The sequence below is a fragment of the Wenzhouxiangella sp. XN201 genome, from assembly GCF_011008905.1.
Taxonomy (GTDB): domain Bacteria; phylum Pseudomonadota; class Gammaproteobacteria; order Xanthomonadales; family Wenzhouxiangellaceae; genus Wenzhouxiangella.
Genome location: NZ_JAAIVI010000017.1, coordinates 1,337,421 through 1,452,763, shown reverse-complemented (window position 1 = coordinate 1,452,763; position 115,343 = coordinate 1,337,421). Strand labels below are relative to the sequence as shown.

At 64.2% G+C, this 115,343-nt stretch carries 102 protein-coding genes and 2 tRNA genes (2 of these 104 cut by a window edge); 44 read left to right on the top strand and 60 right to left on the bottom strand.

Annotated features, from left to right (window positions below):
• From G4Y73_RS07025 to G4Y73_RS06980, 10 genes are all read right to left on the bottom strand, one after another.
• A protein-coding gene (locus tag G4Y73_RS07025) for a low molecular weight protein-tyrosine-phosphatase (RefSeq protein ID WP_164230809.1) crosses the window boundary here: on the bottom strand, positions 1–130 show its 5' end (the start). Its footprint begins 338 nt before the window's first position; only the first 130 of its 468 coding nucleotides appear in the window; its start codon is at positions 128–130; its stop codon lies beyond the left edge, outside the window.
• An 86-nt stretch (positions 131–216) separates the two neighbouring features.
• Positions 217–957: a 3-deoxy-manno-octulosonate cytidylyltransferase gene (gene kdsB, locus G4Y73_RS07020; RefSeq protein WP_164230807.1), complete on the bottom strand. Its 741-nt coding sequence runs from the start codon at positions 955–957 to the stop codon at positions 217–219.
• On the bottom strand, positions 954–1,949 hold the full coding sequence (gene lpxK, locus G4Y73_RS07015; protein ID WP_164230805.1) for a tetraacyldisaccharide 4'-kinase: 996 nt from the start codon (positions 1,947–1,949) through the stop codon (positions 954–956). Before lpxK ends, kdsB begins: the two co-directional genes overlap by 4 nt.
• 6 nt (positions 1,950–1,955) lie before the next feature.
• Entirely contained in the window at positions 1,956–3,710 is a 1,755-nt protein-coding gene (msbA, locus tag G4Y73_RS07010; protein WP_164230802.1) for a lipid A export permease/ATP-binding protein MsbA, read from the bottom strand.
• Positions 3,707–4,126 carry a biopolymer transporter ExbD gene (locus G4Y73_RS07005; protein ID WP_164230800.1) on the bottom strand — a complete coding sequence of 140 codons (420 nt, stop codon included), beginning with the start codon at positions 4,124–4,126 and terminating at the stop codon, positions 3,707–3,709. The genes msbA and G4Y73_RS07005 overlap by 4 nt, the downstream gene beginning before the upstream one ends.
• A gap of 9 nt (positions 4,127–4,135) precedes the next feature.
• Positions 4,136–4,759 (bottom strand): MotA/TolQ/ExbB proton channel family protein, encoded by a 624-nt coding sequence (locus G4Y73_RS07000; protein WP_164230798.1) that lies wholly within the window; start codon positions 4,757–4,759, stop codon positions 4,136–4,138.
• Between the two features lie 84 nt (positions 4,760–4,843).
• Entirely contained in the window at positions 4,844–7,120 is a 2,277-nt protein-coding gene (locus tag G4Y73_RS06995; RefSeq protein ID WP_164230796.1) for a DNA internalization-related competence protein ComEC/Rec2, read from the bottom strand.
• A 3-nt stretch (positions 7,121–7,123) separates the two neighbouring features.
• Positions 7,124–7,807, bottom strand: coding sequence for a lipoprotein-releasing ABC transporter ATP-binding protein LolD (gene lolD, locus G4Y73_RS06990; protein ID WP_164230794.1), 684 nt, complete (start codon positions 7,805–7,807; stop codon positions 7,124–7,126).
• Positions 7,800–9,044, bottom strand: a complete 1,245-nt coding sequence (locus G4Y73_RS06985) for a lipoprotein-releasing ABC transporter permease subunit (RefSeq protein ID WP_164230792.1) — start codon at positions 9,042–9,044, stop codon at positions 7,800–7,802. The genes lolD and G4Y73_RS06985 overlap by 8 nt, the downstream gene beginning before the upstream one ends.
• A 22-nt stretch (positions 9,045–9,066) precedes the next feature.
• Positions 9,067–10,002 (bottom strand): RluA family pseudouridine synthase, encoded by a 936-nt coding sequence (locus G4Y73_RS06980; protein WP_205596504.1) that lies wholly within the window; start codon positions 10,000–10,002, stop codon positions 9,067–9,069.
• A 673-nt stretch (positions 10,003–10,675) separates the two neighbouring features.
• Here G4Y73_RS06980 and G4Y73_RS06975 point away from each other — a divergent pair.
• Positions 10,676–13,282 (top strand): Rne/Rng family ribonuclease, encoded by a 2,607-nt coding sequence (locus tag G4Y73_RS06975; protein ID WP_164230790.1) that lies wholly within the window; start codon positions 10,676–10,678, stop codon positions 13,280–13,282.
• Between the two features lie 36 nt (positions 13,283–13,318).
• On the opposite strand, the gene G4Y73_RS06970 is transcribed toward G4Y73_RS06975, so the two are convergent.
• The gene (locus G4Y73_RS06970; protein ID WP_164230788.1) at positions 13,319–13,960 is read right to left on the bottom strand and encodes a response regulator; all 642 of its coding nucleotides are present in this window, start codon (positions 13,958–13,960) and stop codon (positions 13,319–13,321) included.
• Between the two features lie 123 nt (positions 13,961–14,083).
• On the opposite strand from G4Y73_RS06970, the gene coaE reads away from it, so the two are divergent.
• Complete coding sequence (gene coaE / locus G4Y73_RS06965; protein WP_164230786.1) at positions 14,084–14,734, top strand: dephospho-CoA kinase; 651 nt, start codon at positions 14,084–14,086, stop codon at positions 14,732–14,734.
• On the opposite strand, the gene fusA is transcribed toward coaE, so the two are convergent.
• The gene (gene fusA / locus G4Y73_RS06960) at positions 14,694–16,739 is read right to left on the bottom strand and encodes an elongation factor G (protein ID WP_164230784.1); all 2,046 of its coding nucleotides are present in this window, start codon (positions 16,737–16,739) and stop codon (positions 14,694–14,696) included. The genes coaE and fusA overlap by 41 nt on opposite strands.
• Positions 16,740–17,677: 938 nt before the next feature.
• Between fusA and G4Y73_RS06955 the strand changes: the two genes are divergently transcribed.
• Complete coding sequence (locus tag G4Y73_RS06955) at positions 17,678–18,184, top strand: glycine zipper 2TM domain-containing protein (RefSeq protein WP_164230781.1); 507 nt, start codon at positions 17,678–17,680, stop codon at positions 18,182–18,184.
• A 3-nt stretch (positions 18,185–18,187) separates the two neighbouring features.
• On the opposite strand, the gene G4Y73_RS06950 is transcribed toward G4Y73_RS06955, so the two are convergent.
• On the bottom strand, positions 18,188–20,197 hold the full coding sequence (locus G4Y73_RS06950) for a S9 family peptidase (protein ID WP_164230779.1): 2,010 nt from the start codon (positions 20,195–20,197) through the stop codon (positions 18,188–18,190).
• A gap of 85 nt (positions 20,198–20,282) precedes the next feature.
• Here G4Y73_RS06950 and G4Y73_RS06945 point away from each other — a divergent pair, with 85 nt between their 5' ends.
• Positions 20,283–21,170 carry a CsiV family protein gene (locus tag G4Y73_RS06945; protein WP_164230777.1) on the top strand — a complete coding sequence of 296 codons (888 nt, stop codon included), beginning with the start codon at positions 20,283–20,285 and terminating at the stop codon, positions 21,168–21,170.
• Entirely contained in the window at positions 21,167–22,495 is a 1,329-nt protein-coding gene (locus G4Y73_RS06940; protein WP_164230775.1) for an MFS transporter, read from the top strand. The genes G4Y73_RS06945 and G4Y73_RS06940 overlap by 4 nt, the downstream gene beginning before the upstream one ends.
• 111 nt (positions 22,496–22,606) lie before the next feature.
• Here the strand turns inward: G4Y73_RS06940 and G4Y73_RS06935 are convergent, their stop codons facing one another.
• On the bottom strand, positions 22,607–22,951 hold the full coding sequence (locus G4Y73_RS06935) for a histidine triad nucleotide-binding protein (RefSeq protein ID WP_164230773.1): 345 nt from the start codon (positions 22,949–22,951) through the stop codon (positions 22,607–22,609).
• A 2-nt stretch (positions 22,952–22,953) separates the two neighbouring features.
• Positions 22,954–23,649, bottom strand: coding sequence for an SDR family NAD(P)-dependent oxidoreductase (locus G4Y73_RS06930; RefSeq protein ID WP_164230771.1), 696 nt, complete (start codon positions 23,647–23,649; stop codon positions 22,954–22,956).
• 67 nt (positions 23,650–23,716) lie between these two features.
• Between G4Y73_RS06930 and G4Y73_RS06925 the strand changes: the two genes are divergently transcribed.
• Positions 23,717–24,001 carry an FmdB family zinc ribbon protein gene (locus tag G4Y73_RS06925; RefSeq protein WP_164230769.1) on the top strand — a complete coding sequence of 95 codons (285 nt, stop codon included), beginning with the start codon at positions 23,717–23,719 and terminating at the stop codon, positions 23,999–24,001.
• Here G4Y73_RS06925 and G4Y73_RS06920 read toward each other — a convergent pair.
• Genes G4Y73_RS06920 through efp form a run of 5 tightly spaced genes read right to left on the bottom strand, consistent with a single transcriptional unit; the run spans position 23,988 to position 28,145 of the window.
• The gene (locus G4Y73_RS06920; protein ID WP_164230767.1) at positions 23,988–24,827 is read right to left on the bottom strand and encodes a squalene/phytoene synthase family protein; all 840 of its coding nucleotides are present in this window, start codon (positions 24,825–24,827) and stop codon (positions 23,988–23,990) included. The two genes, G4Y73_RS06925 and G4Y73_RS06920, sit on opposite strands and share 14 nt — an antisense overlap.
• Complete coding sequence (locus tag G4Y73_RS06915; protein WP_164230765.1) at positions 24,827–25,504, bottom strand: HAD-IA family hydrolase; 678 nt, start codon at positions 25,502–25,504, stop codon at positions 24,827–24,829. The genes G4Y73_RS06920 and G4Y73_RS06915 overlap by 1 nt, the downstream gene beginning before the upstream one ends.
• Positions 25,501–26,247: a bifunctional 2-polyprenyl-6-hydroxyphenol methylase/3-demethylubiquinol 3-O-methyltransferase UbiG gene (gene ubiG, locus G4Y73_RS06910; RefSeq protein ID WP_164230763.1), complete on the bottom strand. Its 747-nt coding sequence runs from the start codon at positions 26,245–26,247 to the stop codon at positions 25,501–25,503. Before ubiG ends, G4Y73_RS06915 begins: the two co-directional genes overlap by 4 nt.
• Positions 26,216–27,571, bottom strand: a complete 1,356-nt coding sequence (locus G4Y73_RS06905; protein WP_164230761.1) for a TRZ/ATZ family hydrolase — start codon at positions 27,569–27,571, stop codon at positions 26,216–26,218. Before G4Y73_RS06905 ends, ubiG begins: the two co-directional genes overlap by 32 nt.
• Before the next feature lie 4 nt (positions 27,572–27,575).
• Entirely contained in the window at positions 27,576–28,145 is a 570-nt protein-coding gene (gene efp / locus G4Y73_RS06900; RefSeq protein WP_164230759.1) for an elongation factor P, read from the bottom strand.
• Positions 28,146–28,223: 78 nt separating this feature from the next.
• Here efp and epmB point away from each other — a divergent pair, with 78 nt between their 5' ends.
• Positions 28,224–29,231 carry an EF-P beta-lysylation protein EpmB gene (gene epmB, locus G4Y73_RS06895; protein WP_164230757.1) on the top strand — a complete coding sequence of 336 codons (1,008 nt, stop codon included), beginning with the start codon at positions 28,224–28,226 and terminating at the stop codon, positions 29,229–29,231.
• A 52-nt stretch (positions 29,232–29,283) separates the two neighbouring features.
• The gene (locus G4Y73_RS06890) at positions 29,284–31,341 is read left to right on the top strand and encodes an EAL domain-containing protein (protein WP_164230755.1); all 2,058 of its coding nucleotides are present in this window, start codon (positions 29,284–29,286) and stop codon (positions 31,339–31,341) included.
• A gap of 677 nt (positions 31,342–32,018) precedes the next feature.
• Here G4Y73_RS06890 and htpX read toward each other — a convergent pair.
• The gene (gene htpX / locus G4Y73_RS06885; protein ID WP_164231239.1) at positions 32,019–32,900 is read right to left on the bottom strand and encodes a protease HtpX; all 882 of its coding nucleotides are present in this window, start codon (positions 32,898–32,900) and stop codon (positions 32,019–32,021) included.
• A 73-nt stretch (positions 32,901–32,973) separates the two neighbouring features.
• Here htpX and gluQRS point away from each other — a divergent pair, with 73 nt between their 5' ends.
• From gluQRS to G4Y73_RS06860, 5 genes are read left to right on the top strand one after another with little or no spacing between them, the layout of a single operon-like run.
• Positions 32,974–33,873, top strand: a complete 900-nt coding sequence (gene gluQRS, locus G4Y73_RS06880) for a tRNA glutamyl-Q(34) synthetase GluQRS (RefSeq protein ID WP_164230753.1) — start codon at positions 32,974–32,976, stop codon at positions 33,871–33,873.
• A 45-nt stretch (positions 33,874–33,918) separates the two neighbouring features.
• Positions 33,919–34,878 carry an acetyl-CoA carboxylase carboxyltransferase subunit alpha gene (locus G4Y73_RS06875; RefSeq protein WP_164230751.1) on the top strand — a complete coding sequence of 320 codons (960 nt, stop codon included), beginning with the start codon at positions 33,919–33,921 and terminating at the stop codon, positions 34,876–34,878.
• Positions 34,879–34,891: 13 nt separating this feature from the next.
• Positions 34,892–36,205, top strand: a complete 1,314-nt coding sequence (tilS, locus tag G4Y73_RS06870) for a tRNA lysidine(34) synthetase TilS (protein ID WP_164230749.1) — start codon at positions 34,892–34,894, stop codon at positions 36,203–36,205.
• Positions 36,202–36,465 (top strand): exodeoxyribonuclease VII small subunit, encoded by a 264-nt coding sequence (locus G4Y73_RS06865; RefSeq protein WP_164230747.1) that lies wholly within the window; start codon positions 36,202–36,204, stop codon positions 36,463–36,465. The genes tilS and G4Y73_RS06865 overlap by 4 nt, the downstream gene beginning before the upstream one ends.
• A 5-nt stretch (positions 36,466–36,470) precedes the next feature.
• Positions 36,471–36,953 (top strand): DUF4124 domain-containing protein, encoded by a 483-nt coding sequence (locus tag G4Y73_RS06860; protein ID WP_164230745.1) that lies wholly within the window; start codon positions 36,471–36,473, stop codon positions 36,951–36,953.
• Here G4Y73_RS06860 and lolA read toward each other — a convergent pair.
• The 3 genes from lolA to ald form a co-directional block, all read right to left on the bottom strand.
• A complete protein-coding gene (gene lolA / locus G4Y73_RS06855) occupies positions 36,947–37,552 on the bottom strand; it encodes an outer membrane lipoprotein chaperone LolA (protein ID WP_164230743.1) in 606 nt (201 codons plus the stop codon). The two genes, G4Y73_RS06860 and lolA, sit on opposite strands and share 7 nt — an antisense overlap.
• Positions 37,553–37,619: 67 nt before the next feature.
• Positions 37,620–39,875: a DNA translocase FtsK gene (locus G4Y73_RS06850; protein WP_164231238.1), complete on the bottom strand. Its 2,256-nt coding sequence runs from the start codon at positions 39,873–39,875 to the stop codon at positions 37,620–37,622.
• Positions 39,876–39,964: 89 nt separating this feature from the next.
• Positions 39,965–41,026, bottom strand: coding sequence for an alanine dehydrogenase (ald, locus tag G4Y73_RS06845; RefSeq protein WP_164230741.1), 1,062 nt, complete (start codon positions 41,024–41,026; stop codon positions 39,965–39,967).
• A 126-nt stretch (positions 41,027–41,152) separates the two neighbouring features.
• Between ald and trxB the strand changes: the two genes are divergently transcribed.
• The 3 genes from trxB to aat are packed head-to-tail and all read left to right on the top strand — an operon-like array spanning position 41,153 to position 43,957.
• On the top strand, positions 41,153–42,109 hold the full coding sequence (gene trxB / locus G4Y73_RS06840) for a thioredoxin-disulfide reductase (protein WP_164230739.1): 957 nt from the start codon (positions 41,153–41,155) through the stop codon (positions 42,107–42,109).
• A complete protein-coding gene (locus G4Y73_RS06835) occupies positions 42,090–43,235 on the top strand; it encodes a peptidogalycan biosysnthesis protein (RefSeq protein WP_164230737.1) in 1,146 nt (381 codons plus the stop codon). The genes trxB and G4Y73_RS06835 overlap by 20 nt, the downstream gene beginning before the upstream one ends.
• On the top strand, positions 43,232–43,957 hold the full coding sequence (gene aat, locus G4Y73_RS06830) for a leucyl/phenylalanyl-tRNA--protein transferase (RefSeq protein WP_164230736.1): 726 nt from the start codon (positions 43,232–43,234) through the stop codon (positions 43,955–43,957). The genes G4Y73_RS06835 and aat overlap by 4 nt, the downstream gene beginning before the upstream one ends.
• Here the strand turns inward: aat and G4Y73_RS06825 are convergent.
• The 7 genes from G4Y73_RS06825 to G4Y73_RS06795 form a co-directional block, all read right to left on the bottom strand.
• Positions 43,944–44,822 carry a Rossmann-like and DUF2520 domain-containing protein gene (locus tag G4Y73_RS06825; protein ID WP_164230735.1) on the bottom strand — a complete coding sequence of 293 codons (879 nt, stop codon included), beginning with the start codon at positions 44,820–44,822 and terminating at the stop codon, positions 43,944–43,946. The two genes, aat and G4Y73_RS06825, sit on opposite strands and share 14 nt — an antisense overlap.
• An 8-nt stretch (positions 44,823–44,830) precedes the next feature.
• On the bottom strand, positions 44,831–45,391 hold the full coding sequence (locus G4Y73_RS06820; protein WP_164230734.1) for an SRPBCC family protein: 561 nt from the start codon (positions 45,389–45,391) through the stop codon (positions 44,831–44,833).
• Between the two features lie 21 nt (positions 45,392–45,412).
• On the bottom strand, positions 45,413–46,096 hold the full coding sequence (locus G4Y73_RS06815) for a rhomboid family intramembrane serine protease (protein WP_164230732.1): 684 nt from the start codon (positions 46,094–46,096) through the stop codon (positions 45,413–45,415).
• Entirely contained in the window at positions 46,096–46,860 is a 765-nt protein-coding gene (locus tag G4Y73_RS06810; RefSeq protein WP_164230730.1) for a lysophospholipid acyltransferase family protein, read from the bottom strand. The genes G4Y73_RS06815 and G4Y73_RS06810 overlap by 1 nt, the downstream gene beginning before the upstream one ends.
• Before the next feature lie 71 nt (positions 46,861–46,931).
• Positions 46,932–47,411, bottom strand: a complete 480-nt coding sequence (locus G4Y73_RS06805; protein WP_164230728.1) for an Hsp20 family protein — start codon at positions 47,409–47,411, stop codon at positions 46,932–46,934.
• 124 nt (positions 47,412–47,535) lie between these two features.
• Complete coding sequence (locus G4Y73_RS06800; protein ID WP_164230725.1) at positions 47,536–48,981, bottom strand: DNA polymerase Y family protein; 1,446 nt, start codon at positions 48,979–48,981, stop codon at positions 47,536–47,538.
• On the bottom strand, positions 48,962–49,621 hold the full coding sequence (locus G4Y73_RS06795) for a DNA lesion error-prone repair protein ImuA (protein WP_164230723.1): 660 nt from the start codon (positions 49,619–49,621) through the stop codon (positions 48,962–48,964). The genes G4Y73_RS06800 and G4Y73_RS06795 overlap by 20 nt, the downstream gene beginning before the upstream one ends.
• Positions 49,622–49,700: 79 nt before the next feature.
• On the opposite strand from G4Y73_RS06795, the gene G4Y73_RS06790 reads away from it, so the two are divergent.
• Positions 49,701–53,159 carry an error-prone DNA polymerase gene (locus G4Y73_RS06790; RefSeq protein ID WP_164230721.1) on the top strand — a complete coding sequence of 1,153 codons (3,459 nt, stop codon included), beginning with the start codon at positions 49,701–49,703 and terminating at the stop codon, positions 53,157–53,159.
• Here the strand turns inward: G4Y73_RS06790 and G4Y73_RS06785 are convergent.
• From G4Y73_RS06785 to smc, 4 genes are all read right to left on the bottom strand, one after another.
• On the bottom strand, positions 53,156–53,596 hold the full coding sequence (locus tag G4Y73_RS06785; RefSeq protein ID WP_164230719.1) for a universal stress protein: 441 nt from the start codon (positions 53,594–53,596) through the stop codon (positions 53,156–53,158). The two genes, G4Y73_RS06790 and G4Y73_RS06785, sit on opposite strands and share 4 nt — an antisense overlap.
• A gap of 100 nt (positions 53,597–53,696) precedes the next feature.
• A complete protein-coding gene (gene ligA / locus G4Y73_RS06780) occupies positions 53,697–55,721 on the bottom strand; it encodes an NAD-dependent DNA ligase LigA (RefSeq protein WP_164230717.1) in 2,025 nt (674 codons plus the stop codon).
• The gene (gene zipA, locus G4Y73_RS06775) at positions 55,718–56,440 is read right to left on the bottom strand and encodes a cell division protein ZipA (RefSeq protein ID WP_164230715.1); all 723 of its coding nucleotides are present in this window, start codon (positions 56,438–56,440) and stop codon (positions 55,718–55,720) included. The genes ligA and zipA overlap by 4 nt, the downstream gene beginning before the upstream one ends.
• A gap of 79 nt (positions 56,441–56,519) precedes the next feature.
• Positions 56,520–60,005 carry a chromosome segregation protein SMC gene (smc, locus tag G4Y73_RS06770; RefSeq protein ID WP_164230713.1) on the bottom strand — a complete coding sequence of 1,162 codons (3,486 nt, stop codon included), beginning with the start codon at positions 60,003–60,005 and terminating at the stop codon, positions 56,520–56,522.
• 65 nt (positions 60,006–60,070) lie between these two features.
• Here smc and queF point away from each other — a divergent pair, with 65 nt between their 5' ends.
• Positions 60,071–60,460: a preQ(1) synthase gene (queF, locus tag G4Y73_RS06765; RefSeq protein ID WP_164230710.1), complete on the top strand. Its 390-nt coding sequence runs from the start codon at positions 60,071–60,073 to the stop codon at positions 60,458–60,460.
• 125 nt (positions 60,461–60,585) lie between these two features.
• On the opposite strand, the gene G4Y73_RS06760 is transcribed toward queF, so the two are convergent.
• The 3 genes from G4Y73_RS06760 to G4Y73_RS06750 are packed head-to-tail and all read right to left on the bottom strand — an operon-like array spanning position 60,586 to position 61,974.
• Complete coding sequence (locus G4Y73_RS06760; RefSeq protein WP_164230708.1) at positions 60,586–61,419, bottom strand: peptidylprolyl isomerase; 834 nt, start codon at positions 61,417–61,419, stop codon at positions 60,586–60,588.
• The gene (locus G4Y73_RS06755; RefSeq protein ID WP_346426831.1) at positions 61,409–61,678 is read right to left on the bottom strand and encodes a BolA family protein; all 270 of its coding nucleotides are present in this window, start codon (positions 61,676–61,678) and stop codon (positions 61,409–61,411) included. The genes G4Y73_RS06760 and G4Y73_RS06755 overlap by 11 nt, the downstream gene beginning before the upstream one ends.
• Positions 61,675–61,974 (bottom strand): YciI family protein, encoded by a 300-nt coding sequence (locus G4Y73_RS06750; protein WP_164231236.1) that lies wholly within the window; start codon positions 61,972–61,974, stop codon positions 61,675–61,677. The genes G4Y73_RS06755 and G4Y73_RS06750 overlap by 4 nt, the downstream gene beginning before the upstream one ends.
• A 117-nt stretch (positions 61,975–62,091) precedes the next feature.
• On the opposite strand from G4Y73_RS06750, the gene G4Y73_RS06745 reads away from it, so the two are divergent.
• From G4Y73_RS06745 to G4Y73_RS06735, 3 genes are read left to right on the top strand one after another with little or no spacing between them, the layout of a single operon-like run.
• Positions 62,092–62,904 carry a ScpA family protein gene (locus G4Y73_RS06745; protein WP_205596503.1) on the top strand — a complete coding sequence of 271 codons (813 nt, stop codon included), beginning with the start codon at positions 62,092–62,094 and terminating at the stop codon, positions 62,902–62,904.
• 16 nt (positions 62,905–62,920) lie between these two features.
• The gene (gene scpB, locus G4Y73_RS06740) at positions 62,921–63,718 is read left to right on the top strand and encodes an SMC-Scp complex subunit ScpB (protein WP_164230706.1); all 798 of its coding nucleotides are present in this window, start codon (positions 62,921–62,923) and stop codon (positions 63,716–63,718) included.
• A gap of 19 nt (positions 63,719–63,737) precedes the next feature.
• Entirely contained in the window at positions 63,738–64,505 is a 768-nt protein-coding gene (locus tag G4Y73_RS06735; protein WP_276207548.1) for a pseudouridine synthase, read from the top strand.
• Positions 64,506–64,528: 23 nt separating this feature from the next.
• Here G4Y73_RS06735 and G4Y73_RS06730 read toward each other — a convergent pair whose 3' ends face one another.
• From G4Y73_RS06730 to G4Y73_RS06720, 3 genes are all read right to left on the bottom strand, one after another.
• Positions 64,529–65,197 carry an OmpA family protein gene (locus G4Y73_RS06730; protein WP_164230703.1) on the bottom strand — a complete coding sequence of 223 codons (669 nt, stop codon included), beginning with the start codon at positions 65,195–65,197 and terminating at the stop codon, positions 64,529–64,531.
• A gap of 93 nt (positions 65,198–65,290) precedes the next feature.
• The gene (locus G4Y73_RS06725; protein WP_164230701.1) at positions 65,291–66,667 is read right to left on the bottom strand and encodes a sigma-54 dependent transcriptional regulator; all 1,377 of its coding nucleotides are present in this window, start codon (positions 66,665–66,667) and stop codon (positions 65,291–65,293) included.
• A complete protein-coding gene (locus G4Y73_RS06720; RefSeq protein WP_164230699.1) occupies positions 66,664–68,133 on the bottom strand; it encodes an ATP-binding protein in 1,470 nt (489 codons plus the stop codon). Before G4Y73_RS06720 ends, G4Y73_RS06725 begins: the two co-directional genes overlap by 4 nt.
• A gap of 137 nt (positions 68,134–68,270) precedes the next feature.
• Between G4Y73_RS06720 and G4Y73_RS06715 the strand changes: the two genes are divergently transcribed.
• Positions 68,271–68,636 (top strand): DUF4168 domain-containing protein, encoded by a 366-nt coding sequence (locus G4Y73_RS06715; RefSeq protein WP_164230697.1) that lies wholly within the window; start codon positions 68,271–68,273, stop codon positions 68,634–68,636.
• Between the two features lie 105 nt (positions 68,637–68,741).
• On the opposite strand, the gene G4Y73_RS06710 is transcribed toward G4Y73_RS06715, so the two are convergent.
• From G4Y73_RS06710 to rnr, 3 genes are read right to left on the bottom strand one after another with little or no spacing between them, the layout of a single operon-like run.
• On the bottom strand, positions 68,742–69,317 hold the full coding sequence (locus G4Y73_RS06710; protein ID WP_164230695.1) for a nucleoside deaminase: 576 nt from the start codon (positions 69,315–69,317) through the stop codon (positions 68,742–68,744).
• Positions 69,314–70,048: a 23S rRNA (guanosine(2251)-2'-O)-methyltransferase RlmB gene (gene rlmB, locus G4Y73_RS06705; RefSeq protein ID WP_164230693.1), complete on the bottom strand. Its 735-nt coding sequence runs from the start codon at positions 70,046–70,048 to the stop codon at positions 69,314–69,316. Before rlmB ends, G4Y73_RS06710 begins: the two co-directional genes overlap by 4 nt.
• Before the next feature lie 14 nt (positions 70,049–70,062).
• Positions 70,063–72,198, bottom strand: coding sequence for a ribonuclease R (gene rnr / locus G4Y73_RS06700; RefSeq protein WP_164230691.1), 2,136 nt, complete (start codon positions 72,196–72,198; stop codon positions 70,063–70,065).
• Positions 72,199–72,293: 95 nt separating this feature from the next.
• Between rnr and G4Y73_RS06695 the strand changes: the two genes are divergently transcribed.
• The 3 genes from G4Y73_RS06695 (at position 72,294) to G4Y73_RS06685 (ending at position 75,676) form a co-directional block, all read left to right on the top strand.
• Complete coding sequence (locus G4Y73_RS06695) at positions 72,294–73,907, top strand: LysM peptidoglycan-binding domain-containing protein (protein ID WP_164230689.1); 1,614 nt, start codon at positions 72,294–72,296, stop codon at positions 73,905–73,907.
• Positions 73,900–74,748 (top strand): M23 family metallopeptidase, encoded by an 849-nt coding sequence (locus G4Y73_RS06690; protein WP_164230687.1) that lies wholly within the window; start codon positions 73,900–73,902, stop codon positions 74,746–74,748. Before G4Y73_RS06695 ends, G4Y73_RS06690 begins: the two co-directional genes overlap by 8 nt.
• A gap of 85 nt (positions 74,749–74,833) precedes the next feature.
• Positions 74,834–75,676: a hypothetical protein gene (locus G4Y73_RS06685; protein WP_164230685.1), complete on the top strand. Its 843-nt coding sequence runs from the start codon at positions 74,834–74,836 to the stop codon at positions 75,674–75,676.
• A 15-nt stretch (positions 75,677–75,691) separates the two neighbouring features.
• On the opposite strand, the gene folE2 is transcribed toward G4Y73_RS06685, so the two are convergent.
• The 11 genes from folE2 to G4Y73_RS06630 form a co-directional block, all read right to left on the bottom strand.
• Positions 75,692–76,666: a GTP cyclohydrolase FolE2 gene (gene folE2 / locus G4Y73_RS06680; RefSeq protein ID WP_164230683.1), complete on the bottom strand. Its 975-nt coding sequence runs from the start codon at positions 76,664–76,666 to the stop codon at positions 75,692–75,694.
• A 143-nt stretch (positions 76,667–76,809) separates the two neighbouring features.
• Positions 76,810–76,886: transfer RNA gene (locus tag G4Y73_RS06675), tRNA-Pro, on the bottom strand.
• Positions 76,887–77,084: 198 nt separating this feature from the next.
• On the bottom strand, positions 77,085–77,441 hold the full coding sequence (locus G4Y73_RS06670; protein ID WP_164230681.1) for a MerR family transcriptional regulator: 357 nt from the start codon (positions 77,439–77,441) through the stop codon (positions 77,085–77,087).
• Positions 77,422–77,721, bottom strand: a complete 300-nt coding sequence (locus G4Y73_RS06665) for an integration host factor subunit alpha (protein WP_164230679.1) — start codon at positions 77,719–77,721, stop codon at positions 77,422–77,424. The genes G4Y73_RS06670 and G4Y73_RS06665 overlap by 20 nt, the downstream gene beginning before the upstream one ends.
• Before the next feature lie 7 nt (positions 77,722–77,728).
• Positions 77,729–80,104, bottom strand: coding sequence for a phenylalanine--tRNA ligase subunit beta (gene pheT / locus G4Y73_RS06660; protein WP_164230677.1), 2,376 nt, complete (start codon positions 80,102–80,104; stop codon positions 77,729–77,731).
• Positions 80,105–80,134: 30 nt separating this feature from the next.
• Entirely contained in the window at positions 80,135–81,139 is a 1,005-nt protein-coding gene (gene pheS / locus G4Y73_RS06655; RefSeq protein WP_164230675.1) for a phenylalanine--tRNA ligase subunit alpha, read from the bottom strand.
• A 2-nt stretch (positions 81,140–81,141) separates the two neighbouring features.
• On the bottom strand, positions 81,142–81,498 hold the full coding sequence (gene rplT / locus G4Y73_RS06650) for a 50S ribosomal protein L20 (RefSeq protein WP_164230673.1): 357 nt from the start codon (positions 81,496–81,498) through the stop codon (positions 81,142–81,144).
• Positions 81,499–81,510: 12 nt separating this feature from the next.
• Positions 81,511–81,708: a 50S ribosomal protein L35 gene (gene rpmI / locus G4Y73_RS06645; RefSeq protein WP_164230671.1), complete on the bottom strand. Its 198-nt coding sequence runs from the start codon at positions 81,706–81,708 to the stop codon at positions 81,511–81,513.
• 127 nt (positions 81,709–81,835) lie between these two features.
• Positions 81,836–82,357: a translation initiation factor IF-3 gene (gene infC, locus G4Y73_RS06640; protein WP_164231233.1), complete on the bottom strand. Its 522-nt coding sequence runs from the start codon at positions 82,355–82,357 to the stop codon at positions 81,836–81,838.
• Positions 82,358–82,394: 37 nt separating this feature from the next.
• The gene (thrS, locus tag G4Y73_RS06635; RefSeq protein ID WP_164230669.1) at positions 82,395–84,317 is read right to left on the bottom strand and encodes a threonine--tRNA ligase; all 1,923 of its coding nucleotides are present in this window, start codon (positions 84,315–84,317) and stop codon (positions 82,395–82,397) included.
• A gap of 240 nt (positions 84,318–84,557) precedes the next feature.
• Positions 84,558–84,634: transfer RNA gene (locus G4Y73_RS06630), tRNA-Val, on the bottom strand.
• 151 nt (positions 84,635–84,785) lie between these two features.
• On the opposite strand from G4Y73_RS06630, the gene mfd reads away from it, so the two are divergent.
• Positions 84,786–88,208: a transcription-repair coupling factor gene (gene mfd, locus G4Y73_RS06625; protein WP_164230667.1), complete on the top strand. Its 3,423-nt coding sequence runs from the start codon at positions 84,786–84,788 to the stop codon at positions 88,206–88,208.
• Between the two features lie 192 nt (positions 88,209–88,400).
• Here the strand turns inward: mfd and G4Y73_RS06620 are convergent, their stop codons facing one another.
• Positions 88,401–89,759: an FAD-binding oxidoreductase gene (locus G4Y73_RS06620; RefSeq protein WP_164230665.1), complete on the bottom strand. Its 1,359-nt coding sequence runs from the start codon at positions 89,757–89,759 to the stop codon at positions 88,401–88,403.
• Positions 89,760–89,808: 49 nt separating this feature from the next.
• Here G4Y73_RS06620 and serA point away from each other — a divergent pair, with 49 nt between their 5' ends.
• The 6 genes from serA (at position 89,809) to G4Y73_RS06590 (ending at position 96,045) form a co-directional block, all read left to right on the top strand.
• Complete coding sequence (gene serA / locus G4Y73_RS06615) at positions 89,809–91,041, top strand: phosphoglycerate dehydrogenase (protein WP_164231232.1); 1,233 nt, start codon at positions 89,809–89,811, stop codon at positions 91,039–91,041.
• 21 nt (positions 91,042–91,062) lie between these two features.
• Complete coding sequence (locus tag G4Y73_RS06610) at positions 91,063–91,341, top strand: GNAT family N-acetyltransferase (RefSeq protein WP_164230663.1); 279 nt, start codon at positions 91,063–91,065, stop codon at positions 91,339–91,341.
• A 109-nt stretch (positions 91,342–91,450) separates the two neighbouring features.
• Positions 91,451–91,906, top strand: a complete 456-nt coding sequence (locus tag G4Y73_RS06605; protein WP_164230661.1) for a cytochrome c — start codon at positions 91,451–91,453, stop codon at positions 91,904–91,906.
• A gap of 13 nt (positions 91,907–91,919) precedes the next feature.
• Positions 91,920–93,275 (top strand): cbb3-type cytochrome c oxidase subunit I, encoded by a 1,356-nt coding sequence (locus G4Y73_RS06600; protein WP_164230659.1) that lies wholly within the window; start codon positions 91,920–91,922, stop codon positions 93,273–93,275.
• Positions 93,268–94,074: a CbbQ/NirQ/NorQ/GpvN family protein gene (locus tag G4Y73_RS06595; protein WP_164230657.1), complete on the top strand. Its 807-nt coding sequence runs from the start codon at positions 93,268–93,270 to the stop codon at positions 94,072–94,074. Before G4Y73_RS06600 ends, G4Y73_RS06595 begins: the two co-directional genes overlap by 8 nt.
• A gap of 36 nt (positions 94,075–94,110) precedes the next feature.
• A complete protein-coding gene (locus G4Y73_RS06590) occupies positions 94,111–96,045 on the top strand; it encodes a VWA domain-containing protein (protein ID WP_164230655.1) in 1,935 nt (644 codons plus the stop codon).
• A gap of 7 nt (positions 96,046–96,052) precedes the next feature.
• On the opposite strand, the gene G4Y73_RS06585 is transcribed toward G4Y73_RS06590, so the two are convergent.
• The 3 genes from G4Y73_RS06585 to G4Y73_RS14030 all read right to left on the bottom strand — a co-directional run bounded on the left by G4Y73_RS06585 (position 96,053) and on the right by G4Y73_RS14030 (position 99,788).
• Positions 96,053–97,141: an AAA family ATPase gene (locus G4Y73_RS06585; RefSeq protein ID WP_164230653.1), complete on the bottom strand. Its 1,089-nt coding sequence runs from the start codon at positions 97,139–97,141 to the stop codon at positions 96,053–96,055.
• A complete protein-coding gene (locus tag G4Y73_RS06580; protein ID WP_205596502.1) occupies positions 97,138–99,399 on the bottom strand; it encodes an ATPase, T2SS/T4P/T4SS family in 2,262 nt (753 codons plus the stop codon). The genes G4Y73_RS06585 and G4Y73_RS06580 overlap by 4 nt, the downstream gene beginning before the upstream one ends.
• Positions 99,400–99,641: 242 nt before the next feature.
• Positions 99,642–99,788, bottom strand: a complete 147-nt coding sequence (locus G4Y73_RS14030) for a hypothetical protein (RefSeq protein ID WP_240451137.1) — start codon at positions 99,786–99,788, stop codon at positions 99,642–99,644.
• A gap of 354 nt (positions 99,789–100,142) precedes the next feature.
• Here G4Y73_RS14030 and G4Y73_RS06570 point away from each other — a divergent pair, with 354 nt between their 5' ends.
• Genes G4Y73_RS06570 through G4Y73_RS06535 form a run of 8 tightly spaced genes read left to right on the top strand, consistent with a single transcriptional unit; the run spans position 100,143 to position 109,358 of the window.
• Positions 100,143–101,474, top strand: coding sequence for a TolC family protein (locus tag G4Y73_RS06570; protein WP_164230648.1), 1,332 nt, complete (start codon positions 100,143–100,145; stop codon positions 101,472–101,474).
• Positions 101,471–102,904, top strand: a complete 1,434-nt coding sequence (locus tag G4Y73_RS06565; protein WP_164230646.1) for an efflux RND transporter periplasmic adaptor subunit — start codon at positions 101,471–101,473, stop codon at positions 102,902–102,904. The genes G4Y73_RS06570 and G4Y73_RS06565 overlap by 4 nt, the downstream gene beginning before the upstream one ends.
• The gene (locus G4Y73_RS06560; RefSeq protein WP_164230644.1) at positions 102,901–106,053 is read left to right on the top strand and encodes an efflux RND transporter permease subunit; all 3,153 of its coding nucleotides are present in this window, start codon (positions 102,901–102,903) and stop codon (positions 106,051–106,053) included. Before G4Y73_RS06565 ends, G4Y73_RS06560 begins: the two co-directional genes overlap by 4 nt.
• A complete protein-coding gene (locus tag G4Y73_RS06555; RefSeq protein WP_164230642.1) occupies positions 106,050–106,733 on the top strand; it encodes a cytochrome c in 684 nt (227 codons plus the stop codon). Before G4Y73_RS06560 ends, G4Y73_RS06555 begins: the two co-directional genes overlap by 4 nt.
• Positions 106,723–107,217, top strand: a complete 495-nt coding sequence (locus tag G4Y73_RS06550; RefSeq protein WP_164230640.1) for a DUF411 domain-containing protein — start codon at positions 106,723–106,725, stop codon at positions 107,215–107,217. Before G4Y73_RS06555 ends, G4Y73_RS06550 begins: the two co-directional genes overlap by 11 nt.
• Positions 107,218–107,227: 10 nt before the next feature.
• Positions 107,228–107,548, top strand: a complete 321-nt coding sequence (locus G4Y73_RS06545) for a P-II family nitrogen regulator (protein ID WP_164230638.1) — start codon at positions 107,228–107,230, stop codon at positions 107,546–107,548.
• Between the two features lie 14 nt (positions 107,549–107,562).
• Entirely contained in the window at positions 107,563–108,501 is a 939-nt protein-coding gene (locus G4Y73_RS06540) for a cation diffusion facilitator family transporter (protein WP_164230636.1), read from the top strand.
• Complete coding sequence (locus tag G4Y73_RS06535; protein WP_164230634.1) at positions 108,501–109,358, top strand: L-2-amino-thiazoline-4-carboxylic acid hydrolase; 858 nt, start codon at positions 108,501–108,503, stop codon at positions 109,356–109,358. The genes G4Y73_RS06540 and G4Y73_RS06535 overlap by 1 nt, the downstream gene beginning before the upstream one ends.
• On the opposite strand, the gene G4Y73_RS06530 is transcribed toward G4Y73_RS06535, so the two are convergent.
• Positions 109,255–109,647 (bottom strand): DUF302 domain-containing protein, encoded by a 393-nt coding sequence (locus tag G4Y73_RS06530; protein WP_164230631.1) that lies wholly within the window; start codon positions 109,645–109,647, stop codon positions 109,255–109,257. The genes G4Y73_RS06535 and G4Y73_RS06530 overlap by 104 nt on opposite strands.
• 206 nt (positions 109,648–109,853) lie before the next feature.
• Here G4Y73_RS06530 and G4Y73_RS06525 point away from each other — a divergent pair, with 206 nt between their 5' ends.
• From G4Y73_RS06525 to G4Y73_RS06510, 4 genes are all read left to right on the top strand, one after another.
• Complete coding sequence (locus G4Y73_RS06525; protein WP_346426830.1) at positions 109,854–111,254, top strand: phospholipase D-like domain-containing protein; 1,401 nt, start codon at positions 109,854–109,856, stop codon at positions 111,252–111,254.
• Positions 111,251–112,723, top strand: a complete 1,473-nt coding sequence (locus G4Y73_RS06520; RefSeq protein WP_240451136.1) for a DASS family sodium-coupled anion symporter — start codon at positions 111,251–111,253, stop codon at positions 112,721–112,723. The genes G4Y73_RS06525 and G4Y73_RS06520 overlap by 4 nt, the downstream gene beginning before the upstream one ends.
• 88 nt (positions 112,724–112,811) lie before the next feature.
• Positions 112,812–114,869 (top strand): M13 family metallopeptidase, encoded by a 2,058-nt coding sequence (locus tag G4Y73_RS06515; protein ID WP_164230627.1) that lies wholly within the window; start codon positions 112,812–112,814, stop codon positions 114,867–114,869.
• 86 nt (positions 114,870–114,955) lie between these two features.
• Positions 114,956–115,343, top strand: partial view of a cation:proton antiporter gene (locus G4Y73_RS06510; RefSeq protein ID WP_164230625.1) — the 5' end (the start) only. 782 nt of this gene lie beyond the right edge of the window; the window shows 388 of its 1,170 coding nt (coding positions 1–388); its start codon is at positions 114,956–114,958; its stop codon lies beyond the right edge, outside the window.

The following is a 115,343-nucleotide window of genomic DNA, read 5'->3' as shown; positions in this document are numbered from 1 at the left end:
GATACCCGGTGATTCCGGCCGAGTCGGTCTCGACGACCAGTCCGGCCTGCGACAGCTTCCAGTCGAACACCGCCTTGGCCGTGGGGCTGCGGCAGATATTTCCAAGGCATACAAAAAGTATAGTTTCCATGAGTTTAGGAGCGCTATTAAAAGCCATTTATCAGGATGTCGATCTGATCGCCAGTGTAGCGCAAGCGGCCCATTCGCGGATCAGGATCAGTCGTAAACGCGCCGCCGTGCGGCCTCCAGGTCCTCGGGCGTATCAATGCCGGCCGGCACCGCAGCTTCGGCGCGCGCAACCCGGATGGTCCAGCCGCCGGCCAGTGCCCGCAGTTGTTCGAGTGATTCAAAGCGTTCCAGTTCGGACGCCGGCAGCCCCGGCCAGTTTCGGAGCGCACCGACCCGATAGGCGTAAAGGCCGACGTGGGCTCGCGCGCCGTCTTGTGGCCAGCCGCCGGCGCGGACATGCGGTATCGGGCTACGCGAGAAATACAGCGCCCTGCCCTCGGCATCGGCCACCAGCTTGACGACATTCGGGTCACGCCATTCGGCCTCGTCGGCGAACGGCCGCCACAGGGTGGCCATCTCGGTCGAGGGGCAGGCATCGAGCAGCGCGGCAACCTGCTGCAGGCATCCGGCCGGCATCTCCGGTTCGTCGCCCTGCAGATTGACGATCAGGCCCGCGTCATCCAGGTTCAGCTGTTCGACGGCCTCGACCAGGCGATCGGTCCCACTGGCGTGGTCGGCGCGCGTCATCACCACCGCCTGGCCATCGGCGCGGACGATGTCGGCGATCTCCTCACTGTCGGTGGCGACGTGCACGCTAGCGGCACCGGCCGATCGTGCCACATCGCAGACGCGCAGGATCAGGGCCCGCCCGGCCAGGTCGAGCAGTGGCTTGCGCGGCAAGCGTGTCGAGGCCAGACGGGCGGGAATGAGGACGTGAAACGGACTCATGACGGACGGAATTCTCGCACATGGCTAAGCAGCTGGCCGATCAGTGTCTCTGGTAACTGCGCCTCGATCGGCAGCACCCAGCACTCGGGCAGTCCTGTCAGGCGCTCGAGCTTGACCGCATCCTTTTCGGTCACCAACAAGGGTCCGGCCAGTCCGGAGAACTCCCGACCGGAAAAGACGTGGTGGTCCGGAAACGGATGGCGACGAAAGCGGTAACACAGCGCTTCGAGCAAGGCAAAGAAACTATCGGGGTTGCCGATGGCGCAGACGGCATCAAAGGTCGCCTGGCGATCGATCTCGGTCCCTTCTGTTCCCTCGCCGGTGCCGAGCCGATAGGGAGCGCCGGGCTCAACCGGAACATGCATGCCCGGCAGATCAGCGCTGCAGTCCGTGGAGCCAGTGCGCTTGATGAGGGTGGCATCAACACTATCGAGCCGCTCCAGCGGCTGCCGCAAGGGTCCGGCCGGCAACAGATGACCATTGCCAAACCCGCGCTGGCCGTCGATCACGCAGATCTCGAAACTGCGCGGCAGATTCGGGTGCTGCAGACCGTCGTCGGCAACGATCACATCGGCTCCGCCGCGAAGTCCCGCATGCAGGGCGGCGCGACGGTCAGCACAGACCCAGACCGGGCAGCCGGCCCGGCGGGCCAACAATACCGGCTCATCGCCGACCTCGGCCGGGTCACTGACGGAAGTCACGGCCCGTGGTTCGGATGACACTCGACCGCCGTAGCCGCGACTGATGATCGCCGGGGTCTGCCCCTGCTCACACAACAGGCGGGCCACCGCGGCGACCACCGGCGTCTTGCCGCTGCCGCCGGCGGTGATATTGCCCACCACGATGACCGGACAGGGCGGGCGCTCGGCCGGGCGCGACCAGCGTCGTTTCGTCGCCAGACGATAGAGCAGGCTCAGCAGGCGCAGGTAAAACGGAGGGGGCCCGGCCGCTTGCCAGCGTCGAAGCAGGTGACGCTCCAGTCCCTGTCTCACCACCGGTCAGCCGCTGGCGAGCTGTAGCTTGTGCAGATAACGGTATAGCCCGTCGTCGCGCTCGAGCAGCTCGGCATGCGAACCCGACTCCACCACCCGGCCGTGGTCGAGTACCACGACCTGGTCGGCCATCTGCACGGTGGTCAGACGATGCGCAATGACCAGGGTCGTGCGGTTCTCCATCAGTACTTCGAGCGCTTCCTGAACGGCCTGTTCCGATTCGGCATCGAGCGCAGAGGTCGCCTCGTCGAGGATCAGGATGGGGGCATCCTTGAGCACCGCCCGGGCGATGGCAATGCGCTGGCGCTGGCCGCCCGAGAGCAGTGAACCGTCCTCGCCGATGGGTGTATCCAGTCCCAGCGGCAGGCGTTCAATGAATTCCATGGCGTGCGCGGTCTTCGCCGCCTTCTCGATCTGCTCATTGCTGGCATCGGCCAGGGCGCCGTAGGCGATATTGCGGGCAATGGTGTCGTTGAACAGCACCACGTCCTGGCTGACCAGGGCGATCTGATCTCTCAGTGCAGCCAGACCGAAATCACGGATGTCGATGCCGTCGACAAGGATCCGTCCACTAACAGGCTGATAGAAGCGCGGCAGCAGCTTGACGATCGTGCTCTTGCCCGAGCCCGAGCGACCGACCAGGGCCGTGACCTTGCCGGCCGGAATATGGAGGTCGAGATCGACCAGGGCCGAGTCACTGGCATCCGGATACGAAAACGACACCTGCTCGAAGCGGATATCGCCGCGCAATCGGTCCGGTTCATGCGTGCCGGTATCGTCCTCGCCGGGCGTGTCCACAACCCGGAAGATGCTTTCGGCCGCGGCCACCCCACGCTCGATCGTGACGTGCATCTTGGTCAGGCGCTTGAGGGGCGGGATGGTGGCCGCCAGCGCGGCCAGCACCGACATGAATATCCCGGCGGTCACGGTATCGCCCATCAGGTCGCTGGCCGCGACAACCAAAAGCACCACCAGCGCCACGCCGGCAGCCAGCTGGACCAGTGAAGAGGACAGCAACTGGGTGCCGACCAGGCGCAGATGCAGGCGGCGGTTGCTCTCGTTGATGCCCTGGAACTTGTTACGTTCGTGGGCTTGCCCGCCGAAGACCTTGACCACCTGCTGGCCGTTGACCGCCTCCTCGGTGATATGGGTGACATCGCCCATGGAATCCTGGATGTTGGTCGAGATGCGGCGGAAGTGCCGGCTGATGACATAGGCCATCACGCCGATGATCGGCAACAACAGCAGCAGCGACACGGTCAGGCGCCAGGACTGGATCAGCATGACGCCGAACAGGGCAACCACGGTCATGATGTCGCGCGAGACGCCGATCAGCGCCTTGGTTGCGGCCTCGGCAACCTGCTCGGTGTTGTAGGTCACGCGCGAGATCATCTGGCCCGAGGATTCCCGATCGAAGTACGCGGCCGGAAGTTGCAGATAGCGGTCGAACAGCGCGTTGCGCAGGTCGGCAATCAGTTTGCGACCGACCCACTGCATGCCGAACTCGCCACCGAAATTCCCCACCACGCGCAGGATCAGAGACAGGAAGACCAGTGCCGGCAGCACATAGTTGAACTCGGGGGTGGGCGAGGCGATGGTGTCATCGATCAGCGGGCGCAGCAGGTAGAAGAACAGGCCCTGCCCGGCCGCGTCCAGGGCCACGGCCAGCAGCGCCAGGAAGAAGATCAGGCGATGCTGCATCACCATGCCGAGGAGACGGCGGTAGACCTGCCCGCCGGTCATCGAGGTCTGGCCCGTCATTCGCCCTCTCCCTCGAGCGCGGCGATGCTCACCCGGCGGATGCCCTCGGCGGCCGCCGAATCCAGCACCCGCACCACCAGGCGATGGGGCGCCTCGGCATCGGCCCGGATGACCAGAACTGAATCCGGATCTTCGGCAAAGCGCCGGGCGATGGCGGCCTGTACCGTAGCCTGGCGCTGATCGACCAGTTCCTGATCACCCACGAACAGGCGGCCGTCCTCAGTGACGATGAACTCGACCAGCTCCGGCACGGTTTCGCTTTCGGCCGTACTCGCTTCCGGCAGATCAAGGCGCAGCAAGGCCTGGCGCTCGAAAGTGGTCGAGACCATGAAGAAGATCAGCAACAGGAACACCACGTCGATCAGCGACGTGAGATTGATTTCCGGCTCTTCGCGTTCTTCCTGCAGGAGCTTCATGACGAACCTTCAGACGCGCACGCTGGGCGGTCGCTTGTGCTCGATGGTTTCCAGCAGGTCGATCGCCTGCTCTTCCATATCGACCACATAGGTACGCACCAGGCCGCGGAAGTAGCGATAGAAGAAATAGCTGGGAATCGCGACCGTCAGGCCAGCTGCGGTCGTGATCAGGGCCTGTGAAATACCGCCGGCAAGCTGGTTGGGATCGCCCACGCCGTGAATCATGATGGCCGAGAACACCTCGATCATGCCGATGACCGTGCCCAGCAGGCCCAGCAGCGGCGTGATGCCGGCAATTGTGCCCAGCGTGTTGAGAAATCGCTCCAGTTCGTGCACCACATGCCGGCCGGTATCTTCCACCGCGTCCTTGATGACCTCGCGCTCGCGCTTGCGGTTGACCAGCGCTGCCGCCAGCACGCGCCCCAGGGCCGAGCTGCGCTTGAGCTGTTCGATGTGCTGGCGATCCAGCTCACTGGCCGCCGCCCATTGCTGCACACGCGTGAGCACACCATTGGGCAACACGCGCTTGCGCCTGAGCTTGACGAAGCGTTCGATGATGATGGCGGCAGCGATGATGGAACAGGCGAGGATGGGCACCATCAGCCAGCCGCCGGCAATGACAATTTCGAGCATGTCGGGTCTTCAATTCGGCCATCAGGATCCAGCGGGCATGATAACGGTTTGCGCTGCCTGCGTCGCGCCGACACCCGGCGAGAATCAAGGGCAATTTCCCGGGTCGCGCCAGAAACGCCGGGATGTGGTTGCCATACTCGAGACCCGCGGGGCTCGCTCCGGTCGAAACCGGATGCGGATCGCACCGCAGCGGCCGGTACTCAACCAGCGAATGCCCGCCGCCACCAGCCGGCCCTGGAGTTCTTCGTGTACCCGGTCGTAGCGGTCGAATCGTGCGACCGAGGCCACCGCAAGATCCGGCGAGAGCGCTTCGAGAAACCCGGCACTCCCACCGCTGCGATGCCCGCCGGCGGGCAGCTGCAACACATCGGCTGTCAGCGCCGGCTGATCGAGCAGCAGCCGGGCCTCGACGTCGGCATCGATGCCGCCGGTGAGCAGGAGCGACCCACCCGGTCCGCTCACCTGCAGCACGCAGGACGAATTGGGCCCGAGATCCGGCAGACCAGGCGATGGATGCAGGAAATGGAAACGATACCCCCCGGACTGCCATTGGGTTCCGCGCCGACAGGCCTGACCCGGTCCCGGCGCCGAGGCATAGATTCGTGGCGAGTCGGCCACGCTGGCTGCCCCGCCGGCGTGCCCACGATGGTCATGCGATATCACCACGCGGTCGAGACCGTCGCTGCCGATGCGCACCAACAGCCCCGGGAGGATCCGGGAAAGCAGGTCTCCGCCCTCGCCGTCGCCCGGCCCGGTATCGAAGAGCAGCGTTTCATCGGCCGAATCGACCAGCACGGCCAGACCACTGCCGACATCGAGAAAATGCACGTCGAGCTCTCCCTGATCCGGCCGGTCCATCGGCGGCAGGAGCAAGGGCAGCATCAGCGACACCCCCAGCCAACGGGCCGGCCAACCGACCGGCGCCAATAGCCAGAGCGCGCCCGCCGCAGCAAGCAACAGGGACAGGCCCCCGCCACCCACGTGCGGTACGAAGGCCCAGTCGATGCCGTGCAGCCAGTCCAGAAAGACCAGCAAGCGGGACAGACCCCAGTCAGCGATGGCCGCAGCAAAGCTTGCCGGCAATCCCGCCAGCATGCTGCCGATATCGAGCAGCAGTGCCGGCAGGACAACCAGCCCGACCAGCGGAATGGCGACCAGGTTGGCCAACAGCGCACCGGGCACCAATTGTCCGAACAGGCCGACGTTGAGCGGCAGCAGACCGATCATGACGATCAGCTGGGCGCGCAGCAGGCCGGCCAGCCAGCGGCCGTCGCCGGCCGGTCGCCAGGCGAAGGCCCAGATCAACACCGCCACGGCCGCGAAGCTGAGCCAGAATCCGGTTGCCAGCGGTGCGAGTGGATCGAACAGCAGCACAGCGATCAACGCCAGCAGCAGCGCATGTCCGGGCGCGACGGCGCGGCGTGCAAGCAGCGCCATGGCGGCCACGCCCAGCATGATCAGTGCGCGCTGGGTCGGAAGGGTGAAGCCGGCCAGTGCGGCGTAGCCGAAAGCAGCCAGCAGACCGCCGAGCACGGCCAGGCGGCGCCGGTCCAGACGCTTCCACACCAGGACCAGCGGAGCAGCGAGCAGGCTGATCAACAGGCCGGCAATCCCGGCAACCATACCGATATGCAGTCCCGAGATCGCCAGCAGATGGGCCGTACCCGTTTGACGCAGCTGTTCAGACAGTTCCGGCCGGAGTCCCGAGCGGTCGGCCACGCCCAGGGCGCGCTTGAGCGCGGCGACATCCAGATCGACCGTCTCGGCCTGGATGATGTCGGCCAGGCGTTGACGTTGGCGGTCGATCCGTCCGCGAAGGGCTTCCTCCGCCAGGCGCTCGGGTTCGCCACGCACCCGGGCGGTCGCACCGATACGCCGGCTTAGCAGATAACGCCGGTAGTCGAATCCGCCCGGATTGAGCCGGCCGGTTGGCGGCTCCAGTTCGAGTTGCATGGACCAGCGGCTTCCCGGTTGCAGCCGTTCTGAAGGCCGGTACCAGCTGACCAGCAATCGTGCGGGCACGTCCGGATCGGATTCGGACTGGTCGACGGCCAGCAGGAATCGCTCGCTTTGATCGAAACGCTGCGGCAGTTCGACCAGCGTACCGGTCACTGAAACCAGGCTGCCATCACGCGCGCTCGGCCATTCACTATCCAGCTGCCACTGGACCGCGGCCGTGAACCACAGTCCGCCGAGCAGGCAGGTGGCTGCGAGACACGTCGTTCGAAATGCCAGTCCGCCGGCGGCCAGTATCAGCAACGCAAGCCAGAGCGTCCAGCCAGGCAGCACCGGAAGCCAGGGCGCCGCGAGACAGCCAGCGGCGAACGCAAGCAGGAATCGCCAGGCCCCGCCCGCCGCCATGGCTCAGTCGAGCGGCACCAGCATGCCCCCGGTCATCTCCAGACGACGATCCGCCCGGCGGGCCAGCTGCCGATCGTGCGTGACCAGAACCACGCTGGTTTGAAACTCGCGATTGAGTTCAAGCATCAGCTCGTAGACCTGCGCGGCGTTGCGCTCATCCAGGTTGCCGGTGGGCTCGTCGCCGAGCACGCAGGCCGGGCGGTTGATCAGGGCGCGAGCCACCGCCGCGCGCTGGCGCTCTCCGCCGGAAAGCTCGCCTGGCTTGTGATCGAGGCGTTCCCCCAGACCGACCCGATCGAGCAAGGCCTTTGCCGAGTCGGCCGCTTCCCGCGCCGGCCGACCCGCAATCAGCAGCGGCATGGCGACGTTTTCCAGCGCGCTGAATTCCGGCAGCAGGTGGTGGAACTGGTAGACGAAGCCCAGATGACGGTTGCGCAACGCCGCGCGGCGCGCCTCGTCCGCCCGCGCCATGTTCTCACCGGCGATCTCGACGGTACCGGCGGTGGGCCGATCCAGGCCGCCGAGCAAATGCAGCAGCGTGCTCTTGCCCACGCCCGAAGCGCCGACGATGGCAACCTGTTCGCCGGCGCGAATGTCGAGGTCGACGCCGCGCAGCACGTGCAGCTCGGTCCGGCCTTGCACGAATACTCGTTTGAGTCCGCGTGCGCTGATCACGATGTCATTCATGGCGAAGCGCCTCCACCGGCTGGGTCCGGGCTGCCCGCCAGGCCGGATAGATGGTCGACAGCAGTGACAGGCACAGGGCCAGGCCGCCGAAACGGACGACGTCGCCGAAGCGCAGCTCCGAAGGCAGATCGCTGATGTAGTAGACCTCGGCCGAAAGGAAGTCGGTATTGAGTACGCTCTCGAGCGAGGCAACGACCGACTCGACATTGAGTGCCAGTGCCACGCCCGCGGCAATGCCGAGAACCGTGCCGATCACGCCGATCAGCGAACCCTGCACGATGAAGATGCCCATGATGCGCTTTGGCCCCAGGCCCATGGTCTTGAGGATAGCGATGTCGGCCTGCTTGTCGGTGACCACCATCACCAGGGTGGAGATGATGTTGAAGGCCGCTACCGCCACGATCAGGGAAAGAATGATGAACATGACGGTCTTTTCGGTCTGTACCGCACGGAAGAAATTGGCATGCTGCTGGGTCCAGTCGCGAATCCGGAAATCGCCGTCGAGCTTGTCGCCGAGCTCCCAGGCGATTGCGCGGGCGCGCATCATGTCATCGAACTTGAGGCGGATGCCACCGACCTGCTCGCCCAACCGGAACAGGCGCTGGGCATCGCGATAATGAATCACCGCGAGTGCCGTGTCGTACTGATGCACTCCGGCCTCGAAAACACCCGTCACCTCGAAGCGCCGAACCTGCGGCATCACCCCGGCCGGCGTGGTCCGGATTTCGGGTGCGAAGATCGTGACCTGGTCACCCGGCACCACACCCAATCGGGCGGCCAGGCCGGCGCCGAGGATGACCCGCCAGCTGCCCGGCTCGAGGCCCTCGAAACCGTCGCCCCGAACCTGCGCATCGATTTCGGACACTTCCGGTTCGAGCGCGGGATCGATACCACGGATCTGCGCGCCGGCCGTCGAACGCCCCTTGACCAGGGTCTCCTGCTCGACAAAGGGTGCAGCACCAACCACCGAGGGATGCTCGCGCACTTGATCAAGCAGGCCCTCCCAGCCTTCCAGGCGGCGTTCATAACCCTCGATGGTGGCGTGCGAGATCATGCCGAGAATCCGCTCGCGCAGCTCGCGCTCGAAACCGTTCATCACGCTCAATACGGTAATCAGGGTCATCACGCCCAGGGCAATGCCGCCCATCGAGATCAGCGAGATGAAGGAAATGAAATGGTTACGCCGCTTGGCGCGCAGATAACGCAAACCGACATAGATGCTCAGGGGCTGATACATTCGTTCTCGACTTCGCTCTCGCTCAGGATGATTGTGCCGGGCCGGGCTCGCGCAGCGCATCGAGCACCTTCGACAACTCGTCGGGCAGCGGTGCACCGAAAACCCGCTCTTCCGGCCACGGCAGTTTCAGGTAGTGCGCGTGCAGGAACAGTCGCCGGCACGGCGTCGGAGCCGGCTGCTGATTGTACCGGTCGTCGCCGACCAGGGGATGACCAATGCTCGCTGCGTGAGCGCGAATCTGGTGCGTGCGCCCGGTTTCGATGCTCGCCTCAACGTAACTGAAGTCTCCGATGCGCTCCAGCAGCCGGAAGTGCGTGACCGCATCCTGGCCGTCATCGGCGGCAATCACGCGGCGTTGGCCGCTGGCATCGCGCACCTTCTTCAGCGGGGTATCGACTGTCACCTGCTCTTCGGGCAAACGGCCCTGCAGCAACGCCAAATAGCGCTTTTCGACGCGTTGCCCGGCAAAAGCCCGCTGCAGCTCGCGTGCTGCGCGGTGACCGCAGGCGACGACCAGCAGTCCGCTGGTCGGCCGATCGATCCGGTGGACCGGCCGGAAACCCTCGCCCAATTTGCCGAGCACGTCCATCAGGCTCCACGTCAGGCCGCTGCCGCCCTGGACGGCCACGCCAGCCGGCTTGTCGATGACCAGGTATTCCTCGTTGTGCTCGATGATGCATGCGCGGATACGCTCGACCGCTTCGTCAGGCACGCTGGTCTCGACATCTCCCGGCGCTGCCACCGGCGGAATGCGCACCTCATCGCCCTCGCCAAGCTTCTTCATCGGCTTGGCGCGGCGACCGTCGACCCGCACCTGGCCGGTACGCACCAAGCGGTAGACCAGACTGCGCGGAACCCGGCCCAGCTCGTGCATCAGGAAATTGTCCAGTCTCTGACCGGCCCGGTCCCTGCCCACAGTGACGTGGCGCACGCCCGAACCCCGCTTGTTGTTGGTCATGTTGCCGATACCGTCGGGAAAGGCGGCATGCCGGCCCGAACGCTGCCGGACGGCTATCGCCGCGAAAGGATCGATGATAAAATATTCAGTTCGGGCACATGAGCCTAGCAGCCGGCTTTCAACAAGCCGCCAACACGCTCCTGATCCCGAACAAGAATGCTGTCACAGGCGCCGACCCGGCTATACAGGCTGTCGGCGCAACGGGCGGACACTTTGTCCGCGCCCGAATACTGTACCGCTTGCACACTTCCGGTGCATGGAATGCATGGCCGGAAGCGGTCCGAAACGGACCAACCGATCGACCTGCAGCCCCTGGCCGCGTGCCTGGACGGACTGCAGTAGAACGAAAACGTGCCGCCGGCGCCTTCGGAATGACCGGGCTCGCCAGGCGGCGGACTGAAAGAACACGCGCTCCCGGATCGGCCGAATCGACGTCGTTGCCGGGCTCGGTGCCAGATATTGCAGGCCAGCGCCTCGCGCGGCCGATCGGAAACCAGACGGCAGGCTGCCATTGTGGGCCTGCCGGGGAGAGACGCGGGCCGTGAATCGGCTCGTCGCCAATCGATCCAGGCTGGTTTGCCCGCCCAGGTTCCGGCTCAGTCGGAGCCCGGCCTGTCCGGCACCCCGCCTTCATGACCCCTTCGCGGCGGTCGGGAGCGCCGGAGGAACAATAATGAAACGCATGCTGATCAACGCAACTCAGCCCGAAGAGTTGCGCGTGGCCATTGCCGATGGCCAGTCCCTGCTCGATCTCGATATCGAGGTTCCCGCCCAGGAGCAGAAGAAGTCCAATATCTACAAGGGCCGCATCACCCGGGTCGAGCCCAGCCTGGACGCCTGCTTCGTGGAGTTCGGTTCCGAGCGCCACGGCTTCCTTTCGATGAAGGAAATCAGCCGCGAGTATTTCAATGATGCGGCGATCAAGACCCTGGAATCGGGTGAACGTGTCGACATCAAGGACGCGGTACAGGGTGGTAAGGAGATCATCGTCCAGGTCGACAAGGAAGAGCGCGGCACCAAGGGTGCGGCCCTGACGACCTTCGTGTCTCTCGCTGGCCGATACCTGGTGCTGATGCCCAACAACCCGCGTGCCGGCGGCGTGTCGCGTCAGATCACGCGCGAAGAGCGCAAGGAACTGCTCGACGCCCTCAACGAGATCGAGATTCCCACCGGCATGGGCTGCATCGTTCGCACCGCTGGCGTGGGTCGCGATCGCGAGGAACTGCAGTGGGACCTCGATTACCTGCTGCAACTGTGGAGCGCGATCAAGGAAGCCGCCGGCAGCAAGAAGGCACCCTTCCTGATCTACCAGGAAAGCAACCTGATCATTCGTGCGCTGCGCGACTATCTGCGCGAGGATATCGGCGAAATCCTGATCGACGACGAAAAGGTCTTCGAGGACGCGCGCGAGTTCATGCAGCAGGTCATGCCGCACAACCTGCGCAAGCTCAAGCTTTATCGCGACGACACCCCGCTGTTCTCGCGTTACCAGATCGAAAGCCAGATCGAATCGGCCTTCGCCCGCGAAGTGCGCTTGCCCTCGGGCGGCGCCGTGGTCATCGACCACACCGAAGCTTTGCTGTCGATCGACATCAATTCGGCACGCGCCACCAAGGGTGCCGATATCGAGGAAACGGCGCTACAGACCAACCTCGAGGCGGCCGACGAGATCGCCCGCCAGCTGCGCATCCGCGACCTCGGCGGCCTGATCGTGATCGACTTTATCGACATGATGAGCAAGGATGCCCAACGCCAGGTCGAAAGCCGCCTGCGCGAAGCCATGAAAATGGACAAGGCGCGTGTGCAGATCGGCCGTATTTCGCGCTTTGGCCTGCTCGAGATGTCGCGCCAGCGCCTGCGTCCCTCGCTGGGCGAATCGAGCTATATCACCTGCCCGCGCTGCGACGGTTACGGGGCGATTCGTTCAATCGAGTCGCTGGCGCTGTCGATCCTGCGCCTGGCCGAAGAAGAGTCGATGAAGGAGAACACCTCGCGCGTCATCGTGCAGGCGCCGATCGATGTTGCCAACTTCCTGCTCAACGAAAAGCGCCAGGCCACCGAGGAAATCGAGTCGCGCACCAAGGTGGGCATCACGGTCGTGGCCAACCGCTGGCTGGAAACGCCGCGCTTCGAAATCCAGCGTCTGCGCAGCAGCGAATCCGTCGAGGAACCGAGCTATGCGCTGGCCTCCGGCGATGAGCTCGAATCCCTGCCCGCGCAGAGCGAAGCCCAGCCGGGTCCTCCCCCGAAGCCAGCTGCGGTCAGCAGTCTTCAACGCACGACTCCGGCACCGGCGCCCAAGCGCGCCAGCGGCGGTTTCCTCGCCTGGCTCGCCAAGTTGTTCGGCCGACAGTCCGATGACGGCGGCAAGGACGGCCAGCAGCGCCGCAAGCGGCCGCAGCCGCACAAGCATGCCAGCAAACGCACCGGCAAGGCCGTCAGCAGTTCACACCGCCACCAGGGCAAGCCCGACGGCGCGAAAAAGAAGACGCGGTCCGGCAGCAAGAAAAAGAAGAAGGCCGCGAGCAAGCCCCAGCAGGACGGCAAACCGTCCGGCAGCCCGCCGCAGGCCGACAATAACCAGTCGCCCGACGGCGGAGCGAAAAAGAAGAAGAAGCGGCGGCGTCGTGGCGGCAAGAAGCGTCGTTCGCGCGCGGCCGGAAATACCGATCAGAACAACCAGAGTCCTTCGAACGCGGATCAGTCCCAGACGAGCAACGCTGAGCGCAAGCCGTCGAACGGACCGGAATCAGGCAAGGATGACAACCGCAACCAGGGCCAGGTCGCGGCACCGGCTGCTGCGACACCCGCAGCCGAAAACGAAAGCCGAAAATCCGACTCGGGTGAGCCGAACAAGCAAGCCGCAAGCAAGGACACTTCGAGGCAAACACCCGAGAAACGTCCCGAAACCGTGCCGGACGAGCGCTCCTCGCGCGCCGGCGAATCGGATTCTGGAAAACCGCAGGATGAGCGGCAATCGCCCAGGCAGACGCAAGGCAAGGACCAGGATCGGGTTGAGCCCCGCTCCGGAAACCAGTCCACCGGAGCCGATTCGGATCATGCCGGCCAGCCGGCTGACAAGAAGGTCGAGGCATCCAGCAAGGAAGCGCACAAGCCCCGCGATCGGAATGAGGAAAACAAGCGCGACAACCCGACCGAATCGCGATCGCCCGAGCCGTCGAAATCTTCGACCGAGAAGGAATCCGAGCAGAAGCGCGACGGCGGTAGCGGAGCCATTCCCGAAGGCGGCGGCATTTATCGTCTCAAGGACGATTCCTGAAAAAAGCGCGGCGATCGATTCGGTCGCCGCGCAGACTCAAACGTCGGCTGAAACCAGTCCGTGTCGCAGGGCCTGGCGCAGCAGTTCAACTTCGCTGCTGACGCCGACCTTGTCGTAGATGCGGTACTTGTAGGTCGCGACCGTCTTCGGGCTGACGTTGAGCACCTCTGCAATCGACTGCATCTTCATGCCCTGGGTCAGCATCAGCGTGATTTCGAGCTCACGGCTGGTCAGTTCCTGGAACGGCGATTGCGGCGTGCCGGGCAACAGGGAAATTGCCAGCTGCTGGGAAATATCGGCCCCGATGTAGCGCTCGCCGGCGGCGACCTTCTGCACGGCGCGAATCAGTTCCTCGGCATCGCAGGCCTTGGTGAGATAGCCCGACGCACCCGAGTCCAGCAGCCGCGCAGGCAACGGTGGTTCGCTGTGGGCGGTCAGCACGATGACTTTCACTTCCGGCTGCGCCTTGAGAATGCGCTCGGTCGTTTCCAGCCCGGAAAGCCCCGGCAGCCCGACGTCCATCAACACCAGGTCAGGTTCGAGCTTGCGAGTCAACCGGATGGCCTCTTCACCGGTGGATGCTTCGGCCACGATGTTGAACCCCCGGCTGCCGCCAAGGATGTTCTTCAGACCAGTACGAACGAGATCGTGATCATCGACAATCAGGATGTCGGTCAATGGGTAGTCCCCTCATCAGCATTGCGTCCCTCTATTCACATTAACCCAAATTGCTGGTGGAGTGAAGCACGGCCCGGATGGCGCCAGCATGCATAATGGATGGATTGCCAAGGGTTCAGGTGCATGAAAGAGAGCAGACACGGAAAGCCGCTGCTGGTGGTTCTGACGGGCGGCATCGCCAGTGGCAAGACGGCCGTTTCCGACCAGCTTGCAGGCAAGGGCGTGCCGGTGATCGATACCGATCGAATCGCCCGCGAAGTCGTCACGCCCGACAGTCCCGGCTTGCAGGCAGTGGTCAAGGCCTTCGGTCCGGCCGTGCTTGACGACAACGGAAATCTCGACCGGGCCGCACTGCGCCAGGAAGTCTTCGACGACGACAGCGCCCGGCGACGGCTCGAGGCCATCCTGCATCCACTGATCGAATCCGAGGCGCGCCGCCGCATCGACCAGCACGACAACGACGCCTACGTGCTGCTGGTCGTTCCCCTGCTGATCGAAACGGGATTATTTGCCGACGCCGACCGAGTCGTGGTTGTCGATGTGCCGGCGTCGACCCAGATCGAACGCCTGATGGCCCGCGACGACATCACGCGCGAGCAAGCTGAGCGGATGCTCGCCGCCCAGACCGATCGGCAGCAGCGCCTGGCCGCGGCCACGGACGTCATCGAAAACGACGGCAGCCTCGAACAACTCCGGCAGCGGGTTGACCGGCTGCACGAACACCTGCTCGCCCTCAGCTCTCGTCGCCGGAACCGTTCGACTCGAAACCCTTGACCAGTTCCGCCTGCACATTGGCTGGCACGGCCTCGTAGTGGGAAAAGGACATGGTGTAGCGCCCTTCCCCGCCGGTCAGGCTCTTCAGTTCGGTCGGAAACTCGCTCAACGCCGAAAGCGGCACGGCCGCCGAGATGTTGGTCATGCCGCCATGCACGCTGTCGGTACCCTGGATGCGGGCACGTTTGGCGGCCAGGGTTCCGGTCACGTCGCCCATGGCACTGTCGGGCACGGCCACCTCGAGCTCGACGATCGGTTCGAGCACCTGCGGCCCGGCGTTTTTCACCGCGTCCAGGAAGGCGCGCCGCCCGGCGATGACAAAAGCGACTTCCTTCGAATCAACCGGGTGGTGCTTGCCGTCGTAGACCACCGCTTCGACATCCTGTAGTGGAAAGCCGGCAATGGCGCCTTCGTCAAGCAGCTGCCGGACGCCCTTCTCCACGGCCGGTATCAGGTTGGTGGGAATCGCACCGCCGACGACCTCCGAGCGAAACTGGAAGCCTTCGCCGCGGCCCAGCGGCCGCACCCGCATGAACACCTCGCCGAACTGGCCGGCACCGCCGGTCTGCTTCTTGTGGCGATAGTGGCCTTCGCCCGGGCGGGTGATCGTTTCACGATAGGCGATGCGTGGGTTGCGGGTCTCGACCTCGACGTTGTAGCGCTGCTTCATGCGTTCGAGCATGACCCTCAGATGCATTTCGCCCAGGCCGCGGATGACCGTCTCGTTCAGCTCCTGGTTGTGCTCGACGATGAAGCAGGGATCTTCCTCGGCCAGGCGCGCCAGCGAGCTGGCAAGCTTCTGCTCGTTGCCCCGCGTAGTGGCCGCCACGGCAAGTCCGAACATGGGCTGCGGGAAATCGACCGGCTCGAGGTAGTAGTGATCTTCCTCGTGCGAATCGTGCAGGATGGCGTCGTAGTGAATGTCCTCGACCTTGGCCAGGGCACAGATATCGCCCGCAATGGCCCGGTCGATTTCGATGTGGTCCTTGCCCTGGATACGATACAGATGCGCGGCCTTGATCGGTTTGCGGCCATCGCCGACGAAGAGCTGGGTATCGGGGCGAATGCTGCCCTGGTAGACACGAAACAGGCTGAGCTTGCCCGCGTAGGGATCGTTGGTGATCTTGAAGACGTGGGCCAGGACGTGATCATCGGCCGACATGCTGGCCTCGACTCGCTCGCCCTCCGGCCCCTTCCGGAACGGTGGCGGATTGCCTTCCAGCGGGCTGGGCAGGAGATTGCGACAAAAGCGCAGAAACTCGCCGCAGCCGGCACCGGTTAGGGCAGAGGTAAAGCAGATCGGCACCAGGTGCCCCTGGCGCAGGGCCTTCTCGAAGGCGTCGTGCAGGGAATCGGCGTCGATCTCCTCGCCGTCGAGATAGCGCGCCATCAAGTCCTCGTCGACTTCGACCACCTGGTCGAGGATCTCGGTGTGCGCGTCGGCCACGGACAGGATATCGGTCTCGCCGTCGGACTTGAAAAAGCAGTCACGCACGGTCGCACCGTTATCAGTTGGCAGGTTGATCGGCAGGCACTGAGCGCCGAACTCCTCGCGGATATCGTGCACCAGCTGCTCGAGATTGGCGCCCTCGGCATCCATGCGATTGATGACGATGATGCGGCAGCGCTGTCGTTGCCTGGCGCGGCGCATCAGCCGGCGCGTCGACATCTCGATGCCGTTGGCCGCATTGACGACGATCACCGCGGTCTCGGCCGCACCCATGGCGGCCAGCGCCTGGCCGCGAAAGTCCGGATCGCCCGGGGTGTCAAGGATGTTGACATGCACACCATCGAAATCGAGCGAAGCGAGGGCGGAGTTGAGCGAGTGTTGGTAGTCCTTCTCGAGCGGGTCGAAGTCGCTGACCATGGTCCCGCGCTCGAGCGAGCCCGGCTCGCCGAGTACACCAGCCTTGACCAACAGCATTTCCAAAAGAGAAGTCTTGCCCGAACCCGCGTGACCCAGCAGGGCCACGTTGCGTATTGCACCGATATCTTGCTCCGCCATTCTGGCCTCCTCCAGCGGTCGCGATGCAAGCATCGTAATCCACCCGTTGGGCGCCGGCAAATGGGGTGTGTGGTCTGCTGCGCAGGCTGGTTCGTCAACTCGCTGCCGCTGGGTTGGCTGATGCCACAGGTCGCAGTGCGAGCCTCGACGAGTCAAAGGCGGTTTCGCCCGGCCTGCTTCGCAGGCTCTTTGGGCGACTGACTTTTGTCGGTTGCAACAAAAGTCAGCAAAAGTGCGCTTAGAAGACGCGGTTGTTCCGCAGGACCAGATGGCTCTTGGGCTTAACGGAGATACCGCTTCTGCCTTCGCGATGGCTCGGTCGAGGAACAGGGCGTTTTCGATAACGCCTTGGCGTAGCCCGCACCCAGACTGCACGGCCTCGATCAGGGTCGGCTTCGATTGAGGGTGGGATAAGCCCCTGGGGCGGAACGTCACTCGAAGTCATTGCGCCAGATGCGGGCCGCTGCAGGCGTTATCGTAAGCCAGCATGTTCCACAGCCGGGCCCAAGCAAAGCCCCAGTCACAGTCCGTGAAGCCACTCCGCTTGAAGGTTCTTGAGGCGTAACCGCCTGCTTTTAAGCGCGTTTTTTGGCTACTTTTTTCGCGCGGGAAAAAAGTTGCCCGCCATCAGCCTGCGAAGCAGGCGGGCGGAACCGCCTTTGACTTGTCGAGGCCGCCGACCGCGGCGGTAGCTACACACTAGCTAGCATCAGCGAGTTGACGAACCAGCCTGCGAAGCAAGCCGGGCGAAACCGCTTTTGAAGTGTCGAGGCTCGCACAGCCACCCGTGGCAACAACCAACCCAGCGACAGCGAAGCTGACAAACAACCCCCATCAACACAACAACAATTGATTCAGAATCAATTCAGCCAATCCCCCATACGCTATCCCCCAACGCTGGTCACCAGCTTCTTCCTAGCTCACGGAGGCTTGAAATAATGAAAGCGAGAATTCTGATCATGGCCACCACGCTGGCGGCAAGCGGCCTCGCCATGGCCGGGGGCGGCAGCTACGAGACGGCCCGCGTCGTCGACGTGGAACCGATGCGCGAAGTGCACCGCACGCCGATCGACCGTGAAATCTGCCGGGAGGAAACGGCGTATGTGCGCGAGCGCCGTCACTCACACGCGCCCACCGTGGTCGGCGCGATCATCGGCGGTGTCATCGGCAATCAGTTCGGTAGCGGCCGGGGGCGGGATGCGGCTACGGCAGCGGGCGCGCTGCTCGGCGGCAGCATCGGCCACGATGCCTCCAGGGCCCGCGACGGGCGCCACTACCCGGTCGTTCGTGAACGCTGCCGGGTCGAACGCGACTGGCGCGAACGAACGGTGGATCGGGGTTACCGGGTGACTTACGAGTACGGCGGCCGCTTGCATCGTACGACCATGGCCCACCATCCCGGCGATACGATTCGTGTCCGCGTGTCGGTCGACCCGGTCGACTAAAACCTATTCAAACGGTCCGTAGTCGAGTTCATGCGGGGGCGGCTCACCGCCCTCGCCCTTCAGATAGTGATCCATCCAGCGCATCAGCCGCAGACTGTAATCCCAGCGACTGGCTGCCCGCTGATTGCCGTGGCCTTCGCCCGGGTAGAGCACCAGTCGCACCGGCGGTGGATCTTCCTGCAGGGTGAGGTAGCGGTAGAGAATGCGTGACTGGGTCGGATCGACGCGCGGATCAGCGTCGCCGTGCAGAATCAGAATCGGCGTTTTTGCATTCTCGACGTGACGGATCGGGCTGGCCTGGCGATACAGCTCCCAGTCTTCCCAGGGCCAGGTGCGGTAGTGCACCTCGTAGAGTTCCTGCGGAATATCGGAGGTGCCGAGCATCGCGATCTTGTCCGACAAACCGACGTTCATCACTGCTGCGGCGAAGCGGTCGCTGTAGTAGGTCGCACCCCAGGCGCTGGCGTAGCCGCCGTAGGAACCGCCGGTGATTCCGACCCGTTCGCCGTCGACCAGGCCACGCTCGATCAGGTGGTCGACCCCATCGACCAGGTCGTCGAATTCTTCCTGCGCCGGGCGCCCCTGCGACAGCAGGGCGAACTCGACGCCGCGGCCCGTGCTGCCGCGGTAGTTGGGGTAGAACATGACGTATCCCTCGGCCGCGGCATGCTGCGCCGGCAGGTTGTAGCTGGTCAGCCAGCCGTTGGAATAGTGGCTTTCCGGCCCGCCGTGAACGGCCAGAATCAGGGGATAGCGTTGGCCCTCGTCGTAGTCCAGCGGCCACACCAGCAGGCCCTGGATTTCGAGCCCGTCGCGCGCCTCGTAGGTGACGACTTCCTGGCGCGCCAGTTCGACCTCGGCCAGCCAGGGATTGGAGTCGGTCAGGCGCCGGGCGCCGTCGGATCCGTCCTCGCGCTGATAGATCTCGCGCGGATGTTCCGGTGTCGAGGCCGTGACCACGGTGCGGCCACCAGCCACCTCGACGTCTGCAACCGCCAGCGCCGGGCGCTCTAGCAGCGTCCGCTGATCGCTACCATCGGGTTCGATGCTGCCGACGCGCGATTCGACGCCCTCGTGGCTGAGAAACACGATGCGATCACCGTCCCAGTCAACGTCGATCACATGCCCCTCGAGCCCTTCCATCAGGTGTGCCCACTCGCCACCATTTTTGCCGGCCACCATCAGGCGGCCCGGGCGCGTGTCCTTGATGGTTTCGGTAGCGATGAAAGCCAGGTGTTCGCCGTCGTCGCTCCAGGCCACGTCGGCGAGCTTTCCCGGGTTGTCGATGCGCCCCAGAATCTCGCCTTCCGGACTGATGATGCGGATGCGCTGAAACATCAAAGTATCGTCAACCAGCTGTCTCGGAGTGACCCGGACAGCCAGGCGATCACCATCCGGCGACCAATTCACGCCCTGGACCGAACCGTCGATTGCGACTGCTTCGGGTTCGGTGCCGCCGTCGAGTTGGCCGATGAAGAGTTGCCGCGGCCGCCACTGCTCCTCGAAGATGACTGCATCAAAACCCTTCTCGCGGCGCTCCTCGACCGCCTCGTCCTCTGGCTTGCTCGCGACCAGGGCCACGCGCTTGCCGTCGGGGGCGATGCTGTAATCGACCACGCCCTCGCCCACGCTGACGATCGAACGCGCTTCGCCGCCCTTGACCGGAATCCGGTAGAGCGTGCTGTGTTCATCGTCGTCGCGTTTGGCCACGAAGGTGATGGCCGACGAATCGGGCAGCCAACCGATATTGCCGACGTTGACCGCGCCGGTAACGTACCCAAACTCGTTCCCGTCGGCGTCGATCAGGTGCAATTCGCTCCAGGCCGAACCGTCTTCATCATCGGCCAGATCGCGCGGCACAGAGCGGGTAAAAGCGACCATCCGGCCGTCGGGACTGACGGCGGTCTCACCCACCTGCTGCAGGCGGGCGATCTGTTCGAGGCTCATGCCGTCGGCCAGGGCAAATGCGGGCAGGCTGAGCAGGATCAGGACGAGTGATGCGGATCGAATCATGTCGACTCCCGTGAGGAAGAAAGAGGGAGAAGATACCAGACTCTCGCCGTCCCGGCAGCGCGGCGGGTCGGTTAAACTTTCGGTCATGAAAGCCCTTCGCGCCTTGCTCATCGTATTCCCTCTCGTCGCCCTGGCCGGGTCATCGGTGGCCCAGGACAGCGAGGAACACCGCTTCTATCGCGTCGAGCTCATCGTCTTCACGCACGTCGGCGGTGAATTCGATGCCTGGCCGGTCGATGACCTGCCGGCACTGCCAGCGGACGCTCACGATCCCGAATGGAAGCGCTTCAACCGCGAGCAGGACGACAGTCCGCGTGACGATCCCGACGGATCGTCCAACGCCGACCTGCGCTCGGTGCTGGAAGTCGCCGAGGCCCTCGAACGCCTTGAGGAAGGCCAGACGACGTTGACCGAGCTGCTGATCTATCCCGACCCCTGGCTCGCGGTCGACGAGCTCAGTGAGCCCATGCAGCAGGCCCTTGAGCGCCTGCAGAACAGCCCCGGCCACCGCGTCCACCACTGGCTTGGCTGGCACCAGCCGCTTGAGCCCAGCCGCACGGGGACCGTGCGCATTCACGACGATCGCCCGCTGGGCGCCGATTGGATTGTCCTGGCGCCCCATGGACGGCCGCAGCGCAACGGACAGGCCGTCACAACGGCCGGACAGCTGTTTCCGCAGTTTCGCTATCGGCTGGACGGCACGATTCGCCTGCGCCAACGCCAGTTCATGCACGCCGAGGTTTCACTCTACTGGCATGCACCGCAAACCACCGGACCGCTTGCCGTCCTGACCGCCGATCCGGCGGCCGCGCTGAGTCGCGACCATCTCCAGCAAAGCCGGACCATTCGGCCCGGTCGACTGGAATACTTCGATTCGCCATCGCTGGGCCTGCTGCTGCGGGTCACGCCCTGGGCAGTCGATGGGGACGAGGCTGACGGAGAGCGTTCTTCAGCGGAAGGCGACAGCCAATGAGGGAGCAGCTGTTTGCCAGCAAACGGCTCGATCACCTCTATCAGCAGCTCGTCAACGAAGAAGACGCGCGCGTCTGCAAGGATATCGACGAGCAGGCCTGCAAGGTCGTGCCGGGCAACTTCATGCTGCAGGTCCTCACGCAGTTCTTCACCAAGCTCGGCGATGCCATCGCCAATCCCAAGACCATCCTGGCCTGGCTGCTGGCGGCTTTGGCGGCACCCGGCATTTTTACCGCCTTCCTGGTCCCGGTGCGCGAGTCGGGCTCGCTGATTCCGCAGCTGGTCATCGCCAGTTTCGTCCGCCGCCAGGCCGTGCGCAAATGGACCTTCGTGCTCGGCAGCATCCTTCAGTCCCTGGCGGTGCTGGCCATGGCCATGGTTGCGGTCACTCTGAGCGGCACCGCCGCCGGCTTCGGCCTGCTCGCGGCACTGATCGTGTTCAGCCTGTCGCGCGGCCTGTGCTCGGTCGCTTCGAAGGACGTGCTCGGCAAGACCGTGCCGAAGACCCGCCGCGGCCGGGTCAACGGCTGGTCGCAGTTCCTCGCGGGGCTGATCACCATCGGCATTGGCACGATCCTGCTGCTCGACGGCCAGGAACCGGGCGACCAAACGATCTACCTGGTGCTACTGGTCATCGCCAGCGGGCTTTGGCTGGTGGCAGCGGCAAGCTACGGCATGATCCGCGAGTTTCCCGGCGCGACCGAGGGCGGTGGCAACGCCCTGAGCGAGGCGGTGAAGCGACTCGGCCTGCTGGGCAGCGACCCGGCCTTCCGGCGTTTCGTCATCGCCCGCGCGCTGCTGCTGTGCTCGGCGTTGAGCGCACCGTTTTTCATCATGCTCGCGCATGAGCGCACCGAGGGCGCATTGGTGGTACTGGGCCTGTTCGTCGTCGCGGACGGCGTCGCCAGCCTGGTTTCGGCGCCGTTCTGGGGGCGATTCGCCGACATCTCCAGCCGCCGGGTCATGATCCTGGCCGGGTCGGCCTCGGCCGGAGTCGGCCTCGCCCTGGTGGCTGTCGTCAACGGCATACCGGCCATGGCCAGCAGCAGCTGGCTCTATCCCCTGTTCTTCTTCCTGCTGATGATGGCGCACTCGGGCGTACGGCTGGGACGCAAGACCTATATCGTCGACCTGGCCGGCGGCAACAAGCGCACCGACTACGTCGCGGTCAGCAATTCGGTCATCGGCATCGTCTTGCTGCTGGCCGGCAGCGTCGGGGCGCTGACCACCGTGCTGCCGACTTCCGGCATCATCCTGATCCTGGCAGCCATGGGCCTGGCCGGCGCCTGGCTGAGCAGCGGGTTACCCGAAACTCAAGAGTCCTAAGATCGGCATTTCTCTAACCGCAGATTACGCAGATTTGCGCAGATTGAAACTGGCAAGAACAAGCTGCATGGATCTGCGTCAATCTGCGAAATCTGCGGTTTCAAAAACTCATTAACCAGGAGGCCAGTCCATGCGGCGGCCGCCGAGCAGGTGCAGGTGGATGTGGTAAACGGACTGACCGCCGTTTTCATTGCAGTTGAACACCAGGCGATAGCCATCCTCGGCCAGGCCTTCGTCCGCGGCGAGCTTTCGCGCCGTCAACACCAGCCGCCCGATCAGCTCGGTATCGTCACCCTCGAGGTCGTTCAGGGTCGCGATCCGGCGCTTGGGAATGATCAGGATGTGCACCGGCGCCTGCGGATTGATGTCGCGGAAGGCCAGCATCTCGTCGTTCTCGAAAACGATATCGGCCGGAATCTCGCGCTCGATGATCTTGAGAAACAGATCGTCCGACATGATCAACTTTCCTCCTGGGGTGCCTGTTCAATCGCGTCCATGATACTTGCGGCGGCCTCGTCGGCCGAGGGCAGGTTTTCCGGCGAGTCCGACGGCCAGGCCGCGACCCGCAGCGGGCTGTAGAACGGCCCCGGATCGATTGCCAGAATCCGCGGCGCGCCGGGAACGCGTTCGGCGGTGAGGCTGCGCGCCATCTGCTCGCGGCCGGCCTGGGCCACGCCGTAGGCGCCCCAGTTGCCGGGTTTCTCCAGACAGTGTCGATCGTTGATCATCACCACCCGTCCCTGCCCGTCACCGGGCATGAGCGGGGCCAGCACCGCGCTCAGCATGTAGGGCGCGGTCAGTGAAGTCTGGATGACTTCCAGCCATTCGCCCGGCTGCTGGTGCAGCAGTGGCCGCAGGGCTTGGAAGCTGGCGGCGTTGTGCACGAGCACGTCAATGCGACCGAAGCGTTCGGCAATCGTGTCAGCCAGGCGCTGATAGTCCTCGGGGGCGGCGCCAGCCAGGTCCATGGGCATCAGCGCCGGAACACCCTGCCCCGCCTGCTCGAGTTCGTCGTGGAGGGCATTCAGGCCGCGCTCGTTACGATCGAGGGCGATGCAGTCGTGGCCGGCGGCCAATACATGGCGCACCAGCGCCTGTCCCAATGCGCCCGCAGCACCGGTGATCAGCCAGACGGCCCGGGATGATTCGCTCATGAAGTCTCCGCTTTGATTCCGGGCGCGCATTGTCTCACGTCCTTGCCGCTGCGCTATCATCTGCAGCATGCCGTTCTATGAATACGTCAGCGAACACGAAACGGGCTGTGACTACTGCCGCGAGCCGTTCACCATCCTGCAGAAAATGGACGATCCGCGCATGCAGCGCTGCCCGTATTGCCGCCGTCCGGTCAGGCGCCTGATATCTTCGCCCAATCTCACCGGCGATCATTCGCGCGCGCCGTCGACCCATGATGTCGAAAAGGCGGGATTCACGCAGTACCGCAAGATCGGCAAGGGCGTCTACGAAAAGTCCGCCGGCAAGGGACCGGACATCATCAGTTCCGACTGATCGTCGCTTTACGTAGTCGACGGGCCGTCCGCCAGGCGACCCAGACGTTGCCGGCATGTCCCGGCCGGATGCGGCTTTCGAGCAGCTTGCGCGGCCTGCGCGCCAGCGCCTTGAGCAGCCGCCGGTCCAGCGCATGTCCGATCAGAAGATGGCGCTGCTGCCAGCGGGTTTCCGGCGAGAAGTCCCTGGGCGAATCGGAGAAGCGTTGCATCCCATCCGCCAGCCAGGCTCGCACCAGACCATCCCAGTTCCTTCCCGGTTCGCCGCCGACCACGTCCTGACGCGCGAGCTGATACTCAGCCTGCAGATCCAGGGGCACCGGCCAGCGCCCGGATCGGGCGTCAATGGCCAGGTCGCGCACCAGCCGCAAGAAATAGGCAAAGCCGCCGAAAGCGCGCCAGTTCTCTGCCGCGTCTCCGGGCGCGATCAGGCGGGCTTCGAGTATGGCGGCCGGGCCGCCGAGATCCAGGCAATGTTGCCAGGCGGATTCGCGTCTCTCGAAGCGCGCAGGTTCGAGTACGCGGATAACCCGATCGATCAACTCATCGAAATCCTTGCCCTGCAGCCGATCCAGAGCTCCCGAGGCTGACATCGCCTCGATGGCCGGATGGGGCGCTCTGTTGCGCAGGGCCTCGCGCCACCACGCCAACTTCTGCTCGCCAACCATTGGCTCGCTGACGCTGTCGGGCACGGCGGCGATCTCCGAGATTGCAGCCCGCAGGGCGAGGATGGCGTCCCGGTGCTCGGCCGGAGCGAAAGGCAGCGAAGCGGCCAGTGGACTGCCGCGCAGCAAAAGGCGTTCCCGGCACCAGTCCAGCGGATCCATCAGCCCGGTTCACCGGAATCGATCCGGGCGAGCAGCGCCTGCGGAGAATCAGTCCATGCATCGGCTCCCCATTGCAACGGATCGGCTCCGCTGGGCAGATAACCCCAGCCGGCCACCACCGTTGTTACGCCGGCAGCTCGCCCGGCGATGACATCGCGCTCATCGTCGCCGACGAACCAGGTCGATTCGGACAATGCGCCCAACTGCTTGCAGGCGGCAAGAACCGGCTCGGGGTCCGGCTTGGGCCGGCTGACCTGATCACCGGCGATCAGGCAGCCGAAATACTCGGCCAATCCGGATGCTTGCAGCACCGGCTCGGCAAAGCGCGCGATCTTGTTCGTGACCACGCCCAGCACGATCCCACGCTGCCGGAGCTCATCGAGCAGTGCCTCGACACCCTCGAACAGGTGCGAGTGCTGCCAATAGTGATCGGCATAGTAGTCCAGGAGCTGTCTGCGGGCGGCCTCCAGGACAGAGGAATCGAGTGCGGGCAGTCCGGCCTCGAGCAGCCCGGCCGCACCGCGTGAGACCTGCTCGCGCAAGGCCTGGTGATCGCAGGCGGGCAGGCCGTGCCCGGCCCGCACGTGGTCCAGCGCCGCCAGCAGATCGGGTGCGCTGTCGACGAGGGTACCGTCGAGGTCGAACAGGATGGCGGCAGGACGCTGCGCGTGGCTCACGCCGATTCCGGTTTCCTGGCATGCAGGAAATAGTTGACACTCGGCGCAGCACCGATACGGACCGTGCGCGAGACCGGGTTGTAGCGCATGCCCGTGATCTCATGGACTTTCAGGCCCTGGCTCCGGCAGGCTGTCGCCAGTTCGGCGGGACGGATCAGCCGATCATAGCGGTGCGTACCCTTCGGCAAGAGGCCGAGCACGTACTCGGCGCCGACGATGGCCGTGGCCCAGGCCAGTGGCGAGCGGTTGATCGTACTGAACAGCAACGTACCACCGGGCCGGCACAATCGAGCGCAGGCGGCCACCACGCTTTGTGGTTCGGGCACGTGCTCGAGCATTTCCAGGCAGCAGACGACGTCGTAACGCTCCGGCTCGGCTTCGGCCAGGGCCTCGGCCGTGATCCGGCGATAGTCGATCTCAAGCTCGCTCTCGATCGCATGCAGTTTCGCCACTTCGAGGGGTCGATCAGCGACATCGATCCCGGTCACCCGTGCGCCGCGCCGGGTCAGAGCCTCGCTTAGCACACCACCGCCGCAACCGACATCGACCACCCGGGCACCATCCAGCTTGACCCGCTCGGCCAGCCAGGTCACGCGCGGGCCATTCATGTCGTGCAGCGTCCGGAAGTCGCCCTCCGGATCCCACCAGCGCGCCGCCAGGCTGTCGAAATGACCCGCTTCGCGCGGGTCGACATTCTCCGTCCGGCCGGATTCAGCGTTCAAGACTGCTGCTCCGCGATGCATCGTTAACAGAATCGCCCTGAATTCGGTGACGCCACTGTTCAGCGTCGTGGACGATGCGCTCAACATCCAGGGTCTGCAGTTCATGCCCGGCCATCATGCGTTTGCCGTCGATCCAGACATCGCTGACCTGCCGGCGGGCTACAGCATAGACCAGGTGGGAGATGACGTGATGAGCCGGCGAAGTCTCCGGCTCGACCAGATCGACGGCGACCAGATCGGCTGCCTTGCCCGCCTCGATCGAGCCGAGTCGGTCTTCCTGACCCAGCGCACGGGCACCGTTGATGGTCGCCATGGCCAGCGCCGTTTCGGCCGGGACTGCTTCGGGGTCGCCGCTGGCACCCTTGGCCAACAGCGCGGCCAGGCGAATCTCGCTGAACATGTCCAGCGTGTTGTTGCTGGCTGCGCCGTCAGTACCGACGGTCACGTTGACACCCGCGGCGACCAGGTCCGCGACGCGGCAGGTGCCGCTGGCCAGTTTCAGGTTGGACGCCGGACAATGCAGCACCTGGACGCCGGCGCGGGCCACGCGCCGGATATCGGCGTCATCGAGCTGGGTCATGTGCACCGCTAACAGCCGGGGCGTCATCAGGCCCAGAGACTCCATCCGGTCGAGCGGCTTCATGCCGTACTGGTCGAGGCTGGCCTGGATCTCTCCCGCGGTCTCGAGCAGGTGCAAATGGATCGGAATATCGAGTTCCTCGGCCAGCGAGCGAATCTTTTCGAAGGCGCCGTCGGTCACCGTATAGGGTGCATGCGGCGCAAAGGCCGAACCGACCAGCGGCAGTTCGGCCAGTTCCTGGTGCATGGCCAGGCCGCGACGGAAATATTCGTCTTCGGTCTGCGCCCAGGCGGTCGGCACCGAAATTACGGGGATGCCGACTACGGCACGCATGCCGGCACGCTGTGCCGCTGCGGCCGTCACATCCGGGAAAAAATAATTGTCGTTAAAGCAGGTCGTGCCGCCACGCAACATCTCGGCCATCGCCAATTCGGTACCGGCGCGTACAAAGTCAGCCGCTACCCAACGCTGCTCGGTCGGCCAAATGTGGTCCTCGAGCCAGCGCATCAGGGGCAGATCGTCGGCCAGACCGCGCATCAAGGCCATGGCGCTGTGCGCATGCATGTTGATCAGCCCCGGCATCAGGGCGTGCCGCGGCAGTCGTGTCACGAGGGCTTCCGGATACGCCCGCTGCGCCTGATCGGCCGGTGCCACCTGCTCGATGCGGCCGTCGCGAACGACCACGGCGTGGTCCTTGAGCACGACCCCTTCCGGGCAGACCGGAACGACCCAGCGTGGCAGCAGGATTTCGGCACCGGCACTCACGTACTCAGTCCTTGACCCGCGACATGTATTCGCCGGTGCGGGTATCGACCTTGATGACCTCGCCTTCCTGCACGAACAGCGGTACGCGCACGGTCGCACCGGTCTCGAGATGCGCCGGCTTGCCGCCGCTGCCGGAGGTATCGCCCTTCAGGCCGGGATCGGTTTCGACCACCTTCAGTTCGACGAAATTGGGCGGCAGGATCTGGATCGGCGAACCGTTCCACAGCGTGACCGGGCACATGTCCTCTTCCTTCAGCCACTGGGCCGAATCACCGATGACCTTCTCGTCGGCGGCGAGCTGCTCGAAGGACTCGGGATCCATGAAATGCCAGAACTCGCCGTCGCTGTAGAGGTACTGGATTTCCTTCTCGAACACGTCAGCGGCCTCGACCGATTCGCCGGACTTGAAGGTCCTTTCGATCACACGCCCGGTGAGCAGATTGCGCACCTTGACGCGATTGAAGGCCTGGCCCTTGCCGGGCTTGACGAATTCGTTCTCGACGATGTTGTAGGGATCGCCGTCGAGAATGATCTTCAATCCCGACTTGAACTCGTTGGTACTGTAGGTTGCCATGTCGTCTCCGGATTACAATGACGCCCCGGCCGGTGCGGTCGGGGCGATGGCTTTTCGGGATACCAGCAAAGCTGATCAATGAATATGCATAGTTTAGCGCGAACCGGGGCTTCGCCCAAGCCGGGCGACTGGCGTGACCAGTTGAAACAGGCCGTGCGCAGTCCATCGGAGTTGCTGAACCGACTCGGCCTCGACCCGGTCGGCGCGGGCGTTTCACCGCGTTTTCCGGTGCTGGTGCCCGCTGCCTTCCTCGCCCGCATGCAACCGGGCGATCGGCAAGATCCGCTGCTGCTGCAAGTCCTGCCCGATGCCTCTGAAACGCAGACAGCGCCGGGGTTCAGTGACGATCCGGTCGGCGATTGCGCCAGCAGCGCCGCTCGCGGGGTGCTGCACAAGTATCACGGTCGCGTGCTGCTGGTAAGCACGGGTGCCTGTGCCGTCCACTGCCGCTACTGCTTTCGCCAGGCCTTCCCGTACGCCAGCGAACTTGCGGCGCGCTCCCGCTGGCAATCGGCAGTCGACTACATTGCCGCCGATACCAGCATCGAGGAAGTCATTCTCTCCGGTGGCGATCCGCTGATGCTCTCCACCGCACGGCTGACCGAACTGACCGATCAACTCGCTGGGATCAGGCACATCCGGCGCCTGCGCATTCACACTCGCCTGCCCGTCGTCCTGCCCGATCGCGTCGACGAAGCCTTGATCGCCTGGCTCGAGCGCCTGCCCTGGCCGGTGGTCATGGTGCTGCACGCCAATCACGCGCGCGAGTTCGACCGCGATGTCGATGGCGCGCTCTCGCGGCTTCAGCGAGCCGGTGCATACCTGCTCAACCAGGCCGTACTGCTGGCCGGGGTCAACGACTCGGCCGAGGCACTGACCGCGTTGATGCGGCGCAGTTTCGAGGCCGGCGCCCTGCCCTATTATCTGCACTTGCTCGATCCGGTGTCGGGCGCGCAACGCTTCGATTGTGACGACACGCGGGCGCGCGAACTGATGGAAACGCTACGCCGGGAACTGTCCGGCTATCTCGTCCCGCGACTGGTGCGAGAGCGCGCCGGTGCGCCCTACAAAATTCCGGTACTTTAATCCCGGCTCCGGCAACGATAAGATTCGAAGCAACATAACCAAAGGCAAGCACATGGCCAAGCAGCCGACCGAGATTCGCATACTCACCGTCACCGACGACCCATCGGCTCCGCGTCAGCTATCCCAGATGCTGGGCGACGACGCCGGGGTGAGAACCCTGTTTGCCGATACCGGCAATGCCGTACAGCGAACCTTCGAGTCCGAACCCATCGACATGGTCATGGTCAACGTCGATTCGGCCGACCTGCCCCTGTTCGAGGCCAGCACTCGCGCCGCACGCGAACAGGACCGCTTCGTACCGGTGCTGGCATTGATCGACGAAGAAGATACGGAAGCGGCCCTGGCCGTGGCCGCCGCCGGCGTCGACGGCTTCGTCAACCAGGCCGGCCTGCGCCAACTCAAGCGACTCGTCACCCACCAGGTCGAATCGCTCAGGGCGCGCAGGGACGCCGAAATTGCGCTCAGAAGCCTGGCCGACATCGAGGATCGCTACACCCTGCTGCTCGACAGTTCCAGCGAGGCCATCGCCTACATTCACGAGGGTCTGCACATCTACGCCAACCGGGCCTACCTGGAATTGTTCGGATTCGATTCCTTCGAAGAGCTCGAGGGCCTGTCCATGCTCGATTTGCTCTCGGCCAGCGATGAAGTACCCGACCTCAAACAGGTGCTCAAGGCCATCGCTCGCGACGAGCTGCCGAGCGAGGCCCTGCAGCTCAACGCCCACTGCCAGGACGGCACGGCCTTTACCGCCTCGGTCTCGTTTTCGCCAGCGCGCTACGGCGGTGAGTACTGCGCCCAGATGCTGGTGCGCGAAAAGGTAACGCAGGGTGATCCCGAGCTCGAGGAAGAATTGCGCAAGCTCCGGACCTCGGACCTGCTGACCGGCATGCTCAACGCGCCGGCCTTCACCGAGCTGCTCGAGCGCGCAGTCGACGGGCGCTCCGATACCAGTGGGCTAACGGTGCTGGTCATGTCGCTCGACGATCACGACCAGCTGCTCGACAAGGTCGGCGTGGGTGCCACTGACGACCTGGTCGGAGAAGCGGCCAATCTTTTCCGGGACGTCGCCGGCGAAACGCACGAAATGGCCCGCCTGCGCGATCACAGCTTTGCACTGTTCGCCGAGTGTGACGACCGGGAGGAGGCCGAGAAACTGGCCAGCGACATCGTGGAACAATCGACCGGACGCATCATCGACGTGCGCGATACCAGCCTGACGGTCTCGGCCAGCATCGGACTGGCGATCGCAGGCAGCGAACTGCATCACCCTGACACGCTGATCGAGCAGGCCGAGTCGGCGCTGGCCGAAGCCATGCGTGCCGGCGGCAAGGGCTTCGTCCGTTACCGGCCGCGCGTATCCGCCGAGGGCGACGAGGACGATGCCGCCTGGGACGAGCGGCTGCGCCATGCCCTCGACCAGGACGAGTTCGGCCTGGTCACTTCACCGATCACCAGCATGGAAGACGATGAATTCCTGATCAGCGAGGTGGAAACGCGCCTGCGCCCCGAAGACAGCGACGAGGTCATGCTGCCCGCCGTCTATATGGCCGCCGCCGCGCGTGTCGGCCTGGCGCCACGCGTGGACGCTGACATGCTTGACCGCCTGGAAGCGCTGATCAACGAACGCAAGGAACCGGACGCACAGTGGCTCGTGCCGCTCAGCCTGGAAACGCTCACGGATGAGTCGGCCATCGAGGCAATCGAAAAGCGACTTGCCGACGGCCCACTCTCTCCGACCGGATTGATTCTCGGTTTCCGTGAAGCCGAGGTGCGCGAGAAGCTTCGACCCGTGCAGGCCTTCATCGAGCGCCTGAGGAAACTGGATTGTCGCTTCGCCCTGTGCGACGTCGGCCCGGATGCCCCGATCGACAGCCAGCTACGCCACCTCGACATCGATTTCGCGCGACTCGCCCCTGAAATGATCCAGGACCTGAGCGACAACGAGGAACGACGCCAGAAACTGTCGACCCTGGTCAGCGAAGCTCGCCAGCACAGGACCCGAATCATCGCTCCGCGAGTTGAGAATACCGGTGATTTGGCTACTTTGTGGCAATTCGGAATTATTTTGGTGCAGGGGGAATTTGTGCGCGAGGAGGCTTCCGTCTAGGTTGGGTCGCGCCTGCTTCGCAGGCTGGTGGCGGGTGATTTGTCGTTTTGCTGCTGCTAGTTTGTGCGTTGCTACCGCCGGGTTCGGCGGTCTCGACAAGTCAAAGGCGATTTCGCCCGCCTGCTTCGCAGGCTGATGGCGAGTAACTTTTGTCAGTCGCGACAAAAGTCACCAAAAACGCTCTTAGAAGACGCGGTTGGTCCGCAGGACCAGATGGCTCTTGGGCTTAACGGAGATACCGCTTTTGCCTTCGCTAATGCTCGGTCGTGAAACATGGCGTTTTCGTTAAAGCCCTGGCGTAGCCCGCACCCAGACGGCACGACCTCGATCGGGGTCGGCTTCGATTGAGGGTGGGACAGTGATCGCTAGTGGAACGCCACTCGAAGTCGTTGTTCCAGACGCGGGCCGCTGCAAGCGTCATCGCAAGCCAGCATGTTCCTCAGCCGGGCACAAGCGAAGCCCCAGCCGGAGTCTGTGAAGCCGCTCCGCAGCGAGATTTTCGAGACGTAACCGCCTGCTTTTAAGCGCGTTTTTTGGTTACTTTTTTCGCGCGGGAAAAAAGTTACCCGCCATCAGCCTGCGTAGCAGGCGGGCGGAACAGAAGTTGACTTGTCGAGGCCAGCAAGCCTCGCAGCAGCCGCATATCGACTAGAGCCGCCGGAGGCAGACGGGCGGCATCAAACCGCGCCCTGGGACAGCGCCCGGATGCGCTCCTCCAGGGGAGGATGGCTCATAAGCAATCGCTTGAGGCCTTGCCCCACCCGGCCACGAATCCCGAAAGCTTCCACCGATTCCGGCAGCTGCGCCGGGCCGCGAGCCTGGCCCAGGCGCTTGAGGGCAGCGATCATGTTGTGCCTCCCGGCCAGTTGGGCGCCGCCGGCATCGGCCCGGAACTCGCGCCAGCGCGAGAAGGCCATGGTGATCATGCTGGCCAGGATGCCGAGCACGATCTGCAGCACGATCACGGTCACGAAATAGCCCGGACCGTAACCGCGCTCACTGCGAAACACGACCCGATCGATAATCTGGCCGAGTACCCGCGAAAGCAACAGCACGAAGGTATTGAGCACGCCCTGTAGCAGCGTCATCGTGACCATGTCGCCATTGGCCACGTGCGAGACTTCGTGGGCCAGAACGGCCTCGACCTCGTTCGTTTGCATGTGGTGTAGCAAGCCACTGCTGACAGCCACCAGGGCGTTGTTGCGTGACGCCCCGGTGGCAAAGGCATTGGGCTCGGGCGCGTCGTAGACGGCCACGTCGGGCATGCCGATACCGGCTTCCTTCGCCTGCCGCGCTACGGTATCGACCAGCCACTTCTCGGTAGCATTGCGCGGCTTTTCGATCACCTGGGCCCGGGTGCTCATCAGGGCGATCTTCTTCGACATCAGAAGAGAGATGAAGGCGCCGCCCATGCCGAAAATCACTGCAAAGCCCAGGATGAATGCGTGGTTGAGATCGATGCCCTGGCGTATCAGCCACGGCTCGAGCAGATTCATGACCACACCCAAAACCAACAGGACCGCCATGTTGGTTGCCAGAAACAGAACAATTCGCCGCATCACGAACCTCGACTTCAATCGCATGGACTAGACCGTAGAATGGCGCTTTCGCCCATCGTTTCCAAGTCACTCCGTGTCCCAGGCCAACGACACCACAAAACCCTATGTCGGACGTTTCGCGCCCTCGCCCACGGGCGTGCTGCACTTCGGATCCCTGGTTGCCGCGGTTGGCAGTTATCTGCGAGCACGCAGCCAGAATGGCCGCTGGTTGATCCGGGTCGAGGATCTCGACCCGCCCCGTGAAGTACCCGGAGCCGCCGAGGAACAGATCGCCACCCTGGCGCGTTTCGGCTTGCGCTCCGATGCCCCTGTCAGCTACCAGAGTCGCTCGGCATCACTGCACGACAAGGCCCTGAAACAACTGCTCGACAACAAGTCGGCCTACTGGTGCGGCTGCAGCCGGCGCCACCTGCCGCCCGACGGTATCTACCCGGGTACCTGCCGGGATGGCTTGCCACCAGGGCGGGAACCGCGCAGCGTGCGCCTGCGCACCGACGATGCCGAGACCGAATGCTTCGTCGATGTGATCCAGGGCGAGTATTGCGATCACCCCGGACGGATCGGCGGCGACTTCATCATCCGCCGCGGGGACGGGTTGATCGCCTACCAGCTGGCCGTGGTCGTTGACGACGCCGCGACCGGGATCACCGAGGTGGTGCGCGGCGCCGATCTGCTCGATTCGACGCCACGCCAACTGCTCGTCTACCGGCGCCTGGGCCTGTCGCCGCCAGGCTGGATGCACCTGCCGGTCGTCACCGACGATCAGGGCCGCAAGCTGAGCAAGTCCGATAATGATGACCCGGTCGCTGCCAGAACGCCGTCGGAGGCCATGCGCCTGGCCCTGCGCGCACTGGGCCACGAACCGCCCGCCGGCACCCGCTCGCTGGATGCACAGTGGCAATGGGCCCGAGAGAATTTCGATCTGCAGAGGATTCCTCGCGGCCCCGTCGCCGTCGGGGTTCATCCTGCATGACGGGAACGTTATACTCTCTGGTCAACCAGCGGCCACGGCCTTTGCATGAACTCCAGCTACCTCGACTTCGAACAACCCATCGCCGAACTCGAAGCCAAGATCCGCGAACTGCGCAACGTCGGCTCCGGCGCCTCGATGAATCTCGAGGACGAAATCAGGCGCCTCGAGCAGAAGTGCCGCGATCGCACCGAAGCCATCTTCTCGGAACTGAGCGACTGGCAGATTTCACAGCTGGCACGCCACCCGCAACGCCCTTACACCCTCGACTACGTGCCGATGGTGTTCGACCGCTTCGAAGAGCTGCACGGTGATCGCCACTTCGCCGACGATCACGCCATCGTCGGCGGCCCGGCCATGGTCGATGGCATGAGCGTGATGCTGATCGGTCACCAGAAGGGCCGGGATACGCGTGAGAAGGTCTATCGCAACTTCGGTATGCCGCGCCCGGAGGGTTACCGCAAGGCCCAGCGCCTGATGGAGATGGCCGCCCGCTTCGGCATGCCGATCGTCACCTTTATCGACACCCCGGGCGCCTATCCCGGCGTTGGCGCCGAGGAACGCGGCCAGTCCGAGGCGATTGCCCGCAACCTCGCCGTGATGTCGCGCCTGCCGGTACCGATCATCTGTTTCGTGATCGGTGAAGGCGGTTCCGGCGGGGCTCTGGCCATCGGCGTGGGCGACCGCACCAGCATGCTGCAGTACAGCATCTATTCGGTCATTTCGCCCGAAGGCTGTGCCTCCATCCTGTGGAAAAGTGCAGACAAGGCACCCGTGGCGGCCGAAGCAATGAGCCTGACTGCCCGCAAGCTCAAGCGGCTCAAGCTGATCGACAAGATCATCAAGGAACCGGCCGGTGGCGCTCATCGCGCGCCGCAGGAAGTGGCGGTGCGGATTCGCGAGACCATCGTCGCCCAGCTCGGGCATCTGTCGAATCAGCCCACACAGACGCTGCTCGATGAGCGCTATGAACGACTGATGGCGCCTGGAGCCTTCGAGCGCCAGTAAGCGCCGTGCGGCCATGACGGCCAGACGCCCACCTCCGCTCCATTCCCTGCCCGAAGCGGGCGACGTCATCGTCGCCTTCAGCGGCGGTCCCGATTCGGTCTGCCTGCTGCACGCCCTGCTCGAGCGATACGGCCGCGAGCGCCTGCACTGTGTTCACATCGATCACGGTCTCGACAGCGGCAGCTCTGCGCGGGCGAGGCGCGCTGCAGAACTGGCCGGACAGGCGGGCACGACCTGCGACGTGCTGTCGATCGAAGTCGAACCCGGCGACGGCGTCGAGGCCGCGGCCCGACACGCCCGCTATGTGGCCCTGGCCGGGCGGATGGAGCCGGGTGACGTGTTGGTCACCGCCCACCACGCCGATGACCAGGTCGAAACCATCCTGTTGCGACTGCTGCGCGGGGCCGGACCGGAAGGCCTGTCCGGCATTCCGCAGCAACGCGCATTTGCCGGCGGCTGGTTGATCCGGCCATTGCTCGACTGGACCCGATCGGAGATCGAAGCCTTCCTGGCCGAACGCGGCCTCGATTCGATCCGGGACCCTGCCAACGATCTTCCGGACTTCGATCGTAATCAGGTCCGTCACCGATTGCTGCCGCTCATTCGCGAGCGCTGGCCCGGGGCCGACGAGGCCATTCTGCGCTCGGCGCGCCTGTGCCGGGGCGCCGCTCGCTTCATCGCCGATCGCACATCGATCGATCTCGAACAGGCACTCGACGGGAACTGCTCCCTCCGGCTCGATCGACTGGCAGGAGACGACGACTGGTACCGGGGAGAAATCCTTCGCCGCTGGTGCCTGCGATTGGGATGGACGCCGCCACCGGGACGACAGCTGGAAGCTTTTGCTGGGCAACTGGCCGAGGCCGATGCGGACCGGGTACCCGAATTGCGCTGGCAGCACCACTGCATTCGCCTCTGGCGACAGCAATTATGGGCGGTAGACGTATCCGGGATTCCTGATGACTGGCTTCTGACCTGGGACGGTGCCGGGCCCCTCGAACTGCCTGGCGACCTGGGGCGGCTGGTGCTGGCCGGTCCGTCGGGCCCGCCCCTGCAATTGAGTGTCACATCAGGCCGGCCCGGTGAACGGTTGCGCCCGGGTCAGGGGCCGAGCCGACCGGTCAAGCAGCTACTGGTCGAGGCCGATGTGCCGCCCTGGCAACGCAACGCCTGGCCGCGTATTCGCAGCGGGGACCGACTGGTGGCCGTGGGTGATCGCTGGCTCGAAGCCGACTTCGCGGCCGAGCTGGAACGACGCGGCCAACGCCTGGTCTGGCGTCGCGACAACAGCGACGTGACGGATGCTGCGGTAGAATCGAAGGCATGAGCAACAAGAAGCAAACAGCAAAGGCCGGTGATGCCGAGCCGCAGGATTTCGAATCCTCGCTGGAGGAACTGGAAGGGCTGGTCGAAGCGCTGGAATCCGGAGAGTTGAGCCTGGCCGATTCTCTCGACCGCTTCAAGCGGGGCGTGACGCTTTCAAAGCGTTGCCACCAGTTGCTCGACCAGGCTCGACAGTCGGTCGAGGTGTTGACCAATCCCGAGGACGAAGACTCCGTGACGGACTTCGACACACCCCAGAACTGAAAGCCGTGACCTGCCGCATACTGATCGCCTGGATGCTGCTCGGACTGTGTTCACCCGTGCTCGGGGAAGTCTACCGTTGCGAGGCCGACGGAGTGATCGAGTTTTCCGATCGACCCTGCAACAGCGAGGCAGTGCGCCACAGCATTGTACGAGGGATCAGCCTGGTTCCCGCTGACGAAGATCTGGCAAAAATTGCTGAAGCCAATCGCCGGTACATCGAGGCCCTGCGTGAGCGCCGGGCGACCCGGCGGCAATCTGCCGCGGCCGCATCGCGGACCGACGAATCCGCCGAAATCGGCCAGCAGCCGGTGCAGACGATCCTGATCCCGTTCCGGGACCATCGTCATGGACGACCCAATCCCGGTACCGGGCCCACGCCGGTGAAGGCGCCGGATCAGCGTTACTCCGCGCTCAGCGGTCCCATCCTGGGCACCCGCAACCGCGAGCGCTGGGAGCCATCGAGCCGGTTCGATCAGCGGCGTCAATAGCCCTCGAGCAGGTCAACACCTTCGGGCACCGAGAATTGGAACAGGTCTGCCGAAAGTTCCGGGTTGCGATCGAGATCGAACAAGCGCAGGCGAGTGGTCTGGCCGAAGCTGTCGATCAGTTCAAGCACGGCTGGCTGCCGATCCTGGAATTCCAGGCGGCCCCGTTCGATTTCGGCGTTGTCGTCGAGCGGTACGAAATCGAACCCTGTGGCATCGCTGGCCGTCACGCGGTAGAAGCGCTCGAGCAATTCCGGCCGCATCAATACCAGTAGCGGGGATTCGTTCGCAGCCGGCTGCTCGCGCACCGTCACCTGCTCGAGCGATTCGTCGTAGTGCCACAACTGCTCGCCATCGGCCACGATCTCCTGCGGGAAGGGCTCATCGTAGTTCCAGCGAAAGTGGTCGGGACGCGAAAAGTACAGTTCGCCGGAGGATTCTTCCGTGACCGAGCCACCGGCATCGACCGTGACTTGCTCGAAGCGCCCGGACAAGGTCTCCAGGCCTTCGGCGAAGGCGTCAAGCTGTGCGCGTCCATTTTCGGCAGACGCACCAGTGGATGAAATCGTCAGTAAAAGGGCTGCCAGCCAGTCCATCATCATGTCGCGAATTCTCCTGTGGAGCCTTGAGCCTGCGAGTGTGCTTCAACCGTGCTGAACCGCGACTGACTCAGTCACGCGGCGGCGGCTTGGGTGCCAGCACCTCGCGCTGGCCGTTGTGCTCGGGTGGGCTGACGACGCCCTGCGACTCCATGTCCTCGATCAGCCGCGCGGCCCGGTTGTAGCCGATGCGCAGCTGCCGCTGGACGCCGGAGATCGAAGCCCGGCGGCTTTCGACCACGTAAGCCACGGCCTTGTCGTAGAGCTCGTCGTCGGAATCCCCGCTCCCGGCTTCCGGGAACCCGGTGGCGCCGATCTGCTGGCCATCAGTCGTGGTCTGGGTCTCCGCCAGCACCTCCTCGAGGTAATCGGGCTCACCCTGTTGTTTGAGCGATTCGACCACGGCGTGGACTTCGTGATCATCCACGAAGGCGCCGTGAATGCGCTCGGGCAGGCCCGAGCCGGGCGGCAGGTAGAGCATGTCGCCATGACCCAGCAACTGTTCCGCGCCTTGCTGATCGAGAATGGTGCGCGAATCAACGCGCGAGGACACCTGAAAGGCCATGCGTGTGGGGATGTTGGCCTTGATCAGGCCGGTGATCACGTCCACCGAAGGCCGCTGCGTGGCCAGAATCAGGTGAATGCCCGAGGCCCTCGCCTTCTGCGCCAGGCGCGCGATGAGCTGCTCGATCTTCTTGCCGACAATCATCATCATGTCAGCGAACTCGTCGACCACGACCACGATGTAGGGCAATTTCTCGAGCGCTGGCGGTTCTTCACCCTCGGCCAGGCCAGAGGGATCGACCAGCGGGTCGGGGATGGGCTGGCCCTTGCTTGCCGCCTCGGCCACCTTGCGGTTGTAACCGGCCAGGTTGCGCACGCCGACCGAGGCCATCAGCTTGTAGCGTCGCTCCATTTCGGCCACGCACCATCTGAGCGCGTTGGCCGCCTCCTTCATGTCGATGACCACCGGCGTCAGCAGATGCTGGATGCCCTCGTAGACCGATAGTTCGAGCATCTTCGGATCGATCATGATCAGGCGCACCTGATCGGGCGTGGACTTGTAAAGCAGGCTCAGGATCATGGCGTTGATCGCCACCGACTTGCCCGAGCCGGTGGTCCCGGCCACCAGCAGATGGGGCATGCGCGCCAGGTCGGCCACCATCGGCTTGCCGGAAATGCTCTTGCCCAGACCCAGGGTCAGCGGTGAGCCAGCCCTGGCGTAGGCTTCCGAAGCCAGAATCTCGCGCAGGTAGACGATCTCCCGGTTCTGGTTGGGAATCTCCAGGCCAATCACGCTCTTGCCCGGGATCACGTCGACCACACGCACCGAGATCACGCTCAATCCCCGGGCCAGGTCCTTGGACAGATTGGAAATTTGCGCGCCCTTCACACCGGGTGCCGGCTGCAGTTCGAAACGGGTAATCACCGGTCCGGGATGGACGGCCACGACCTCGACCTCGACGCCGAAGTCGGCCAGCTTGAGCTCGACCTGGCGGCTCATGGCCTTGAGCGCGTCCTCGGAATAGCCGGCGCGCTTGGCCGGCGGCTCATCGAGCAACTCCAACGGCGGCAGGTCGCCCGGCGAAAGATTCTTGAACAGCGGCTGCTGGCGGACCTTCTTCTCCCCTGGTTTGTTGGCTTCCAGTTCGACGCGCGGTTCAATCCGGACTTCCTTGCGCGACTTGCGTCGGATCGAGTCCCGCTTGCGGACCTCCTCGCGCTCGGCGCGGGCACGCCGACCGGCAAACCAGTCGCGTGCCTGCACCACGCGATCAATGGCCCAGGTCGCGCCAGCCAGCGCGGCGCGACCGGTGCGGTCGACCGCGTCGATCCAGGACAGCCCGGTAAACAGGGTGATACCGGCCAGGAATATGCTCAGACTGATCAAGACACCGCCGGTCAGGCCCAGCGAACCGACCATCGGTCCGGCCAGCACATCGCCGATCACGCCCCCGCCGGGACCGTCCGCTTCACCAGCTGATTGCATCGCCAGCAGCATGCACCCGGTCAACACGGCCAGCAGCAGGCCGCCGGTACGCACCGACCATTCAGCCAGTCCGGCCGGTTCAGCGCGCTCACTGAGCACGCGAAACCCGGCAAATCCGATCAGTAGCGGCGCGGCGTAAGCCATGTAGCCGAACAGGGCCAGGAACAAATCGGCCAGCCATGCGCCGAATGCGCCGCCGAGATTGTTGACGCCGTCTTCGGCGGCCGCGCGCGACCAGCCCGGATCGCCCGGGTCGTGACTGAGCAGACAAAGCAGGAGATAGACGGCCGCGACCAGGATCAGCAGGAACAGGGCCTCGGACAGGCGCCGCTTCATCGCCAGCGCGGACTCGTCGACCGGTTCCTTCTTCCTCGTGCGCTGGGTCACCTATGATCCTGCATCAGGTTTGAGATCCAATTTGTTGATTATGCTTGCTTAAGGGCCGGGTGTACAAGTTCGCCGTCGCGCACGTTCACGCCCTTGGCGAGGGCCTCGACCTGGAGCCAGTCCGGGCGCGCCATATGCTGCACATAGGGCAGAATGGCCGCCGACAATGCCTGACTGGATGTGCGCGGCACCGCGCCGGGCATGTTGGTGACGGCAAAATGCGTCACGCCATCAACCTGGTAGGTCGGGTCGGCATAGGTGGTCGGTCGCGTGGTCTCGACGCAGCCGCCCTGATCGACCGAGATGTCGACCACCACCGCCCCTTCGTTCATCGACGAGATCATCTCGCGGGTAATCACGTGCGGCGCCCTGGCGCCGGTGACCAGCACCGCGCCGATGACCAGGTCAGCCTTGGACACGAACTCGGCCACGGTCTCGACATAGGGATAAAGTGCCGTCACATTGGGGCCGATGGCCATCATTTCGGCCAGGCGGTCCTGACGCTTGTCGAAGACCGTCACACGAGCGCCGGAGGCAGCCGCCAGGCGCGCCGAGTTGCCACCAGCCGCACCGGCGCCGAGCACCACGACATGCCCGCGATCGGCTGCAGGAAGACCACCAAGCAGTACGCCGCGCCCGCCTTCGGGCTGGTGTAGCAGATGGGTACCGACCTGGACCCCGATCCGACCGGCGATATTGCTCATCGGAGCCAGCAGGGGCAGCGAGCCATCGCTGTCCTCGACCGTTTCGAAAGCCACGCCGGTCAGGCCGATGTCGAGCAGGCGATCGGTCAGTTTCGGCTCGGCGGCCAGGTGCAGGTAACAGAACAGCAGGTGGTCGGAGCGCAGGTGGTCGAGGTCTCCGTCGATCGGTTCCTTGACCTTGACCACCAGCTCGGCCTTGCCGTAGAGGGCTTCGGCATCGGGCAGGACATCCACCCCGGCCTGGCGGAAATCGTCGTCGGAAAAACCGCTCTTGTCGCCGGCTCCCGATTGAATCAAGACCTCGTGTCCTGCGCGCACAAGATCTCCGCAGGCTGCAGGGACCAGTGCCACCCGACCTTCCAGGGTCTTGATCTCGCGGGGAATTCCGATTCGCATCCTCGTGCTCCTTCAAAGCTGCCAAAATAAAAGGACCGATCGTCGACCGGCCCGCCTTGGATTAGTGTGCGGGCGACCACAAGTCATTGCCTTTGAAGCGCCCGGCCCGAAACGGAGAAATTATACATGTCCGACCCCCGACATTTCCGCCTGCTGATCCTCGGTTCCGGCCCCGCCGGCTACACCGCGGCCATCTACGCGGCGCGCGCCAACCTGCAACCGGCCCTGATCACAGGCATCGAACAGGGCGGCCAGCTGACCACAACCACCGACGTGGAAAACTGGCCCGGCAGCTATCCCGACCTGCAGGGGCCGGCACTGATGCAGCAAATGGGGGCGCACGCCGAAGCCTTCGACACCCAGATCATTTTCGATCACATCCACACGGCCGACCTGCTACAGCAGCCCTTCCGGCTCGAGGGCGACAGCGGCGTCTACACCTGCGACGCCCTGATCATCGCCACGGGCGCATCGGCCCGCTATCTCGGCCTGCCCTCGGAAGATGCCTTCAAGGGCCGGGGCGTGTCGGCCTGCGCGACCTGCGACGGGTTCTTCTACCGCGAAAAGCCGGTCGCCGTCATCGGCGGCGGCAACACGGCCGTCGAAGAAGCACTGTATCTGGCCAACATCGCCAGCAAGGTGACCCTCGTCCACCGCCGCGACGAGCTCAGGGCCGAAAAGATCCTGCAGGATCGCCTGTTCCAGAAGGAATCCGAAGGCAAGGTCGAGTTTCGCTGGAACCACGTCCTCGACGAGGTACTGGGCGACGATGACGGCGTGACCGGCATGCGCATCAAACAGGTACAAGGCGGCGAGACCAGCGAGATCGACCTCGACGGTGTCTTCATCGCCATCGGCCACGATCCCAACACCAAGATCTTTGCCGACCAACTCGACATGACCAATGGCTACATTCACATCCGGACCGGCCAGGAAGGCATGGCCACGGCCACTTCGGTCCCGGGCGTATTCGCCGCCGGCGATGTCGCCGACCACATCTACCGCCAGGCGGTGACCTCGGCCGGCTTCGGCTGCATGGCCGCGCTGGATGCAGAACGCTATCTTGACGAGCAACAGGACTGAATCGCCGACACTCGAGAAGCCGTTCTCGCACATCGACGAGTCGGCCTGGAACGGCCTGTGCGCCACCGGGCCATTCGTCGACTGGCGCTTCCTCGCCAGCGTCGAGAGCGCCGGATGTACGGGTGCCAACAGCGGCTGGCGGCCCCTGGCCCTGGTCGAGACGGAAGCCGATGAAATCCTCTGTGCCGCACCGGCCTGGCTCAAGGAGCACTCCCACGGCGAATTCGTTTTCGACTTCGCCTGGGCCCACGCCTCACAGCAGGCCGGAATGCCGTGGTATCCCAAGCTGCTGGTCGCCGCGCCCTTCACCCCGGTCACCGGTCCGCGCCTGCTCGGCAGTGATCGTCATCCGCAGGCTGCACTGCGGCTGGTCAGGCGCATGGAAAGCCTGGTCGAGACGCTCGATCTCTGGTCGGCCGGCGTCAATTACTGCGACGAGAACGACACCGGGGTGCTGCGCGAGGCCGGCTGGCTCGAGCGTTTCGACTGGCAGTACCACTGGCATAATACGGGCTACCAAGACTTCGATGATTTCCTCGCCCGGCTGCGCCACAAGCCACGCAAGAACATCCGCGCCGAGCGCCATCGCGTGCATGCCGATGGCTGGCACTTTCGCTGGCGCGACGGCAGCACACTGAGTGAGGCCGAGCTCGATCTGGTCGAGCGCTGCTACCAGGTCACCTTTGCCCTGTACGGCAACCTGCCCTCGCTCAACCGGGAGTTCTTCGAACGTGCTGCGACCAGCTTCGGTGATCAGTTCCTGGTCTGCATCGCCGAACACGACGGCAAGGACCTCGCCTGCGCGGTGTATTGGCGTGACGAAAAGCGGCTGTACGGTCGCTACTGGGGCAGCCTGGTCGAGACCCGCGATGTTCATTTCGAAACCTGCTACTACCAGGGCATCGACTACTGCATTACCGAGGGCCTGGAATGGTTCGAGCCCGGCGCCCAGGGCGAGCACAAGATCCGGCGCGGTTTTCTGCCGCACAAGACCCGCTCCTTCCACTACATCCGCCATCGCGGCCTGCGCGAGGGCATCAGGCGCTGGCTGGAAAGCGAAGGAGCCTGGCTCGAGCAGCGCCGCGAGCAACTTGAGCAGCTCGACCCCTATCGGAGCGAAGGATGAACGGACCCGTTCCGCGACTGGGCGATGCACCCGACAGCCCCTTTCCGGATCCGCTCGCCGATCCGCGCGAGGACGGCCTGCTGGCCTGGGGTGGGGACCTTCATCCAGGCCGCCTGCTCAAGGCCTACCGAAAGGGCATCTTTCCCTGGTACGAGGCGTCCGGCCCGATCCTGTGGTGGTCGCCCGCGCCGCGGGCCGTGATGCTGCCCGGGGGCATGCACATCTCCCGGCGGCTGCGGCGCAGCCTGCGTCAGGGCCGGTTTCATGTCAGCGCCGACAGTTGCTTCGAGGCTGTCATCGCCGCCTGCGCCGGACCGCGTCACGACCAGGACGGGACCTGGATCACCAGCGACATGCAGCAGGCCTACATCGAACTGCATCGGCTCGGCCACGCCCACAGTATCGAGATCCACACCGAGGACGACGAGCTGATCGGCGGTCTCTACGGCGTCGCAATCGGGCGCATCTTCTTCGCCGAATCCAAGTTCCACCGCCGGCGCGATGCTTCAAAGTTCGCACTCGCCGCGCTGATGCGCGCGCTCGAGACCTGGGAATTTCTGCTGTGCGACTGCCAGTTGTGGAATCCACACCTGGAACGGCTGGGCGTCACCCTGCTCTCCGGCGAGGTATTCCAGGCCGCCCTCGCCCGGGGAACGCACCAGCCGGCGCCGGTCGCAGACTGGCGCTCGGCCATCGGCGACGTCGACTTCAGTCGTTGGTAGGTCGTCCTGCCAGATCCCGAAGCAGCTTGCGCAGGTCCGCGTCGGTCTCGCGCGCGCCGCGCTTGACCACGGCCAGGTCAAGCGTCGCCAGAGCAAGTGCGCCGAACAGTTGGCGCTGCTGTGCGGGCAGCCTGTCCAATGCATCAACCACGCGTCGGCAGGCCGTGAAATCGCTGCGCTCGATCGGCCCGGTCAGGGCACGAACGGGATCACTTGCGCGTACGGATTCGAGCGTGCCCTGCTGCAGATCGCTCAGCACTTCGGCCGCCTGTGCCTCCGGCAGGCCGGCCAGGACGGCCAGCTCCCGCGCCAAGGCCTGGGTCGTCACCAGGAAGTTGCTGGCCGCAACGGTGGCGGCATGCCAGGCGCCCTTGTGCGTCGAAGCGAAGCTCAACCAGCGCGCGCCGGCGGCCTCGAACACCGGCTGCAGGCAGTCGAGCGCTTCCCTTTCCCCTTCCGCCACGCACCAGGTCCGCTCGAAGTGCTCGACGGCAAACCGCGGATCGGCAAAGGCACGTACCGGGTGCACGCTCGCGACCGGCACCTCCAGGGGCGAGAGCACATCGGCCGGCAGGGCCCCGGAAAGATGAAAGGCCAGCGCCGGCCGAACCGGCAAGCGTTGTGACAGCGAGTGGATCTTGCTTGCCAGCACACCATCGGGCAGGCCCAGCATCAGCCAGCCTCCGGCCAGGCGCTCGTCGGAAGCCGTTGCCGGCTCGCCGCCGCCAATGAATGCGACCGCATCGGCCGCGCTTTCAAGCGTGCGATTGATGACCAGGCCCGGACGCACGCGGCCGGTGGCAATGAGCCGCCGTGCAATGGCGCGTCCCGCGCGGCCGCAGCCGATGACATGGAGCGCCGGCACGCCCATGCTCAGTCGCGCGAGGCCGGCAGTTGCGGCGCGCCACCGGGCGATTGTTCGAGGTAATCTTCCAGGCGCTCGAGCCCTTCCCGGTAGTCCTTGCCGATCAGCCCGGGCAGGATCAGGCCAACGTATCGCCCGACCAGGTCGAGGGCACCGAACTGTGCCCGCATGCCCCAGCTGACTCGCTGACCGCCTTCATCCGGCGTGACATGAAACCAGTTATCGAACTCGGTATCGGCCATCTCGAGTATCAGTTCGACGCGCTCGGGCGGTGTCGTGCCGACGATCCGTAGTCGGCTCTCGCCGGATTCCGGCGTTTCCCGCCACACCAGCGTCGCGCCCACGCCGCTATCCGGGCCTTCGAGGCGCCAGTCCATATCCGGGTTGCGTACCAGCCAGGGGGCCCATTGCGTGAAATGGTGCAGATCACTCAGGACCTCGAACAGGACTTCGGGCGATCGATCGATCACGCGCGAGCGCTCGACCACGAGGGTCGTGGGCAACATGAAGCCAATGACGATCAGGACCACGATCATTGCCAGCAGGATGCCGAACAGCTTTCTCACCATTTCACGGGTTCTCCTCTTGCCTCAGGGCCAGCGGTCTCCGAAACGATTGTCATCCAGGTCGTTGGCCTCGTCGGGAAACTCGTCTTCCCAATCGTAGCGCTTCATCGGCGGCAGATCCTGGTGCCGAAAGACGATCGCCAGCACGATTCCGATGATGGCTCCGCAGGCGTGCAGTTCCCAGCTGACACCCGATTCGAGCGGCAGCACGCCCCAGAGCAGAGAACCGTAAAGAAACCAGATCAGCAGCGACACCCCGACCGAACGCAGATCACGCCGCAGAACGCCCGCCACGAACACATAGGCCAGGATACCGTAGACCAGTCCACTGGCGCCGATATGCAGGCTCGATCGAGCGATCAGCCAGGCCAGGGCCGCGCTGCCGACATAGATCATCGGCAACGCCTTCAGCGCTGAATTGGGATAGAGAAACAGCATCGCCACCCCGCCGACAAAGAGCGGAAAGGTGTTCGAGGCGATGTGTGCCAGATTGGCGTGCAGCAGCGGCGTCGTGACCAGTCCGAGAAGCCCTGCGGCTTCACGTGGCCGCAACCCGAAGCGGGCCAGGTCGAGACCGGCGAGCAGGTCGAGCAGAAACACCGCCCAGATCACGGCGACGAACCCGGCGGTCAGGCGCACGGCCAGACCGAAATTGCGTCGGGCCCGCTTCGAGGCGGTGTAGGCCGGATCGGGTCGCTCCAGATGCATCAGGTAGCGGGACCGGTTCGCACCAAAGCCTCGGCAATCTGCGCCTGGGCACTTCGGCGCAGGTCGCCGAGATCTTTCGCATTCATGCCCTGCGTATCGATCGGCTGATGAACCACCAGTCGCACCCGCCCGGGTCGGATGCGCAGGCTGCCGGCCGGCAGGATATCGCGTGATCCGATCACCGTCACCGGCAGCACCGGAAGCTGCTTCTCAATAGCAACGCGGAAAGCGCCTTTCTTGAAGGGCAGCAGCGCGCCACTGCGACTGCGAGTGCCCTCGGCGAAAAACATCAGGCCGGTTCCCGGCTTGAGGTGTCCGACGGCACGGTTGATCGCGTTGCGGGCCTGATCGGGATCCGAGCGATCGATAAAGACATGACCGATGGCCCGACAGCCGGCCGCCACGAAGGGAATACGGCTCAGTTCGGCCTTGGCCACCCAGCGCAGGTCCAGGCCGATCCAGCCATAAACCACCGGAATATCGAACTGACTCTGATGGTTGGCCACGACCACGTAGGACTGGTTCCGGTCGACATGCTCCATGCCCTCGACCTCGACCCGGACCGGCACCAGCCACGACAGGATCCGGCCCCAGGGCACGGCGACATACAGATTGGCCAGGCGCGGCGAAACCAGCAATGCCAGCGGCACCGACAGCAGCGCCCCGACCAGTGTGGTCACCGCCGCCAGCGGCACGTAGACGAGCCACTGGTAAAGCGGATAGAGGTTGAGCCAGGCCGGCTGCGGGGAGCGCGATACGGTCATGCCGTCATGCTACACAAAACGGGGCGCCCGAAGGCGCCCCTGTACGTTGGCTGATGTTGGAAGGAAACGAGTCAGGCCGCCTCGGCGGACTTCTCCTCGCGACCCTCGATCACATGGCTCTCGCCGCTACCGATCTCGATCTTGCGCGGCTTCATCCGTTCGGGCAATTCGCGCTGCAGTTCAATGTGCAGCAGCCCGTTCTCCAGGTCGGCGCCGGCCACCTTGACATGATCGGCGAGCTGGAAACGGCGCTCGAAGCTGCGATTGGCAATGCCCCGATAGAGGAACTCGCGGTCTCCTTCGTCGGCCTCGGAAGGCTCGTTCTTGTTGCCGGAAACCGTCAGTGTGTTCTGCTCGGAGACGATGTCGAGTTCGTCACGGCCGAAACCGGCCACCGCCATGGTGATGCGGTAGCGGTCCTCGCCCAGCGACTCGATGTTGTAGGGCGGATAACCGTTGGTATCGACGCGTTGCGCGTTCGAAAGCATGTCGGCCAGGCGATCAAAGCCAATGGCCGTGCGGTACAGGGGTGAAAGATCGAATGTGTTCATAACCGTATCCTCCTTATGAAGCAATCGGTATTGGGTTGACAACTGCCCGCCTGTATCAGGCCGGGCGTGATGAGACCCCTTGCGGCGATCTCGTCGATATAAATGTGGCTCGCCGCGCCCGCTTTCAAGACGTCGACGCGATGTCGTCGAAGACCCCCTGGATGAACCAGCCGCCCTCGCCGGCGTGCTCGTGGAAAACCCACAGGCGGCGGCCTTGACGGTCGCGGGCGATGAAGTAATCGCGCCGGCATTCCACGCCGTCCCACCAGCCGGCCTCGATCCGTTCCGGCCCCTCTTCCAGGCACAGCTGCTCGCGCCGGCAGGAGCGCGGCTCGGGCAAGAGCCAGGTTGGCCGCGGCCGCTCGTCCTCGCAGCGCACCGGGGTTCCCGGCGCGACCCAGCGCCAGGCTCTTTCGGGACGATGATCGGGCCGCACGGCCAGACCAGCCAGACCGCCCTCACCCACGCGCGCCTGCAATCGATCCAGCAGCGCCGGCCAGGCATCGCCACGGTTGTTGCCGCTCCACAGGTCGGCCTGCGGCGGGCGGTGCTCATCGGTACTCTCGGCATGCAGTTCGACGGCTTCCACCGCCCCCGGCAGCTCGAGTTTCTCGAGCTTGAGGGCGAGCAGTTCCAGCAAGCGAGCCTGATCCATACCCGGACGCGACAAGCCCACCTGAAGCGGCACGCTGCCGCCGCCATCCTCACGCCTGAGTGCAACATGCAGGCGTGTGAGCGCCTGATCGCGAACGTCCAGCCAGTGCGCCATGCGGGCCACGGCGCGGCGCAGCACGAACAACAGGGCCGAACTGTCGCTGCTGGCCGCCGGCAGTTCCAGCCGCAGCCGGAATGTCTCCGGCGGCTGCCAGGCGGCCAGCGGCGTGGGTGATCGCCCTTCCAGGCAGGCCAGGCGCCGGTTCAGCTCCGACCCGAAGCGCCGCGCCCGCTCAGGCTTCGGCAAGCGCAGCAGATCGGCCACGGATTTCAGGCCGCAACCCGCCAGGGCATGTGCCTGTTCCTCATCCAGGGCCAGTGCGTCCAGGGACAGGTCCGCCAGTTTCTCGCGCATGGTGCCCGGGCTGGCGGCATGCAGACCGTGACGGGCAAACAGCCGGGCCGTGGCCGCCACCGGCGCCGAACCGACCCGCACCGGCAGACCCTCGTGTTCAAGCTGTGCGCAGAGGGTTTCGACCAGCGGCCGCAGGCCGCCGTAGAGGCGCCGGCTACCGGCAATTTCCAGTACCACGCTGTCGGGTGGGGCCTGCACCACATGGCTGCTGACCCGCCAGGCACCCAGCGCCAGTTGCTCGATCAAGGCACGCTCGGCTCGCGAATGGCGCGGCCGGCTGGCAAGCGCCGGCGCGATCGCCAGCGCCGTGCTCAGCGGCTGGCCCGGCGCCACCCCGGCGCGCTGCGCCGCCGTGCTGGCCTGCAGAATCACGTGGCGGCCACGCCGATAGCCGTGCACGGCGTACAGCCCGGGCGGTTCCGGATCACACTGCCAGGCCGCCAGCAGGGGCAACTGCGGGCAGTGCAGCCCCAACCACAGTTCACCGGGCCGAGCGGACATGCTCTCGGTAGCGCGATAGTTCGATGACGGATTCAAACACCGGGGACAGTCGCCTCGACTCGACCAGGCCGGCCGGACTGCGCAGGACCTCGACCTCGGGCCCGGGACCCAGGCCCAGGCGCAGGGCCGAAACCGACGCCGGTGGCGACTGCCCGGGGCGATAGATCACGAAAGCCGGTCCCGGGCTCTGCTCGGAAGCCAGTTGCAGGCGACGCACGACCCGCTCCCCCACCCGGCCGGCCGGCGGCCAGACCACCACGCTACCGCACAAGCCGCTTTTCAGGCACTGCTCGGCCGCCCACAACACCTCACGGACCTCGCGCACCACCACCAGGTGCTCGAGCACCACACCCGCCTTGATCAGGGCCTGTGGCCCGGGCACCAGCATCGGCCCGGCCAGCACCACCGGCTGTTCCCGCTGTGTGCAGCGGGCCAGCAGCGGCAGCAGCAGGCCCAGTTCGCCGCAGCCGCTCACGCGCGGCAGAAACTCGGTCAGCCGGCCCAGCGGCCAACCGCCGGGCAGCCCGCGGTCGAGCCAGTCCAGACCGGTGGACACAGCCGGGAAGGACCTGCGTGCCCGTCCCCGCCAGAGATCGGAGCGTTGATCGAGCAGCTTTTCGAGCTGGACCTGAGCCCACATTGAAAGACTCCGTATGGGTGGATCAGGATACTATATAAATTTATAGTTTCTCAAAATCCGCGAATCATCGGAGTCCGTCATGCCCGCCTCGCCCCCACCCGGATACGCCGAACTGCATGCGCTGAGTGCCTTCAGCTTCCGGCGCTCGGCCGCGCAGCCACAAGCCCTGGTCCGGCGTGCCGCCGAGCGCGGCTATGCGGCCCTGGCGATCACCGACGAGTGCTCGATGGCCGGGGTGGTACGCGCCCACGAGGCGGTGCGGGAACACGGGGTTCATCTGATCATCGGCAGCGAGTTCCATCTTGACAGCCTCCACCTGGTGTTGCTGGCGCCCGACCGGGCCGCCTATGCACAGATCTGCCGCCTGATTACCCGCGCCCGGCGACGTGCCGGCAAGGGTGAGTACCGGCTCGAGGTCACAGACCTGGACGAGGGCCTCGAGAACGTGCTGGTGATCTGGAAACCGGCCCGACAAACGGGGAAGAGCTCCCCAAATCCTGTCGTCCCGGCCGAAGAGCCGGGACCTCGCACGTTCGACGGCGGCACGGCATGGATGAGAGATGCCACCAGGTGCGAGATCCCGGATAACCGCTTCGCGATTTCCGGGACGACAGAACGAGCGAACCAGCCAACCAGCGAACCAGCCAACGAAACTCTTGCCGCCTGGCTCAAACAGCGTTTCGGCAATCGCCTGTGGCTGGGCGCGAGCCGCCTGCTCGTCCCCGGCGAGCGTGAATGGTTGCGCGAACTCGAGCGGCTGGGCGAGCGTCACGGCATCCCGCGTCTGGCCTGCGGCGACGTACGCCTGGCAGTGCGTGAGGACAAGCCGCTGCTGGATGTGTTCACGGCCCTGCGCATGGGGCGGCCGGTGGCCGAGTGCGGCCTGGCCCTGGCCGCCAGCGGCGAGCAGCATCTGCGCGGCCGCGAAGTCCTGGCGAAGCTGTATCCGGGCGAATGGCTGAGCGAAACCCTGAGACTGGCTGAACGCTGCGCTTTCTCGCTCGACGAACTGAACTACCGCTATCCGCGCGAGCTGGTGCCGCAGCCGCTCAGCCCCATCCAGCATTTGCGCCAGCTCACCCTGGAAGGCGCCCGGAAACGCTACGGCAAGACCGTTCCGGAGACGGTTCAGGCCCTGCTCTCGCGCGAACTGGCCCTGATCGAGGCCATGGGCGTGGAAGCCTTCTTCCTGACCGTGCATGACCTGGTGGTCTTCGCCCGCTCGCGCGGCATTCTCTGCCAGGGCCGCGGCTCGGCGGCCAACTCGGCGGTGTGCTACTGCCTGGGCGTGACCGAGGTCGATCCGTCGAAACAGCAGCTGCTGTTCGAGCGCTTTTTGTCGAAGGAGCGCAACGAGCCACCGGACATCGACGTCGACTTCGAGCACGAGCGACGCGAAGAAGTGCTGCAGTACGTTTACGAAAAATACGGCCGCGAACGCGCCGCCCTGGCCGCGACGGTAATCTGCTACCGCCCGCGCAGCGCCATGCAGGATGTCGGCCGCGCGCTGGGCTTCGAGCCCGAACGCATCAACCGCCTGACCGCCTCGCTGGCCTGGTGGGACCAACCCGAAGTCTGGCCCGAGCGGCTGCGTGAAAACGGCCTCGATCCGGACGCGGCGCTGACGAAACACTTGCTCGAACTGACCGACCGCCTGATCGGCTTTCCGCGCCATCTCTCCCAGCATGTCGGCGGCATGGTCATATCGGATACACCGCTGTACGAACTGGTGCCGGTGGAAAACGCCGCCATGGCCGATCGCACCATCATCCAGTGGGACAAGGACGACCTCGAAACGCTCGGCCTGCTCAAGGTCGACTGCCTGGCGCTGGGGATGTTGACGGTGATCCGGAAAGCAATGGAGCTGGTGAACAGCAAGCACCAAATTCCAAGCACCAAATTACAAACAAATTCGAATGACCGAAATTCGAATGTTCAAAACCAGCCAACCAGCGAACCAGCCAACCAGCGAACGAAAGAACCACCCGAGGAACCAACGAAGCCGCGCAAGCTGACGCTGGCAGCCATTCCCCGTGAAGACGCCCAAACCTACGACATGCTCTGCCGCGGCGATGCGGTGGGGGTCTTCCAGGTCGAGTCGCGGGCGCAGATGGCGATGCTGCCGCGACTCAAGCCGCGCTGTTTCTACGACCTGGTCATCGAGGTGGCGATCGTGCGGCCCGGTCCGATCCAGGGCGATATGGTCCACCCTTATCTCGAACGTCGGCGGAACCCTGATGCCGTGGCCTACCCCAGCCCGGAACTGAAAACCGTGCTTGAACGCACCCTGGGCGTGCCGATCTTCCAGGAACAGGTGATGCAGATCGCCATGGTCGCGGCCGGCTTCAGCGCCGGCGAAGCCGACCAGCTCCGCCGGGCGATGGCGGCCTGGCGTCGGCGCGGCGGGCTGGAGCCATTTCGCGAACGGCTGCTCGAGGGCATGGGCGAACGCGGCTACTCCGACGAATTCGCCGAACGCATCTACCGGCAGATCTGTGGTTTCGGTGAATACGGCTTTCCCGAATCGCATGCGGCCAGCTTCGCCCTGCTGACCTACGTCTCGTCCTGGCTCAAATGCCACCACCCGGCCGCCTTTGCCTGCGCATTGCTCAACAGCCAGCCGATGGGCTTCTATGCGCCGGCGCAGATCATCAACGACGTGAAACGCCATGGCGTGCGGGTGTTGCCGGTGGATGTGCGCTATAGCGACTGGGATTGCACCCTTACAGGAAAGCACCAAGCACCAAATACCAAATCACAAACAAATTCGAAATTCGAATGTTCGAATGACCAAAACCAGCCAACCAGCAAACCAGCAAACCAGCAAACAACCCAACCGGCGGTCCGGTTGGGTTTTCGCATGATCAAGGGATTTCGCGAAGACGTCGCCGAACGGATCGCGCATGCGCGATCGGAATCTCCCTTCCGCGATGTCGACGAGCTGACCGAGCGGGCCGGGCTGGACCGGGCCGCTTTGCGAAAACTCGCCGATGCCGGCGCGCTCAAGGGGCTGGCCGGGCACCGGCACCGTGCCCGCTGGGCCGCGCTGGGGGCGCGACGCCAGGGGGATCTGCTGGCCGGTACCGAAATCCACGACAAACCGGTGCAACTCACCCTGCCCGATGCCCGCAGCGAGTTGATCGATGACTATGCCAGCCTGGGGCTCAGCCTGGAACGGCATCCGCTGAAACTGCTGCGCCGCCGGCTGGGACGGCAGACCCTTCGGGCCAATGAATTACCGCAACAGGCCGACGGACGCCGCCTGTCGGCGGCCGGCCTGGTCACGCACCGCCAGCGCCCGGGCACGGCCTCGGGTGTGGTCTTCCTGTCGCTGGAGGACGAGACCGGGATCATCAACGTGGTGGTCTGGCCGAAGCTGCTCGAACGCTATCGCCGCGAGGTGCTCGGTGGCCGCATCCTGCGCGTGCACGGCAAGCTGCAGAACGTCGAGGGCGTGTGCCACCTGGTGGCGGAACGTATCGACTGCCTCGATGACTGGCTGGCCGAACTCGACAGTCGCTCGCGGGATTTTTGTTAGGTAATGATCGTGACGGGACTCTTGGCGTGGCGGCTGACCTTGTCGCTGACACTGCCCAGCACCAGAGACTTCATGCGCGACAGGCCGCGGCGACCCATGATGACCATCACGCCGGGATCATCCTCGGTGAAGCGTACGATCTCCTCCGCCGGATCGCCGATCGAGGTGTCTTCGTCGAGTGCCTTGGGAGCGGCATCACCAAGTGCCTCCCGGGTGGCATCGAAGGCACGCTGCGCCGCGGTCTGGGCAGCCTGATCGATATCGTCGCGTGACATGCCGGCCATGCCGATGATCTCGACCGAAGCCGCAGGAAACACATAGAACAGGCGCATCGGTACATCCAGGCGCTCGGCCATGGTAGCGGCGAACCGCACGGCCCGGTTGGCGTTCTCCGAACCGTCGACCGGCACCAGGATTTCCTTGATCGGATCAGTCATCGCTCCATCTCCTCGAATCATGCATCAGCTTGCGGGTTAAAACACCCGATATCACATACTCTAGCAATCTCTCGCTGCCGCTTATTGACCTGAAACAATTTCAGCCCTGGTGGGATTCCAGCAAGCTTTCCAGAGCCGCCTCGTCGAGCAACTCGACGCCGAGCTCGCGGGCCCGATCAAGCTTGGACCCGGGATTGTCGCCGGCAATCACGGCCGTGGTGTTCTTCGACACGCTGCCGGTCACACGCGCACCCAGGGCCTCGAGCCGCTGCTTGGCCTGCGAGCGGGTCAGCGAGGACAAGCTACCGGTTAGCACGTAGGTGCAACCATCAAGCGGCCGTTCTCCCGCTGCCGCCGCGGCTTTTTCCGGCTCGTACTCAACGCCGGCGGCCAGCAGTTTGTCGATGACTTCGCGGTTGTGCGCCTCCTCGAAAAAAGCGTGTACATGGCGCGCCACCACCGGACCGACATCGCGCACGGCCTCGAGATCTTCCACCGAGGCCTGGGCCAGGGCATCGAGCGTGCCGAAATGCCGCGCCAGGGCCTGGGCGGTGACCGCCCCGACCTCGCGGATGCCGAGCGCGAACAGCAACTGGCCGAGCGTGACCCGCTTGCTGTTCTCTAGCGACTGGATCAGGTTGTCGGCCGATTTCTCGCCCATCCGCTCCAGGCCAGCCAGGGTGTCGCGGTCGAGCAGGAACAGGTCGGCCGGGCTGTGCACCAGGTCCTGCTCGACCAGCTGCGCGATGACCTTTTCGCCCAGGCCATCGATGTCCATGGCCGCACGTGAGACAAAATGCTCGAGCGCCCGCCGACGCTGGGCGGGACACACCAGGCCGCCGGTGCAGCGGGCAGCCGCTTCGCCCTCGACCTGCTCCACCGCCGAGCCGCACTCCGGGCAGGTCTCGGGCATGTGCCACTCGGGCAGTTCCTTTTCGCGCCGCTCGGGGATCGAGCGCACGATCTCGGGAATGACATCGCCGGCGCGCCGTACCACGACGTAGTCGCCGGGCCGCACATCCTTGCGACGCACCTCGTCGGCATTGTGCAGCGTGGCGTTGGTGACCGTCACACCGCCGACGAATACCGGCTCGAGCCGTGCCACCGGCGTAAGCGCGCCGGTGCGCCCGACCTGGACCTCGATCGACTTCAGCCGCGTCACCTCTTCCTGGGCCGGAAACTTGTGCGCCAGCGCCCAGCGCGGCGCCCGCGAGACGAAGCCGAGCTCCTGCTGCTGATCAAGATCGTCGACCTTGTAGACCACGCCGTCAATGTCGTAATCGAGCTGGTCCCGGCGTTGGCCGATCCACTCGTAGTATTCGATCAGTCCATCCAGACCCTGCACGGTGCGCGCCTCCGGGCTGACCGGGAAACCGAACTCGCGCAGCAAGGCCAGTATTTCCGAGTGACGCTCGGGCAAATCCTCGGCGTCAGCAGCCTGGTAGCAGAAAAAATGTAGCGGCCGGTTTGCCGTGATGGCCGAATCGAGCTGGCGCAGGCTGCCCGAAGCGGCGTTGCGCGGATTGACGAAGGTCTTGTCGCCGGCATCGGCCAGACGTTGATTGAGTTCGGCGAAGCCCGAACGCGTCATGAAGATCTCGCCGCGCACCTCGAGCACGTCGGGAAGCCGATCGCCACGCAGCCTCAGCGGCACCGCCCTGATCGTGCGCACGTTGGCGGTCACGTCCTCGCCGCGGCGACCGTCGCCGCGGGTTGCCGCCAGCACCAGCTTGCCGGACTCGTAGCGCAGGGCGATGGCGACGCCGTCGAGCTTGGGTTCAGCACTGTAGTCGACCGTTTCGATATCGAGCGTGTCACGCACCCTCCGGTCGAACTCGCGGACTTCATCCGCGCTGAAGGCATTGCCCAGGGAAAGCATGGGAATGCGATGCGCGACCGTCTCGAAGCCTTCGGCGGGTTCGGCACCAACGCGCTGGGTGGGGGAATCGGCCGTGACCAGTTCGGGATGCTCGCGCTCGAGCGCCTCCAGATCTCGCAACAGGCGATCGTATTCCGCATCGGAAATGACCGGATCGTCGAGCACGTAGTAGCGGTAGTTGTGCTCGCGGAGCGAGCCGCGCAGCTGCTCGATGCGCTGCCGGGCCGCCGCTTGCCGATCGCTCATGCAGGCTTGATCATGCCCGAGCGGCGATCGTACTCGCGCATTTCCTCGCGGATCTGGGCAATGCGCTGCCGCGTGAGCAGGCATTTGCCGTCGTCGAGCACATCGGCTTCAAGCAGCTTGCTGATGCGCTCGGCGGTGGCCAGCATGGCGTCCCAGGCGTCCAGGGCGCTGACCGGTGCCGGCAGGGTCAGGAACAGGGTCACGCCAGGCGTATCGAAGACGTTCCAGGCCGCGGGATCAAAGTGCCCCGGTGGCGTGAGATTGGCCATCGAAAAGACCGGCCTGCTCTCGCCCTCGTGGAGGCGGTGGAAGATATTCATATCACCGAAGTTCAGGCCGGCCTTGATCGCCGCATCGAGCAGCTCGGACCCACTGATGCGCTTGTCTCCGCGACGGCAGATGTAGAGATAGACAATCTTGTCGGGCTGTTCATGAATGCCCGCGCCGTCGCCAGCCAGGTGACCGGCATTGTCCTCATCGGTTTCAGCGCCGCCAACATTCGGCCACAGCGCGGCATTTTCAGCGCCGGCGACATCCGCTCCGTGACTGTCGGACCGATCCGGAACGGACTCGTCGACCTCGCCCAGGGTGGGCTCTCGGCGGGCGCCTCGCCAGCGCGCGTGATTGCGCTTCGACTCGCCAGCCGGCCGATGCAGCAGCACGATCAGCGCCAGCACCGCCAGGCCGATCAGAATCAGGATCAGGCGCAGGTTGTCCACGTCGTCAGACCTTGCAGTTTGCGGTTGCACAGAGTGTAACCGAACGGCATGCGTGCACGCCGCCTCCCGAACCGGGTGATCAAGCTTCGGCCAGGGCGACGGCCCGATCGAGATCCACCGATACCAGCCTGGATACGCCGGGTTCACGCATGGTTACGCCGAGCATCTGGTGCGCGACTTCCATGGTGACCTTGTTGTGGGTCACGACCAGGAACTGCACCTGCTCGGACATCTCGCGCACCATGTCGGAGAAGCGACCGACGTTGGCGTCGTCGAGCGGTGCGTCGACCTCATCGAGCAGGCAGAACGGCGCCGGGTTCAGGTTGAAGATCGCGAACACGAAGGCTACCGCGGTGAGCGCCTTCTCCCCGCCAGAAAGCAGGTGAATGCGCGCGATGCGCTTGCCCGGCGGGCGCGCCAGGATAGCCACGCCGGCCGACAGCCAGTCATCGCCGACCATCTCGAGATAGCCGTGACCGCCGCCGAACAGGCGCGGAAACAGGGTTTCCATGTTCTTGTTGACCTGCTCGAAGGTCTCGCGGAAGCGGGTGCGCGTATCGCGGTCGATGCGGTCGATGGCCTTCTCCAGCGTTTCCAGGGCATCGAACAGGTCCTGGTGCTGACGGTCGAGGTATTCCTTGCGCTCGGACTCGGTCTCGAACTCCTCGATGGCGGCCAGGTTGACCGGCTCCAGACGACGAATCTTCTGCTCGAGCGATTCGAGCTCGCGCTGATACTTCTGGGCCTCGGCACCCTCGGGCAGCTCCTCGAGCAATGCATCGAGATCGGCATCCAGTTCGGCGATGCGCCCGGCGATGGTTTCGGCTTTGAGCTGGGTTTCCTTCAGCGCCAGCTGGCCACTGGTCTGATCGGCCCGGACCTGTTCGGCCTCGCCGGCCGCAGCCTGGCGAATCTCGTCCTGCTCGCGCCACTGGGCCTCGAGGGACTCGAGATGCGTCCTCGCCTCGCGCAGGCGCTCCTCGATCTTGAGACGCTGATCGAGCAGCTCGTCGCGCTTCTTCTGCTGCGCCTCGACCGGCTCATCGCCCCGTGCCAGCGCCTCGCTCAACTCCAGGTAGCGTGACTGCAGCTGGCCGACCTGGTTGTCCATGCGTTCGATCGACTGGCGCAGGGATTCCAGCCCGGCCCGGCTGGACTCGACCTTGATCGAGAGTGCTTCTCGCTTTTCCCGTGATTCGGCCAGGCGGGCTCGCGCCTGCTGGCGCGCCTCGTCGAGTTCCCGCCGTTTGGCCTGCAACGGTTCGCGACCCGACTCGGTTTCCTGCATGCGCTCGAGCGCCGCTTCCATGCGCCCGCGGGCCTCGCTGACCGACTGCTTGTCTTCGGCCTGACGGGCCTTGAGTGTCTCGACTTCCTCGCGCGCTGCCCGGCGCTGCTTGTCGAGACTGTCCAGGCGGGCATCGATGCTGCTGAGCTGCCCCTGCAGCCGCGCATGCTCACGCTGACCGGCCTCCAGTTCGGCACGGGCTCCGGCAAGTTCCGATTCAAGCACCTCATGCGCCTTGCGTGACTCGGCCAGTTCCTGTTCGATCGACTCGATGCGCCCGGCATCGGTCTTGACGGATTCGCCAAGTTCGCGGATCTCCTGCTCGCGCTGCAGCAGGCCGGCCTCATCGCTGGCCTGGCGCGGCTGTCGCAGCCAGCCCCGGCCCATCCAGATGCCGTCGGGCGTGATCACCGATTCGTGCTCGGAAAGTTCGCCCAGCCTGCGGCGGGCATCTTCGAGGTCACTCGCGCAGTACACCCGCGACAGGATGGCCGCTGCCGCCCCGGCGCCGGAGACCTGTTCGGCCAGCGTGCCGGGACGCTGCCCGGATTCCGTGGACTCGATCAGGCACAAGCCCGCCGCCGGCAGCTCAGCGCCAAGATGATCGCCGATCCGGTCGACGCGCACCGCCTTGAGCCAGTTGTCGAGCACCGTCTCGACCGCGCGATTCCACTGCCGGTCGGCCACTTCCAGCGCGCCGAGCAAGCGCGCCTCGGGATCGAGTTCGCGCTGCCTCAGCCAGTCTTCCAGGGCGCCCTCGTGGTCGTCGCCGCGATTGAGCAGGCGCAGTGACTCGAGCCGGGCCTGGCGCTCGTGTCGTTCGGCGCGCGCCGTTTCGAGATCATTGCGCAGATTTTCGATGTTCGATCGCAGCTCATCGAGGCGCTCGCGCCGCGCCGCAATCGCTTCGCGCTGCTCGGCGAGTTTCGATTCGCTGCCCTCGACTTGCTCACCCAGCTTGTGCTTTTCACCGGTGAGGCGCTCGAAGGCGGCATCGCCGCTGTCTTCATCGAGCGCCTTGAGCCGCTCAGCCGCCTGGCTCATGCGCTCGTCGAGGTGCTCGATGCGTTGGCGCAGCAGTTCGGCCTCGCTCGAGGCATTGCCGGCGGCTTCCTGATGCTGCTGCCAGCGCTGCTGCCAGTCTTCCAGTCCCTGGTCGATGCGCTCGACTTCCTGCTGCGCCTGCCGTTCGGCCTCGCGTGCCGATTCCAGTTCCGGCCCCAGTCGGGCCAGCAATTGGGAGGTTTCCTCGACCTGCGCCTTGTCGAGCACCAGGTGCTGTTTGAGTTCGTTGAGCTGGCCCTCGGTTTCGGCGTACTCCGACTGCTGGCGCTTGCGAATCTGGCGCTGATGCTCGATGTCCTGCTCGATGCGGGCGATCTCGCTACCCACCTCGTAGAGCTCGCCCTGCACCTTCGAGACCGCATCACGCGCCTCGTGCTGGCCCTGGCGCAGGTCCTCGAGTTCCTTTTCGGCGCCGCGCTGGCGCGCCAGCGCTTCCTGCAGCCGATTTTCGACCTCGCGCAAGGCCTTCTCCTCGCCTTGCGCACGCGCATTGAGCTCGCGCCAGCGCAGCGCCATCAGGCGCGCCTCGTCACCACGGTAACGGGCCTTGAGCTTCTTGTAGCGCTCGGCCGCGTTGGCCTGGCGCTTGAGCTTGTCGAGGTGCTTGTCGACTTCCTCGCGCAGGTCACCGAGGCGCTCGAGATTCTCGCGTGTATGGCGAATGCGGTTCTCGGTTTCGCGCCGGCGCTCCTTGTAGCGCGAAATGCCGGCCGCCTCTTCGAGAAAGCCGCGCAGGTCCTCGGGCCGGGCCTCGACGATCTGCGAGATCATGCCCTGCTCGATGATGGCGTAGCTGCGCGGGCCCAGGCCGGTCCCCAGAAACAGGTTGGTGATGTCCTTGCGCCGACACTTGGTGCCATTGAGCCAGTAGATCGACTGGCCGTCGCGCGTCACCTGGCGCTTTACCGAGATTTCGTTGAAGTCGGCATACTCCCCGCCGGCGCGGCCATCGGTATTGTCGAAGAACAGCTCGACGGTGGCGGTCGCCACCGGCTTGCGGGCGCTCGAGCCGGAAAAGATCACGTCGCTCATCGACTCGCCGCGCAGCTGGCGGGCCGAGCTCTCGCCCATCACCCAGCGAACGGCATCGATGATGTTGGACTTGCCGCAGCCGTTGGGCCCGACGATGCCCATCAGGTTGGAGGGAAACTTGATCGAGGTCGGCTCAACAAAGGACTTGAAGCCGGACAGTTTCATTGCGGTGAGTCGCATCAGGACAGAGTATCGTTTCGAGTTGTTGTAATGTACGCGCAATCGACGCCAGGAAGCCGACCGAAATGGCCATTGAACCCAGCAAGAATCTGGAAACCTTTTCCAACCCGCAGCCGGCGCGGGATTATACCATTCGTATTCGCATTCCCGAGTTCACCTGCCTGTGTCCCAAGACCGGCCAGCCGGACTTTGCCGAGCTCTTGATCGAGTACGTTCCGGACACCAGCTGCGTCGAACTCAAGGCGCTCAAGGGCTACATCTGGAGCTTTCGCGACGAGGGTGCCTTTCACGAGGATGTCACCAACCGCATTCTCGCCGACCTGGTTGACGCCGTCCAGCCGCGCTTCATGCGCCTGAGCGCAGAATTCAATGTCCGCGGCGGCATCTACACCACGGTCGTGGCCGAGCACCGCGCCGAAGGCTGGGTGGCGCCGCAGGGAGTGAATCTACCCTGACGGTCTTGGGGAACCGCAGATTACGCAGATTCGCGCAGATTTCCAACAGAAAAATGGTCTTTTCCAAATCTGCGTCAATCTGCGAAATCTGCGGTTTCAATAAACTCCGTGACTAAACACGCAGACTACTCCTCCGGCTCCGGGTCGGCCTCCTCGAGCGGCAGCATGGGTGTAATTTCGGCCTGATCGTAGAGCGATTCGATCAGCCGCTGACGCTGGTCCTGTAGCAGCGATCGGGCAATACCTTCGCGCACTTCGTCCAGGCCCGGCGCCTCCAGGGGCCGGGTCTCGAGCACCCGGACCAGGTGCCAGCCCTGACCGGATTCCAACAGCATCGGCACGACCCCGTCTACGTCGGTGTCTGCCATTGCGTGGGCGAACTCGCCGGGCACCTGGCTGCGATCGATCCAGCCGGGTTCGTCCACCGCCAGGCCACGCTGTTCGGCTTGGCGCTGCAAGCGTGCAAAGTCGGTCTCGCCCGCCGCCAACTGCGACAGCGCGGCGCGTCCCCGGGCCGGATCGGCATAGCGAATGGCGGCAATGCGGTACTGGGTATCGCCCGAACGCTCCAGCTGGGCTTCGTAGACCGCCTCGATGTCCTCTTCGGTCACCGGTTCGGCCTGTTGCGCCCGGTTGATGTAGTGTCGATAGAAGGTCTGCAATCGGGCCAGGCGTAAATCGGCGCGCACCTCGGGATCGGTTTCCAGACCCTCGGCCTCGGCGGCATTGGCCACCGCCTGCATCCGTACCAGTTCATCGAGCAGTGCGCGCATGCGCTCATGCTCATCCTCACTGACGCCGCGAGCTTCCATCACCCGTTCGAGCATGGGCAGGGTTACCGGCTCGCCATCGACCTTGACCAGTACGACTTCGTCGCGCGTCTCTCGCCCACTTTCCGGCTGCTGCTCACAGGCAACCAGCAGGAACAAAGGAATGAACATCAGCAGTTTATATCTCATTACTGGAAAGAGCCTCAATATTGAGCGCGTGAATATCGGTCGTCATCAGGTCACCCACAGCGGCATAGACACGTCGATGCCGGGCCAGGCGCGGCAGCCCGGCGAAAACGTCGCTGACGATGCGCACGCGGAAATGCCCGCGCCCGTCCTTTGCCCCCGGATGACCGCGGTGCAGGTGCGACTCGTCGACGATCTCGAGCTCGTCCGGTGCCAGCGCCGCTTCCAGGCGCTCGCGAATCATGGCGGGCCGATCGCTCACGGCAGCACCTGTTTGAAGGGCTTCACTTCGGTTTCGGTCCAGGCGCCGCACTGCAGGTACGGATCGCCATCGGCCCAGTCGCGCGCCGAGATCAGGCTGTCGAACTCGGCCACGATCAGCGAGCCGCTGAAGCCAGCCGGGCCCGGATCTTCGGCATCGATGGCCGGCAGCGGCCCGGCCAGCACCAGTCGACCGTCGTCGGCCAGAGCGCGGATGCGCGCCAGATGTGCGTCGCGGGCGCCGCTGCGCCGCTGAAGGCTTTGCTCGGCGTCGCGGCCGAGAATCATGTAGAGCATCGCAGCACTCATCCATCGCGTGGAAAACGGCATTGTATCGGCCCCCGCCCTGCCATGCCGAAACCCGGCCGCCATCCGACTCCTATCGCGTCGTCCAAACCGCTACACTTGCACCCCATGAGCGACGCCCCCGATAACCGGGCCCACCAGGAGGAAATGCCTTTTGCCATCGTGCAGGGCTCGCCCCTGCTGCAGCTGCCCGACGATCTCTACATTCCACCCGACGCGCTGGAAGTGTTTCTGGAGGCTTTCGAGGGACCGCTCGACCTGCTGCTGTACCTGATCCGACGGCAGAATCTCGACATTCTCGACATCCCCATCGCAGAGGTGACGCGTCAGTACACCGGCTACATCGAATTGATGACCGAACTGCGCCTCGAACTCGCCGCCGAATACCTGGTGATGGCCGCCATCCTGGCCGAAATCAAGTCGCGCATGTTGCTGCCACGTCCCCACGTCGAGGAGGACGAGGAAGCAGACCCGCGCGCTGAGCTGATACGGCGACTGCAGGAATACGAACGCTTCAAGCAGGCGGCCGAGGATCTCGACGGCCTGCCCAGGCTGGAACGCGATGTGGCGGTGGCCGCGGCCGAGGTCGAGGATCATGGCCAGGTGCGCGTTCCACCCGAAGTCGACCTGCGCGAAGTGCTGCTGGCGCTGAAGGACGTGATGGCCCGCGCCGAAATGTTCGCCCAGCACCACATCCAGGCCGAACCGCTTTCGGTACGCGAACGCATGTCCCGTATCATCAGCCTGGTCTCCAGCGACCAGTACGTGGAGTTCGACCGCTGTTTCGACCTCGAGGAAGGCCGCATGGGGGCCGTCGTGACCTTCCTGGCCATGCTCGAATTGCTGCGCGAGCACCTCATCGACCTGGTCCAGCAGGAATTGTTCGGCAACATCTACGTCCGTGCCCCGTCCCAGGCCTGAGCGCGAAGATAACGCAATGGAAATCAACACTCTCAAACGTATCGTCGAAGGCGCCTTGCTGGCCGCCGGCAATCCGCTGAGCCTCAACCAGCTCAACGGCCTGTTCCCGGCCGAGGAACAGCCCGGCCACGGCAAGCTACGCGAAGCACTCGCCGCGCTCGACGCCGAACTGGAAGAACGTGCCGTGGAACTGAAGGAAGTCGGGAGCGGTTACCGGCTGCAGATCCGCAGCGACCTGATGCCCGTCATTTCCCAGCTATGGGCGGAAAAGCCGCCCCGCTACTCGCGCGCACTGCTCGAGACCCTGGCCATCATCGCCTACCGCCAGCCGATTACGCGCGGTGAGATCGAGCAAATCCGCGGCGTCTCGGTCAGTTCCAACATCCTGCGCACCATGCAGGAGCGCGATTGGATCAAGGTGGTCGGCCATCGCGATGTGCCCGGTCGTCCGGAACTGCTGGGCACGACCCGCACCTTTCTCGATTACTTCGATCTCAAGTCGCTGGACGAATTGCCGACCCTGGCCGAGATCAAGGACATCGACACGCTCGAACCTGAACTGGAACTGCAGGCCCCGGATTCCGGACCGGTCTCGTCCAGCGCGGAGGATGACGATCATGAACAAGCCGACGAGAAAGAAGAAGACCACGCGCAGACCGGCGAGGAAGCCCGCGAAAGTGACGGCAGCGAGCCGGACCGGACCGACGCAGCGCAAGGCAGCGAAGGCATCGCCGGGGAAGGCTCGTCCGAAGGGCAGTCGGAAGAAGACGCCGAAGCGGCGCCCGAAACCGACAACGAGCGCTCAGCCGGCTGAAACCAGCGCCAGCGAGCGACTGCAGAAAGTGCTGGCCCGGGCCGGGCTCGGCTCACGGCGCAAACTCGAAGCGCGCATCGAAGCCGGCGAGATCCGCGTTGACGGCACGGTGGCCGAACTGGGCACGACCGTCGGCGAAGGCAGCCTGGTCGAACTCGATGGCCGGCGCTGGCGCATCGCGACGCAGCCGACCGATCACCGCACCCTGATCTACCACAAGCCCGAGGGCGAGATCACCACCCGCAGCGACCCCGAAGGTCGGCGGACCGTCTTCGACCGGCTCCCAAAGCTCGACAGCGGTCGCTGGATCGCGGTCGGCCGGCTCGATATCAACACGGCCGGCTTGCTGATCCTGACCACCGACGGCGAACTGGCTCACCGCATGATGCATCCGAGCGGCCAGGTCGATCGCGAATACCTGTGCCGGATCCGCGGCTCGGTCGACGACGCGCAGATCCGGCGCCTGCTGGAAGGCGTCGAACTCGACGACGGGCCGGCGCGTTTCAGCGACGTCGTGGCCGGCGAAGTGACCGGTGGCCACAGCTGGTACACGGTGGCCCTGATGGAGGGCCGTCAGCGCGAGGTGCGGCGCCTGTGGGAGGCCGTGGGCGCGCAAGTGGCGCGCCTCAAACGGGTCCGCTTCGGGCCGGTATTCCTGCCGGCACGGGTTCGCCAGCGGCAGTTCGAAGAACTGCCGGCGGCCGACCATCGCGTCCTGCGCGAAGACGTCGGGTTGCCTGCACGGGCCGTGGAACTGGTCCTCGAGCCGGCGACCGGCGGCGACTGAGCGCGCCGCCAGGCCGGCAATCACTATTCAGTAAGCGGCATCAGGGTCAACTCCACCCGCCGGTTGGCCGCCCGCCCCGCATCGGTGTCATTGGATGCGACCGGGTGATCGGGCCCGTAGCCGTAAGTGGCCATCCGCACCGGATCGATATCCTGGGACTGGAGGTAGCGACCCACTGCCTCGGCCCGACGCCGTGAAAGCTCCATGTTGTAACTGCGCGATCCGGTCGAATCGGTATGGCCATCGATGACCAGCACTGTGCTTTCATACTCGTCGAGCACCAGGGCGACTGAATTGAGCACCTCGTAGAAATCCGACTTCAGACTGGCGCTGTCGAAATCGAAGGTGACGTTGCCGGGCATGTTGAGAATGATCTCGTCGCCGCGGCGTGTCACGCTCACACCGGTACCGCGCAACTGCTCTCGCAATTCAGCTTCCTGGCGGTCCATGTAGTTGCCGATGGCCGCCCCGCTGATTGCGCCCACACCGGCGCCGATAGCCGCTCTCTTGAGTCGGTCACCGCCGGAAATCGCACCCAGGACCGCGCCGACACCGGCACCGATGGCAGCCCCCTGCGAGGTGCGGGTGCCGCGCTCTTCTCCGGTATACGGATCAGTGGTCGTGGCGCACGCGGCCAGAACCAATACCGCGATGATGATCGACAATTTCGAGAATCGATTTGTCCACTGCATGAGGGTCTCTCCTTTGAGGTTTCCTGCATGGGCCCCTTGTACTCGGATTCCATACTCCCACCCATAGTTCAACCGCGGCTTAACCACGCCCGCTCAAGCATTATCAAGCCAGCGATACAGGGTCCGACGCCCGACCCCGAGCAACGCCGCGGCACGGCGCTTGTTACCGTCGACTCGATCGAGCACGTAGCGCACATAACGCGCGCGAAGCTCGTCCAGGCTTGGCAGCATCTCACCTTCCTGAAGCAGCGACTCCAGCGGATCGGCCGTATCGGCACTGTCTGTGTCATGCCGCGGTTGACGCACGCGCTCGGGCAAGTGGTCCGGTCCCACCACCTCGTCCTCGCAGAAGGTCACCGCGCGCTCCATGGCGTTGCTCAGCTCGCGCACATTACCCGGCCAGGGATAGGCCCGGATCAGGCTCAGGGCCTCGTGACTGATCGATCGGGCCGGCCGCTGGCGGGCAACAGCATGGCGCGCGACGAACTGCATCGCCAGCATTTCCAGGTCCTCGCCCCGATCACGCAGGGGCGGGATCTCGAGCTGGAAGGCTTCCAGCCGGTAGTAGAGATCCTCGCGAAATTCGCCGGAACGCACTTCCTCGGACAGATCCTTGTTGGTGGCGGCGACCAGGCGGACATCGACCTGATGCTCGCGATCGGCCCCCACCGGGCGGATGCGACCGTCCTGCAGCGCGCGCAGCAGCTTGGCCTGCAGCGAAAGCGGCATCTCGCCGATTTCGTCGAGAAACAGGGTGCCGCCGTCAGCCTCGCGGAACAGGCCGCCGCGCGCCCGGTCGGCGCCGGAGAACGCGCCCTCGGCATGTCCGAAGAACTCCGACTCCATCAGATCGGCCGGGATGCCGGCACAATTGACGGCCAGGAACGGTGCTTCGCTGCGCCCGCTCTCGGCGTGAATCGCACGCGCGACCAGGTCCTTGCCGGTTCCCGATTCACCCGTTACCAGGACGGCACCATCTGCCTTCGCCACCTGTCGCACCCGATCGTAGAGAATGCGCATCACGCGGCTCGATCCCTGCATGCCGTGAAACGAGGGGCTGTCGAGCAGCTCGCGGAAGCGGCGAACTTCCTCGTGCAGGCGGCGATTGTCGACCAGGCGCCGGACGCTGAGGACGAAGTGATCCATATCCAGCGGCTTGGTCAGGAAATTCTCGGCGCCGGCCTGCAGCGCGGCTACCGCCCGCTCCACGGTGCCGTAGGCGCTGATCATCAGTACCGCCGGCGGCGCATGCCTCTTGCGCAATGCCGCCAGCAGGCCCAGCCCGTCCATGCCCGGCAGCTGCAGATCGCTGACGACCAGATCGGGCTCGAATTCGTCGACGATCGCCAGGGCCTGTTCCGCGCTGTCTTGCGCATCGACCGCCCAGCCCTCGGCCTCGAGTTCCTCGACCAGCAACTCGGCCAGGGTGTGGTCATCTTCCACGACGAGGATGCGCGCAGATCGGCTCATGTCACCTGCCTCGGAATTTCCAGCTCGAAACGACTGCCGCCCAGCTCATCGCTGCTCAGCACGTCGATGCGGGCAGCATGCTCCTCGGCCACGCCACGCACGATGGCCAGGCCCAGGCCCGTGCCCTGTCGCCCCTTCCCGGCCGTGTGGAAAGGCTCGAAGATCTGTTCGCGCTGTCCGACCGGAATGCCGGGACCGTCATCCTCAAAACTGATCGTGACCGAGCGGCTGGAATCTCGAACGCTGACCCGGACCCGGTGTTCCGCCGCTTGAACGGCATTGCGTGCCAGATTCAGCAGGGCATGCTCCAGGCGCGGCGACCAGCCCTCGACCAGCCAGCCGCCCTCTTCCGAAGGCCCTTCGAGTGTGATGCCGCGACTTTCGCATTCCGGGCGGAGCCCGGCAAGAACGCGCTGCAGCAAGCGCCCCAGGTCAACCGCTTCGGGCTCGCTGCGGTCGCTGCGTGCAAACTCCATCAACTGATTGATGAGCTCGCGCGTGCGATGGACCTGGCGCCGAATGCGGTCGAGGCGACGCTGTGCATCCGGCGAGAGCGACGCTTCCCGCTGCAGCCGGCGCGTATCGCCGTCGATGACGGTCAGCGGCGCGCCCAGCTCGTGCGCAACGCCGGAGGAAAACTGGCCCAGACGAGCCAGCCCTTCCTGGGCCAGCATCCGCCGCTCCATGCTCCGCCGCTCACGCCGCTGCTCGGCCAGCTCGCGGGCCATGCGGTCGAGACCATCGAGCATGCGATTGAGCGCGGCCGCCACCCCGGAAAACTCGACCGGACCGCCGGGATTGGCCCGGTGCTCGCGCTCGCCGGCCTCGATCCGCGCCATGTCCTCGACCAGGCGGTCGACATGACGCCCCACCGCCAGGCGATGACCGATGAGCACGATAACCAGCATCACGATCATCACGCCACCCCAGGCCAGCCAGCTCTGCGTCTTGATTTCGTCGAGGCGCCGGGCGATCTCGCTTTCAAGCCGCACCACCTGCAACAACCCGGCGATGCGCCCGGCGGGATCGTTGAGCGGCACGAAATAGGAAAAAACATCTTCCCCGGCCAACTCGGCGTAGCGGCCCATCTCTTCACCGATCTGGACCAGCTCGGCGGCTTCGACCTGCTCGCGAGGTCCGGGCCGGGCCTCGCCGGCCACGGCAATGCGTCGGCCACCGGCATCGTAGACGTACGCGCCGTATACGCGGCCGATCTCGAAGACCGCGTCGAGGGTCTGTTCGACACTTTTCAGGTCACCCGCCTGTAACGCCTGCTCCACGGGTACTCGCAGGGCGCGCGCCACCAGTTCGATTTCCTTTTCCAGGCGGCGTTCGACCAGGGTCTCGACCGCCTCATAGGTTGCCCAGACCACCAGCGTGCCGAACAAGGCCAGCGGCAACACAAGCAGCAGCACGAGCTGCAGGCGCAAACTTCGGAGCGGTGTCAGTACTGTCACATGCGCCATTATGACACATCAAAAAGGCGATGCGCGTAGGCGGCCCACTCCAACCCGTTGTTTTCTGGTGCCTGAAACGGCTGGCATGCGAGTTGCAATTATGAAACCGCAAGCAAAACACACAACCAAGTTCAAGGAGTCAAGACATGACGCTTCGCAATACCCTCAAACTGTTTACCGTTACCGTTGCACTGCTGTTCGGCATGGCCGCCATGGCCCAGCAAGGGCAACAGCAGGCACAGCCTGAAACGATTGATGTCAGCGACCAGCAGCTCGAGCAGTTTGCCGAGGCCCAGGTCGAGATCGCCAGCATCCAGCAGGACTTTTCCGCACGCCTGCAGGAAGTCGACGATCCCGAGAAGGCCAACGAGCTGCAGCTGGAAGCCAACGAGGAAATGACGGCCGCGGTCGAAGAAGCCGGCCTGGACGTCGAGTCCTTCAACCAGATCGCGATGTCGATCCAGAATGATCCGGAGCTGCAGCAGAAGCTGACCGAAATGCTCCAGCAGTAATTCGCCTGAGGCGAATGTCTCGGCCCCGCCGAGACCTGCATAAGAAGAAAGCCGGGGCGGTCCACCGCCCCGGCTTTTTCTTATCCCTAGTCCCTGGTCCCTGCCTCAAGGATTGTAGATGGTCCTTCCACCGCTGGCGTAACGCTCCAGCACCCGCGCTGCCGGTTCCCGCAGGATGCCGGTCCGGACCTCGATGCCGCGCCGCTCGAGCGCTTCGACCCACTGCGCCGGGCGCACCCCCTCGTCGAAACCGGCCGCCTCTGCATCGGCCTTGATCGCACCGCACAGCACCGAATGGACACCCGACCAGGGAATCGCACCCAGGCACATCGCGCAGGGTTCACAGGAACTGACCAGCTGCAGCGGACCCAGCCGCGTGTCGGCCAGGCTCCAGGAACCCATTCGGCGCTGCGCCAGGCTGAGTGCGACGATCTCGGCATGTGCGGCCGAACACAGCTGTGGCTCAACCCGGTTGACGCCAAGCGATACCACCTCGCCGGTCGCCGCCACCACAACCAGGGCACCGAAGGGACCACCGGTATCGTGCCGTACATTCTGTTCCGACAGGCTGACCGCCGCGGCCATGCGCTCACGCGCTGTCGGCAGGCACACCGGCAATTTCGCCGAGAACTCGGTTACCCAGTCGGGCAGATCGACCCGGAATCCGTTGACCGCTTTCATGAACGCCTCCTGTGCAGCGCGGCAAACAGGGCAACGCCGGCCGCGACCGAAACATTGAGACTTTCGATCGCGCCGGGCATCGGAATCTCGACCAGTTCATCACAGTGCTCGCGCGTCAGCCGCCTGAGACCCTTCTCCTCGCTGCCGAGCACCAGTGCCAGCGCACCGGACAGATGGCCATCGAAAAGGCTGCGACCGCTACCGGCCGCCAGGCCGACGCGCCAGATCCCCTGATCGGCCAGCAGGCGCAGACTGCGCGCCAGGTTGGTCACCACGACCAACTCGACCCGTTCGGCCGCACCCGCCGCCGCCCGGCGCGCTGCCGGCGTCAGGCCGGCCGCCTTGTCCTTCGGGATGATCACCGCCGTCACACCGGCCGCGGCAGCGGTACGCAGGCAGGCGCCCAGATTACCGGGGTCCTGCACGCCGTCAAGCACCAGGAACAGGGCCTGTTCGTCAATCTCTTCGGCCAGTTCCTGCAATCGCCGGTCGTCGCCGGGCTGGCGCGGATTGAACTCGGCGATCACACCCTGATGGCGGACCTTGCCAGCCATGCGGTCGAGCGAACGTTCATCGGCATGTTCAACGGCAACGCCAGTCGAGCGCAATGCATCCTCGAGCGAGTCGAGCCGACGACCGCCCGGCTTGATCCAGGCGCGCACGATCCGTTCGGGAGCGTTGCGAACCAGCCCCTCGACAGCGTTGATACCCATCGCCAGTTCGCGTTTCATGTTCGCTTTGCCGTTCAGTCGTCCTCTTGCTCGAAGAGCCGAAAATCGATCTTGCGCTCTTCGAGATTGACAGCGATGACCTCGACACGGACGCGGTCGGCGAGACGATAGCGAATGCCGCGGCGCTTGCCGGTCATGCTGGAGCTGACCGGATCAAAATGGTAGTAGTCGTTGGGCAGTGCCGTGACGTGGACCAGGCCGCTGACCGCCAGGTTGTCGATCTCGACGAACAGGCCGAAGCTGGTCACGCCGGAAATGATGCCGCCGAATATGTCACCGACATGGCGCTGCATGAACTGGCACTTGAGGCGCTCCTCGACATCGCGCGAAGCGTCTTCGGCACGCCGTTCGGTCCAGGAACAGTGCCGTCCCAGCTCCTCCATACGTGCGTGACCGTAGTGGAAGTCACGCTTTTTCAGGTTGCGGCACAGGTGCTTGATCGCACGGTGCAACAGCAAGTCGGGATAGCGTCGGATCGGCGATGTGAAATGCGCATAGTGCTCGAGCGCCAGCCCGAAGTGACCTTTGTTTTCAGGCTGGTAGACCGCCATGCTGAGGCTGCGCAGCAACTGCGCGTTGACCAGGGACTCGTTGGGCTGGCCGGACAGCTTGTGCTGGATGGCGGCAAACTGCTGCGGATCGGGCGTCTCCGACCAGCGTACCTGGATGCCGTTGACACGCAGAAACTCCTCGAGCCCCTCGAGCTTGTCCGACGGGGGCGGTTCGTGAACCCGGTAAAGCAGGGGCAGTTTGCCGCGGCCGACGAACTTGGCCGCCTCGACATTGGCCGCGACCATCAGCTCCTCGATCAGGCGATGCGCGTCGTGGCGCTGCTGCAGCCGGATATTGGCCACTCGCCCATCCGTGTCGAATTCGAAATATGCCTGCTGCGAGTCGAAATCGAGTGCGCCGCGCCGTTCCCGGCGACGGAAGAACAGCCGGTAGACCTCGAACAGGGCCTGCAGATTGCCCAGCACGTGACCGAATCGTTCGGTCAGATCCGGGTCACCGGCTTCCATGATGCGCCGCACATGATCGTAGGTCAGTCGCGCGTGCGAACGCATCACCGCCTCGTGGAAACGGCTTGATGTGACCTTGCCCTTGCCGTCGACCTTCATCTCGCAGACGAGGCACAGGCGATCGACTTTCGGATTGAGCGAACACAGACCGTTGGACAGGGCCTCGGGCAGCATCGGGATCACGCGATCGGGAAAGTACACCGAAGTGCCGCGTTTCTCGGCTTCGTCGTCCAGGGGCCGGCCGGGATGCACGTACTCGGCGACATCGGCAATCGCCACCAACACGCGAAAGCCGTCGCCGCGGGGCTCGGCGAACACGGCATCGTCGAGATCACGGGCATCGGCGCCGTCGATGGTCACCATCGGCAGGTCGCGCAGGTCGAGACGCTTGCCCGCAGTGTCCGGATTGACCTCGGCACCGAAGCCTTCGGCCTCGCGGGTCACCGCCTCGGGAAACTCCCAGGGCAGCTGGTGGCTGTAGACGGCGATATCCGTGGCGATACCCGGTTCGTCGGCATGGCCGAGCACGGCGATGATCTCACCCACGGCACCGCGCTTCATGGTCGGCGGCTTGTCGATGCGAACCACCACGACCTGGCCCGGCTTGGCCTCGCCCACACGTTCTGACGGGACGAGAATTTCCTGGGTCATGCGGGGGTCGTCGGGAACCACCGTGGCCACGCCCGACTCGATCAACAATCGACCGGCCACCTGCGTGTGGACGCGCTCGACCACTTCGACGATGGCCCCTTCCTTGCGGCCGCGTCGATCGACTGCAGTGACGGCCGCCAGGACCCGGTCACCGTTGAAAACCTGGCGCATCTGTTTCGGTGCGAGATACAGGTCATCGCCATCGCCATCCGGAATCACGAAACCGAAACCGTCGGGATGGGCGTTGATACGCCCGGCGACGAGATCCATCTGGGACGGCAGGCCATAGGCCGCGCGCCGATTCTTGACCAGTTCGCCCCTGGCGACCATGTCCATAAGAACCGGACGCAGTCGCTCGTCGGACGCGGCCTTGTCGAGGTCAAAAAGGTGGGAAAGCTGGCGACGGGAAACCGGTCTACCGGCCTGCTCGAGCGCAGCGCGAATACGCTCAGGCGTAATGTGCGAAGATTGATCAGTCATAAGTGGCATTGTACCCGCCGCCGCCACTGTAAAACCGCATTGACCTGAATCCAGATGCCCGCATAATTGGCGGCTGCTGAACCACGACTGAGCGCATGCAACGAAATTCGAAACCAAGTCTCATCTTCAATTGCCCGGGCGTGCTCCGGGCCGGGTCGGTCCTGATACTGGTCCTGGCGGTCGCCGGCTGCGCCGTGACGGAGCAAGTCGACTCGCCGGGTGCGGAAAAGGAACAGCGCCACCCGGTCGACCTGCCCGATCCCTTCAGCGTCGTCGAAGAAGCCACTCGCAATCTGGGTGACGATCTGCCGGTCGAAGCGGAAGAACAGCCTCCGCCGCACTTGTGGGCACGAGTCGTCGATCGTTTCGAGTTTACCGAGTGCGCCCCCGAGAGCCGGGCGGAGCAATGGGCCTACTGGTATGCCGAACGCGACGAGTACATGAAACGGGTACTCGACCGCGCCCGGCCGTGGCTGTACGACATCGCCGGCGAGCTGGAGCGGCGTGAATTGCCGGGCGAGCTGGCTCTGCTGCCGATCGTCGAATCCGCCTACGACCCCTTCGCCTACTCCCACGGTCGGGCGGCCGGAACCTGGCAGTTCGTCAGCGCCACCGCTCGCGAGCGCGGCATCGAAATCAATGACTTCTACGACGGCCGCCGCGACGTCTGGGCCGCCACCCGTGCAGCACTCGATTATCTCGCCTACCTGCATGGCCGGTTCGGTGACTGGAACCTGGCGCTGGCGGCCTACAACGGCGGCCAGGGCCGCGTCTGGCGCGCCATCGAGCGAAATCGCCGTGCCGGTCTGCCGAGCCACTGGAACAGCCTGCGTCTGCCACGCGAAACCCTCGGCTATGTCCCCAAGCTCAACGGCCTGGGCTGCCTTTTCGCCGAGCCCGAGCGCTACGACTTCGAGATCCCGATCTGGGACAACCGCCCGCAGGTGGCTCGGATCGAACTCGATGGGCCGATTGACGTCGTCGCGCTTTCGGTGGCCGCTGACCTGGACATCGCCAAGCTGGTCGCCATCAACCCCGGCTTGAACGGTCATGTCACGCCGCCCTCGGGCCCGCACCACCTGATGGTGCCGGCTGGCCGCGCCGACCGGGTCCGTGAAGCCCTGCCCACGCTCGAGTCCGACGACATGGTGGTCTGGCAAGAGGTGCGCGTGCGCCCGGGAGACACCCTGTCCCATCTGGCCCGACGGCACAACACCACGGTCGGGGCACTGCGCGATGCCAACCAGCTCAACGGCGATTTCCTGCGCGCCGGCCAGAAACTGCGGCTGGCTTCCAACGGGAAGATGCCGCAAGACTCGCCGCATGCCGAGCGCTATGCCGAGCTCAGCCGCCTGCAACAGCGCCTGCTGCCCACCCGACGCTTCCAGCACCAGGTTCGTCCGGGCGAAAGCCTCTGGGTGATCGCCAGCAAGTACGGTGTGACCGTCGGCGACCTGCAGCGCTGGAACGGTCTCGGTGGTAACAGCCTGATACGGCCGGGCGATCGTATCCTGGTGCACATGGGTCAATCGGGGGCCGCGACCGCGGCGTCGCAGGAATATACCGTGCGCCGGGGAGATTCGTTGTGGACCATCGCCCGCCGCCATCAGGTGTCGGTCAACGACCTGATGCGCTGGAACAGTCTCGGCGAGGAAGCTATCCTGCGGCCGGGACAGACGCTGACCATTCGCGGAGGCGGCAATGCGTGATCGACCGGGTCTGACAGTCCTGTTGCTGATACTGCTGCCACTGTCAGCGGCCAGCGCCGTGGCTGCGGACAACGGAAACATCACGTTCTCGAGTGAACCCCTGCAGGGCAGCCTGCTGATCGGCCAGGCCCCGCCCGGCAGCCGGGTCAGCCTGGACGGAGAGCCGGTCATGACCGGCGACGACGGGCGTTTTCTGGTCGCCATGGCCCGTGAACAGACTCGAGCACGCAAGGTCACTGCACGGCTGCCCGACGGCAGCGAGATCGAGCGAGTGCTCGAGCCGATCGAGCGCGATTTCGACATCCAGCGCATCGACGGCCTGCCCGAAGACAAGGTCACGCCGCCGGAAGCCGTACTCGAGCGGATTCGCGCCGAGGCGCGTCTCGCCCGCCAGGCGCGTGAGCGGCGCGATTCACGCACCGACTGGCTCGACGGATTCGACTGGCCGCTGACCGGGCCGGTGACCGGCGTCTACGGCAGCCAGAGAATTCTCAACGGCGAACCACGCAATCCCCACTGGGGCATCGACGTCGCCGCAGCGACCGGAACGCCCGTCAAGGCGCCCGCTCCAGGCCTCGTCACGCTGGTGCACGACGACATGTATTTTTCCGGCGGCACCCTGTTCATCGATCACGGCCACGGCCTGGTGTCCGCCTTCCTGCACCTTGAACGGATTCACGTCGAAACCGGTCAGCAAGTTGCCCGCGGTGACGTGATCGCCGAGGTCGGTGCCACCGGCCGGGCCACCGGGCCACACCTGGACTGGCGTATGAACCTGGGTGATATCCGCATCGACCCGGGCCTGCTGCTGGACTGGAGCGAAAATCCCGATGCGCGCTGAGTCGTCACCGAACCCTGGGGAATGTCGCCTGCGAGCGCAGGAATCCACCGATCGGAATCGGCGCCCGTGCATCCGCCTTCTGACCTTGATCGCGGTCCTGGCTCTGGCCGGCTGCGCCGCACCCGGTCGGGAAACGCCCGGCGCCGGACCTTCGCCCCAGTTACAGGAGATCGCCCGCGCCCTGCCCGGCCGCTACCTCAGTGTGACGGACGCTGACGGCCACACAGCGGTACAGCAGCTGACCGTGCGGCCCCAATCGGTTTCCGAGTCACAGTCGATCGGCTTTGTCTTGAGCCAGCGCGCTACGGCTTCCAACGATGCAACCCGGCGCTTCGGACTGGTTCTGCGCCCGGGCGCTGTAGCGAACCGCCTCGAAGGAGAGTTCGCCCCGCTCGGCGCCGACGGCCGCGCTTCGAACAGCTGCGACATGCAATTCCAGTTGAACGACCGTGGCCTGGTCGGGGAAACCGATCCGGCCCGTTGCCGTTTCGGCGAAGGCGAAAATGCCACCGGCCTGCTCAAGGAACTGGCGTTCGACGGTCGCCGGTTGGTAATCGGAGAAAGACTGCTCTACCTGGAGGACGGCCGAACACGCGGGCGCGATGAGGTGCTGACGTTTCTGCCGGCCGCCCGTTTCACCGGCTGGGCCGGCATCCGCGAAGGCGGCAGCTGGCGTGTTGCAAATTCCCTCGCGCTGGAACCCGACCGCGCCGCGGTCGAGGCAAACGACGCCAGCGAGATGAGCCTGGGGTTTGCAATCGACCTGCAGTACTACCGAATGGATCGGGACGATCAGCCCGTGTTGCTCAGGCTGACGGTGCGGGACGCGGAAGATGGCGAGGTGCTCGGACAGGCCTGGTCGGATCCAGGCGCCGAACGTATCGGATTGGCCCTGCCCGAGCTCCAGGTCGGGCTCGAGCGCCGATAAAGAGCGGGTTGCCTCTTATCCGTGACGCCAGCCGGAAGGCTGGCCGTCGATCGGCTTGTAGCCACCCTCGACACCCTTGGTGACGATCGCCACGGCATTGTGGGGATGCAGGCTCTCGAAGTGGCGGCAGCGGGCCCAGAAGTCGATCACCCGCTCGTGCGACTCGAGCGCCGTCTGTACACGCCGTGCTGCGTCTTCGCAAAACATCAGGTTCTGACCATTGAGCAGCGCGAAGGCCTGCTCGTCCTCGCGCTTGACCACAGCCTGCACCGGCGTCTTCAGAGCACCCTCGATGGCGTCGATCACCTCGACGAAAGGAAAGGCCTCGAAACTCGGCGCCAGTTGCAGGCGAAGATCGGCTGCGCTGCGCTGACTGTGCGGCGTGGCAACGATGCCTTCTTCAGAGCCCAGCCAGGCCAGCACCGATTCGGCATCGACCGAGCCGGAGTCAGCGAAATCCTTGCGGAATTGGTCCTGGATCAGCTGTCGGGCCAGCGCGGCCGAACACGGGCAGGTACTCGAATAGACCACCTGGAACGCCATTTCGAGCTCGAACTCGCGGCCTTCCAGTCCGGCGATGATGCTGATGGGATAACGCTTCCAGCCGCTGTTGTCGCTGGCCAGGGAACGCCGCCGGAGCATGTAGTCGAAGTCCAGCCGGATCATGGCACGCGAACTGAGATCCTCGTGCGAGTCCAGAAAATCGCGCAGCAGGTGGCGCAGCAACGCCGGCGTGACCGTGTGCTCAGCCAGGGCCCGATCGAGGTGGAGATAGAGGCGAGACATGTGAATGCCACGCTTTTCCGGGCGCTCGAGATCGACAAAGGCACTGATGCGCGCCGTTGTCTGCATGCGCCGCCCGTCGCTGCCGTCGAGCAACACCGGCAATTCGATTTCGTTCATGCCCACCCAGTCGAGCTGGCCGGCAATCTGGGCCTCGACCTGGCTGGCCACGTCGGGCAAGTTGGCGACTTTCGGGCGATGTTTCATGGCGGATTCCGCTGAACTGTGGTTGGATAGATGCCCTGAATCAACTTGGGGCTTCAGTATCTAGAAACAATATTAAACGCCACAAACGATAAAGGAATCGTGAATCCGGGGCTCCGCTGCTGCGAGCGGTTGGGAAAGTGAAATGGTCGGAGCGGGGAGATTCGAACTCCCGACCCCCACAACCCCATTGTGGTGCGCTACCAGGCTGCGCTACGCTCCGACCGAAACTTGCTTGGGGTCAAAGCGGGCATTTTACCCCGATTCGACTGATTTGTGCCATTGATCCGGGTCGTAAAGACTGGAACCACGGAAGACACTGAATACACGGAAGGAAAAAAAATCAGGAAGTTGAGAACACAACCTCATTCACATTCCGTGACTTCCGTGTTTTCCGTGGTCACTCAAAATCACGACGATCTCAGCGGCGCAGGACGTGGAGGATTTCCTCCAGTTCCACCCGCATCTGCTTGACCAGTTGCTGGCTGCGCGAGACGTCGTTCTGGGCCTTGTCGCCCTCGAGGCGCTGGCGCGCGCCCTGAATGGTGAAGCCCTGCTCGTGCAACAGGCTGCGAATCTGGCGCACCATCAGGACGTCGTGGCGCTGGTAGTAGCGTCGATTCCCGCGGCGTTTGACCGGCTTGAGCTGGGGAAACTCCTGCTCCCAGTAACGCAGCACGTGCGGCTTGACCGCGCACAGTTCGCTGACCTCACCGATCGTGAAGTAGCGCTTTGCCGGTATCGGCGGTAGTTCCTGATTACTCCGCGGATCCAGCATACGCTTCCACCCTCGTCCTGAGCTTTTGTCCCGGCTTGAAAGTCACCACGCGACGCGCGGAAATGGGAATTTCCTCGCCGGTCTTGGGGTTGCGGCCCGGCCGGCGGTTCTTGTCGCGCAATTGAAAGTTGCCGAATCCCGACAATTTGACGTGGTCGCCATCTTCCAACGCCTGACGGATGGTTTCGAACCAGGCATCGACAAATTCCTTGGCTTCACGCTTGTTGAGGCCGACCTCATCGAACAGTGCGGCGGCCAGATCAGCTTTGGTCAACGACATCCCCTTTTCAACCTCTCAGCTTGGCATCGAAACGATTTTCGAGATCGGCGACCACCCCGCGGATGAGCCCGTCAACCTCACGATCCTCTAGAGTGCGCGAAACATCGCGCAAAATCAAGCCAATAGCCAAACTTCTAAACCCGGTTTCGATTCCCTTCCCACGATACTCGTCGAATACGATGCAGTCCTCGAGCCGCTGGCCGGAGGCCTCGACGATCGCATCCAGCACGGCCGAGGCCGGGTACTCGTCCGAGACCACGACGGCGAGATCGCGCCGAACAGCCGGAAAACGGCCGCTGTCACGGTGTTCCGGCAGGCGCCGGGTGCTGATGGCCGCCAGGTCCAGCTCGGCCGCGAAGACGGCCTGATCCAGTTCCAACTCTTCGACCAGCGCCGGATGGAGCTGGCCCAGCCAGCCGGCCAGCCTGCCGTCGATGTGCAATTCGGCCGCCTGTCCCGGGTGAAGCCAGGATTGCCGACCACGCTCGAAGCTGACCCGGCCGGCAATGCCATTGAAACTCAGCAGGGACTCGATTTCGCCCTTGAGATCGTAATAATCGACCGCCCGACTCTTGGCGGAGAAATGCTCGGCAACCACAGCGCCGGTGAGTAACAGGCCCAGCCGCTCCGGCTCCTCGAAACCGTTTTTGCCGTTGAAGAAGCAGTGGCCGATTTCGAACAGGCGGAAAGCAGCAATCTGGCGTCGGCGGTTGCGGCCGGCAGCGGCCAGCAGCCCCGGCAACAGGCTCGTGCGCAGCACGGCCATTTCACGGCTCAGGGGATTGGCCAGTGGCTGAGCGCCGTCTGCCATGCCGAGCATTTCGAGTTCGCGCTCGCCGACAAAGCTCCAGGTCATCACTTCCTGGAATCCGCGCGCAGCCAGTTGCTCGCGCAGCGCGCGATCGGACAACAGCGTTTCGGCGGGTGCCTTGACGATGATCTCGCCGCCGGGATGGCGAACCGGCAGGCGATCGTAGCCGTAAATCCGGGCGACTTCCTCGATCAGGTCGGCCTCGATGGCAATATCCCGTCGTGCGCTCGGCGCGGTCACGCGGAAATGATCTTGACTACGTTCGACACGCATGGACAGACGTTCGAGAATGGCTGCCGCCTCGTCGGCCGTCAGCGCACTGCCCAGCACGTGATTCAGCCGATCGAGCCGCAGCTCGACCGTTTCGGCCGTGGGCAGATGTGCATCGTCGCGAGCTGCCCGCACCGGCCCCGGGCGACCGCCGGCGATTTCGAGAATCAGCGCCGTGGCCCGCTCGACAGCCAATTCCTGCAGGGCCGGATCGACGCCACGCTCGAATCGATGGGCCGACTCGGTCGCCAGCCCCAGCCGGCGGGCACGACCGCTGATGGTGGCCGGATTGAACCAGGCCGACTCGAGCAGGATCGAGCGGGTCTGTTCGCTCACCGCCGAATCCAGACCGCCCATGATGCCGGCCAGGGCCAGCGGGCACTCGTGATCGGCAATCAACAGCATGTCGCGGTCGGGCTCGATTTCCTGTCCGTCCAGCAGGGTGAACTTCTCTCCGGATTCGGCCCGCCTGACCCGAATGCCGCCCTTGATGATGTCCAGGTCGAAGGCATGCATTGGCTGGCCCAGCTCGAGCAGGACGTAGTTGGTCACGTCGATGATCGGCCCGAGACTGCGCAGACCGGCGCGCCGCAGGCGTTCGGTCAGCCACAGCGGTGTCCGGGCTTCGGGATCGATGTCCTCGATCACCCGCCCGACGTAGTGCGGACAATCCTCAGGCGCCAGGAGCTCGATGTCGACATCGCGATCGCTGCTCGGCGCAACGCGGTCGATTCGGGGCGAAGACACCGGGCTGTCGCTGATCGCGGAGAGCTCACGCGCCAGGCCGCGCACCGACAGGCAGTCGGCCCGGTTGGGCGTCAGGTCGATTTCGAGCACATGATCGTCCAGCCCCAGGTACTCGGACAGCGACGTTCCGGTGGGCGCATCGTCGGGCAACTCCATCAGGCCGTCGGCATCTTCGCCCAGGCCCAGCTCGGGCTCCGAACAGAGCATGCCTTCTGAGGCCACGCCGCGCAATTTCGCCGGCTTGATTTTGAGCCCGCCCGGCAACTTCGTGCCGAGCGTGGCCAGTGGCGCCTTCAGGCCCTTCCGCGCGTTGGCTGCGCCGCAGACGATGGTGCGTTCTTCACTGTCGCCGGCGACGCGGCAAACCCTCAGCCGATCGGCATCCGGATGCGGCTCGACCGCCAGGATCTCACCCACCACGACGCCGTCCAGGGGCGGCGCCACCGATTCGATTGAGTCGACTTCCAGGCCGGCCAGGGTGAAGCGTTCAGCAATGGCTTCGGCGCTCAGGCCCGAATCCACCCATTCGCTTAGCCAGCGATGACTGATCTTCATGGCGTTTTCCTAGTCATGACGCGGGGAGGCTCAGCGAAACTGGCGCAGGAAGCGCAGTTCGTTGTCGAAAAACAGGCGCAGATCGTCGACGCGATAGCGCAGCATGGCAAAGCGCTCGACACCCAGCCCCCAGGCATAGCCGGTGTAGACCTCGGGATCGACGCCGCAATTCTCGAGCACGTTGGGATGGACCATGCCGCAGCCCAGCACCTCCAGCCAGTCGCCGGCCGACCCGTCGGGATGGCGCCAGCGCACGTCGACCTCGGCCGAGGGCTCGGTGAACGGGAAATAGGACGGCCTCAAGCGCATCTCGAGATCGTCCTCGAAAAAGGCGTTGACGAAGTCCGACAACATGCCCTTGAGGTCGGCAAATGTCACGTCCCGGTCGACCAGCAGGCCTTCGATCTGGTGGAATTGCGGTGTGTGCGTCTGATCCGAATCGGAACGATACACGCGACCGGGCGCCACGATGCGCACCGGTGCACCACGTTCCTTCATGACGCGAATCTGCACCGGCGAGGTGTGGGTTCGCAGCAAGCGGCCGTCGGGCAGATAGAAGGTATCGTGCATCGCCCGGGCCGGGTGATGCGGCGGAAAGTTGAGTGCCTCGAAATTGTAGTAATCGTCCTCGACCTCGGGACCGGTGGCGACCTCGAATCCCAGGCGCTGAAAAATATCGAGCAGGCGATGCATTGCCCGATTGACCGGATGCACGCCGCCGGCAGATGTCGTCCGCCCCGGCAGGGTCACGTCGATCTGTTCTTCGGCCAGGCGGGCATCGAGCCGCTCGCGCGCCAGTCGTTCTGCGCGCTGTGCGATGGCCTGTTCGAGGGTCTGCTTGGCGCGATTGATCTGCTGGCCGGCCTCGCGCCGCTGTTCGGGCGGAAGCTGCCCCAGAGCCTTGAGCTGTGCGGTCAGCGCCCCCTTTTTGCCAAGAAAGCGAACCCGGACTTCGTCCAGGGTTCGCTCGCTGTCGGCCTTGGCGACCTGCTCAAGGGCGTCCTCGAGCAGATCCTGCGATGCCGAGGTGTCCATGCTCAGCCCAGACTGGACTGAGCTTTCTCGGCCAGCGCCTTGAAGGCGGCCTTGTCATTGACGGCCAGGTCAGCCAGCACCTTGCGGTCGATGGCGACCTCAGCCAGCTTCAGGCCGTTGATGAACCGGCTGTAGGACAGGCCGTGCTCACGGGCCGCGGCGTTGATCCGCTGGATCCACAGGCTGCGGAAATCGCGCTTGCGCTGACGGCGGTCACGGTAGCTGTACTGGCCGGCCTTGATGACCGCCTGCTTGGCAACGCGATAGACCTTGCGGCGTGCGCCGTAATAACCCTTGGCCCGGCTGAGCACCTTGCGGTGACGACGACGGGCGATAACTCCACGCTTGACTCTTGCCATGATCGCTCTCCCTTACAGCTTCGGCAGCATCTGGCGCACGGCTTTCTCGTCCGCGCGGTTGACCAGGGTGGAAGCACGCAGGCGACGCTTGCGCTTGGTGTCCTTCTTGGTGAGGATATGGCTGTGGTAGGCGCGCTTGCGCTTGATGCGCCCGCTACCGGTAGCCCGGAAGCGCTTGGCAGCGCCTCGGTTGCTCTTCATCTTCGGCATTGTCCTGATCTCCTGTTGTTTTACCTTCGTGCAGCGGTTGACCCGGGCCGTCCGGGCAACGCTTCGTCGAGCTGCATTCCAGCGAGTTGTTTCCGACAGCCTTGGCTGCCGGTTCGTTCCAAGCGCTTCAGGTGGCCTTTCTGGGTGACAGCATCATCACCATCTGCCGGCCTTCCATCCGCGGGTGCTGCTCCACGACCGTTTCTTCGGCCATGTCATGCTCGACCCGCTTGAGCAGGTCGCGGCCCAGTTCCTGGTGGGCCATTTCCCGACCTCGGAAGCGAAGGGTCACCTTGACCTTGTCTCCGTCCTCGATGAACCGGCGCAGGTTGCGCATCTTGACGTCGTAGTCGTGATCGTCGGTTCCCGGGCGGAACTTCACTTCCTTGATCTGAATCTGTTTCTGCTTCTTGCGCGCTGCCTGCGCCTTCTTGGACTCTTCGAAGCGGAATTTGCCCCAGTCCATGATACGGCAGACGGGTGGCTCGGCCTGCGGCGCGATCTCCACCAGATCCATGCCTTCTTCCTCGGCACGGACCAGCGCATCCCTGATCCCCATCACCCCGATCTGTTCGCCGTCGGATCCAACCACGCGTACTTCTCGCGCCGTAATGTCCTCGTTGCGTCGGGTCTTCTTATCCGTTGCGATGTGTGCTACTCCTTTTGGTTCTGTTTGAGGCGAATCGTCAATTATCCGCGATTGGGCCGCGCTGCGCTACCTCTGTGGACAGGCGATTGACCAGATCGTCGATCGGCATCGCCCCCAGGTCGGTGCCGTCACGCAGACGCACCGCCACCTGGCGATTCTCCACCTCGCGATCACCCACCACCAGCAGATACGGAATCTTCTCGAGCGTGCGGGCGCGGATTTTATAGCCGATCTTCTCGTTACGCAAGTCCGAGTCCACCCGAAATCCTTGACGATTCAGAATGTTGGTGACCTCTCGCACATAGTCGGCCTGGGCATCGGTGATGTTCATCACCACGGCCTGCACCGGCGCCAGCCACAGCGGCAGATCGCCGGCATAGTGCTCGATCAGGACACCGATGAAGCGCTCGATCGAGCCCAGGATGGCGCGATGCAGCATCACCGGCACGCGCCGCTCGCCGTCTTCGTCGACATATTCCGCGCCCAGGCGGCCGGGCATGGAAAAATCGACCTGCATGGTGCCGCACTGCCACACGCGGCCAATGCAGTCGGTCAGCGAGAACTCGATCTTGGGCCCGTAGAAGGCACCCTCGCCCGGCTGCAGCTCGTATTCGATCTCGGCGGCCTCGAGCGCCTCGGCCAGGGCCTTCTCGGCCTTGTCCCAGACGGCGTCCGATCCGACGCGCTTTTCCGGCCGGGTCGAGAGCTTGACCGCCACGTCGGTAAAACCGAAATCGTTGTAGACGTCGAACACCAGCTTGTTGAAGGCCAGCACTTCGTCTCGAATCTGATCTTCGGTACAGAAGATATGGGCATCGTCCTGAACGAAGTTGCGCACGCGCATCAGGCCGTGCAGCGCGCCCGAGGGCTCGTTTCGATGGCAGGAGCCGAACTCGGCCATGCGCAGCGGCAGGTCGCGGTAGCTCTTCAGCCCCTGGTTGAATACCTGCACGTGGCAGGGGCAGTTCATCGGCTTGACGGCGTATACCCGGTCCTCCGAGGAGGTAATGAACATGTCGTCGCCGAAGTTCTCCCAGTGGCCGGACTTCTCCCACAGGCTGCGATCGACGATCGAGGGCGTGTGGATTTCCTCGTATCCGGCCTCCTGCAGACGGCCGCGGATGTAGTCCTGCAGCGCCAGGTAGATGCGCCAGCCGCGGTCGTGCCAGAACACCATGCCCGGCGCCTCGGGCTGGATGTGGTAGAGATCCAAGCGCGCGCCGAGCTTGCGGTGGTCGCGCTTCTCGGCCTCTTCCAGGCGCTTGAGGTAGGCCTTGAGCTGCTTCTTGTCCGGCCAGGCGGTGCCGTAGATGCGCTGCAGCATCTCGTTGTCGGAGTCGCCGCGCCAGTAGGCGCCGGCCAGCTTGGTCAGCTTGAACGCGCCCAGCTTGCCGGTCGAAGGCACGTGCGGGCCGCGGCAAAGGTCGATGAAATCACCCTGACGATAAAGCGAGAGCGTCTCGTCGGCCGGAATGTCGGCGATGATCTTCGCCTTGTATTCCTCGCCCTGATCGCGGAAGAACTCGACCGCCTCGTCGCGTCCCATGACCTCGCGTTCAACCGCGATGTCCTCGGCCACGATCTTCGCCATCTCCGACTCGATCTTCTCGAGATCCTCGGGGCGGAATGGCTCCTCGCGCGCGAAGTCGTAATAAAAGCCGTCGTCGACCACCGGGCCGATGGTGACCTGCGTTTCGGGATACAGACGTTTCACTGCCTGGGCGAGCAGGTGCGCCGTCGAATGCCGGATGATCTCCAGGCCCTCGTCGTCACGCGCGGTGATGATGCGCAACTCGGCATCGCGCTCGATCGTATAGCTGGTGTCCACCAGCCGACCTTCGACCTCCCCGGCCAAAGCCGCCTTGGCCAGGCCCGGCCCGATCGACTCGGCCACCTCGTGCACCGTCACCGAACGCTCGAAATCCTTCCGGCTACCGTCTGGAAGCGTAATCTGAACCATGGGTGCGAATTCTACCGTCAGTCAAGCCACGAGGTTGGGCAAATTCCCGGAAACTGAAGCCTTGCCCAAGAGGTCAGGATTCACAGAGGGGACCGATTGCTTTCCAGCGCTTCCTGAATTCGTCGATTTCGGTGACGCGCGGAGCGCAGCAACCGCAGTGTGCCTTGATGGCACATGAGGATTGTGAGCACCGATCGGCGCCGAAAGCGGCGGATTCAGGGAGGGCTGGGAAGCAATCGGTGGTGGGCGATGCTGGATTTGAACCAGCGACCTCTGCCATGTCAAGACAGCGCTCTAACCAACTGAGCTAATCGCCCTTCCGAATCAAGCCGGCAAGTCTACCCGAAGTCGCTGAAATCGACAAGCTTCTGCTGAAAAGGCCACCGAATAGCTGAAGCTCAGAGCGATTTAATCGGGCCAAGCGGCGTCCGCTTGATAAACTGTCTCGTTTCGCACGCCACCCCGACCATGTCCGAGCGCTTTTCCGTCTTCAACCCGCCCCGCGGCGACCATGAACGCGTCGACTGGCCCCTGCTCGAGGGCCTTCCGCTGGCGCTCGCCATATCGACCTACGCCGGGCGCAAGGGCGGCCCCGTTCTGGTCGCAGTCGCCGACGGCTATGCGGCCCGTCATCTGCGCGACGACATCAATCACCTGGGCGTGGCCGATGCGGAGCTGTTTCCGGATTGGGAAATCCTGCCCTACGATCTCTATTCACCCCATCCCGACTTGATCTCGCGGCGCCTCGACCTGCTCTCGCGCCTGCCGGGCATGGAGTCGGGCGTGGTGATCGCGCCGATCACCGCCTTGATGCAGCGCCTCCCACCGGTGGCCTGGGTGCAGGGGCAAAGCCTCGACCTGGCTGTCGGCGACCGGCTCGACAACCAGGCCTTCCGCAGCCGGCTGCACGCTGCCGGCTACCAGTCCGCAGAGCAGGTGTGGCAGCCCGGCCAGTTTGCCGTGCGCGGCGCAGTCATGGATCTCTGGCCGATGGGCCGCCCCGAGCCCTATCGTCTGGAACTGTTCGACGACGAAATCGAATCGATCCGAACATTCGATGCCGAGAGCCAGCGCTCGACCGGCAAGCTCGAGCGCATCGACATGCTGCCGGCACGCGAGTATCCCTTCGACGAGGACAGTCGGCAGGCTTTCCGGCGCGCCTTCCGCAATCGATTCGACGTCGATCTCAGGCGCGCCCTGCCCTACCAGGACGTCGGCGAGGGCCATCACAGCCAGGGCCTGGAGCAGTACCTCCCGCTGTTTTTCGAATCCACTTCCAGCCTGACCGATTATCTTCCCCAACCGCATCGGCTGCTGCTGCTTCCGGGCGTCGACGAAGCAGCCATGGACTACTGGCGTGAGGTCGAATCCCGCCGGGAACAGCGCGGTGGTGACATCGAACGGCCGGTACTCGCCCCCGACGAACTGTTCGTACCGGCCGCCGACCTGGTCCGGACCATGGAAGACGACGCCGCGGTGAAGGTGACGCGACGCAAACCCGCCGCCGACGTGGTCGCGCCTGCCCCCAGCCTGGATCTGGACGAGAAGGCCGAGGAAACCGCCCGCAAGCTGCGCGAAATGGACGATCGTGTTCTCATTGCCGCCGACACCGCCGGCCGCCGCGAATTGATCCGCGATGCCCTGCGCGCCGGCGGACTGCAGCCGAAACTGCTCGATTCCTGGTCGGCCTTCGTCAGCGGCGAGGAGCCGCTGGCGGTGGTGGAAATGCCGGTCTCCGGCGGCTGCCGGCTGGGCGATCGCGGCATCACCGTGCTGACCGAAAGCGAGCTCTTCCCGGGCCATACGCGCACCGTGCGCCGCGAACGTCGCACGGGCCAGGATCCGGAAACCATGATCAAGAGCCTGGCCGACCTGCAGCCCGGCGCGCTGGTCGTCCACCTGGAACACGGTATTGGCAGGTACCTGGGCCTGGAAGTGCTCGATGCCGGGGACACGACGGCCGAGTACCTGTGCCTTGAATACGCCGGCAGCGACAAGCTCTACGTGCCGGTGACCGACCTGCACTTGGTCAGCCGCTATACCGGCGCCGATCCAGAAGCGGTCGACTTGCATAAACTCGGCTCCGACCGCTGGGCGCGGACCCGCCGCAAGGCGGCCGAGAAAGTGCGCGATGCCGCCGCGGAACTGCTCAACCTGCAGGCGCGACGTGCAGCCCGGCAGGGCCAGAGCTTCGAGATCGACCGCGGTCTGTACGCGCGTTTTGCCGCAGGATTCGAGTACGAGGAAACCGAGGACCAGCAAACCGCCATCGACGCCGTGCTGTCCGACCTGGCCTCGAGTGAACCCATGGACCGCGTCGTCTGCGGCGACGTCGGCTTCGGCAAGACCGAGGTCGCGCTACGCGCCGCCTTCGTCGTCGCCAATTCCGGCCGCCAGGTCGCCATGCTCGCGCCCACGACCTTGCTGGCCGAACAGCACTACCGCAACTTCGCGGATCGCTTCGCCGACTGGCCGGTCAAAGTGCGATTGCTGTCGCGCTCAGGCGGCTCTGCCGCAAAAACGGTCGAGGGCCTGGAAGACGGCACGGTGGATATCGTCATCGGTACCCACCGCCTGCTTCAGAAGGACATCAAGTTTCGCGATCTCGGCCTGGTCGTCATCGACGAAGAGCAGCGCTTCGGCGTCCGCCAGAAAGAGCGGCTCAAGGCCCTGCGCGCCGAGGTCGACCTGCTCACGCTCACCGCCACGCCGATTCCGCGCACGCTCAACATGTCGATGGCGGGCCTGCGCGAACTGTCGATCATCGCCACGCCGCCGGCCAAGCGACTGGCGGTTCGCACCTTCGTGTCCGAGTGGGACACGCCGACCATCCGCGATGCCGTCTCGCGCGAGTTCCAGCGCGGCGGGCAGGTCTACTACCTGCACAACGAGGTGCGCACCATGCCGCGCCAGGTCGCGGAACTCGAGGAACTGTTTCCCAACGCCCGTATCGGCATGGCCCACGGCCAGATGCCGCCGGGCGAGATGGAAAAGACCATGCGTGATTTCTATGCGCGTCGCATCAACCTGCTGGTGTGCTCGAGTATCATCGAAAACGGCATCGACGTGCCCACGGCCAACACCATCGTCATCAACCGCGCCGACAAGTTCGGCCTGGCCCAGCTGCACCAGCTGCGCGGCCGCGTCGGCCGCTCGCACCACCTGGCCTACGCCTACCTGATCACCCCGCCGTGGAAGGTGCTCACGCGCGATGCCAAGAAACGGCTGGAGGCCATCCAGTCCCTGGAAGACCTGGGCGCGGGCTTCACCCTGGCCAGCCACGACCTCGAAATCCGCGGCGCCGGCGAGCTGCTCGGCGAAGACCAGTCTGGCCAGATCGAAGCGATCGGCTTCGCGCTTTACTCCGACCTGCTCAACCGCGCCGTCGAGGCCTTGAAGAACGGCGAGGAGCCGGACCTGGACGAACCGATGTCGATCACCAGCGAGGTCGACATGCACATCACGGCCATGATCCCCGACAGCTACCTGCCCGACGTGCACCAGCGCCTGGTGCTCTACAAACGCATCAGCCAGGCCGACACCGACAAGAAGCTCGACGACCTGCAGGTCGAGATGATCGACCGCTTCGGCCTGCTGCCGCAGGAAGTCAAAAACCTGTTCACCACCGCTGAGTTGAGACTGCGCGCCAAGAAGCTGGGCATCAAGCGACTTGAAGTCGGACCGGCCGGCGGCCGCGTGGAGTTCAAGGCCAAGCCGGACATCAACATGGGCGAGCTTTTGAAGATGATCCAGAAGGAATCGCACACCTTCGAACTGCCCGACAACGATCGGCTGCGCATCAAGGGCGAGTTCGAAACGCTCGAGGATCGCTTTCACATGGCAGAGGAACTGCTCGAACGTCTTGCACCGGCCGAGCGCGCGGCTGCGTGAACTTCAAAAGCATTCACCGCAAAGACGCAAAGGAAATAAAAAAGCAAAGAAACCACGGAATACACGGAAGCTCACGGAAAGAGGATATTGTTTCTTGAGTCATTCCGTGTATTCAGTGATTTCCGTGGTTTATCGGTTTTTCTCTTTCAGTGATCGCTTCGCGCTCTTAGCGTCTTTGCGGTTAATGCTTTTTTAGAAGACTTTCCCGGGATTGAGAATGCCGTCGGGATCGAAGGCGGCCTTGATCTGCCGCATCAATTCGATTTCCGAGCGTGAGCGGCTGTAATGCAGGTCTTCCCGCTTGAGCAAACCGACACCATGTTCGGCCGAGACACTGCCCTCGAACTTGCGCACCAGCTCGAATACGCGCGGGCTCAGTTGCTTGCCGGCGGCGTGGAAGTCGTCGATCGACCAATCGTCTGGCCGCAGAACGTTCATATGCAGGTTGCCGTCGCCGATATGGCCGAACCAGACGACTTCGAATTCCGGGTAGTGCTCGCCTACCAATCGATCCAGTGATTCCAGGAACTCCGGCACGCGCGAGACGCGCACCGACAGGTCGTTCTTGTAGGGTGTGCGCGGACTGATGGCCTCACTGATCGCCTCGCGCCAGCGCCACAGCTCCTCGGCCTGCGCGCCCGACTGGCTGATGGTGCCGTCGGAGACATGGCCGACCTCGGCCAGTCGCTCGAACAGGCCGAGCGCCTTTTCCTGGCTGGACTGGTCGGGGTCATCGAACTCTACAACCGCATAGAAAGGACACTCACCGTCGAGCGGAAATGACTCGCCGGTGGCCTTCGAGACATGCTCGACCGAGCTCCGGTCGAAGAATTCGAAGGCTGACAGGTTCAGGCCACCCCGCAGTTCGGCGAAGGCGGGCATGATCGCTGCCAATTCGGTGAACCCGAGCAACAGCACCGACTGCTCCGGCGGCGGCCGGGTCAGGGCTACAGTGGCTTCGGTAATGATGCCGAGCACGCCCTCGGAGCCGATCATCAGGTGGCGCAGGTCGAGCCCGGTGTTGTTCTTGACCAGGCCGCGATTGAGCGCCAGCACCTCGCCAGTGCCGGTAACAACGGTCAGCCCACGCACCCAGTCGCGGGTCATGCCGTATCTGAGCACCCGGATGCCGCCGGCATTGGTGGCGATGGAGCCGCCAAGCTGGCTGGAATCCGCCGCCGCCCAGTCAACGGGATAGTAAAGTCCGGCGTCGGTAGCGCGACGCTGCAGCTCGCCCACCGGCAGACCCGCCTGGGCCCGCAGGCTCGGCTCGGTTGGGTCGAGCTCAAGCACGTCGCGCATCTTCTCGAGCGAGACGACAACCTCGCCCTCGCTGGCCACGGCACCGCCCGACAAGCCGGTGCGCCCACCGCTGGGCACCAGCTTGAGCCCTTCGCGGCGCGCGATGCGGACCAGTTCCGCGACCTCGTCGGTGCTACGCGGAAACACCACTGCTTCGGGCCGGGCGGGCCAGAAGCGCGTCCAGTCCCGTCCGTAATGGGCCAGGGACTCGGCATCGTTCAGCGATTCGATCGGATCGAAGCGGCTCATGACGTTATTATCACCCCTTCAGCCCGCCGAAACCGAGCCGATCATCCGCATGAACGCCAGGCACTCCCTGCCGAAAGACAAGATCAACTTCCTGCTGCTCGAGGGCATCCACGACCGCGCCGTGGAGAGCATTCGCACATCGGGTTATACCAACCTCCAGGTCGAGTCGACCGCTCTCGAACCCGATGCACTGAGCAAGGCGCTGGCCGGCGTGCATTTTCTCGGCATCCGCTCGCGCAGCCGGGTTACCGAAGAAATGCTCGACGCCGCCGACAAGCTCACCGCCATCGGCTGTTTCTGCATCGGCACCGACCAGGTCGATCTCGCTGCCGCCCGCCGGCGCGGCATCCCGGTGTTCAACGCGCCTTATGCCAACACCCGCTCCGTGGCCGAGCTGGTGCTGGCCGAGATCATCATGCTGATGCGCGGCATCCCCGAAAAGAACATGGCCGCCCATCGCGGGCAGTGGCTCAAGACCGCCAGCGGCTCGCACGAAGTACGCGGCAAGACCCTGGGGATCGTCGGCTTCGGTCACATCGGATCGCAGCTCGGCATCCTGGCCGAAGGACTGGGCATGAACGTGATCTTCCACGATATCGTCGACAAGCTGCCGCTGGGCAACGCCCGGCAGGTCTCGGGCCTGACCGAGCTGCTTGCGCAGTCCGACATCGTCAGCCTGCACGTCCCCGACACCGAACAGACCCGGGGCATGATCGGCGAACCCGAGCTGGCGGCCCTGCCAACGGGCAGCCGCCTGATCAATGCCTCGCGCGGCAATGTGGTCGCCATTCCCGCCCTGGCCGAGGCGCTCAAATCCGGTCACTTGGCGGGTGCGGCCATCGACGTTTTCCCCAGCGAGCCCTCCGGACCCGACGAGGAATTCATCAGTGAACTCAGGGGAATGGACAACGTCCTGCTGACCCCGCACATCGGTGGCTCGACTCGTGAAGCGCAGGAGAACATCGCGTTCGACGTGGCCGGCAAGCTGGTGCGTTACTCGGACAACGGCTCGACCATGGGTGCGGTCAACTTTCCGGAAGTCGCCCTGCCCGACCACGCCACTGCCCGGCGCATCCTGCACATTCACCGCAACGAGCCGGGCGTACTGCAGGCGATCAACAGCGTGTTTTCCGAAGCCGGCGTGAATATCGTCGCCCAGTACCTGCAGACCCTGCCGGACGTGGGCTACGTGGTGATGGACGCCGAGACCGAGGATGCCACCCGCATCATCCGCGGCCTGGAAGCCATTCCCGCCACCATCCGCACCCGATTCCTCTACTGACCCCGACCTGGGAGACCTTCCATGAGCGACCTGGACATTCAACTCGATCGCGAGGCCGGCCGCTTCGAAGCCGTCGTCGAAGGTCATTCCTGTGTACTCGACTTCACCCTGGAAGGCGACGTGGTGAGCATGAACCACGTCGGCGTGCCCAAGGCGGTCGGCGGGCGCGGCATTGCCGGGCAGCTGACCAGGCATGCACTCGACTGGGCCGACGATCAGAATCTGAAGGTCCGGGCCCGCTGCCCGTACGTGGCAGCCTGGATCGAACGACACCCGGAATATCAGGAACTGCTAACGTAAGAGTCGGGTTTTTTTGACGAATTTCCTTGTACCCGAAACCGCCGAGACCCTAGAATGAAATTGATGTAAATCAAGCATCACATTCATTCATTGGCTTGAGGAGGGTCCAATGATCGAGGGTCTCAGCCGCAACGCCGCGCGCAACATCTTTCTGGGCGGCTCCATCATTTTCTTCATCATCTTCGTCGGTCTGACGGCGCACAGCCACTACTACATCGTCACCGAATCCACCGATCACGAAGGTCTGACCGAGTCGGTCAAGCTTGGCAAGCACGTGTGGGAGAAGGAGTCGTGCATCAACTGCCACAGCCTGCTTGGCGAAGGCGCCTATTTTGCGCCCGAGCTCGGCAACGTGTGGTTGCGCTACGGCGGTGCCGACAACCCGGAAGCCGCCCGCCAGGGGATCAAGTCATGGATTCAGCTGCAGCCGCTGGGCGCGCCCGGCCGACGCCAGATGCCTTCCTACAAGCATCTGAGCGAAGAAGAACTCGACGCCCTGGTCGATTTCTTCCGCTGGACCAGCGAGATCGACACGCAGGGCTGGCCACCGACGATTTCGGGATAAGAGGGAGATCTGAATGAAGTACCAGACGCAGAAAGTCGCCTACCCATTTTTCATTGCCGCACTGCTGCTGTTTGCCGGGCAAGTGCTGTTCGGCCTGCTCGCGGGCGCCGTATATGTGTGGCCGGAGTTCATGGCCGAGGCCATGCCCTTCCACATCATGCGCATGAGCCACACCAACCTCCTCGTCGTGTGGCTGCTGATCGGCTTTTTCGGTGCCACCTACTACCTGTTGCCCGAGGAGGCGGAAACCGAACTGCACAGCCCGATGATTGCCTACATCCAGCTGGGCATCTTCGTGTTCGCCGGTGCCGCGGCCCTGATCAGTTACCAGTTCGGCATCCATGAAGGTCGCGAGTTTCTCGAGCAGCCACTGTGGATCAAGATCCTGCTGACCATCTCGTTTTTGATGTTTCTCTATAACGGCAGCCGCACACTGATGGCGGGTCGCCGGACAGCCATTTCCATGATCCTCATGGCCGGACTGTGGCTGGCAGCGATCTTCTGGCTGTTCGCCTTCTACAACCCGGCGAACCTGTCGCTGGACAAGATGTACTGGTGGTATGTCATCCATCTCTGGGTAGAAGGTGTCTGGGGCCTGATCATGGCTTCCCTGCTCGCCTACCTGCTGGTCAAGATGTCCGGCGTCGACCGCGAGATCATCGAGAAGTGGCTGTACGTGATCGTCGGCCTGGTGCTGTTCGCCGGCCTGCTCGGCACCGGCCACCACTACTACTGGATCGGCACGCCATCCTACTGGCAGCCGCTGGGCAACATCTTCGGCGCGCTTGAGGTGCTGCCACTGTTCTCGATGGTGGTTTTCACCTTCTACATGTTCTGGCAGGGCAGCCGCAACCATCCCAACAAGGCGGCGATTCTCTGGACCCTCGGTTGCGCCGTCATGGCCTTCTTCGGCGCCGGGGTGTGGGGGCTGATGCACAACATGTCGTGGGTCAACTACTACAGCCACGGCACCCAGGTCACGGCCGCTCACGGCCATCTCGCCTTCTACGGCGCCTACGTGATGCTCAATCTGGCGATCATCACCTACGCCATGCCACAACTTCGGGGCAAGTTGCCCTACAACCAGATCCGCAACATGTGGAGTTTCTGGCTGATGACCGGCGGCATGGCCTTCATGACCTTCACGCTGACCTTCGCCGGCGTGGTCCAGACTCACCTGCAGCGCGTCATGGGTGAAAACTACATGACCACGCAGGACCAGATCTGGGTGTTCTACGCCATGCGCTTCGGCGCCGGCATCGTCGTGGTCATCGGGGCGCTGATCTTCCTGTGGGCCACCCTCGGCAAGCCACGCGAGCAGCGCCCCAAGGGCGACGCGCACGTGGCATCCGGTATCGCGGATGGGTGATGCCGGGCGAAATGCCCAACCGTCGACGGAACTGCCCTGGTACCGTGAGACGGCCGGCGAGTGCACGTTCTTCGAGGCGGCCTGGAAGCAGGGCCTGCCGCTGCTGCTCAAGGGCCCGACCGGCTGCGGCAAGACCCGCTTCGTCGCCCATATGGCCGCCCGCCTAGGGCGGCCGTTGTTTACCGTCGCGTGCCACGACGATCTGACAGCGGCCGATCTGACCGGCCGCTACCTGCTCTCCGGTGGAGAGACGAATTGGGTGGACGGCCCGCTGACCCGCGCCGTGCGTGAAGGCGGCATCTGCTACCTCGACGAAGTGGTCGAGGCACGCAAGGACGTCACGGTCGTCATGCACCCGCTTACCGACGACCGCCGCATCCTGCCACTGGAGCGCACCGGCGAGGTTCTGCAGGCGCCGCCGGAGTTCATGCTGGTCGTTTCCTACAATCCCGGCTACCAGCACGTTCTCAAGTCGCTCAAGCCGAGTACACGCCAGCGCTTTGCGGCGCTGAGCTTCGATTGTCCTCCGCCGGATGTGGAAATCGAAATTGTGGCCACAGAAAGCGGCCTGTCGAGGGACCTGTGTGCCGGACTGGTCAACCTCGCCCGCCGCATTCGCGAACTCAAGGGCAAGGATCTGGAGGAAGGCGTGTCGACCCGCCTGCTGGTCTACTGCGCCAGCCTGGTTGCCGACGGCATGGCCATGGATACCGCCGCCCGGGCGACGTTGATCCAGCCGCTGAGCGACGACGAGGACGTCATCGCCGCACTCGAGGAACTGCTCTCGCACAGTTTCTAGGGCACCTCTGATCACATTCACTTAGCGTGAGCCCCGATGCCTGAATGGCTCGAATTCGAGGAACTCGCCGGCCGCTGGTGGCACCGCTGGGCATCCGCGGCGAGCAGTTACCCGACCCACCCCGAAGCCGCCGTCGATTTCGAATCCCTGCGCGATGCGCTGGCAGTCTATTTCCGCGCCCTGGGTGGTCCGACCGGCATCACACTGACCACTGCCAGAGCGGCGGGCCACTTTCATCGCCTGAGCTGGCGCCAGCGCCTGGGCCTCGATCAGGAGCCGATGGAGTTGGCGCGGTTCGACGGCGAACACCTGATTCTGCCGCAGCGCAACGCCCTGTTTCCCGATACCGAAAGCAACCGCCTGCTGTATTTCTGGCAGACCGCGTTCCTGGCCTTCAGCCGCCTGCCACCGTCGACATCCGATCCACTACAGCAAGATCTCCTGTACCTGGCGGCTTCAGGCGAGGCCCTGCAAGCATTGCTCCGGGAATTCCCGGGTTGGCGCTCGCGCTATGCCGATCTGGCTGCTGGGCTGATCCGCTTGCGACCTTCCCGCCGGCTGCCGCCGATCGAGGCCGCTGTCGAGCGAGTCATTCGCCGTGTGCTGGGCGAGAGCGTCGACCTCGACGAGCGCAGCGAAGACTTCTACCGGGCCGTGACCGAAGATCCCCGGTCCATCCGCCGCTTCCGCGCCCCGTCCGGCTATCACCCGCCACTGCCGGTGCCGCTCTGGCCGACAGTCACCGCCGGTGCCGGAACCGAGAGCGGGTCCGATCAAGACGCCGACGAAGAGGAGACCGGCGGCGATGCAAAAGAAGCGGGCGAACAGATGTTTCAGGCCCACCGACGCCATCTCGACCAGACCGAGCGCGACGACCCGCTGATGCTCAACCCCTTCGAGAAGATCATTTCCTGGGCGGAGATGGTCAACGTCAACCGCGCGGTCGAAGACGACGACGAAGACGAGGCGCGGCAGGCTGCCGAAGGACTTGAAGAACTGACCCTGTCCCAACACCGCAAGAAGGCAGCCACGCGACTGAAGATGGGCCTGGAGGTCGCCTCCGCAGCCGTTCCCGAATCCTCGCTGCAGTCCGATGTCACCTGGCCTGAATGGCACTACGGTCGCCGGCGCTATCTGCCCGATTTCTGTGCCGTACAGGTGCTCGACCCCGGAATGGCCGACGAAGACTGGTCACCGGATGCCGACACCCGCTCGCGTATTCGCAGCGTGCGGCGGCAGTTCGAGGCGCTCAGGCCGCGGCGCGAATTGCTGCGCGCCCAGCTCGACGGCGACGAGTTCGACACCGACGCCCTGGTGCGCATGGTCACCGAGCGCGCCGCCGGCCATTCCGGCTCGGAGCGCATCTACTCGACCTGGCGCGACACCTCGCGCGATCTGGCCGTGGCCACCCTGGTGGACGTGTCGCTCTCGACGGACTCCTGGCTCGACGATCGCCGCGTCATCGACATCGAGAAGGAAGCCTTGCTGGTGCTCGCCAACGGCATCGACGCCTGCGGCGACGAGCAGGCCGTCTACAGCTTTACCTCGCACCGGCGTAAACGGGTGGAAATCACGCCGCTCAAACGCTTCGACGAGCCCATGGATCGCGGCATCGAGCGCCGCATCGCCGCGCTCGAGCCCGGACGCTACACGCGCCTGGGCGCGGCCATCCGTCACGTGGCCGCCGAACTGGCCGAGAAGGCCAACCGTCACCGCCTGCTGCTGGTCCTCACCGACGGCAAGCCCAATGATACCGATCACTACGAAGGCCGCTACGCCATCGAGGACACGCGCATGGCCGTGCGCGAGGCCCGCCGCGACGGCCTGGTGGTCTTCGGCGTCACCATCGACGCGCGTGCCCGACAGTACTTTCCGCTCATCTTTGGCCGCAACGGCTACGCTATCGTGCCGCACGCGGCAGCGCTCAGCCGAGCCTTGCCAGCGATCTACCGGCAGCTCCTCCAGCATTGATGGAATATCAGATCAGCTCCCGCTGGGCGTAAACCGCTTTCCATATTTCGCCGCGCTTCTGAGCGATTTCCGTGTCGAAATAGTGGCGCAACCGGCGACGATCGTCGGGCTGGTCTTTCAGCGCCGATCCGACGATGAAATGGACCAGGTTTTTGATATCCACTTCGCCGTCAGAGTAATAACGCGCATGAATGCACAGTGCATGGCCGACACTGACAGCTTCGGCCGTCGACATGGTCGCACCGGCCAGACGGTCGGTCGAGCGGCCGCTCAGCGACTGGCCGTTGCGCAGTTCGTGGAAAATGGTCACCAAAGCCATGATTACGGATGGATCGATGCGTACATCGACGCCGGCGTACTCGTTGAGCCGGCCGACCTCTCGCGACACCACCTCGATTTCGTCTTCGACTTCGCGAATCGAGGGAACCGTCTCGAAATTCATGCGCCGCTTGAGCGCGGCACTCATCCGGTTCACACCCTCGTCGATGCTGTTGGATGTGGCAATCACGTTGAAGCCTGCGCGCGAATAGAGAACGCCGGACTGACCACTGAGTTCCGGCACCGTGATCAGCCGGTCGGACAGGATCGACAGCAGCGCATCCTGCAGCGGCTGGGGGCAGCGGGCAACCTCTTCAAAGCGCACGATCTTGCCGTCACGCATGCCGCGATAGATCGGGCTGGGCACCAGCGCCTCCGGCCTGGGGCCGCCCTGGGCGAGCAGCGCATCGTTCCAGCTGTAGAGCAGCTGGCCGACTTCGCTGAGTGCCCCGCCCTGCAGAGTCAGCGAGGAGTCGCCAGAAATGGCCGCGGCGAGCAACTCGGACAACCAGGACTTGGCCGTTCCCGGCTCGCCGACGAGCAGGCAGCCCCGGTCGGTACACAGGGCAATCACCACGCGCGTGATCACGCCCGGATCAATCACGATCTTGTGACTGATTTTCAACTCGTCATCGCCGAGCACGAACTTCTCCACGGCCAAAGGCGAGAGCTTCCACCCCGGCGGCACGGGATGCTCGTCCCAGCTTGCTAATCTCTTGAGCTCGTCGGCGAAGGCCGTTTCAGCCGGCGGTCGTTGCAGTTGCGGCTTTCTGCTCACGGCTGTTTCCTCCTGCCACCGCGCTGCTCGGGCGCCATGCGATCCTGCGGCAGGATGCGGCGGATTTCGTCAAGCGGAATCGTGCCGGTGATGACGTGGTCGAGCGCGCTGTCGCGCATGGTGATCAAGCCGGCGTCGAGTGCCTGCCAGCGCAGCTCCCCGGCCGGCGGCTGCAGTGAAATGACGCGCCGAATATCGTCGTTGACTTGCAAGTACTCGACCACGGCGACCCGGCCGCGCGTGCCCAGGCCATTGCAGTGCTTGCAGCCTCGGCCCCGAAAACAGCGGAAATTGACGGGCACACGCTCCGGAAACAACTCTCGTAAAACGCGGCTATCGGGTTCGGCCGGCTCCCGACAGTGCTCGCAGATGCGCTTGGCCAGGCGCTGGGCGATGATTGCCAGAAGCTCCCCGGCGATCGAATTGGGCAATACTTGCAGATCGTAGAGGCGCTGTAGCGCGTCGACTGCGTCGTTACTGTGAAGGGTTGAGAGCACCAGGTGCCCGGTCTGTGATGCGCGCATGGCCTCCAGCGCTGTTTCCGCATCCCGGATCTCGCCCACCATGATCACGTCGGGATCCTGGCGCACGAAAGACCGCATGGCATCGGCAAAGCTGAATCCGATATCGGGACGCGCCCGCGTCTGCTGGATATTGTCGATGGAGTACTCGATCGGGTCCTCCACGGTGATCACCTTGCGTCGACCGTCGTCGGCCAGCTCCTGCAGCGCCGCATACAGTGACGTCGACTTGCCCGAACCGGTCGGCCCCACAACCAGCACGAGCCCGGCGGGATTGTCCAGCAGCCGCTGGTAGAAACCCGCCACGCGCTCGGACATGCCCAATTCTCGCAGGCCCAGCACTCGACCGGTCTGGGACAGCAGGCGAATCACGGCGTGCTCGCCGTGCAACGATGGTTGGATCTGGACCCGCAGGTCATAGTTGGTGGCGCCTACCCGCATATGCGAGCGACCGCCCTGCGGCAGGCGTCGCTCGGCAATGTTGATTTCGGCGCGCACCTTGATGACGTTGATGAGGCCAGCATGGTCACGCGGCGTGAGTTGGTAGTGCGTCAGATCGTGCAGTTCTCCGTCAACCCGGATTCGAATTCGAATCCGGTCGCCGTAACGCTCGACATGAATATCGGAAGCCTTGGCGCTGACCGCATCGAGTAGGATCGATTCGTACAGTGAAACCAGGTAATGGCTGAGCTCGCGATCGGAATTGTCGAGCAGGTCGTCGGAGCGCGCCGGTTCCTGCTTCCGCTCGGTCCACTTCAGCATTTCGCTGCCGCGCGAGGAAAGATCGATGACCTGCCACAGCCGCCGGAAATCAGTGGGCGTAACCAGATACTTCTCTACCGATTTGAAGTCCTGCACCCGCGCCACATCCTCGGTCGGAGCATCGGGATTGTCGGTAGCCACGTACAGAACCCCGTCGCTCGAACGAATTGGCAACAGACGCTGGTTGTCCAGGAAAGTCTTGGAAAAACGTCGAAACAGTGCGAGATCGAGATCCTTGAGCAGCTCGTCGGCGCTGGCCAGCCGCAGTCCGTACCGTTCGGCAAGGCTGCGATAGAGATCCACATCGGCAATATCGCCACGACGCTGTAGGACCGAAATCACCGGCTCGCGCCGCCGACGCGCTTCCTCCCGAGCATCGTCGAGCTGCCTTTCGTCGACATAGCCCAGGTCGATCATGGTTTCACCCGCATCATGGGCCAGGTTGACCAGCCCGAGCTCACGTCGCCTGAAGCGCTCGTTTTCCAAGCTCTGGACCGCGAGCAAGGGCACCAAGGGGTCGTCTCCCTCGAGCGTAACCAGGTGGCCACCTTCGGTCAGTTGACCGGCGAGGCGCTCCCGGTTGTTGATACGGGCGGTGCAGAGAATCAGGTCGAAAGGTGCCAGATCGGGCGCGCCCAGTGCGCCCTCGCCGAGGATCAGGTGGACATTTTCGATCCCGGCCCGCTCGAAGTTGGCCCTGGCAATATCGGCCACCTCGGTCTTGAGCTCAACCACTACGACATCTTCGACCATACGGGCTAACGCCGCGGCCAGATAGCCGGCCCCGGCGCCGATCACCAGAACGCGCCGACCCATGCCGAGGGGTTCGATCAATTCCAGGATGCGTTCGACGGCTTTGCGCGTGGGAATGCTGCGCCCCGAGATCACGCCGTCGAGATCCCGCGAGGCGAGAAAGAGCGAACGCGGCAAGGCGTCCAGCAAGGGCTTGATCCGATGCATGGGCGAAGCGCTCACGCATTACTCCCCGTCAATGCCGCCGAGATCAAGTTGTCAATCCAGCTGCGGCAAAATGAAGACATGAATAGCGTGATCCCCTTGAAAAGACACTCAGTGAAAAGATAGCAGATTTCCCGAAGCCGCCGGAACCACGCGCCGGGACAAGGGTCTCACAAGAACCTGGTCGGAATCGGCGATGAGAACGCTTTACTGACCTGCCTCGCGCCAATGAAGTTGCTGGTACACTTGAACTTATGCACTCAATCGCGTCGATCCTGCTCCGCTGCATTCTGGCTCTCGCCCTTGTGATGGGCGGCCTGCCGGTGTGGGGAGCGAGCGCGACGCCTTCTCAGTACGACGCGACCCTCGCGCAGGTTGCCAGTGACGGCGACAATGCGGACTGTCACTCAGATATGGCCGAGCACCAGCCGGACGCAGATTACGAGGAGTCGGCGCATGACTGCTGCGAGAAAGATGCCGGCTGCGAACACGAAACCTGTCGCTGTCTCTGCCCGGCCACGAGTCTCGTCGTTCCCGTCCGCCTCGGCACAACCCTGCCGGCTGCGAAAAGCCATCCGCCTTCGCCGCTAAACGCACCTGCTCCCCACGACATCATTAGCAGCCTCCTTCGCCCACCTCGGGCCTGATCCCCACAAGCTATTCTCCCTGCACGGGCGTCGACATGCCGCAGTGAATCGGCGTGTTTCAACGACCGGCGCGCAATACCCAAGATCTACAGAACCCATCAAGAGAGGTTCACCATGTCCAATGGCACCCTCCAGTCTGCATACTGCTCCAGTCGCCTGGCGCGATTGGCCCTGTACTTGTCCGTTCTACTGGTATTTTCGACGTTAACGCCGGCAGCCGATTCAGGCGATGAAAATGCTGCTGAAACGCGGGCCGTAGCAAGCGACGAAACACCACTGACGATGGAGCGGGCGGTGTCCCTGGCGACCACCGCCGCCGATCCGAGCGTTCAGCAATATGTGGCCCGCGGCGAGGCCCTCGAAAATGACGCCATCGCCGATGGCCAACTGCCGGACCCGATGATTTCGGCCCAGGTCGTCAACGTGCCGACCGACACCTTCCGGCTGGACCAGGAGGGTATGACCCAGGCCTTGCGAATTGGACTCCGCCAGGAAATCCCGGCGGGCCGAACGCTGGATATCCGGCAACGCCAGCGCAGCACGGAAGCCGGCGGTGAGCGTGCACAAACCGATCTTGCACTTCGACGGATTGCACTGGAAACCCGCCAGGCCTGGCTGGAACTGGCCTGGCAGGATCAGGCAGTGGCGGTGCTCCGCAGGAGCCGGGGCCGAATTGAGCAGCAGATCGAATCGCTGCAGTCGCGGTTTGCCGCCGGCGGACTCCATTCACAGGCCCTGTTGCGAACAGAACTGGAACTCGCTTTGCTCGATGATCGGATTACCGAGCACCGGCGTATGGCCGATCGAGCGCGAGCGACGCTATCCCGTTACATCGGTGGCGAAGCGTATCGCCCCCTGCCCGAGAGCATGCCCGATTTCGAGGCGACGGCAATCGATCCCGATGAACTGCAGCAGCAACTGGTTTCCCATCCGGCCGTCCAGGCCAAGCAAGCCCGCATTGAAGCGGCCGAGCTCGGCATCGAACTGGCGGAACAGGCCTACAAGCCCAAGCTGGCCATTGAGGCCGGCTATGGCCTGCGCTCCGACCACCCCGACCTGGCCAGCATCGGCGTGACCATGTCCCTGCCGCTGTTTGCGGGACAACGGCAGGACAAGCGTCAAACGGCGGCGATCCGCCGCAGCAGTGCAGCCACATTTGATCGTGATGCACTCCTGCTCGACCTCCGGCGTCAACTCAAGCAGGCCATAGCCGATTGGCAACGTTATCGAGAACGCCTGGCCCTCTACGAAAAGGTAGTTTCCGAGCGCGCCCGGGACACGGTCGAGGCTTCAGTGACAACCTATGCCAACGGGCAGACCGATTTTGCCGAACTCATCCGCAGTCAACTGACCGACCTGGATACGCAGATCAAGCAGGCCGAACTGCAAGCCCGGGCCGGATCCGCCTGGGCGCAAATCCTCTTTCTTTCGGGAGAAGAATCGTGAACAAGTGGCAAGTCGTGGTTATAGCGCTTACAGCCGTCGCCGTCGGCTTTCTTGCGGCCTGGTGGGCCTTCGGGGGATCCGACTCGGGAAGTCAGGATCAGCCGGGCGAGGCCGAGCGCGAAATTCTCTACTGGGTTGCCCCCATGGACCCGAACTACCGGCGCGACGAGCCCGGCAAATCGCCCATGGGCATGGATCTCGTGCCGGTCTATGCCGACGAGGCCGGTCAGGAGGGCAACCAGGGTCAACCGTCGATCCGGATCAATCCGACGGTAATCAACAACATCGGCGTCAAGGTCTCGCCCGTCCAGCGTCGGGACCTGGCGCGCGACATCGACGCCGTGGGCCTGGTGACGCCCGATGGCGGTCAGATTGCCCACGTCCACGTCCGCACCGAAGGCTGGATCGAAGTACTGCATGTGGAAACGGAAGGTGAACAGGTATCGGCCGGACAGCCTCTGTTCGAGATCTATTCCCCGGCCCTGGTCAGCGCGCAGGAAGAATACCTGCAAGCCGTAAGAATGGGCAATCAGACGCTCGTCACGGCATCCCAATCGCGGCTGGCCTCACTGGGCATGAATGCAGAGCAGGTCCGCGGCCTGCGACAACGTGGAACGCCGAGCCGGCTCTTCACGGTTCACGCGCCCGAAGACGGCCACCTGCTCGAACTCAATGTTCGGCAGGGCATGTATGTCCAGCCGGGTGGCACCCTCATGTCCATTGCAGACCTGTCCCGGGTCTGGGTGGAAGCCGATCTTTTCGAGGGCCAGATCAACTGGGCCGAACCGGGTCAGCGAGCCACAATGCGGCTTCCCTGGGCAGAAGCCGGCCGCGAATGGCACGGCGAGATCGATTTTGTCTATCCGACCATTCGATCGGAAACACGCACCGGGCGTGTGCGCCTGGTATTCGACAATCCGGATCTGAAGCTCAAGCCCAACATGTATGCCCGCGTTTCGATCGCGGCCGACCCGCATGCCGAGGCCCTCGTCGTACCCACCCAGTCCATCATCCGAACCGGCCAGGGAGAGCGCGTGATACTGGCGCTGGGAGAAGGTCGATTCCGGCCTGCGGAAGTGGCCACCGGCCTCGAATCGGGCGGGTTCACGGAGATTACCGCCGGACTCGAGGAAGGCGAGCAGATCGTGGTGTCCAGTCAGTTCCTGATCGACTCGGAGGCCAGCGCAGACGCCAGCCTGATGCGCTTGCTCGATGACAAGAGCGCTTCAGACGACGACATGGATCAGGACATGGACCACGAGATGGACCACGACATGAACCACTCGATGGACCATGAAACGGATCAGGACATGGACCACGGCACCGAATCGGAATCGGAATCGGAACCGGAATCGGGCGAAACCATGGACCACTCCGCCCACGGCGACAACCACGCCATGAGCGAGGATAAATCGGGAGATCAGCCATGATCGGAGCCGTCATCCGCTGGTCCATCAGGAACCGCTTCCTGGTCCTGATGCTTTCGGCGCTGCTCGCGGCCTGGGGCACGATCGCGATGCTCAAGACGCCGCTGGATGCCATCCCCGACCTGTCCGACGTACAGGTCATCGTCAAGACGACCTTCCCGGGGCAGGCTCCGCAGGTGGTCGAAGATCAGGTGACCTACCCACTGACCACCGCCATGCTGTCAGTGCCCGGAGCGACGACCGTCCGAGGCTACTCGTTCTTCAACGACTCCTTCGTCTACGTCATCTTCGAGGATGGCACCGACCTGTACTGGGCGCGCTCGCGTGTGCTCGAGTATCTCAGCCAGGTCGCGCCCACCCTGCCCCAGGAAGCCCGTCCCGCATTGGGGCCGGACGCGACCGGCGTCGGTTGGGTGTACCAGTACGCCCTGGTCGATCGAACTGGTCAGCACGATCTGGCCGAACTGCGCTCGCTCCAGGACTGGTTTCTGAAGTACGAACTTCAGACCGTAGAAGGCGTCTCCGAGGTCGCCTCCATCGGCGGCATGGTCCGCCAGTACCAGGTCGTGGTCGATCCAGACAAGTTGCGCGCCCACAATATTCCCTTGACGCGGGTCCGCGAGGCCATCCAGAACGGCAATATGGAAACAGGCGGCCGGGTCATTGAAATGGCCGAAGCCGAGTACATGGTCCGTGCCACCGGTTATGTCGATTCCCTCGACGATATCGCGGCGATTCCCGTTCGCACCACCGACAGTGGCGTGCCCATTCGAATCGGCGACATCGCGGAAATCCAATTCGGACCGGAACTGCGACGTGGCGTTGGCGAACTCAACGGCGAAGGCGAAGCCGTAGGGGGCGTCATCGTCATGCGCTTCGGTGAAAACGCCATGGCCACCATCGAGCGGGTGAAGGACAAACTGGAAACGCTCAAACAAGGCCTGCCCGAAGGCGTCGAAATCGTCGAGACCTATGACCGGTCCTCACTGATCAACCGGGCCGTCGATACGTTACGGGAGAAGTTGATCGAGGAATTCATCGTTGTCGCACTGGTGTGCCTGATCTTCCTGTTCCACTTCCGTTCCTCGCTTGTGATCGTACTGAGCCTGCCCCTGGGCATTCTCTCCGCGTTCATCGTCATGCAGATCCAGGGAATCAACGCCAACATCATGTCCCTCGGTGGCATCGCCATCGCCATCGGGGCCATGGTGGATGCCGCGATCGTGATGATCGAGAACTACCACAAGCACCTGGAGCATGCCGAAGACGAGCTCAAGGGTGAAGCACGCTGGAACGCACTGGCCGATGCGGCCGTGGAAGTCGGTCCGGCACTTTTCTTCTCCTTGCTGATCATCGCCCTGAGCTTCGTGCCGATCTTTGCCCTCGAGGCCCAGGAAGGCCGCATGTTCAAGCCCCTGGCCTTCACCAAGACCTATGCCATGGCGGCTGCCGCCGGCCTGGCGATTACCCTCGTGCCCGTGCTGATGGGGTATCTGATTCGCGGGCGTATCACGCCGGAACACAAGAATCCGATCAATCGGTTTCTGACGTGGGTCTATCGTCCGGTCCTGGCAGCCGCCCTGCGCTTTCCGATCTCGACCATTGTTCTGACACTGGCCATCCTCGCCAGCGCCTGGATCCCCTACAGTCGCATCGGTAGCGAGTTCATGCCGGAGCTGGACGAAGGCGACCTGCTTTACATGCCGAGCGCCTATCCGGCCGCCTCGGCCGGCAAGATGGCGGAGATTCTGGGCCAGACCAATCGACTGATCATGACAGTCCCGGAAGTCGAAACGGCCTATGCCAAGGCCGGCCGCGCCGACACGGCCACCGACCCGGCACCCTTGACGATGATCGAGACCACCATTCGGCTCAAGCCGCGATCAGAATGGCGTGACGGCATGACCATGGACAAGCTCAAGGCCGAGCTCGATGAGTTGGTCCAGGTGCCCAGTCTGACCAATACCTGGATCATGCCGATCAAGAACCGCATCGACATGCTGGCAACCGGCATCAAGACGCCCGTCGGGGTCAAGGTGTCCGGTGCCGACCTGAACGTGATCAACCGGATTGGCGAAGATATCGAGCGCGTCATTGAAGACGTGCCGGGCACCGCCTCGGTCTATGCCGATCGCGTGACCGGTGGCCGCTATGTCACTGTCGACGTGCTGCGCGAAGAAGCCGCCCGTTTTGGACTGAACATTCGTGACGTGCACGAGATTGTGCGTTCCGCAGTCGGTGGCATGAGGGTCGGCGAAAGCGTAGAGGGACTGGAGCGCTACCCAATCAACCTGCGCTATCCGCGCCATGTTCGCGACTCCCTCGGAGACCTGAACAGTCTCAGTATCGTCACACCCGGAGGAGACCAAATCCCGTTATCCGCAGTAGCGGATATTGCCATCGAGACCGGTCCAGGCGTGATCCGGACCGAGAACGCCCGCCTCAACGGCTGGATCTATATCGACGTCAACGACAAGGATCTGGGCGGATATGTAGAGCGGGCCAAACGGGCAGTTTCCGAGCAAATCGATCTGCCGTCCGGCTATTCGCTGGGCTGGTCCGGGCAATACGAGTTCATGCAGCGTGCCGCCGAAAAGCTCAAGTTGGTGGTGCCGGCCGCGATCGGCATCATCGTCTTGCTGTTGTTCATGAATTTCCGAAATCCGATCTCGGTCCTGATCATCCTGGGAACATTGCCATTATCCCTGGTCGGCAGTTACTGGCTGCTCTACCTGCTGGGCTACAACCAGTCCGTGGCTGTCGGTGCCGGCATGATTGCGTTGGCCGGGGTGGCCGTGGAGATCGGGGTACTCATGCTCGTCTATCTGGATCAGGCGCTGGCCCGTCACCGCAGCGAAGCTACTGAAGCGGGACACTCCCTGACGCGAAGCGATGTGATGCAGGCTGTCACCGACGGCGCGCTGCTCAGGGTGCGCCCTATCATGATGACCGTGTCGGTGATCATCGCGGGTCTGCTGCCGATCATGCTCGGCCACGGCACCGGCTCGGAGATCATGCGCCGAATCGCCGCCCCGATGGTCGGCGGAATGATCAGCGTGACGATCCTCACACTGCTCGTGGTCCCGACTATCTACTACCTCTGGAAATCCTTCGGACTAAACTTCCCCGACAACAAGGAGGCACGATCATGAGAATCATCCTGTCATTGATCATTTCAGCCCTGGTCCTGTTCGTTGTCGGATGCGTGGCTTTCTGGGCCATCGCACTCAATGGACGCGTCAATGTGTCGGCCGACGGCGACCACTGGGCCCTGACCGAGCACACGCTGACAACGATTCGCGAAAACGCCGTTGCGCGCTCGGCAAGCACGATCGAGGATGCGACACCGAGCCTAGAGGATACGGAAGAACTGCACGCGACGGTTATTGCCTACGAGGACATGTGTGCAACCTGTCACGCAGCGCCGGGAGAAGCTCCCAGCTTGATCGCACAAGGGCTCAATCCCGCGCCGCCGGACCTGGCAGAAGTCGCTCGTGCGCGAACCCCCGAGGAGATCTTCTGGGTCATCCGCCACGGCATCCGCATGACCGGCATGCCGGCCTGGGGCGAAACCCACGCCGATGAGGACCTCTGGCCGCTGGTCGCATTGATCGAGCGCTTTCCGCAGTTCGAGCCTGGACAGTATGCCGTCCTGCTCGAGGCTGCACGCAATGCGGGCGCCCGGCATTCCCACGGCGGCCACGATCATGGCGACAGCGATATTCCCATGGAGTCGGGAGCCGAGCATGAAGCGCCAGATGACCATTCCCACCCCCAAGACCACCACCAAACGGACGAGTCGTCCGAAGGAGATCACGATCATGACCACTAAACTCACCACAGCCATCATTCTCGCAAGCGCGCTCCTGCTGACCGCCGGGTGCCAGGCACGGTCGGAAGGTCAGGATCCAGAGCAGACCCTGACCTCCGCCCAGCACGAGATGACGGTCTACCACGATCCCCAGTGCGGCTGCTGCGGCAAATGGGTCGAGCACATGCAGGCCAACGGCTTCAAGGTTGAGGAAGTCCCGACAACCGATATGGGCCGGGTAAAGCGCGAACATGGGGTGCCACACGAGCTGCCTTCCTGCCACACCGCGGTGGTCGGTGACTACGTCATCGAAGGTCACGTGCCGGCCGAAGACGTGCTGCGGCTACTGTCGGAACAACCCGATGCGCGCGGCCTGAGCGTACCCGGCATGCCGCTGGGCTCGCCGGGAATGGAAGTCGACCATCGGCGGATGGCCTACGACGTCGTGCTGTTCAAGCGAGACGGCGAAACCGAAGTATTCAATCACTACGAAGCCATCGAGTAGGAGTGGACCCATGAGCACGCGGAAGGTCGAAGCCATCGTGCGCTTCAGTGCGCTGGAAGGTGTTGAAGACGCGCTCAAGGAGGCCGACATCAACGGTCTTACCGTCAGCCCGGTTCGTGGATTCGGGGAATACCGCAATTTCTTCCGCGACGACTGGACCCACCGATTCGCTCGTATCGAGATATTCACCACGCGCGCCGGGGAGATTGCCGACCTGATCGTGGAAGCCGCTCATACGGGCGCGGCGGGCGACGGTCTGGTCGCCATCGAACCAGTTGATCGAGTCGTTCGCATTCGCGACCGAAAGATCATCGAGAACGGTGAAGGCTGAGGCGAAGAAGAATCATGTCGAATCACGACGCTCACGGACACGCCGGGCACATGCCCTCGAGCGGCCGCGGCATGGTGATTTCCGCGTGGCTCACCGGTGTCTATTTCGTTGTCGAAATGACCATCGGCCTGTGGACCGGATCCATCGCTGTTATCTCGGATGCCTTCCACACCTTCTCGGCCGTCGGCGGCGTACTGGTTGCCATCGTCGCGGCCCGACTGGCACGCCGTCCCGCGGACCAGGATCGCAGCTTCGGATGGTACCGGGCCGAACTGATCGGTGCCCTGGTCAATGGCGGCTTTCTGCTGGGCATGGCCCTGATCGTGATCGTGATGGGCGGCATGCGCCTGGCGGAGCCGATCGACCTGCCACCTACGCCCATGCTGTGGGCGGCGGCAGGCGGCCTGGTCACTGAGATCATATCCCTTGCCCTCATCTGGAAGCAAAGCCGTAGCGATCTCAACGTCAAGGGTGCGCTCTGGCACATCATCCAGACCTTTGTCGGCAGCCTGCTGATCATCGTGACTGCCCTGGTCATCCATTTCACCGGCTTCCTGCTGATCGATCCGATCCTCGGCATGATCTTCGGTGTTGTGCTGCTCTGGGCTAGTTGGGGCATTCTCCGCGACGCCATGCACCTGCTCATGGAAGGAACCCCGAGCGATGTCGACCTGGCCGAAATCATCGCGTCGCTCGAGCGCCTCGACGCTGTCGAAGACGCTCACCACGTCCACGCCTGGGCGCTGACCAGCGGCCGCTACGTCTTTTCGGGCCATCTGCGGGTCGCCGAGTCCGCCGACGCGCAGTCCATACTGAAGACCGCCAACCGCCTGCTCAAGACAGAGTACGGCTTTTTCTTCTCAACCCTGCAGGTCGAACAGACCTGCCTGGACGAACACGGTGCCGAATCCATCGACATCACACGCCAAGTCACCGGCGGGGAGTCACAGTAATGGCGAAATCGGACCAGACCCCATTCAAATGGCGACTCAGTCGCCGCATCCTGAGCATCGTCGTCTCGCGCGCGAGCCGGCGGGTGCTTGTGAATCGCACCCTGATCGATACCGAGGGACGCCATCTGCGCTGGCTCGCCCCGGAGGTAAAACGCTTCGTTACGGCCCTGGACGCCGATGCCGAAGAACTCCGTCCAGGCGCCGCGCTGGAGACACTGCCCAGTTTCGGCAACCGGCTGATGGTCGAATTGGCAATCTGCACTGCAGCCGCTGACCGAGTGCTCCGCGGCTTCGGGATCACCCCCGACTGCACCCGGCAGGTCGTAGCGGACCTCGGATGGGACGTTTATCGGCGAATGCTGTCCTTGAGCTCGCTTCCCGTGCGCCTGATCACGCGCGATCCCGGCCGACGGCTGCGCTGGACAGTCCGGATGCTGCTGCGCTTCCCTTTCAATGCGCCGGGCGCACCCGGCTACGCCGTCGAGTACCGTGCCGATGGTGAAGATTATCTAACCCATTTCACCCATTGCCCGCCGCAATCCTACCTGCGCCGGCTGAGCGAGGAGACGAAGGACCCCCATGCGCTGGAAGCATTCAGGGCGAGCTGGTGCCTGTACGACTGGCCCGGCGCCGACATCATTGCCGGCGACGGCCGCCGCGGCCACTATCGGCGGAGACAAACCCTGTCACATGGCGATCCAGTCTGCGACATGTGCTGGATAGCGCGGGCCACCCGAGAGAGGGGAGCCCGGATCAGATCGCTTCGAACACCTGCGTCAGACGATCCCGCACTTCAGCCGCCACATCGTGAACGGCCGGGTTGTCGACCAGATTCAGCACCGCCTGCGGATCCATGAATTCAACATGGACCTGGCCATCCTCACCTTCCCGCACGACAACGTTGCACGGTAGCAGGACCCCGATCTGCGGCTCCGCCGACAATGCGCGGTGCGCCAGTTCAGGGTTGCAGGCACCGAGAATCCGATAGGGACGCGTTTCTTTGTCCAGCTTCTTCCTCAAAGTGGCCTGGACGTCGATTTCGGTCAACACACCGAACCCCTGATCTTCGAGTGCATCGGTCACCGCCTCGACTGCCTTGTCGAACTCCAACTGGACCGTCTTGCCGAAACTGAATTCATTATTCATCTGATTAAGCTCCACTCAGCGATACCCCTTCCTTCAGGATACCCGGTCGAGTGCGGCGGGGTGAAGCGAACATCGCTGGCGGTTACCGCAAATCACTGCTCGATCCCGGCACAACTCGTCCCAACCGATCCGTCATAATGCTCGGCATGCGCCCAAACCCTCCAAGAGCGAAACGCCCGGCTCAGTGGTTTCTTCGCGGTTTCGTCGTGCTGCTAGTGGCCTATCTGGGAACGGCTGCGTGGCACCAGATCAAGCCCCTGCCGGAAGGCCTCAACGTGGCGGGTCCGTGGCGCCCGGCCGCCGCCGTGCGCTTCCACGCGGATTCGACCTGGCTGGATGCCGAAGGCCGGCAGCATAACGAGCGCAAGATATTCGATGCGGCCTTCGACATGATTGAACGGGCCGAGAGTCTTGTGGTGAGTGACTTTTTCCTGGTCAACCGATTTGCCGGCAAGGCCGGAGATGGCTACCGCCCCCTCTCCGACGAATTGGTCAATGCCATGACAACCGAGCGGCGGACTCACGACACCCTGAAAGCGGTGCTGCTCACCGACCCGTTCAACGACCTCTACGACGGCGTACAGCAACCGCTGTTCGCCGAGCTGGAGCAGGCCGGCGTCGACGTCATCGAAACGGAGCTGAGGCGCCTGCGCGATCCCAATCCGCTTTGGTCCTCGGCTTGGCGTATCTGCTGTCAGTGGTTCGGCAACGGTCATCGCGGCGGCTGGCTACCCAATCCCGTCGGTGAGGGAAAGGTCACGCTGAGAACCTACCTGACCATGTTCAATTTCAAGGCCAATCACCGCAAGACCCTGGTGGTGGACGGTGAGCGCGGCCCCGAGGCGCTGGTCACCTCGGCTAATCCACACGATGCCAGCAGCCGGCACGACAATATCGCCATAGCTTTCGACGGACCCGCCGTGAGCGATCTTCTGGCGACCGAGCGTGCCGTTGTCCATTTTTCGACCGGTCGCGAACCCGACTGGCCGGCGCTATCCCTCGATTCGCCCCGGTCCCTAGTGGCCGAGGTTCGTATCCTGACCGAGGCGGCCATTCGCGATGCCGCGCTGGCCATGATCGATTCAACGGGAGCCGGCGATTCGCTCGACTTGCTGATGTTTTATCTGTCGCACCGTGAAATCATCGAATCGATGATCGACGCCCACGAGCGGGGCGCCGCCATCCGAGTCCTGCTCGATCCCAATGAGGACGCTTTCGGACGCAAGAAGAATGGCATACCCAATCGCCAGGTTGCGTGGGAGTTGCACGAGGCAGGTATTCCGGTGCGCTGGTGCAACACAAGGGGAGAGCAGTGCCACGGAAAGATGCTCGTCGTGCGGCCCAAAACCGGGCTCGATCGAGTCCTGGGGGGCTCGGCCAACTTCACCCGGCGAAACCTGGATAACTTCAATCTCGAAACCAACGTTGAGCTGCGTATGGACCCCGACACCGAAGCCATGCAGGCGATCGTGGGCTTTTTCGATGAGCGCTGGTCGAACACCCCGGACCGAATTCACAGCCTGCCCTATGACCGATATGCCGACCACTCCCGGCTACGTTACTGGCAATATCGCATCATGGAAGCAACAGGCCTGTCGACGTTTTGAATTCGAAAGCTGACAACGCGAACAACCTGAGACCGCGCATCGGACTGCTTGCCGGCCCGTTGCTATTCGTGGCGATGCTGTTCCTGCCGGCACCAGAGGGCATGTCCATTACCGCCTGGCAGGTTGCGGCCGTTGCGGCGCTGATGGTGGTGTGGTGGATCAGTGAGGCGCTGCCGATCGCCGCTACCGCCCTGCTGCCGATTGTGCTCTTTCCGGTACTCGGCGTGACCGATATCGCCGGGGCGACCACACCCTTTGCCAATCCCCTGATCTATCTCTTCCTGGGGGGCTTCATCATCGCACTGGGCATGGAGCGTTCGGGCCTGCACCGACGCATTGCTCTCAACATCATCCGTCGGGTGGGCACGCAACCAAAGGCGATCATCGCCGGTTTCATGCTGGCTGCCGCCTTTCTGAGTATGTGGGTATCCAACACGGCCACGGCCATGATGATGCTGCCCATCGCGCTTTCTGTGACCTACCTGGTGGGAGGCGATGAACAGCATGAATATTCGGCCAACGGCTTCACCCTGGTCCTTCTGCTTTCGCTCGCGTACGCCTGCAATATCGGCGGCCTGGCCACGCTGATCGGAACGCCCCCCAATGCCTTGCTGGCCGCTTACCTGCTCGACAATCACGGTGTCGAGATCGGCTTTGCTCAGTGGATGCTGATCGGCCTTCCGCTGGTGATCATCGCGCTGCCCCTGGTCTTTTTGCTGTTGACCCGCCTGCTCTTTCCGCTGCGAATAGGTCACCTTCGAGGCGGCGAAGCATTGATCCGCAACGAACTGGCCCGATCCGGGCCGATGGACCGCGCCGAGAAGCAGGTCGCCGCAGTCTTCGTGCTCACCGCTGGTCTTTGGATCACTCGCCCACTTCTACAAGCCCTGCTCCCTGGCCTGTCGGATACCGGCATCGCCATTTTCGGCGCCCTGCTGCTGTTTATCGTGCCAACTGACTGGCGCGAGTGGCGCTTCGTGCTGTCCTGGCGTGACACCGCTCGCCTGCCCTGGGAAGTGCTGATTCTGTTCGGCGGGGGCTTGAGCCTGGCGTCCGGCATCAGCGATTCGGGGCTGGCCGAATGGATCGGGCAAGCGTTTCAGCGGCTTGACGGCCTATCCGTCGTCTTGCTGATCGCGTTGGCGGTCAGCGCGATCATCTTTCTGACCGAAGTCACCAGCAATACCGCCACGGCCGCAGCCTTCCTGCCGATCCTCGGCTCTGTCGCCATCGGCATGGGACTCGACCCGATCGTACTGGCCGCACCCGCGGCAGTCGCCGCCAGCTGTGCCTTCATGCTGCCGGTAGCCACACCGCCGAACGCCATCGTCTACGGTAGCGGACTGGTGACGATCCCGCAGATGGCGCGCGCCGGCCTGGTCATCAACCTCGCGATGATCGTTGTCGTGACTGGCCTGATGTACCTGCTGCTGGGTCGGGTTTTTGCCGCCGACCTCTTTCCGGGTTGAACCCGGGCGTTCGGTCGCTGTCTTTCATTGATTGAGCTGCCACCAAAGCGGCAGCATCGTTTTGCGATCCAATAATCGGGGAATCCGAATGAGAAAACTGCATCAGAGTTTGACGGCTGCTGCCCTGCTGGGTCTGGTCGGTGCGCAGGCGCACGCCGACGACCATGCCACCGCCTCGCCCGAGGCCAAGCTCGGGGCGTGGGGTATTGCCACATCGAACATCAGCGAGTCGGTGGCACCGGGTGATGACTTCTTCACCTGGGTCAATGCCGGCTGGCTGGAATCGAGCGAGATTCCGCCCGGCTTTTCGCGCTGGGGTGCCTTCAACGAGTTGAGCATCCTGTCCGAGGAACGGGTCGATGCCATCATCCGCGACCTGGGTGAGAACGACCCCCAACCCGGCACGCCCTCGCAGCAGGTCGGCGATCTCTACGCCAGCTACATGAACACCGACCGCATCGAGGAACTTGGCCTGGCGCCGGTCCGCGAGACGCTGGACCAGCTGCTGGCCATCGACTCGCACGAGGCGGCCGCCCGCTGGATGGGCCGCCAGGGTACGGCCTCCATCGTGGCCGCCTTCGTCACCCTCGACCAGGGCAACCCCGACCGCTATCTCACCTACTTGTACCAGAGCGGCCTGGGCCTGCCCGACCGCGACTACTACACGCGCGAGGACGAACCCTTCCCGGGCCACCGTCAGGCCTACCGCGACTATATCGCCGCCACTTTCGAGCGCGCCGGCGTCGAGAATTCCGAAGAACGTGCCGATGCGGTGCTTGCGCTGGAGATGAAACTGGCCGAAAACCACTGGACTCGGGTCGAAGCGCGCGACCGCCAGGCCAACTACAACCTGATGACCCCGGCCGAGCTTGCCGAGAACGCCCCCGGATTCCCGTGGCAGGCCTTCCTGGCCGAGCGTGAGCTCGACGGCATTGAGGAAATGGTAGTCGCCACCAACACCGCCATCTACGCCAACTCCGAGCTGTTCGGCGAGACGCCGGCTGAAGAGTGGGCCTCCTGGCATGCATTCCACTGGATCAATAATCACGCCCCACTGCTATCGACCGAGTTCGGGCAGGCGCATTTCGAGCTGTTCGACCAGCGCCTCGACGGTATCGAGGAGCAGCGTGAGCGCGAAAAGCGCGGCATCAACTTCGTCAGTGGCCGCCTGGGCGAACTGGTCGGACAGGTTTACGTCCAGCGCCACTTTCCGCCCGACTATCGTGAGCAGATGATGGAACTGGTCGAGTACCTGCGCCGCGCATTCGCCGAGCGCCTCGATACGCTGGCCTGGATGGACGACGAGACGCGCAAGGAAGCCCACCGCAAGCTCGAAGCCTTCCTGCCCAAGATTGGCTACCCGGAAAAATGGCGCGACTACTCCGATGTTGCCATCGCCGCCGATGACCTGGTCGGAAACGCCCGCCGAATCAGTGCGTGGTCCTGGAACGATCAGCTGGCCAAGCTCGACGAGCCGGTCAGAAGCTGGGAATGGGGCATGACACCGCAGACGGTCAACGCCTATTACCACCCCACCCGCAACGAGATCGTCTTTCCGGCCGCCATCCTGCAGCCGCCGTTCTTCGATCCCAACGCCGACCCGGCCGTCAACTTCGGCGCCATCGGCGGCGTGATCGGTCACGAAATGGGTCACGGCTTCGACGATCAGGGCTCGCGCTCGGATGCCGACGGTGTGCTGCGCAACTGGTGGACAGACAACTCGCGCGAGCAATTCGAGCAGCGCACCGGCAAACTGGTCGAACAGTACAACGGCTTCGAGCCGATCGAGGGCATGAACATCAACGGCGAACTGACCCTGGGCGAGAACATCGGCGACCTGGGTGGACTATCGATCGCCCATCACGCCTACAAGATGTACCTCGACGATCACGCCGGTGGCGAGGCACCGGTGCTCGACGGCTTCACCGGCGACCAGCGCTTCTTCATGGCCTGGGCACAGGTCTGGCGCAATCTCTGGGCGAGCGAGGAATCGCTGCGTAATCGCCTGGTCAACGATTCACACAGTCCGGCCGAGTACCGCGTCAACGGCATCGTGCGCAATCTCGATGCCTGGTACGAAGCCTTCGACGTCGGAGCGGACGCCGAACTCTACCTGGCGCCCGAGAACCGCGTCAGCATCTGGTAACCCCGGATCCGAGCCGGCGCCCCTCGGCGCCGGCTCGGATCCGTTCATGCTCTATACTCGATGCGGGAACCCAACACGCGCCCCGCATGCACGCCGACGCCTTCATCGAAACGCTGTTTCTGATTTTTGCCGGAGCGGCACTGATCGCCACCGTGGCGCTATACCTGCGCCAGGCCCTTCCGGTGGCCTACATCGTTCTGGGTATGATCATCGGGCCCTGGGGTCTGGCGCTGGCCACAGACGCGGCCGTCGTCGACGGCATGGCCGAGATCGGGATCATCTTCCTGCTGTTCCTGCTCGGCCTCAACCTTGAACCGCGCGAACTGCTGCGTATGCTGCGCGAGGCCGTTGCGGTTACCGCAGTGACCTGCCTGGCCTTTGCCGCTGCCGGCACGGGTATCGGACTGCTTTTCGGCCTGGACTGGCTGCAGGCAGTACTCGTGGGTCTGGCGGTGATGTTTTCGAGCACGATCA

Bases quoted from the DNA above. Each gene is read 5' to 3' on its own strand.
- kdsB (WP_164230807.1), bottom strand. From the start codon at position 957: ATGAGTCCGTTTCACGTCCTCATTCCCGCCCGTCTGGCCTCGACACGC.
- msbA (WP_164230802.1), bottom strand. From the start codon at position 3,710: ATGACGGGCCAGACCTCGATGACCGGCGGGCAGGTCTACCGCCGTCTC.
- G4Y73_RS07005 (WP_164230800.1), bottom strand. From the start codon at position 4,126: ATGAAGCTCCTGCAGGAAGAACGCGAAGAGCCGGAAATCAATCTCACG.
- G4Y73_RS07000 (WP_164230798.1), bottom strand. From the start codon at position 4,759: ATGCTCGAAATTGTCATTGCCGGCGGCTGGCTGATGGTGCCCATCCTC.
- G4Y73_RS06995 (WP_164230796.1), bottom strand. From the start codon at position 7,120: ATGGCGGCGGGCGGGGCCTGGCGATTCCTGCTTGCGTTCGCCGCTGGC.
- lolD (WP_164230794.1), bottom strand. From the start codon at position 7,807: ATGAATGACATCGTGATCAGCGCACGCGGACTCAAACGAGTATTCGTG.
- G4Y73_RS06985 (WP_164230792.1), bottom strand. From the start codon at position 9,044: ATGTATCAGCCCCTGAGCATCTATGTCGGTTTGCGTTATCTGCGCGCC.
- G4Y73_RS06980 (WP_205596504.1), bottom strand. From the start codon at position 10,002: ATGACCAACAACAAGCGGGGTTCGGGCGTGCGCCACGTCACTGTGGGC.
- G4Y73_RS06975 (WP_164230790.1), top strand. From the start codon at position 10,676: ATGAAACGCATGCTGATCAACGCAACTCAGCCCGAAGAGTTGCGCGTG.
- coaE (WP_164230786.1), top strand. From the start codon at position 14,084: ATGAAAGAGAGCAGACACGGAAAGCCGCTGCTGGTGGTTCTGACGGGC.
- fusA (WP_164230784.1), bottom strand. From the start codon at position 16,739: ATGGCGGAGCAAGATATCGGTGCAATACGCAACGTGGCCCTGCTGGGT.
- G4Y73_RS06955 (WP_164230781.1), top strand. From the start codon at position 17,678: ATGAAAGCGAGAATTCTGATCATGGCCACCACGCTGGCGGCAAGCGGC.
- G4Y73_RS06950 (WP_164230779.1), bottom strand. From the start codon at position 20,197: ATGATTCGATCCGCATCACTCGTCCTGATCCTGCTCAGCCTGCCCGCA.
- G4Y73_RS06945 (WP_164230777.1), top strand. From the start codon at position 20,283: ATGAAAGCCCTTCGCGCCTTGCTCATCGTATTCCCTCTCGTCGCCCTG.
- G4Y73_RS06940 (WP_164230775.1), top strand. From the start codon at position 21,167: ATGAGGGAGCAGCTGTTTGCCAGCAAACGGCTCGATCACCTCTATCAG.
- G4Y73_RS06935 (WP_164230773.1), bottom strand. From the start codon at position 22,951: ATGTCGGACGATCTGTTTCTCAAGATCATCGAGCGCGAGATTCCGGCC.
- G4Y73_RS06930 (WP_164230771.1), bottom strand. From the start codon at position 23,649: ATGAGCGAATCATCCCGGGCCGTCTGGCTGATCACCGGTGCTGCGGGC.
- G4Y73_RS06925 (WP_164230769.1), top strand. From the start codon at position 23,717: ATGCCGTTCTATGAATACGTCAGCGAACACGAAACGGGCTGTGACTAC.
- G4Y73_RS06920 (WP_164230767.1), bottom strand. From the start codon at position 24,827: ATGGATCCGCTGGACTGGTGCCGGGAACGCCTTTTGCTGCGCGGCAGT.
- ubiG (WP_164230763.1), bottom strand. From the start codon at position 26,247: ATGCATCGCGGAGCAGCAGTCTTGAACGCTGAATCCGGCCGGACGGAG.
- efp (WP_164230759.1), bottom strand. From the start codon at position 28,145: ATGGCAACCTACAGTACCAACGAGTTCAAGTCGGGATTGAAGATCATT.
- epmB (WP_164230757.1), top strand. From the start codon at position 28,224: ATGAATATGCATAGTTTAGCGCGAACCGGGGCTTCGCCCAAGCCGGGC.
- G4Y73_RS06890 (WP_164230755.1), top strand. From the start codon at position 29,284: ATGGCCAAGCAGCCGACCGAGATTCGCATACTCACCGTCACCGACGAC.
- htpX (WP_164231239.1), bottom strand. From the start codon at position 32,900: ATGCGGCGAATTGTTCTGTTTCTGGCAACCAACATGGCGGTCCTGTTG.
- G4Y73_RS06875 (WP_164230751.1), top strand. From the start codon at position 33,919: ATGAACTCCAGCTACCTCGACTTCGAACAACCCATCGCCGAACTCGAA.
- tilS (WP_164230749.1), top strand. From the start codon at position 34,892: ATGACGGCCAGACGCCCACCTCCGCTCCATTCCCTGCCCGAAGCGGGC.
- G4Y73_RS06865 (WP_164230747.1), top strand. From the start codon at position 36,202: ATGAGCAACAAGAAGCAAACAGCAAAGGCCGGTGATGCCGAGCCGCAG.
- lolA (WP_164230743.1), bottom strand. From the start codon at position 37,552: ATGATGATGGACTGGCTGGCAGCCCTTTTACTGACGATTTCATCCACT.
- G4Y73_RS06850 (WP_164231238.1), bottom strand. From the start codon at position 39,875: ATGAAGCGGCGCCTGTCCGAGGCCCTGTTCCTGCTGATCCTGGTCGCG.
- ald (WP_164230741.1), bottom strand. From the start codon at position 41,026: ATGCGAATCGGAATTCCCCGCGAGATCAAGACCCTGGAAGGTCGGGTG.
- trxB (WP_164230739.1), top strand. From the start codon at position 41,153: ATGTCCGACCCCCGACATTTCCGCCTGCTGATCCTCGGTTCCGGCCCC.
- aat (WP_164230736.1), top strand. From the start codon at position 43,232: ATGAACGGACCCGTTCCGCGACTGGGCGATGCACCCGACAGCCCCTTT.
- G4Y73_RS06820 (WP_164230734.1), bottom strand. From the start codon at position 45,391: ATGGTGAGAAAGCTGTTCGGCATCCTGCTGGCAATGATCGTGGTCCTG.
- G4Y73_RS06815 (WP_164230732.1), bottom strand. From the start codon at position 46,096: ATGCATCTGGAGCGACCCGATCCGGCCTACACCGCCTCGAAGCGGGCC.
- G4Y73_RS06810 (WP_164230730.1), bottom strand. From the start codon at position 46,860: ATGACCGTATCGCGCTCCCCGCAGCCGGCCTGGCTCAACCTCTATCCG.
- G4Y73_RS06805 (WP_164230728.1), bottom strand. From the start codon at position 47,411: ATGAACACATTCGATCTTTCACCCCTGTACCGCACGGCCATTGGCTTT.
- G4Y73_RS06800 (WP_164230725.1), bottom strand. From the start codon at position 48,981: ATGTCCGCTCGGCCCGGTGAACTGTGGTTGGGGCTGCACTGCCCGCAG.
- G4Y73_RS06795 (WP_164230723.1), bottom strand. From the start codon at position 49,621: ATGTGGGCTCAGGTCCAGCTCGAAAAGCTGCTCGATCAACGCTCCGAT.
- G4Y73_RS06790 (WP_164230721.1), top strand. From the start codon at position 49,701: ATGCCCGCCTCGCCCCCACCCGGATACGCCGAACTGCATGCGCTGAGT.
- G4Y73_RS06785 (WP_164230719.1), bottom strand. From the start codon at position 53,596: ATGACTGATCCGATCAAGGAAATCCTGGTGCCGGTCGACGGTTCGGAG.
- ligA (WP_164230717.1), bottom strand. From the start codon at position 55,721: ATGAGCGATCGGCAAGCGGCGGCCCGGCAGCGCATCGAGCAGCTGCGC.
- smc (WP_164230713.1), bottom strand. From the start codon at position 60,005: ATGCGACTCACCGCAATGAAACTGTCCGGCTTCAAGTCCTTTGTTGAG.
- queF (WP_164230710.1), top strand. From the start codon at position 60,071: ATGGCCATTGAACCCAGCAAGAATCTGGAAACCTTTTCCAACCCGCAG.
- G4Y73_RS06760 (WP_164230708.1), bottom strand. From the start codon at position 61,419: ATGAGATATAAACTGCTGATGTTCATTCCTTTGTTCCTGCTGGTTGCC.
- G4Y73_RS06750 (WP_164231236.1), bottom strand. From the start codon at position 61,974: ATGCTCTACATGATTCTCGGCCGCGACGCCGAGCAAAGCCTTCAGCGG.
- G4Y73_RS06745 (WP_205596503.1), top strand. From the start codon at position 62,092: ATGAGCGACGCCCCCGATAACCGGGCCCACCAGGAGGAAATGCCTTTT.
- scpB (WP_164230706.1), top strand. From the start codon at position 62,921: ATGGAAATCAACACTCTCAAACGTATCGTCGAAGGCGCCTTGCTGGCC.
- G4Y73_RS06730 (WP_164230703.1), bottom strand. From the start codon at position 65,197: ATGCAGTGGACAAATCGATTCTCGAAATTGTCGATCATCATCGCGGTA.
- G4Y73_RS06725 (WP_164230701.1), bottom strand. From the start codon at position 66,667: ATGAGCCGATCTGCGCGCATCCTCGTCGTGGAAGATGACCACACCCTG.
- G4Y73_RS06720 (WP_164230699.1), bottom strand. From the start codon at position 68,133: ATGGCGCATGTGACAGTACTGACACCGCTCCGAAGTTTGCGCCTGCAG.
- G4Y73_RS06715 (WP_164230697.1), top strand. From the start codon at position 68,271: ATGACGCTTCGCAATACCCTCAAACTGTTTACCGTTACCGTTGCACTG.
- G4Y73_RS06710 (WP_164230695.1), bottom strand. From the start codon at position 69,317: ATGAAAGCGGTCAACGGATTCCGGGTCGATCTGCCCGACTGGGTAACC.
- rlmB (WP_164230693.1), bottom strand. From the start codon at position 70,048: ATGAAACGCGAACTGGCGATGGGTATCAACGCTGTCGAGGGGCTGGTT.
- rnr (WP_164230691.1), bottom strand. From the start codon at position 72,198: ATGACTGATCAATCTTCGCACATTACGCCTGAGCGTATTCGCGCTGCG.
- G4Y73_RS06695 (WP_164230689.1), top strand. From the start codon at position 72,294: ATGCAACGAAATTCGAAACCAAGTCTCATCTTCAATTGCCCGGGCGTG.
- G4Y73_RS06690 (WP_164230687.1), top strand. From the start codon at position 73,900: ATGCGTGATCGACCGGGTCTGACAGTCCTGTTGCTGATACTGCTGCCA.
- folE2 (WP_164230683.1), bottom strand. From the start codon at position 76,666: ATGAAACATCGCCCGAAAGTCGCCAACTTGCCCGACGTGGCCAGCCAG.
- G4Y73_RS06670 (WP_164230681.1), bottom strand. From the start codon at position 77,441: ATGCTGGATCCGCGGAGTAATCAGGAACTACCGCCGATACCGGCAAAG.
- G4Y73_RS06665 (WP_164230679.1), bottom strand. From the start codon at position 77,721: ATGTCGTTGACCAAAGCTGATCTGGCCGCCGCACTGTTCGATGAGGTC.
- pheT (WP_164230677.1), bottom strand. From the start codon at position 80,104: ATGAAGATCAGTCATCGCTGGCTAAGCGAATGGGTGGATTCGGGCCTG.
- pheS (WP_164230675.1), bottom strand. From the start codon at position 81,139: ATGGACACCTCGGCATCGCAGGATCTGCTCGAGGACGCCCTTGAGCAG.
- rplT (WP_164230673.1), bottom strand. From the start codon at position 81,498: ATGGCAAGAGTCAAGCGTGGAGTTATCGCCCGTCGTCGTCACCGCAAG.
- rpmI (WP_164230671.1), bottom strand. From the start codon at position 81,708: ATGCCGAAGATGAAGAGCAACCGAGGCGCTGCCAAGCGCTTCCGGGCT.
- thrS (WP_164230669.1), bottom strand. From the start codon at position 84,317: ATGGTTCAGATTACGCTTCCAGACGGTAGCCGGAAGGATTTCGAGCGT.
- mfd (WP_164230667.1), top strand. From the start codon at position 84,786: ATGTCCGAGCGCTTTTCCGTCTTCAACCCGCCCCGCGGCGACCATGAA.
- G4Y73_RS06620 (WP_164230665.1), bottom strand. From the start codon at position 89,759: ATGAGCCGCTTCGATCCGATCGAATCGCTGAACGATGCCGAGTCCCTG.
- serA (WP_164231232.1), top strand. From the start codon at position 89,809: ATGAACGCCAGGCACTCCCTGCCGAAAGACAAGATCAACTTCCTGCTG.
- G4Y73_RS06610 (WP_164230663.1), top strand. From the start codon at position 91,063: ATGAGCGACCTGGACATTCAACTCGATCGCGAGGCCGGCCGCTTCGAA.
- G4Y73_RS06605 (WP_164230661.1), top strand. From the start codon at position 91,451: ATGATCGAGGGTCTCAGCCGCAACGCCGCGCGCAACATCTTTCTGGGC.
- G4Y73_RS06600 (WP_164230659.1), top strand. From the start codon at position 91,920: ATGAAGTACCAGACGCAGAAAGTCGCCTACCCATTTTTCATTGCCGCA.
- G4Y73_RS06595 (WP_164230657.1), top strand. From the start codon at position 93,268: ATGGGTGATGCCGGGCGAAATGCCCAACCGTCGACGGAACTGCCCTGG.
- G4Y73_RS06590 (WP_164230655.1), top strand. From the start codon at position 94,111: ATGCCTGAATGGCTCGAATTCGAGGAACTCGCCGGCCGCTGGTGGCAC.
- G4Y73_RS06570 (WP_164230648.1), top strand. From the start codon at position 100,143: ATGTCCAATGGCACCCTCCAGTCTGCATACTGCTCCAGTCGCCTGGCG.
- G4Y73_RS06560 (WP_164230644.1), top strand. From the start codon at position 102,901: ATGATCGGAGCCGTCATCCGCTGGTCCATCAGGAACCGCTTCCTGGTC.
- G4Y73_RS06555 (WP_164230642.1), top strand. From the start codon at position 106,050: ATGAGAATCATCCTGTCATTGATCATTTCAGCCCTGGTCCTGTTCGTT.
- G4Y73_RS06550 (WP_164230640.1), top strand. From the start codon at position 106,723: ATGACCACTAAACTCACCACAGCCATCATTCTCGCAAGCGCGCTCCTG.
- G4Y73_RS06545 (WP_164230638.1), top strand. From the start codon at position 107,228: ATGAGCACGCGGAAGGTCGAAGCCATCGTGCGCTTCAGTGCGCTGGAA.
- G4Y73_RS06540 (WP_164230636.1), top strand. From the start codon at position 107,563: ATGTCGAATCACGACGCTCACGGACACGCCGGGCACATGCCCTCGAGC.
- G4Y73_RS06535 (WP_164230634.1), top strand. From the start codon at position 108,501: ATGGCGAAATCGGACCAGACCCCATTCAAATGGCGACTCAGTCGCCGC.
- G4Y73_RS06530 (WP_164230631.1), bottom strand. From the start codon at position 109,647: ATGAATAATGAATTCAGTTTCGGCAAGACGGTCCAGTTGGAGTTCGAC.
- G4Y73_RS06515 (WP_164230627.1), top strand. From the start codon at position 112,812: ATGAGAAAACTGCATCAGAGTTTGACGGCTGCTGCCCTGCTGGGTCTG.